A 94986-nucleotide genomic window follows, 5' to 3' on the forward strand; every position below is an offset into this window, starting at 1 on the left:
CCCGCATCGGCAACCCCCGCGACATCTGCGTCGCCGACGTCCACCTGCCCGCCAGTCCCCGGCGCGACTCTCGTGTCACGCGATGCGACCGCGCCCGATCAGGACACCGACGCGGTCGGAGCGGACACCTCGTGCACCGAAACCCCCGTGTCCCCCCGCCGCAGCACCTCCCGCTCGATCTCCTCCAGCGACCGTCCCTTCGTCTCCGGCAGCAGTCGCTTGACGAAGACGCCGGACAGGAACGTCGTGACGGCGAAGATGACGAAGTTGGCGCCCGCTCCCCAGGCGTGCAGGAGGGAGGGGAAGACCAGTGCCACGGCCATGTTGAAGAGCCAGTTGAAGACGACGCACACGCCGACCGCGCCCGCGCGGATGCGGGTGGGGAACAGCTCGGGCAGCATCACCCACTGCACCGGACCCCAGGAGGCGGCGAAGGCGGCCACGTAGAGGGCGACGCCGAAGAGGGTGAGCGGCGCGAGGAGCGAACCGTGGCCCAGCGGGGTGAGGTTCACCGCGGCCAGGACGGCCATGCCCGCGCACATGCCGACCGAGCCCCACAGCAGGAGGGGACGGCGGCCGCGCCGGTCGATGAGGCGCATCGCGGGGAGCGTCATCAGCATGTTGACCAGGCCGATGCCGACGTTCGCGAGGATCGCGCCCTTGTCGCCGAAGCCGATGCTCGTGAGGAGCGTCGGGGCGTAGTAGATGATCGTGTTGATGCCGCCGAAGTTCTGGAAGAACACCAGCAGCAGACCGACGACCAGCATGGGCCGCAGGCGCGGGGACAGCAGGTCCCGCAGCGACAGCCGCTGCGTCGCCGCCCGCTCCTCCGCCAGCGTCTTCTCGATGTCGAGCAGCTCGGTACGGGCCGTCTCGTCGTCGCCGCGCAGGAGGGTCAGGGCGGCACGGGCGTCGTCCCGGCGGCCGCGCCCCACCAGCCAGCGGGGACTCTCCGGCTGGGTGAGGATGCCGAGGGCGAGGACGGCCGCGGGCAGGACGCCGAGCCCGATCATCCAGCGCCACGCGTGGGCCGGGGCCAGCGCGTAGTCGGTGAGATAGGCCAGGAAGATGCCCACGGTCACCAGGAGCTGCATCAGCGAGGCGAGGCCACCGCGCACCTCCATCGGCGCCAGCTCCGTCAGGTAGAGCGGGACCACGACCGAGGCGATACCCACGCCGACACCGATGAGCACCCGCGCGCCGATCAGGAGCGACGCGTCGGAGGAGAGCGCGGCACCGACCGTGCCCGCGATGAAGACGAGCGCCGCGCCCAGGATCAGCCGGCGCCTGCCCCACGCGTCGGAGAGCTTTCCGGCAAGACCGGCGCCCGCCATCGCGCCCACCAGGAGCCCGGAGACGATCAGGCCCTCCAGTAGAGGCGTCAGCTTGATGTCCTGGCGGATGAAGAGCATCGCACCGGAGATCACGCCCGTGTCGTAGCCCCACAGGATGCCGCCGAGGGCGCCGAACACCCAGATCAGGGCGTTGCGCAGCCGTGGGCGGCGCTGCGGGGCGGTCGCGGGCGCCGCCTCGGGCTCCGTCACGCCGTTCACGAGGCCGCGCCGGTGGCCGTGGCGGACGCGCCCGCGGTGGCCGCCTCGGCCGAGGCGAGCCGTCCGGCCGCCTCGACCGCCGTGGCCGTCGCCGACTCCGTGGCCGCCGCGACCTCCGCGGCGCCGACGGCCCCCGAGACACGCGGGTCGTCCAGCTGGGGCGCGAGGTGGATCTTCTGCCCCGCGCCGGCCCGGAAGAGCCGTACCGCCTCGTCGAAGTTCTCCAGCGGCAGCACGTCGCTGACCAGCGGTTCGAGGTCCAGTCCGCCGGCGAGGATCTCCACGGCCGGCTGGAAGCCGTTGTGCACCGCCATGGAGCCGATGATGTCGATCTCGCGGTTGTAGACCATGAACGGCGAGAACGAGGCCTTCTTGGCGGGGTCCGCGACGCCGAACTGCAGGAACGTGCCGCCCTTGCGGACGCGGCCCAGGCCGTCCTCGATGGCGGCGATGACACCGGTCGCGTCGATCACGACCTCGAAGCCCTGCTCCCGGCCGAGCTCGTCGGCGTTCGCGGCGGTGGCGTCGGCGCCCATGCGCTGGGCGAGCTCCAGCCGGCGGGTGTTCGGGTCGACGAGGGACACGGAGGCCGCGCCCGCGTCGGCGACCAGGGCCGCCATCATCAGGCCCATGGTCCCGGCGCCGTAGACGAGGTAGTGCTCACCGGGGCGCCGGGGGAGCCGGCTGAGGCCGTGTACGGCGCAGGACAGCGGCTCGACCAGACCGGCGGCGGCCTCGGACAGGCCCTCGGGCAGGACGTGGCAGCGGCCCGCGGGGACCGCGACGTACTCGGCGAAACCGCCGTTACGGGTCACGCCGACCGCGGTGTAGTGCTCGCAGAGGTTGCCGCGGCCGATCCGGCAGTAATGGCAGGCGCCGCACGGGGTGTTGGGATCCACGGCGACCCGCCGGCCGACGAGCGGGAGGCGCACGTCCCGGCCGGTCTCCACGACGACGCCGGTCAGCTCGTGGCCGGGCACGAGCGGGTAGCTCACGGACGGCAGCTCGCCGCCCAGGATGTGCATGTCCGTGCCGCAGAGGCCGCAGGAGCTGACGCGGACGACCACCTCCGAGGGACCGGGACTCGGATCGGGTATGGCGGTCAGCTCGGCGCTTCCCGGCTGGGTGACCACGACAGCGCGCATGGCGCCTCCTCACAGCGGTGTGCGGACGGATGTCCGAAGACGCGGGGAAACATAATCGCCACGTAAGCGCTTGCGCAAACGCTTACGTGTGACTTTTCATAGGTCTTCGACGTCTGTCTTCTCGACGGACGAGGTCTCATGGACGGACGGCCCGCATCGGCCCCGGTGCGCCCGCCGCCGTCCGGCCCCACCGTGGGCGGGCGAACACACGGCACGGGGCGGTACGGGGCACACGAAGGAGTACGGGATGCGGACGATGGCGGACGTGGCGAGGCACGCGGGTGTCTCGGTGGCCACGGTCTCCCACGTGCTGAACGCCACACGTCCGGTACGGCCCGCGACCCGTGACGCGGTGCTCCGCGCCATCGAGGAGCTGGGCTACATCCACAACTCCCTCGCGCGCTCCCTCGTCACCTCGCGCACCCACTCCGTGGGCCTGGCCGTCTCCGCGATCAGCAACCCGTACTTCACCGAGATCCTCCAGGGCGTCGAGGCCGAGGCGCTCGCCACCGGCTACGGACTGCTCATCGCCGACCCGCACGACGACCCCGCGCACGAGCTGAGCGTCGTCCGCATGCTCCACGAACGCCGCGTCGACGGCGTGATCATCGCCCCCTCCGCCGAACCCTCGGCCCTGCTCGACTACCTCGGCCGCGCCGCCGTCCCCGCCGTCTTCCTGGACCGCCTCGTCGACGAGTCCGACCAGCCGGCGTACGACCAGGTCTGCGCCGAGGGCGCCGCGCCCGTGCGCGCGCTGGTGGAACACCTCGCCGCGCTCGGCCACCGGCGGATCGCGCTGGTGGCGGGCCTCGCCGGGCTGAGTACGACGACGGAGCGGGTCGAGGGATACCGGGACGGGCTGCGCGCGGCCGGGCTCCCCTACGACCCCGGTCTGCTCGCGCACGGCAACTCCGCCTCCGAGGGCGCCCGTCTCGCGGCCGGACGCCTGCTGTCCGGCCCCGCCCGTCCCACCGCTCTCATCGCGGCGAACAACGCGATGACCATCGGCGCGCTCCAGGCACTCCGTGAAGCGCGGCTGCGTATCCCCGAGGACGTCGCGCTCGTCAGCTTCGACGACTTCGAGTGGGCGGACCTGTTCTCGCCCAGCCTCACGGCCGTCCGGCAGCCGAGCCGTGAACTCGGCGCGCTGGCACTGCGGTTGCTCCTGGAGCGGCTGGACGCACCGGAGCGCGCGGCGAGGACGGTCCGGCTGCCGTGCGCGGTGGTCCACCGGACGTCCTGCGGCTGCCCGCCGGGGGCCGGCGCCTTCGGGGGGTCCGACACCCCTGCCGCGTCGTCGTAGTCCCTTTTCCCGTAATCCAGTTGAAGCACTCCTCGCCCCGCCGCTCGACGGCGCACCGAAAGGAACCAGCACAGTGATCGTCGTCGCCGGCGAGGCCCTCATCGACCTCGTGCCCGCCCCCGCCGCTCTCTCCGGCCCCCTGCCGCAGCTCCTCCCGCAGCGGGGCGGCGGCCCGTACAACGTCGCCGTCGCGCTCGGCCGCCTCGGCTCCCCGACGTCCTTCTGCTCGCGCGTGTCCACGGACGCCTTCGGCGCCGCCCTGCTGTCGGGGCTGCGGGACGCGGGTGTCGGCACGGAACTGGTCCAGCGGGGCCCCGAGCCGACGACGCTGGCGGTGGCCGACGTGGGCAGTGACGGGTCGGCGGGCTACGGCTTCTACACCGAGGGCACCGCCGACCGCCTCTTCACCCTCCCGGCCGCGCTGCCCGAGGGCGCCACCGCCCTGTCCGTAGGCACCTGCTCGCTCGTACTGGAGCCGGGTGCGAGCGCGTACGAGGCGCTGCTGCGCCGGGAGTTCGAGAACGGTGTCTTCACCGCGCTCGACCCCAACATCCGGCCCGGCCTGATCGCGGACGCCGACGCGTACCGCGAGCGGTTCCTCTCCTGGCTGCCCCACGTCGCGCTGCTCAAGCTCTCCATCGAGGACGCGCTCTGGCTCGCGGACCTCGGCCCCGACGGCGACCTGGACGCGCGGCTGGCCGAGTGGCTGGAGTACGGTCCGGCGGCGATCGTCCTGACCCGGGGCGGCGACGGACTGAGCGTGTGGAGCCGGGGCGCGGGTCGGGTGAGCGTGCCGGGGACGAAGGTCACGGTGGTCGACACGATCGGAGCGGGCGACACGGTCAACGCGGCGCTGCTCCACCGGCTGCGGGAGATCGGCGCGCTGAGCCACGCGGCCGTCGCGGGCCTCGGTGCCGAGGTCTGGCGCGACGTCCTCGGCTTCGCGGCCCGCGCCGCCGCGCTGACCTGTTCCCGGTCGGGGGCGGAACCGCCGTACGCGTGGGAGCTGTCGGCCTGAGGCGCCTTGTGGGTGCGGGGCCGTGAACGGCCCTGCGGCGCAGCGAAGTTGTCGATTACATCTCTGGCGACGTCACTGTTTATGATCTTGCTGTGACTGTGCAGAACGCCGGCAAGACGCCGTCCCGCAAACAGCGACTCCAGGAGAAGCAGCGCCGCCAGCTCGCCGTGGTCGACACCGTCGACAAGGCCGAGGTCAAGCTGCGCAAGGCGGAAGCCGAACTCGCCCTGGCCGTCGCCGAGGCCGTCCAGGTCTTCGGCGACGAACACGCCGCCTCCCAGGGGCTCGACATGCCCGCCGAGGCGATACGTCGCTTCATCGACATCGCGGCCGCGGAGACGGCCGCGGCGGCCGAGGACGCGGCCGGTGGCGCGCCTGCCGAGCCCGACGCGGCCGGCTGAATCCGACGCGCGGTCCGGCGCGCGGTCCGAGGCGTGCCGGAGGGGTCCAGTCCCCGGCGCGGCCCCGCGATCCTCACTCGGAGGGGGGTGCGCCCTTCGTGCGCAGGTGGTCCAGGGCCAGCCGGGCCGCAGTGCCGAGGACGTCCTCGCGGGTGGGTGCCCCGAGCGTCAGCGGCCTGGTGAGGACGGCGATCGCGTACCGCCGCCCGTCGGGACAGGTGACCACGCCGACGTCGTTGCCGACGCCACCCGGCACCGTGCCCGACTTGGACGCGACCAGCACCTCCGGTCCGAAGCCGGTGGCGATCTTCCGGGTGAGCCGCTGCCGCCCCATCACCCGGCGCAGGTCTGAGCACGCTGCGGCAGGACCGGCCTCGTCCCGCCAGACCGCGCGGACCAGGGAGGCCAGGGCGTCGGCGGTCGCACTGCTGATCCGCCCCGGCCGCATCCCCGGCGACACCAGCATCCGCTGCCACATCGCCTCGCCCTCCTCCGGCGACGTGGCGTCCCGGATCGCGTCGGCCATCGCGTCCCAACCGGTGAATCCGGCGTCGCGGGCCGCGGTGCCGAGCTCGTGCCGGATCGTGCCCGGCAGGTGAAAGCCGGTGAAGCCCAGCCCGGTGAGGCGCGCTCTGACCCGTTCGATGCCGATCCGGCGTATCAGCACGTCGGTCGCGGTGTTGCCGCTGATGGTCGGCATCAGCCGGGCGAGATCCCGCAGCGAGATCTCCACCGGGTCCTCGGTGATGCAGAGCCCCTGGCCGCCCGGCGACGCTTCGGCCGGTGGGGTCCGGCTTCCCCTCCGCCGCCTGGCAGAAGAACTCCAGGCCGATGGTGATTTTGAACGTGGAGGCCGCCACCGCGAGCTCTCCGCCCGCCACCGACAGGCGTCCCGGCCCGTCGATCTCCAGCGCGCTCAGGCTTCCCCGGCAGCCGCCGGCCGTGAACACCTCGCCAATCGTCTCTTCGATCATCCGCTCACGGTGGTACCCGGCGACCGCGCCGGGCAGAGACGTTCACCGTGAGCGTGTCCGCTGTCGGCTTCATGGGCCGCCGTGTCCGCAGGACGGTCCGGGAGGACCCCCAGCCTGCCCGCAGTCGCGGTCAGACACCGAGACCGCCCGTGACGTGCGTCTCCTGACGGGTGAACTCACCTGTCAGCAGCGGCAAGACCTTGCTGATGGCAGCCTTCGCCTCGGGCAGTTGCAACGACGCGTCGTGATGCTCTTTGCTCTCCCACACCTCGCTCACCCACACGGTGTCTTCGTCGGTGGCCGATTCGGTCACGACGTAGAGATGGCATCCCGCTTCGCACAGACCATCAGTGCCGGCGACCAGTACGGCGACCACTTCCGCGCGGTGACCGGGTTTCACCTTCATCGAACCGATGTAGCCGTAGCGCATGTCACTCCTCTGAAGTCACGAACGAGACGCAGCGGTGTTGCGGACACCCGACGTCAATCTACGACCGACTTCTGACCAGCCACCAGCCACCAGCCACGACACCGGATCAGACCGGGACCAGCCCCAACTCCGCACAAGCATCCCGCAGCACCTCCAGCCCGAACGCCTCCACCGGTCCCACCACCCCCGCCACCGCACCGGCGCCAGAGGCGAGCCGCTTCGCCGCCCAGGCCATCAGTTCCCCCGTGAGGCTGTACGCGCTCGGGCCTTCGAGGTGGATCTCCGCGAGCGGAGTGGCGCCGGTCGACGCGACGGCGACGACGTAGGAGCGGGTGCGGGCGCGTTCCGTGGCGTCCGGGCCGCCGGGGGGTCCGAAGGTGAGGGGGAGGGTGAGGAGGTCGGTCAGGGGGCGGCCGCCGGGGAGGCGGACGAGGGTGTCGGCGGCGGCCGAGAACAGGGAGAGCGGGCGGCTGAGGGCGGGGAACCAGCCGTTGAACACCGTCACGTCGGACAGCGCGGGGAAGTCGCCCGGCAGGAACAGGACTTCCGTGCCGGAGACGAGGAAGGCGGACTTGTGGTGGCCCCGCACCGTGAACGCGCGGACCCGGGAAGCGGTGCGCTCCTCCGTCAGCCGGTGCCCGCGCCAGGTCGCCGACGGCAGGGTCAGCCCGTCGCGCATGGTCGTACGGGTGCCCTGGCTGATCCCCCGCCGGAGCGGGCCGGTCGCGAAGTAGCCGATGTCCAGGGCGCGTACGGCGTCACCGGCCTGACGAGCGGCCAGCGTTCCGGCGAGGATGCCCGGGACGTAGTCGTAGCCGAACGCCGGGACCATCACCGCGCCGGTCTCGCGGGCTCGCGGGCCGAACCTGTCGCGTACGGCGCGGACGAAGCCGACCTCCCCGGTGGAGTCGACGTAGTGGGCGCCGGCCTCCGCGGCGGCCTCGGCGACGGGGAGGCCGAGGCGTTCGAAGGGGCCGACGGTCGTGACGAGTACGTCCCCTCGGCTCAGCTGTCGTCGCAGGGCCCCGGAATCCGTGGCGTCCACCACCACGTGGTCGAGACCGCCGTTCCGCGAGGCGAGAGCCGTCAGCGCGGCGGCGTTGCGGCCGGCCGGAGTCGGCCGGACACCGCGGCGCAGAAGGGCGTCCAGGACCAGGCCGCCGGTGTAACCGGTGGCGCCCAGAAGGAGGATGCGGCTGCTCATCGGGGTGTGCTCCTCGGTTCGTACGACGGGCCGGCTCAGCGGTCGTTCAGGTCCGACACCAGCCGCTTGGCCAGCCGCTCGGAGGACATCGGGTTCTGGCCCGTGTAGAGGTTGCGGTCCACCACCACGAACGGCAGCAGCGGCAGCCGGGCCTTGACATAGTCCGCGCCCTCCTCGCGCAGCCGGTCCTCCAGCAGCCAAGGGGCCTTGCGGCCGAAGCTGTTGAGCTTCTCCTCGGTGTTGGACAGACCCGTCATCCGGTAGCCGGCGAACGGCCACGAGCCGTCCGCGTTCCGCGCCGCCAGCGTGGCCGCCGGGGCGTGGCACAGCAGGGCCAGCGGCCTGCCGGAGCGCAGGACGCGGGTGAGCAGGGCGCCCGAGACCTCGTCGTGCGCCAGGTCCTCCATCGGGCCGTGCCCGCCGGGGTAGAAGACCAGGTCGTAGTCGGCGGGGTCGATCTCGTCCAGCGGGCGCGGGGTGTCCAGCTCGGCCCGGATCGAGTCCAGGTACCGGCCGACCTCGCGCAGCTTGCCGGGCAGGCCCGCGGTGCGGGACATGCTCAGCCGGTCCAGCGTCGGGGGCTTGCCGCCCGGAGTGGCGATCGTGATCTCCCAGCCGGCCTCGCTGAAGATCTTGTGGGGCATGGCCAGTTCCTCGCCCCAGTAGCCCGAGGGGTGCTCGGTGCCGTCGTTCAGTGTCCAGCGGTCGGCCGCGGACACGACGAAGAGGACCTTGGTCATGGCTGTTTCTCCCTGCGTGATGACGACGTGCGGTGACGCCGTGCGATGACGACGCGTGGTGACGACGTGCGGTGACGAGCTGCGGCGGGCGCGCCCGGAGCGACGGGTACCCCACGCGCTGGTACCCCGGCCGCCCCACGCATAACACCGTACGCCACTTCTGGCACAGACTGCCAAGTCTGACACTGATAGCCTCTCGGTATGAGGGAGACCACCACGCCCGGCCTGCGTCTGCGAACCCGCCGGCTCGTCACGGAGGCCCTGGCCGACACGGCGCTGGAGCTGTTCGACGCCTCCGGCTTCGACCAGGTGACCGTCGCCGACATCGCCCGCGCGGCCGGGATCTCCCAGCGCAGCTTCTTCCGCTACTTCGGCAACAAGGAGGACGTCGTCTTCGGCGACCGCGTCCCCAGTGCCGAGGAGGTCCGCGACGAGCTGTGCCGGCACCTCGACGGGCAGCCGGCCTGGGACGCCCTGCGGGCCACCTTCGTCACGGCGGCCGGTCAGATGGACGCCGAGGCGGGACGCTGGAAGCGGGCGACCCGCGTCATCTGCCACACCCCCGCCCTGCGCGCCCGCTACCTGGAGAAGCACCTCGCCTGGACCGGGCTCCTCGTGCCGGAGATCGCCGAACGGCTGGAGCCCGGCGGTCCGGACGCCCGGCTGAAGGCGCGGACGATGGTCGGCGCCGCCCTGGCCTGCTTCGACGTCGCCCTGGAGCGCTGGAGCGACGACGGCGAGGACCGGACCCTGGCCGCGCTCGTCGGTGAGGTGTTCGGGTTCGTGCGCATCCCGCGGGCGCCGTCCGGCACCTGAACCGGGAGGGGCCCTCGGCGGCCGGTTGCGGTCCACGGCGGGGGCGCCAAACATGGACACGGGGATCTCCGGCGCGGTCGCACGTGTGGGTGATCTCCGCCTCGGGGTAGCCGTCACCCGCAGCGGCCGGACCGGCCGCGCGAGAACAGACGAGAACAGACTCGTGCGCCCATCCCAAGGAGTGGCCATGACCGACATCCCGCCGCCCGTCACCCCCTACCTCGAACCCGCCGCGAAGGAACTGGCCGAGGCGACCGATCCGCACCCCCGGATCTACGAGGTGCCGCCGGAGCAGGGCCGGGCCATCCTCGCCGACCTGCAGAGCGACACGAGCGTGCCCCGCCCGGAGGTCGACGAGGAATGGGTGGACGTGGACGCCGGCGAGTGGGGGACGGTGCGGACCCGCATCATCCGGCCCAAGGGCGTCACCGGCCCGCTGCCCGTGCTGTTCTACATCCACGGCGCCGGCTGGGTCTTCGGCGACGACAAGACCCACGACCGGCTCTTCCGTGAACTCACCGTCGGCGCGGGCGCCTCGGGTGTCTTCCCGGTGTACGACCGCGCGCCCGAGGCGAAGTACCCCACCCAGGTGGAGCAGAACTACGCCGTGGGCCAGTGGGTCCTCAAGCATGGCGCCGAGCACGGCCTCGACACCTCGCGCATCGCCGTCACCGGCGAGTCGGTCGGCGGTGACATGTCGGCGGTGTTCGCGCTGATGAACAAGGACCGCGGCGGCATCGACCTCAAGGCCCAGTGCCTGCTGTACCCGGTGACCGACGCCAACTTCGACACGCCGTCCTACCACCAGTTCGCCGAGGGCTACTACCTCACCCGCGACGCCATGAAGTGGTTCTGGGACGCCTACACCACCGACCCCGCCCAGCGCGCCGAGATCTACGCCTCCCCGCTCCAGGCGACCCTGGAGGAGCTCCAGGGGCTGCCGCCGACCCTGGTCATCACCGACGAGGCGGACGTGCTGCGTGACGAGGGTGAGAAGTACGCCAACAAGCTCCGCGAGGCGGGCAACGACGTCACCTCCGTGCGGGTCGCGGGCATGGTCCACGACTTCCTGCTCCTGGACAGCCTGCGCGACACGAAGGCGGCCGACATCGCCCGCAAGATCGCCATCGACTTCCTGGGTTCGGCGCTGCACGACGACTGAGGCGGCGGCGCGCCCGCATGTGTTGACGGTGCTTACATTGGTGGCTACGCTGATGTAATCACCGTCAACATGCGATTCGGGAGCCCCTCCATGCCCTCGTCCCAGCCCCAGCACGACACCGTCGAGGTGGACCTCGGCGGCCGCACGGTCACCGTCCCCAAGGGCGGCCTCTACGACCGCTACCGGATGGACACCGACCTCGACGAGGTCGCCCGCGACCCCCGCGTCAGCGGCGTGGACTTCTTCCGGAAGCTGCCGAAGACCAAGGTCGACTCGCCCATCGGCGAGACCCTCACCCCGAACTTCTACTACCGGATCTCCACCGCCCGGCTCACGATGCTCGCGCCCACCCGCGCCATCCGCTCCCGGCTGCCCCGCGAGCTGGCCCCGCTGGAGGTCGCGCCCGGGCTCGGCCTCGTCTCCGCGATGTTCTTCCGGTACGACGTCTGCGACATCGACTTCTACACCGAGGCCGCCGTCGGCATCGCCGTGAAGCCCGCCCGGCACGGAAAGCTCGGCTTCTTCGACCTCGTCGCCGCCCTCAAGAACGAGCACCTCGATTCGTACGTGCTCTCCCTGCCGGTGAGCACGGAGATCGCCCAGGTGCGCGGCCACGACGGCTACGGCTTCCCCAAGTGGGTCACCGGCCTGGACGTCGACATCGACGCCCACCGCACGACCGCGCGCGTGGCCAACGACGCGGGCGGCGTCGACCTCGCGCTCTCGGCGCCCACCCCGGCCCAGAACAGCCACCCGAGCGGCAAGCGGGTCACCTCCCTGACCTCGTACACCTCGATCGGCGGGGCGTGGCACTCGACCCTCAGCCAGACCAACGTGCTCTCGGCGGGCACCGCGCTCGTCCCGCGTGACCTCCAACTCACCGTGGGGGAAGGGCGGATGGCCGACGATCTGCGTTCGCTGAAGCCGATCCGGACCGTCCAGTTCGACGTCGTGACCGAGGGGCAGCTCGCGCTGCACATGCCGGTCCCGACCTCGGTCCGCAGCCGGTGAGCGAGGAGCCCGACATGATCACCACCCGCGCCAACACCCCGGCCACCTTCGCCCAGTTGCCCGCGTCCCTGACCCCGGACCGGATCGAGCGCCTGGCGGCACGCGTCACCGCCGCCCCCGACGCCGTACGCGTGACCACCACCGCCCCCTACACCGGCCTGCCCCTGGCCGACCTCCCGGTCTCCACGCCCGCCGACGTCGAGGACGCCTTCGCGCGCGCCAGGATCGCCCAACGCGCCTGGGCCGCAACGCCGTTGAGCCGCCGCAAGCAGATCCTGCTGCGCTTCCACGACCTCGTCCTCGCCCGCCAGGAAGAGGCGCTCGACCTGATGCAGGCCGAGAACGGCAAGACCCGCCGGGACGCGTTCCTCGAAGTCGTGGACATCGCCATCGTGTCCCGCTATTACGCCCGCAACGGCGCCCGGTACCTGGCGCCCAAGCGCCGCCGCGGCGCGATCCCGCTGCTCACCCACACCACCGAACTGCGCCACCCCAAGGGCGTCGTGGCGGTCATCTCGCCCTGGAACTACCCGCTCAGCATGGCCGCCAGCGACGCGATCGCCGCGCTCATGGCCGGCAACGCCGTCGTCCAGAAGCCGGACACCCAGACCGCGCTCACCGCGCTGTGGTCGCTGGAGCTGATGCGGGAGGCCGGACTGCCCTCCGGCGTCTGGCAGATGGTGATCGGACGGGGCAGTTCCATCGGCGGCGCGCTGATGAGCAACGCCGACTACATGATGTTCACCGGCTCCACCGCCAGCGGCCGCAAGATCGCGCGGGACGCGGGGGAGCGGCTCATCGGCGCCTCCCTCGAACTCGGCGGCAAGAACGCCATGCTGGTCCTCGACGACGCCGACATCGAGAAGGCCGCCGACGGCGCGATCGCCGCCTGCTTCCCCTCGGCCGGCCAACTCTGCGTCTCCATCGAGCGCTTGTACGTGGCCGAGTCCGTCCACGACGCGTTCGTGGCCGCGTTCGTCGCCCGCGCCGAACGGCTCAAGGTCGGCGGCGCGTACGACTTCGGCTGCGACGTCGGCAGCCTCACCACGCCCGCCCAGCTGAAGACCGTCACCGAGCACGTCGACGACGCCGTGGCCAAGGGGGCGACGGTCCTCGCGGGCGGCAGGGCGCGCCCGGACCTGGGGCCGCTGTTCTACGAGCCCACCATCCTCGCCGGCGTCACCCCCGACATGACGCTGTACGACCACGAGACCTTCGGACCCGTCGTGTCGGTCTACCCCGTCCGCGACGACAGCGAGGCGATCGCGCGGGCCAACGCCACGCCGTACGGCCTCAACGCCAGCGTCTGGTCCCGCAGTGCCTCGCGGGGCCGGGCCGTCGCCGCCCGGCTGCACGCGGGCACCGTCAACGTCAACGAGGCGTTCGCCGCCGCGTGGGGCAGCGTCGACGCGCCGATGGGCGGCATGGGCGACTCCGGGCTCGGCCGGCGCCACGGTGCCGAGGGCATCCTCAAGTACACGGAGGCCCAGACCGTGGCACACCAGCGCGTCCAGGGGTTCACCCCGCCGTCCGGCATCGCGCCCGAGACATGGGCCGCGCTGCTGACCGGGGCGCTGAAGGTGCTGAAGGCGATCGGCTCCCGTTGAACCGACGACGAGGCGGCGCGGCTCTGTTGGAGCCGCGCCGCCTCTGTCGTGCGCCGGGGTTCGCGCTACGCCGCGCGCCGCACCGTCTCCAGCCAGGTGCGGTAACGGCGCAGTGCCCGCCGCTGCTTGCGCCGCTCCGCGAGGAGGGCCACCGCCGGATGGGTGCCGGGCGTCGGGCGGCTGCCCCGGGCGATGCGGCGCATCTGGTGCCGTACCTGGGCCATGCCCGCCGCCGAGGCGAGCGCCTTGTCCGACCAGGTCACCGGCCGCAGCTGCCGCTCCGCCTCGCGCCCCGTCCGCCAGCGCCTGGGCAGGTCGGGCGTGACGGCGAGGGCGGTGCCCATGCCGACGACGGCCACGCCGCCGGCGAGGACCCGCTCGGCGGTCTCGCGCCGGGTGATGCCACCGGTGAGCATCAGCGGCAGCGGGCTGCTTCTGACCAGGTCCTTCGCCAGGTCGAGGAAGTACGCCTCGCGGGCCTGGGTGCGCGCGTCGGCCGGACGGCCGGACATCGCCGGGGACTCGTAGCTGCCGCCGGACAGTTCGACCAGGTCGACACCGAGCGGGGCGAGCATCCCGATCACCTGGCGCGCGTCGTCGGCGTCGAAGCCCCCGCGCTGGAAGTCGGCGGAGTTGAGCTTGACCGCGACCGCGAAGGAGGGCGAGACGGCGGCCCGTACGGCGCGGACGATGTCCAGCAGCATCCGGGCCCGGTTCTCCAGCGAGCCGCCCCACTGGTCGGTGCGCTTGTTGACCAGGGGCGACAGGAACTGCGAGAGCAGATAGCCGTGCGCGGCGTGGATCTCGACCCCGTCGAAGCCGGCCCGCTCGGCGCGCTGGGCGGTCACCGCGTACCGGGTGACGGTCTCGCCGATCTGCTCGGCGGTCATGGCGACCGGGCGGCCGAAACGGCTGCTGTGCTTGCCGAGGTCGACACCGACGGCGGACGGACCCCAGACGACGCCGGGCATGTCGGAGCCGATCTGCCGCCCGGGGTGGTTGATCTGCATCCAGATCTTCCCGCCCCCCGACTTGCCGGCCTTCGCCCACTCGGTGAACGGCTCCAGCGGCGCGGCCTCGTCGAGGACCACCCCGGCCGGACCGGTCAGCGCCTCGGCGTGGACCATGACGTTGCCGGTGATGAGCAGCCCGGCACCGCCCCCGGCCCAGCGCCGGTACAGCCCCAACAGTTCGTGGCCGGGCAACTGGCCGTCGGCCGCCATGTTCTCCTCCATGGCCGCCTTGGCGATCCGGTTGCCCAGTACCTGCCCGGAGTTCAGGGACAGCGGCGAGAAAAGCTCGCTGATCATCCTGCATTCCCCTCTCGATCTCGATCGCTTACAATGTGTGCAGCGTTCACATTAAGCCAGGAATGTAAGCGCCGTAAACTTCAAGGAGTGTGACCTATGCCGCAAGCGAGCAGCTCGTACCACCACGGCGATCTGCGCGCGGCCTGCCTGCGTGCCGCGCTGGGGCTGCTGGAGGAGGACGGCAGCGCCGGACTTTCGCTGCGGGCGGTGGCGCGGCGGGCGGGGGTGTCCGCGACGGCCCCCTACCGTCACTACGCGGACCGCGACGCGCTGGTCTCCGCCGTCGCCGCCGAGGGATACCGCGAACTCGCCGGAAAACTGGCCGCCGCGCACCCCGCGCCCGCGACCGCCGACGAACTGGCCTCGGTCGCCGTCGCGTACGTCCGGTTCGCGCTCGACCGGCCCGCGATGTTCCGGGTGATGTTCGCGGAGCCGTGCGACCCGAACAGCGAGGAGCGGGTCGCGGCGACCGCCGCCGTCTCCGGGTACGTCCACGCCGTCGTGCGCGGCGCCTTCCCCGGCGCCGCCGATCCGGAGGCCCTCGCGACCACGGTGTGGGCGCTCGTCCACGGTCTGGCCTTCCTGTGCCTGGACGGCAAGCTCGACTCCTCGACCCCCGAGGTGGTGGACGCCCAGGTTTGCGCGGCCGTGCGGGCGCTGTTCGCGGCGTCGGCGGCGATGGCTCCGCAGGGGGAGGCGCGCGTCTAGGACTCGCCTCATGTTGACAGTGCACACACTCGCGGCCTAATGTGTGTGCTGTAAACATCGAGCTCCCGGATGTGCGCCGATGCGTGCGCGGGAGTCCGCGGTTCTATGGACGGAGCGTCATGAAGGCAGTGTCGATCAAGGAGCCCGGCGGCCCCGAGGTCCTGGAGTGGACCGACGTCGAGGACCCGGCGCCCGCCGCCGGCGAGGTCGTCGTCGACGTCGTCGCCAGCGCCCTCAACCGGGCGGACGTCATGCAGCGCTGGGGTCTCTACCCCGTCCCGCCGGGCACCTCGCCCTACCCGGGACTTGAGGTCTCGGGCCGTATCAGCGCCCTCGGCGAGGGCGTGACCGGCTGGCAGGTGGGCGACGAGGTCTGCGCGCTGCTCACCGGAGGCGGCTACGCGCAGAAGGTCGCCGTGCCGGAAGGCCAACTGCTGCCCATTCCCAAGGGAGTTGGGCTGGCCGACGCGGCGGGGCTGCCCGAGGCGGTGGCGACGGTGTGGTCCAACATCGTCATGACCGCCGGACTCAAGAAGGGCGAGACCCTCCTCGTCCACGGCGGAGCCGGCGGCGTCGGCACCATGGCGATCCAGATCGCCAAGGCGCTCGGCGCCCGGGTCGTCACCACGGTCGGCGGCCCCGAAAAGGCCGCCCGCGCCCGGGAGTTGGGCGCCGACGTCACGATCGACCACCGCACCGAGGACTTCACCGAGCACGGCCCCTACGACGTCATCCTCGACGTCGTCGGCGGCAGCTACCTCGAACGCAACGTGCGCTCCCTCGCCCCCGACGGACGCCTGGTCGTCATCGGCCTCCAGGACGGTCTGGAGGCCAACCTCAACCTTGCGGAACTGGTCTTCAAGCGCGCCTCCGTGCACGGCACGACTCTGCGGACCCGGTCCAGGCAGCAGAAGGCCGCGATCGTCGCCCAGGTACGCGACCAGGTCTGGCCGATGATCGAGAACGGGACCGTACAACTCGTCATCGACCAGCGCCTCCCCATGTCCCAGGCCGCCGAGGCACACCGGCTCATGGAGGCCGGCGGGCACGTCGGCAAGATCCTGCTGGTGAACGAGTAGAGCGGGAGAGCGGGCCGTGGTCGCCCACACCGACCTGCCCGCCCGCCGCGTGCCTCCGGCTGCTCCTTAGGCGGAACCGGCGGCCACGAAGAACGGAACGGCGGTCAGGAAGCGGCCGGCCTCGGCGCGCCGGCGCTGTTCGGCGAGCCACTCGTCGGCCCGGTCACGGTCGACGGCGCCCTTCGCACAGGCCGCCTCGGCGAGCCTGGTGAGCAGCGACAGCATCGAGGGATCGGTGAACACGCTGGTGTGCGCCTCCACGGTGACATCGCCGAAGCCGCCGTCCAGGAGCAGGGCGCGGTACTGGCGGCCGGCGCGTGGCGTGCCGAGGAGGTCGGCGCGGGCGTGCACGATCGTGCGGGTGAGCGCCGCGTCGTCGGAGTCGATCATGATGGCGTCCCAGTCCTGTCCCACCAGGACGATCCTGCCGCCCGGGCACAGGACGCGCCGCGCCTCCGCCACCGCCCGCCCCGGCTCCCGAAGAACGTGGAAGACCCTTTCCGCACGGTAGCCGCGCACGCTCCCGTCGGCGAACGGCAGCTCCTCCGCCCCCGCCTCCAGGAACTCGCCCGCCGGCCACCGTTCCCGGGCCGTGGCCAGCATCCGCGGATCGGGGTCCACGCCCACCGCGTGGACGCCGCGCCCGGCCAGCTCGGCGACGGCGCGCCCGGCACCGCAGCCGACCTCCACGACGGTCGAGGCAGGGGCGAGGGACAGCAGTTCGTAGGAGCGGGCCCGCAGCAGGCCGGCGCCCGGCAGCCGGTCCGCGGCGTCGAGGACGGCCAGCAGGGCCTGGGTGTCGTGGTGCTCTTCCGGTGTTTCCTGGTCCTTGAACATGGACGCCAGGCTGCAACTTAATGTCGGCATGAAGTCAAGCGGAGACAATGGCGCGAGTCTCATGAGCATCGGCGCCCTCGCGGCACGGTTCGGTCTCGCCACGCACGTCCTGCGGCACTGGGAGTCGCGGGGCCTGCTGCACCCCGTACGGGACGCGGGCGGCCGCCGCCGCTACGGCGCGGGCGACCTCACCCGCGTGGCGACGATCCTCGTCTTCAAGGAGGCCGGCCTGAGCCTGGACACCATCAGGAACCTGTCCGCCACCGCCGGGCGGGCCGCACGGCAGGGGATCCTGCGTGCCGAGGCCGAAGAACTCCGATCGAGAATCGCCGCGGCCCGGGCCTCGCTGGAGCTCGTCGAGGGCGGCCTGAACTGCGCGTACGAGGACATCACCGAGTGCCCGAACTACCGGCGGCGCCTCGCCGAGCAGGTCGGCTCCCGGGGAGCGGCCGTGCGGCCGGGGAGCTCGTGAAACGCGGCGGTGGAGGCCCGGGCTCCGGACCTCCACCGTGAGACGACCGGGACCCGCTTACCGCAGCGCCGCCGGCACGTCCGCCGAGTCGCCGATGCCGACCAGGTACTGGGCGTACTCCTTCACCGTGGCCTTGGTGACCAGCTTGCCCTGGAGGGTCTCCGAGGCGCTGACCTTCTTGCCGTCGAGGACCTGGCCGGTGAGGCTGATGACCTTCTGGCCGAGGGCGTACGGCGACTCGGCGTTGGTGGCGTACATCGTGCCGGCCTGGATCGCGGCGAGGGCGTCGGCGATGCCGTCGTTGCCGACGAGCTTGACCTTCCCGGCGAGGTGGCGGGACTTGAGGGCGGCCAGGGCGCCCATCGCCATCTCGTCGTTGGCGGCGTAGACACCGTCGATGTCGGGGTGCGCCTGGAGGATGTTGGTCATCACGTCCAGCGCCTTGGCCCGGTCGAAGTCGGCCGCCTGCTTGGCGACGGTCTTGATCTTCGGGTACTTGGCGATCTCCTCCTCGAAGCCCTTGCTGCGGTCCTGGGCGACGTTGGTGCCGAGAAGGCCCTGAATCTCGACGATCGTGCCCTTCTCGCCGAGGGACTTGGCGAGCGCGTCGGCGGCGTTGCGGCCCGCCTGGATCGCGTCGTAGCCGATGAAGGACGACAGCTTGCCGCCCTCGGGCTTGCGGTCGAACGCCATGACCGGGATGCCCGCGCCGTTGGCCTGCTTGACCGACGCCGTCGCGGAGGTGCTGCTCACCGGGTCGATGATCAGCGCGCCGACCTGCTTGGAGACGGCGGTGGTGGCCAGGTTGAGCGCGGTGGAGTCGGAGTTGTTGGCGTTCTGCACGCTGAGCTTCACCCCGGACTTGGCCGCCTGGGACTTGGCGCCGTTGCCCACGCTCACGAAGAACGGGTTGTTCAGGGTGCTCATGATCAGGGTGGCGGTCTTCTTCCCCGACCCCTTGGCGGAGGCGGTGTCGGAGGCCGAGCCCCGGCTGCAGCCGGTCAGGGCGAGCGCGGTGACGGCGGCGAGCGCGGCGGCCGCCCTTACGGTGCGGGTGACGGACATGGTGCGGCTCCTTCAGGGGACGTGCGAGAGGACGTACGGGGGAATGCTCAGCGGGTGTCGCGGGGGGTGTTCAGGGGGTGTGGTGCGCGGTGGGGACGGGGGCCGCGGGGAGCGCGGTGTCCGGTGCCGCGGGTTCGGAGGGCACGGGCGGCTTGCGCCAGGCGACCATCGCCCGCAGGCCGTCCACGTTGCGGTCCAGGAAGACGGCCAGCAGGATGACCACGCCCTTGACCACGCTCTGCAGGAACGGCGACACGTCCAGCAGGTTCATCCCGTTGTCGATGACACCGAGGACCAGCGCGCCGATCAGGGTGCCGAGCAGCTTGCCCCGGCCGCCGGCGAGGCTGGTGCCGCCGATGATGACGGCGGCGATCGACTCCAGCTCCAGACCCGTACCGGCGGTCGGCTCGGCGGTGGAGAGCCGGGCCGTGAGGATGAAGCCGCCGAGCGCCGCCAGCAGTCCGCTGATCACGAAGGCGAGCACCTTGACCCGCTGGGTACGGATGCCCGAGAGCCGGGCGGCCTCCAGGTTGTCACCGGTCGCGTAGACGAAGCGGCCGAAGCCGGTGCGGGCGAGCAGCACGCCGAAGACCGCGTACCCGGCCACCATCAGCCACACGGGGAGCGGGATGCCGGCGACGTAGTCCTGCCCGATGCCCTGGAAGGCGTAGTCGTCGACACCGACCGGGTTGCCGTCGCTCAGCTGGAGCGTCAGCCCGGACAGGATGGACATCATCGCCAGCGTGGCGATGAAGGACGGCATCCGGGTCCGGGTGACCAGCAGCCCGTTGACCAGACCCGCGGCCGCGCCGACCCCGAGGCCGGCCGCCAGCGCGGGCAGCAGCCCGTGGTCGCGCAGGACGAGGGCGGTCACCACGGAGGAGAAGCCGAGGACGGCGCCGACCGAGAGGTCGATCTCCGCCAGGACGATGACGTACGTCTGCCCGATCGCCAGCAGCGCGACCACCGAGGTGGCGAGGCCGACGTTCAGCAGATTGGTGCTGGTCAGGAAGACCGGCGAGGCGATGCTCAGGACCACGCCCACCAGCAACAGCATCCATACCGCCCGCAGTTGGCGGCCCACGGATTTCAGTACGGAGGTCATGCGGCACCCACCAATGCGTGTTCCAGGACGGACTGCTCGCTCAGGCGGTCGCCGGACATCTCGGCCACCACCCGCCCCTGGCGCATGACGACCGCGCGGTCCGACATGGCGACGAGCTCGGGGAGGTCGGAACTCACCAGGACGACGGCCACGCCGTCCGCCGTGAGCTGGTTGATGATGCGGTAGATCTCGGTCTTGGCCCCGACGTCCACCCCTCGGGTCGGCTCGTCCATGAGCAGCACCCGGGGACCGGTCAGGACCCACTTGGCGAACAGCGCCTTCTGCTGGTTGCCGCCGGACAGCGAGGTGACCGCGGCCTCCGGGGAGGCGGTCCGCACGCGCAGCCGGGACATGACCTCGCCGGTGGCCTCCCGCTCCCGGGCCCGGCGTACGAGATCGCCCGGCCCGGTGTGCCTGCGCAGCGTGGCCAGCGAGACATTGGCCTCCACGGACAGGTCAGGGCACAGACCCTCCGCCTGCCGGTCGGGGGTGACGTAGGCGATGCGGGCGGCGATGGCGTCCCGGACATGGCGCAGCCGCACCGGCCGGCCGTCGACCTCGACCGTGCCGGAGGTGAGCGGCTCCAGGCCGAACAGCGCGCGCAGCAGACTGCTCCGGCCGCAGCCGACCACACCGCCGATGCCCAGCACCTCCCCGGCACGGACCTCCAGATCGACCCCGTGGAAGACGCTCCCGGAGCCGCCCCGGACCCGCAGGACGGTCTCCTCCCCGGAGTTGCGCTCCTTGGGGTAGAAGTCGTCCACCGCGTTGCCGACCATCGCCGCGACGACCTGCGCCGGGCCGGTCTCGGCGATCGGCGAGTCCAGCGCGACCAGACCGTCCCGCAGGACCACGATCCGGTCGGCCAGCTCGAAGATCTCGTCCAGGCGGTGGCTGATGTAGACGATGGACACGCCCTCGTCCCTCAACCGCTTCACCTGCTCGAAGAGTTGCTCGGACTCGCGCTCGTCGAGCGCCGCCGTCGGCTCGTCCAGGATGAGCAGCCGCAGCTCGTGCGAGGTGGCCTTGGCGATCTCGACCATCTGCTGCTCGGCGACACCGAGCGTGCCCACGGGGGCGAGCACGTCGATGCCGTCCATGCCGAGCGCGGCGAGGGCCGACCGTGCCTCCTCGGCCATCCGCTTCCGGGAGACCAGCAGCCGCCCGAACCGCCGGTCGCGGTCGAGGACATGGATGTTCTCGGCGACGCTCAGATGCGGGAAGAGGTTCTGCCGGAACTCCTGGTAGATGACCTCGATGCCCCGGGCCATCGCCCCTTGCGGGTTCTTGAACGTCACCGGCTCGCCGTCGATGACGACCTGCCCCGAGTCCGGCTGGTGCGCGCCCGAGATGACCCGGGTGAGCGTGGACTTCCCGGCCCCGTTCTCCCCGGCCAGGGCGACGACCTCGCCCGGACCGACCTCGAAGGTGACACCGCGCAGCACACTGTTCTCGCCGAAGGACTTGGTGACGTCCTCAAGTCGTAGCCTCATGCCTGGCTCCTCAGTACACGACGCCCGCCGTGAGCAGCACGTTCGCGTACGGGGTGAACTCCCCGGAGCGAACGGCGGCCCGTGCGGAGGCGGTCGCCTGCTTGAAGGTGGTGTGGGGGACGAAGCGCAGGGCCACGCCCTGTGCGGCCAGCCGCTTCTCTATCTCGGCGAGCATCCCGGGGCTCGCCTCCTTGATCTCCTCCGACAGCAGCACGTCCTCCACCGCGACCTCGGCCAGGACCACGTCCAGCAGCTCCAGGAAGCGCGGCAGGTTCTCGGCTATGGCCAGGTCCACCCGCTCCACGCCGGGTGGGATCGGCAGGCCCGCGTCGGTGACGACGAGCTGATCGGTGTGGCCCAGCTCGGAGATGACCCGGGCCAGCTGCCCGTTGAGCGTTCCGTTGTTGCGCCTCACGAGGCGGCTCCTTCCAGGTCGGTCGCGGCGCCGGCGGAGGCCGGGCCGGTGGTGGGGTCGGCGTCGGCGGTGGCCGGGCCGTGGTCGGTGTCGGCGGTGGCGAGCAGGGCGTCGACCGCGGCCAGGCCGGGCAGCGAGGGGCTCGCTCCGGGACGGGTGGTGGCCAGGGCACCGGCCGCCATGCCGCGTCGTACGGCGGTGTCGGTGTCCAGCCCCGCCGCGAGGGCCGCGCCGAACGCGCCGGTGAAGGCGTCCCCGGCCGCCGTGGTGTCGACGGGGGTGACCGGGAAGGCCGGGAAGTGCCGGACCGCGTCTGCGGTGACCGAGACCGCGCCGGCCCCGCCGAGCGTGATCAGCGCGTGCCGTACGCCCCGGTCGAGGAACCAGCGGGCCGCCCGCTCGGCGGACTCGGGGCCGTCCACGTCGACGCCGGTCAGCGCGGCTGCCTCGCTCTCGTTCGGGGTGACGACGTCCACGTACTGCCAGATGTCGTCGGGCAGTTGCTGCGCGGGCGCCGGATCGAGCACCACGGTGAACCCGGCCTCGGCACCGGCCCGCGCGGCATGGCGGGTGACCTCGGCCCGTACCTCCAGCTGCAGCAGCAGGACGCGAGTGCGGTCCCGGGTCGCGGCGATGCTCTCGTCCACCATCTCGGGCGTGAGCGAGGCGTTGGCCAGCGGGGTGATGACGATGTCGTTCTCGCCGGAGGCGTCGACGCGGATGTGGGCGACCCCGGTGCGCCCGGGAACCGTACGCACCTCCGAGGTCTCGACGCCGTGGGCGCGCAGGCCGTCCAGCGCGAGGTCCCGGAAGAGGTCCTCGCCGACGCAGCCGGCCATCCAGGTCGGCGCGCCCGAACGGGCGGCGGCGACGGCCTGGTTGGCGCCCTTGCCGCCGAGGACGAGGGTGAAGTCGTCCCCCAGCACGGTTTCGCCGGGGCGCGGCAGCCGCTGCGTGAACGCGGTGACGTCCGCGGTGATGCTGCCGACGACGAGAACACCGGTCCGGGTCATCGCGGTCTTCCTCCTGTTTGGGGCATGGGTGTTTTTGGCATGGCCGGGGGAGGGGCATGGCGGAAGTGCCCTTGCCCTCAGGGGTGTTGTTGCTGTCTGTGTCTACGGCGGCGGTACGGCCCGGCGCCGGTGGCGGCTAACGCCGGGGCGGCGGTGCCGTGGAGCCGCGCTGGACGAGCTTGGTGTCGAGCGTGATCCGGCGGGAGGCGCCGCCCTGGCCCTCGTCCTGGCCCAGCCGCTGGAGCAGCAGACGCATCGCGAGGACGCCCTGCTCGACCATGGGGCGATCGACGACGGTGAGCGGCGGGTTGAGCAGCGGGCCGGTGTCGAGGTCGTCGAAACCGATCACGCTGACCTGGTCGGGGATGCCGACGCGCATGTCGTGCAGCGCCTTCAGCGCCCCCAGGGTCATGAGGTTGTTGGCCGTGAACAGGGCCGTGGGCGGCTCGGCCGCGGACAGCAGGCGCAGCGTGAGCTGGTAGCCGCTCTCCTCCCGGAAGTCACCGATCAGGTCGAACTCCGGCAGGAGTTCCACGCCGGCCTCGGTCAGCGCCGCCACGAACCCCTCGCGGCGGTGCCGTCCGGGCGTCGTCTCCTGCTGGCCGCTGATGGCGGCGATCCGGGTGTGGCCGAGCGAGAGCAGATGGGAGGCCGCCTGCCGGCCGCCCTCGTGGTTGTTCACCAGCACGGCGTCGAAGTGCTCGCCGCCCGCCAGATCACGGTCCACGAACACCAGCGGCACGCCCGCGTCCCGGACATGCAGCGGTGTCTCGTCCTGCTCGGTCGCGGGGGCCAGGATCACCCCGTCGACCTGATGGACCATGTCGGAGAGCACGTCGTCCTCGCGCTCGCCGCTCTCGTCGCTGTTGGCGAGGAGGATGCGGTAGCCGCGGTCGCGCGAGGCCGACTCCATGCCCTTCACGACGGCCGCGAAGTACGGGTTGTTGATGTCGGGGACGACGACACCGATCGTCCGTGTCCGCCCGGACTTCAGCGACTGGGCGACGGCACTGGGCCGGTACCCCAGCGCGTCGATGGCCTCCTGGATCACCTCGGCGCTGCGCACGCGCTGCCCGCGCAGATGCCGGGAGACCGTGGCGGCGGAGACCCCGGCGCGGGCAGCCACATCATGGATGGTGCTCACAGAGGATCTCCCGTTTCGTCGCTGAAACCGTTGTCAGAGAACGATTGCAGTCAGGCGGGGAGGCGTCAATGAGCGGTGCGCGGATTTTTCAACCGGCGGGGTTTGCCCGGGTTTTGGGGTGTTCGCGGGTGGGTGTGGGGTGCGTGCGGCGGCCGGTCAGCGCTCGACGAGCGGCAGGAAGAGGTCGTCGACGATCGCCCGGATGCGCTCGCTCGGTACAGGTGCGAGCCGCATGAACAGGTCGTGTCTGACCAGGTCATAGGGCATGGCGAGCACGGCGGGAGGGGTGCGCTTCAGGTCGATCTCCCCCCGGTGCTCCGCGCGCTCGTAGATCGTCCTGACGCGTTCCGCCGCCTGTTGGCCGAAAATCCGCTCGCGCACCTGGGCGGGGCTGAGTCCGCTGCCGGCCAGCAGTCCCGACAGGCCCGCGCTCACGGTGGTGGTGAAGAACGCGGCGCGGTCCTGCCCCATGCCGGTGAGCGCCGCCAGCAGGTCGCCGCGCAGGCTGCCGGTGTCGGGCAGTTCGACGGGGTGGCTGTCGCGGTGGTGCCGGAGCGCCGCGAGGACCAGCTCGTCCTTGTTCGCCCAGCGGCGGTACAGCACGGCGACCCCCGTCTTGGCGCGGGCGGCGACGGACTCCATGGTCAGCTTCGCGAAGCCGGTGTCGGTCAGCTCGTGCCACGCGGCGTCCAGCAGGGCCGCCTCCAGGTCGGCCCCTCGGCGGCGCTGTGCGGGCTTGGCGGCCGGTGTGCTCATGCCGCCATCGTAAGAGAGGCTTGCGTCTCTTATCAATGACCCCGTATAAGAGATGCCAACCACTCTTATTGCGAGGGCGAGACCATGACGAAGTCCGAGCGGCCACCGAACGCCCCCACCGTGCTCATCGTCGGCGCGGGCCCGACCGGCCTCACGCTGGCCTGCGAACTCGCCCGCCGTGGCGTGTCGTTCCGGCTCATCGAGGCCGCCCCGGGACCGCAGCCCGGCTCGCGCGGCAAGGGCGTCCAGCCGCGCACCCTCGAAGCCTTCGAGAACCTCGGCGTCATCGACCACGTCCTCGCGCACGGCCGCCTGGCGATGCCGATGTGGTCGATCGCCCCGGACGGCCGGGTGACCTACGGCGGCGCGGTGCCCGAGTCGCTGGCGGACCGCCCCGACATCCCCTACGCCGCGAGCCTGATCACGCCCGAGTGGCGCGTCGAGGAGACGCTCAGGCTGCGGCTGGCCGAACTCGGCGGCGCGGTCGGGTTCGGCATGTCACTGGTGGACTTCGAGCAGTCCGACGACGGTGTGTCCGCACAGGTCATGGACGTGAAGGGCGACGTCACGACCGTCACCGCGCGGTGGCTGGCCGGCTGCGACGGCGGCCACAGCGTCGTCCGCAAGCGGGCCGCAATCGCCTTCGAGGGCGAGACCCGCGAAGAGGTGCGGATGATCGTCGCCGACGTCCGCGCCGACGGCGTCGACCCCGACGCCTGGCGCGTCTGGCGGCACGCGGAAGGCATCGTCGCGCTCTGCCCGCTGCCGTCGACCGACGTGTTCCAGTACCAGGCCAGTGTCGCGCCGGGCCAGGACGCGCGGCTCACGCTCGCGAACATGCAGGCGACGCTGGACCGGCGCACCGGCCGTACCGGCATCCGCCTCCACGAACCGGAGTGGTCCTCGCTGTGGCGGGCCAACATCCGCCTCGCCGGCCGCTACCGCGCGGGCCGCGTGTTCCTCGCCGGAGACGCCGCCCACATCCACTCACCGGCGGGCGGCCAGGGGATGAACACGGGCATCCAGGACGCGGTGAACCTGGGCTGGAAGCTCGCCGCGGTCACGCAGGGTGCCGACCCGTCCCTCCTCGACACCTACGAGTCCGAGCGGCGGCCGGTCGCGGCGCATGTGCTGGGCTTCTCGACCGCGCGGCTCGAACAGATGATGAAAGCGAACGGCATCCCGATCCGCCGGGACGCGAGCACGATCCAACTGGACATCGGTTACCGGGACTTGGCGCTCGCGCGCGACGACCGTGACGACAACGCCGTTCTGCGCGCGGGTGATCGGGCGCCGGATGCTCCCGGGCTGACGACAACGGGCGGCGAGCGAAGGCTGTTCGTCCTGATGCGCGGCGGGCGTTTCACGCTGCTGTGCTTCGGGGGCGCGGGCGGGGTGGCGTTCCCGCGAGACGTCGTCAGGACGCTTCGGGTCGTGGACGAGGTGGCTGACAGTGACGACGTCGCCGACACCGCCGGGCACCTGCGCCGGGCTTACGGGGCGAGTGATCGTACGCTCGTCCTCATTCGTCCGGACGGCTATGTGGGGGTTGTTTCGGACGCGGGGGACGCTTCGGTGGTGGGGGGATACCTGAGTGCGGTGTGCGGAGTCGCCGTATGACTCGGTGGCGGGTAGCCGGTGCCCGGTCGCCGTCGGCCGCGCGCTGGTAAAATGACCGTACGCTTCGAAACACACAGGGCCCGTGCCGACCAAGGCGCGGGCCCTGTCCGTTCGGGGTCACCAGCGAAGGAAGGTCCCCATGAACGCGAAGACGCCGAACCCCGGGCGGCACTCCGGTGCCGACGACAACGACCGCGCCGAGGTGCCGGAGAGCGTGGACCCGGCACCCGCCGGGACGACGCCGGGCCTGCCGCCGGTCGAGGCGTTCGCCGAGCTGGACCTGCCCTCGGAGCTGGTCCGCACGATGACCGAGCTGGCGGTGCGCGAGCCGTTCCCGATCCAGGCGGCCACCCTGCCGAACGCCCTCGCGGGGCGCGACATCCTCGGCCGGGCGCGCACCGGCTCGGGCAAGACGCTCGCCTTCGGTCTGCCGACGCTGGTCCGTACGGCGGGCCGGCGCGCCGACGCCAAGCGGCCCCTCGCCCTGGTCCTCGTACCGACCAGGGAGCTCGCGCAGCAGGTGACCGACGCCCTGACGCCGTACGCGGAGGTGCTCGGCGTCCGGCTGGCGACCGTGGTCGGCGGCCTGTCCATCGGGCGGCAGGCGGCGTCGCTGAAGACCGGGGCCGAGGTCGTCGTCGCCACCCCGGGACGGCTGACCGACCTGGTGTCCCGCCGGGACTGCCGCCTGGACCGCGTGGAGATCACGGTGCTGGACGAGGCGGACCAGATGTGCGACATGGGGTTCCTGCCCCAGGTCTCGGAACTCCTCGGCCAGGTGCGCCCCGAGGGGCAGCGGATGCTGTTCTCCGCCACGCTCGACCGCGACGTGGACCGCCTGGTCAAGGACCACCTCCACGATCCGGTCTTCGCCTCGGTCGACCGGCCGTCGGGATCGGTGACGACGATGGAGCACCACGTGCTCCTCGTCCACCCCGCCGACAAGCTCGCCACCGCCACCGAGATCGCCGCCCGCGACGGCCGGGTCCTGATGTTCCTGGACACCAAGGTCGCCGTGGACCGGTTCACCCGCCACCTGCGCGACAGCGGCATCCAGGCCGCCGCCCTGCACAGCGGCAAGTCGCAGCCCCAACGCACGCACACGCTGGGCAAGTTCAAGGACGGCGCGATCACGGTGCTGGTCGCCACCAACGTCGCCGCCCGCGGCATCCACGTCGACGACCTGGACCTCGTCGTCAACGTGGATCCCCCCGCCGACTCCAAGGACTACCTCCACCGCGGCGGCCGTACGGCCCGCGCGGGCGAGTCCGGCAGCGTCGTCACCCTGGTCACGCCCGGCGAGCGGCGCGAGGTGAACGCGATGATGTCGGAGGCCGGCATCCGCCCCACGGTCACCCCGGTCCGCTCCGGCGAGGCCAAGCTGACCGCCCTCACCGGCGCCCGGCGCGCTCCGTCGTCCACCCCCGCGAAGAACACCAACGCCCCCTTCCGCGGCATGGGCACCCGCCCGGGCCGCCCCGCCAAGGAGACCCGCAAGACCGCGGAGGCCCGCAAGCTCGCCGAAGCCCGGAGGGCGGCCCGGGCGCGCAAGTCCCGCTGACGACTCCACCCGGCCGGGTGGGAATCTCTTGGAATTCGTGGCCCTGCGGCCGTCCGGAACAGTGCCGCAGGCACCTCCCGGAGGGGCGCAGGCGGCCTCGCCGCGTCAGCGCGCACCCTTCCCGCCCACCGCTCCCGACGGCCCGTCAGGAGCCCGTCCGCAGCCTCGCCGCATCGGCTCTGACCTGGTGTTTTCCTGGAAATCCCCTAGGTTGGGAGAGCTCTGTCGGACACCCTCGGAGGGGGCATCATGAGCGAGGAATCCCCGGCGTACGACGCCAGTGCGATCGTGGTTCTGGAGGGGCTGGAGGCCGTTCGGCAGCGGCCCGGCATGTTCATCGGATCGGTCGGTGAACGCGGCCTGCGCTACCTGGTGCTCGAAGCCGCCGAGCGGGCGCTGAACGAGGTCCTCGGCGGCACCGCCGGCCATGTCGGGATCACCCTCACCCCCGACGGCGGCATCCGCGTAGCCGACGACGGTACGGGCCTTGCGGTCGGGTACGCGGGGCACGGTGACGGCCCCTCGCTGGAGAGCCGGCTGACGCAGCTCTGGTGTGGGACGCCGTCCACCGACCGGCGCTCGCTGTTCGGCGGCTCCTTCGGCGTGGGACTGGCCGCCGTCAACGCCCTGTCGAGCCGCCTGACGGCAGAGGTACGGCGCGACGGCGCCTGCTGGGTCCTGGAGTACGAGCGCGGCGTGCCGGTCGGAGTGCCCACCCGTACCGGTCCGGCCGACGACAGCGGAACCGTGATCACCTTCCGGCCCGACGCCGAGATCTTCGAGACGCTGGAGCTCTCGTTCGACGCACTGGCCGAGCGCTTCAGGGAACTGGCCTTCCTGAACCGCGAGTTGGACATCACCGTGACGGACGACCGCGACCCCGCGGCGCCCCGGTCCCTTCACTTCCGCTTCCCGGGCGGCCCGGGGGACCGCGTCGCGCGGCACAGTGCCCCGCTCCACCCGGACGTGATCGGCTTCGAGCACGAGTACGCCGAGATGGCGGGAACCGTGGAGGTGGCCCTGCGCTGGTGCGACCGCCGCGACGAACGGATCGCGAGCTACGCCAACAGCCTGCCGACCACCGACGGCGGCACACACGAACTCGGCTTCCGGGACGGCCTGGCCGCCGCGCTCACCGCCTGTGCCCGGGAGCGGCGGCTGCTCGGCCCGTCCGACCCCGGCTTCACCCCCGCCCGGCTGGGCGCGGGCCTGACCGCGATCGTGTCGGTGAAGCTCGACCGGCCCGAGCTGGAGGGGCCGATTCGCGGCCGGCTGGGCAACGCGCCCGTCCGCGCCTGCGTCACCGAGGCCGTCCAGGAGCACCTGACCGCCTGGCTCCGCGCCAACCCGGCGCAGGCGACGACCATCCTCGGCCGGGTCGGCCGCCCCTGACGGCGGCACACCGAAGACGCCGAAGACACCGAAGACGCCGAAGCCCAGGCCGGGGTTTGATCCCGGGCCTGGGCTTCGGTCATGCCCGAGTGAGTGATTATGTGACCGGCATCACAGCGCATCAACTCTCATCATCAGGTCATCATATGACCAGATCGTAGGCGAAGGGGCCCGGCAGGGAAGGGCGCCCGGGCGGCCACAGCGAGACGAGGATGTTGCGCGTGAACGACCAGGAAAGGTCCGCCCCGCCCCGCGTGGGCGTGGTGGGACTCGGGGCCATGGGGCTCGGGATGGCACGGAGTCTGCGGAACGCGGGGTACGAGGTCGGGGTCCACGACCTGCGGCCCGAAGTGGCCGCCGGCTTCGCCCGCGAGGGCGGCACGGCCTTCCCGACCCCCGGTGAACTCGCCGCGACCGTCGATGTCCTGGTCGGCGTCGTCGTCAACTCGGCCCAGACCGAACAGGTGTTGTTCGGTGCGGGCGGTGCCGCCGGGCGACTGCGGCCGGGAGCCGTGTTCGTGATGTGCTCCACCATCGACCCCGCCGAGTCCGCCGAACTCGACAGCAGGCTGGCCGAGTTGGACGTGCTCTATCTGGACGCCCCCGTCTCCGGCGGCGCCGTCCGCGCGGCGGCCGGAGAGCTGACCATGATGACCTCCGGCTCCCCGGAGGCGTACGCCGTCGCCGATCCCGTCCTGGACGCGATGAGCGCGACCGTGCACCGGCTGGGCGCGAGCGCCGGGCTCGGTTCCAAGGTCAAGGTCGTCAACCAGCTGCTCGCCGGCGTCCACATCGCCGCGGCCGCCGAGGCGATGGCGCTGGGCATCAGGGCCGGTATCCCGGCCGGGACGCTGTACGAGGTCATCACCCACAGCGCGGGCAACTCGTGGATGTTCGAGAACCGCATGGCGCATGTGCTCGCCGGTGACTACACGCCCCTTTCCGCCGTCGACATCTTCGTCAAGGACCTCGGTATCGTGCTCGACTCCGCCCGCCCCGAGCGCTTCCCGCTGCCGCTCGCCGCCACCGCCCACCAGATGTTCCTCCAGGCGGCGGCCTCGGGCCTGGGCGGCGAGGACGACAGCGCGGTCATCAAGATCTTCCCCGGAGTCGACCTGCCGAAGCCGGAGGAGAGCTGACATGGGCATCCGGCTCGGTGCCATCGCCGACGACTTCACCGGCGCCACCGACCTGGCGAACAACCTCGTGCGCGCGGGCATGCGCGTGGTCCAGCTCATGGAGGTACCCGAAGACGGCGCCGAGGCTGTCGCGCCGGACGCGGACGCCGTCGTCATCGCGCTCAAGTCCCGTACCGTTCCCGCCGCGGAGGCGGTCGCTGCCTCCCTGCGCGCGCTGGCGTGGCTGCGGAACGCGGGCGCCGAGCAGATCTACTTCAAGTACTGCTCGACCTTCGACTCCACCCCCGCCGGGAACATCGGACCGGTCGCCGAGGCCCTGATGGACGCGCTGGGCACCGGCTTCACGGTGGCCACCCCGGCCTTCCCGGACAACGGGCGCACCGTCTTCAAGGGCCATCTCTTCGTGGACGACGTCCTGTTGAGCGAGAGCGGCATGCGGAACCATCCGCTGACGCCGATGACCGACTCCAACCTGGTCTCCGTGCTCGGCGCCCAGACCACACGTCCCGTCGGGCTCATCGACCACACGGTCCTCGCGGCCGGCGCGGACGCGGTGCGGACCCGTATCGCCGAACTCCGGTCCGCAGGGGTCGCGTTCGCCGTCGTGGACGCCGTCTCCAACGACGACCTGCTGCGCCTCGGCGAGGCCGTGCGCGAGCTCCCGCTGGTGACCGCCGGTTCGGGCCTGGCCATCGGACTCCCCGCGAACTGGGGCATCCAACCGTCCACGGCCGCAGCCGAGTTGCCGCCCGCCGGCGGGTACCGGGCCATCGTCTCCGGCTCGGTCTCCACGGCCACGAACGGCCAGGTCCGCGCGTTCCTGGACAGCGGACGCCCCGCCTTCAGCGTGGACCCGCTGCGCATCGCCGCCGGCGAGGACGTGGCCGGTGCGGCGCTCGCCTTCGCCGACGCCCATCTGGCCGACGGACCCGTCCTCGTCCACTCCACCGAGGCGCCCGACGCCGTACGCGGGGTGCAGAGCAGGCTCGGCGCCGCCGAGGCCGGTGAGCTGGTGGAACGCACCCTGGCCGAGGTGGCGCGGGGACTCGTGGCGCGCGGAGTGGGGCGGCTCGTCGTCGCCGGGGGCGAGACCTCGGGCGCCGTCGTCCAGGCGCTCGGTATCACCGGGCTCAGGATCGGCCCGCAGATCGACCCCGGTGTGCCGTGGTGCGCGGCGGTACTGCCCGACGGAGGGACACTCCATCTCACCCTGAAGTCGGGGAACTTCGGAAGCCCGGACTTCTTCACCGCCGCGTTCGCCCTGCTGGACGCGTCATGACGGAAGCCATGACCGACCCCGTCGAGGAGGCCCGGCGCGAGATCGTCCGCGTGGGCACGAGCCTGTTCGCGCGCGGCTACGTCCATGCCAGTGCGGGCAACATCAGCGCCCGGGTCGGTGACTCCCACCTGATCACCCCGACCGACGCGGCCCTGGGCTTCCTCGACCCGGCCCGACTCGCGCTGGTCGACGCACAGGGCGAGCAGCGCGCGGGCGACCGCGCCAGCAAGACCCTCACCTTGCACCGCCGCGTCTACGCCGCCGACCCCACTGCCCGCTTCATCGTCCACACCCACTCCACGCACCTGGTCGGACTGACCCTGGCCGGGGTGTGGAGCCAGGAGGATGTACTCCCGCCGATCACGCCGTACTACGTGATGAAGGTCGGGCACGTCCCGCTCGTCCCCTACCACCGGCCCGGCGACCCGCGCGTGGCCGACCTGGTGACCGCCCGCATCGCCGAACGCGCCGCGCGCGGCACGCCGATCAGGGCCGTGCTGCTCGACCGGCTCGGCCCGGTCGTCTGGGGGCCCGACGCGGCCTCCGCCCTCGCCGTCCTCGAAGAACTCGAAGAGACGGCACGCCTGTGGCTGCTCACCGGCCGCCGGCCCGCACCGCTCGCGGAACCCGAACTCGCCGAACTGCGCTCCGTGTTCGGCGCGCGCTGGTGAACCGGTCCGCCCCGGCACCCGTTCCCCCGTCCCCAGAATCCCCCTGAGCCGCTCTAAGGATTCGCCATGTCGCTCCCGACGGTCGCCACCGAAGCCGACCTCACCCGTGAGAACGCCGTCTTCCGCAAGGTGGTCCGGCGTATCGTCCCCTTCCTCGTCCTCTGCTACATCGTCTCCTACCTCGACCGCGTGAACGTCGGCTTCGCCAAGCTCCAGATGTCCGACGACCTGGGATTCAGCGAGGCGTCGTACGGCCTGGGCGCCGGGCTGTTCTTCATCGGGTACTTCCTCTTCGAGGTCCCCTCGAACCTGCTGCTCCAGCGCGTCGGCGCCCGCACCTGGATCGCCCGCATCATGATCAGCTGGGGCCTGGTCTCGGCGGCGTTCGTGTTCGTCGCCGACGAGACGACGTTCTACGTACTCCGGTTCCTGCTCGGCGCGGCCGAGGCCGGGTTCTACCCCGGCGTCATCCTGTACTGCACCTACTGGTTCCCGTCCCACCGCAGGGCCCGCGTCATCGCGATGTTCATGTCGGCGATCCCCGTGGCGGGCATCTTCGGCAACCCGCTCTCCGGCTGGATCCTGGACGCCTTCCACGGCACGGCCGGCTGGCAGGGGTGGCAGTGGATGTTCGCGCTGGAGGCACTCCCGGCGCTCGTCGTCGGTGTGGTCACGCTGTTCTACCTCGACAACGGGGTGCGGGACGCGAAGTGGCTCAGCGACGAGGAGAAGGCCGTCGTGGAGCGGGCACTCGTCGAGGACACGGCGCACCAAAGTGTCCACGGCAAGGTCTGGGACGGCTTCCGCGACCCCAAGGTGTGGCTGATGAGCCTCATCTACTTCTGCTTCGTGATGGGCCAGTACGCGCTGACGTTCTGGATGCCGACCTTCGTGGAATCCACCGGCATCAAGGGCAACCTGGCCATCGGCGTGCTCAGTTCGGTGCCGTTCCTGGCCGCGCTGGTCGCCATGAACCTGTTCGGACGCTCGGCCGACCGGCGCCGGGAACGCCGCTGGCATCTGGTGATCCCGAGCCTCATGGGTGCCGTCGGCTTCACCCTGGCCGCCTCCTGGTCGGGCTCGACCGCGCTGTCCCTGATCGCCCTGTCCTTTGCCGCGGCCGGCGTCCTGACCTGCGCCCCGCTGTTCTGGTCCCTTCCCACCGCCTTCCTCGGCGGCACGGCGGCCGCGGCCGGGCTCGCCCTCATCAACTCGGTGGGAAACCTGGCCGGTTTCGTCAGCCCGTACATGATCGGCGCGCTCAAGGACGGCACCGGCTCGGCGTCCATACCGATGTACGTGCTGGCGCTCAGCCTGGTCGTGGGCGCCGCGGCCGTACTCACCACCAAGAAGGACGTCGTCAACCGCTGACCGGCGCCCCACCGGCGTCATGGGAGTGACCATGCCGAGGTTCGCAGCGAACCTGTCCATGATGTACACCGAGCAGCCGTTCCCGGCCCGCTTCGCCGCGGCCTCGGCGGACGGCTTCGAGGCCGTCGAATACCTCTTCCCGTACGCGTACGACACCGCCGAATTGCACCGCCTGCTGGACGACCACGGGCTGCGGCAGGTGCTGTTCAACGCCCCGCCCGGCGACTGGGATGCGGGTGAGCGCGGTACTGCCGCACTGCCCGGACGGGAGGCGGAGACGCGGGCCGGGATCGACCGGGCGCTGGAGTACGCGGCCGCGCTGGACTGCCCGCGCGTGCATGTGATGGCCGGACTCCTGCCGGCCGGAGCCACACCCGCCGAGACGGCCCGGCACCGCGACACCTACCTCGCCCACCTCGCCCATGCCGCCGAGCGGGCCGCCCCGGCCGGAGTGGACATCCTCATCGAGCCCATCAACCACCGTGACATGCCGGGCTACTTCCTCAACCGCCAGGCCGAAGCACACGCCGTCGTCCAGGAGTTGGGCGCCGACAACGTCAAAGTCCAACTGGACCTCTACCACTGCCAGATCACCGAGGGCGACCTCACCACCGCCCTGCGCCGGGACCTGCCGACCGGCCGCGTCGGACATCTCCAGATCGCGGGCGTGCCCGACCGCCACGAGCCCGACGCGGGCGAACTGAACATCGGCCATCTCTTCGGTGTCATCGACGAGTTGGCCTTCGCGGGATGGATCGGCTGCGAGTACCGCCCCCGCGCCGGGACGAGCGAGGGGCTCGGCTGGCTGCACGACTACCGAGGAGCACACGCATGAGGATCGTCATCACCGGTGGCTTCGGCTTCCTTGGCCGCCAGGTGGCCGAACGGCTCCTGGAGACACGCACGTTCAGGGGCGTACCCGTGGAACGGCTTGTGCTGGCCGACCTGTTCGTGCCGGACGCCTCACCGCTCACCGCAGACCCGCTCGTGGAGGCCGTACGAGGTGATCTGACCGAGCGGCTGGGCGAGTTGTTCGCCGAACCCGTGGACGCGGTGATCCACCTCGCCTCCGCCGTGTCGGCCGAGTGCGAGGCCGACTTCGACCTCGGCATGGCCGCGAACGTGGACACCACCCGCGCCCTGCTCGAAGCCGCCCGCGCCCAGGCGGCCGCCGGAGGACCGGTCGTACGGCTGCTGTTTTCCAGCAGCGTCGCGGTGTACGGCCCGGACCCGGCGCTGCCGCTGCCCGGAGTGGTCAGCGAGGCGACCCTGCCGACCCCGCGCTCCAGCTACGGCGTGCAGAAGTTCGTCTGCGAGCAGCTCGTCGCCGAGTACACGCGCCGGGGCTTCGTGGACGGGCGCGTGGCCCGGCTGATGACCGTGTCGGTGCGGCCGGGCAGGCCGAACGCGGCCGCGTCCGGCTTCCTGTCCGGGATCGTCCGCGAACCCCTGGCCGGGCTGCCGGCCGTCTGCCCCGTCGATCCCGCCCTGCGGGTGGCCCTGGCCTCGCCCCGGCGCACGGTCGCGGGCATCCTGCGGATCGCGGAGCTGGAACGCGGCGAAGGGCCCGGCCTGCTCGACGGGCGGCTCCCGGTCAACCTGCCCGCGCTCACGGTCTCGGTCGCGGAGATGCTCCGGACGCTGCGCCGGGTGGCCGGGGACGCGGTCGCCGACCTGGTGACGGTCGCTCCCGAGCCCGCCGTGGAGGCCATCGTGGGCTCCTGGCCCGCCGACTTCGACAACGCGCGCGCCGCCACGCTCGGCCTCGCGGCCGACCCGGACTTCGAGTCGGTCGTCCGGGAATACCTCGCCGACCACGCCGACGCGGTGACCGCCGTCACCGCGCTCGGGGCGGGGCCGGCCGCAGAGCACCGGTCGATAGACTGAAAAGCATGTTTTCCAAGGTGAGCGGTCCGATACGGCTCGCGGACCAGGTCGCCGCGATCCTCGCGGAGGAGATCGAGTCCGGGCGGCTCGCCGAGGGCGACAAACTGCCGACCGAGGTCGCGCTGGTCCAGCAGCTGGGCGTCAGCCGGACGGTCATCCGCGAGGCGGTGTCCCGGCTGCGCAACGCGGGCCTGGTCGAGCCGCGCCAGGGCCTCGGCGTCTTCGTCCTGCCCCGGCGCGCCCGGCCGCTCGACCTGGAGGCGGAGTCGCCCGGCACCAAGTCCAGGGTGCTCCAGACGGTGGAGGTCCGCGCCGCGCTGGAAGGGGAGGCGGCCGCCCTCGCGGCGACCCGTGCCACGCCGGACGACTTCGCCCGGATGCGCGGGGCGCTCGACGCGCTGGACGCGGCGGTCGCCGCCGACGGCGACGGCGTGGACGAGGACCTCGCCTTCCACCGCTCCATCGCGGAGTCCACCGGCAACCCGGTCCTCCTCTCGACCGTGCGCTACCTGGGCGAGGTCGCCCGCGGCGGCATCCGCGTCACCCGCGCCAACGAGGCCCGCCGCAGCGACTTCATCGAGGCGGTGCGCCAGGAGCACCACGCCATCCTGGCCGCCGTCGAGGCCCGCGACCCCGAAGCCGCCCGGGCCGCCGCCCGTCTCCACCTCCGCCACGCCGCCGCCCGCCTCCAGGACGCGGACGACCGGTTCTGGACCGAGAACGACGGGCTGGACGTACGGCTGGGGCCGGGGTCCGGCACCTGACGCGGCGCGCGGCGCGCGCCCTCTCGCGTACGCGCCGTGATCCGGATGATGCGCCGTGATCCGGATCGTGCGGCGTGATCTGGATCATTCCGGGCAATCCGCGGAATGTATCCGGCCACCTGAAAGGTTGGTGTTTACATCTGTCAGTCGAGAACGCGAGGCACCCGTGAACCACGCCCCCACCGAGCAGGCCGCCGAAACCGTCGCCAGGCTGCGCAGCACGTTCCGCACCGGCCGGACCAAGTCCGTCGAGTGGCGCACCGAGCAGCTGCGCCGGCTGCGCGCGATGCTCACCGAGCACGGCACCGACCTCGCCGCCGCCCTCCACGCCGACCTGGGCAAGAGCGCCACCGAGGCCCGCCGCACGGAGATCGACTTCACCGTCCGCGAGATCGACCACACCCTGGAGCATCTGGAGGAGTGGCTGCGTCCCGAGCCGGCCCCGGTCCCCGCGCACCTCGGCGACGACGCCACGGCCTGGACGCAGTACGACCCGCTCGGCGTCGTCCTCGTCATCGCCCCCTGGAACTACCCGGCCCAGCTGCTGCTCGCCCCCATGGTCGGCGCGCTCGCCTCGGGCAACGCGGTCGTGGCCAAGCCGAGCGAGCTGGCGCCCGCGACCTCGGCCGCGCTGGCCGAGCTGATCCCCGCCTACCTCGACACCGACGCGGTCGCCGTGGTCGAGGGCGGCATCCCGGAGACCACGGCCCTGCTGGCCGAGCGCTTCGACCACATCTTCTACACCGGCAACGGCACGGTGGGCCGCGTCGTGATGCGCGCGGCGGCCGAGCACCTCACCCCGGTCACGCTCGAACTCGGCGGCAAGTCACCGGCGTTCGTCGACCGGGACACCGACCTCGACGTGGTCGCCGACCGGCTGGCCCGGGGCAAGTTCCTCAACGCGGGACAGACCTGCGTCGCCCCCGACTACGTCCTCACCGACCCGGAGACCGCCCCCGCCCTGGAGGCCGCCCTCGTCCGCGCGGTCGAGGGCATCTACGGCACCGACCCGGCGGCGTCGCCGGAGTACAGCCGCATCGTCAACGAGCGCCATTTCGACCGCCTTTCGGGACTGCTCGGCTCCGGCCGGGTGGCGGTCGGCGGGGAGAGCGACCGTACGGACAAATACATCGCGCCGACCGTCCTGGCCGACGTCGCCCCCGACGCGCCCGTGATGCGGGAGGAGATCTTCGGCCCCATCCTCCCGATCGTCACCGTGCCGGACCTGGACGCGGCGGTGGACTTCATCAACGACCGTGACAAGCCTCTGGCGTTGTACGTCTTCACCGATTCCGCTGCCACCCGCGACCGCATCGCCGCCGAGACCTCCTCCGGCGGCCTCGGTCACGGCCTGCCGCTGGCCCACCTCACCGTCTCCGACCTTCCCTTCGGCGGTGTGGGAGAGAGCGGCATGGGCAACTACCACGGCCGCTACTCGCTGGAGACCTTCAGCCATCGCAAGGCGGTGCTGTCCAAGCCGCTGGGCTGAGTGGCTGGGCTGAGTGGTCGAGTGGTCGAGTGGCCGAGCGGCTGAGCGGCAATTTCACAGGGCCGCCGATGCGCTGACACGGCCGGTGAATGACACTAGCTTCCCTCCTGAGCCCATGCCCAAGCATGGGCGAAAGGGGAGGAACTGATCATGGCATCCAAGAAACCGCTGCCCACACGACTGGGCAGGGCGGCGGCCGCGGTGACGGCGATGGCGTTCGTCGCGGTCCTGGGCTCGGCCACCACCGCGAGCGCCGGGGCGAGTTGCAGCATCGCGGGCTGCTCGTCCTCGGTGAACGACACCTCTCTGGGGGCGACGGCGCTGAAGAACTGGTGTCGCGGCGGCGACAGCACCGGCGCGTGGACGGCCACCCAGCCGACCTGCAAGAGCGACAACGTCGCGCAGACCACGTACTACCTCTCCTCGGGCGGGGGCCACACCCCCTACAGCGAGGACTGGGACACGCTGCGGATCGACGCCGGCTGGTGCTACAAGGTCAAGTTCGTCATCGACCTCGCCCCCGACTTCACCAAGACCTACGACCGCCGCGGCACGTCGGCCGCCTATGTGAAGGCGGCCGACAACGCGGACGCCCATGTCATCGGCCAGAGCTCCAGCTCCTGCCCGTGACCTCGCGAATCCGGGGGTACGACCGGCTCCCCGCGCGGTCGTACCCCCGCCGCGCTGATCAGGCGTCCAGCCGCACCGGGATCTCCTGCCACCCGAGGGCGATGAAGGACGGGACCTGACGCAGCTCGTCCCGGCGGAAGGCCGGCGTCAGACCGGGGAAGCGTTCGAACAGCGCGGGAAGCGCCGTCCGGGCCTCCAGGCGGGCCAGCGGCGCGCCGATGCAGCGGTGCACTCCGATACCGAACGCCAGGTGGTCGTCGGCCCCGCGCGCCGCGTCGAAGGCGTGCGCGTCGTCGCCGTAGTGCGCCGGGTCGAGCCCCGCGGCGGCGTACGTCGTGATGATGGCGTCCCCGGCCGCAATGGTGACCTCCCCGACCGTCAGGTCCTCGACCGCGTAACGCAACGGCAGTGAGGCGATGGAGGGTTGCACCCGGAGCGTCTCGTCGATCACCGCGTCCCAGGAGATCTCGCCGACGCGTACGGCGGCCAGTTGCGCGGGGTCGTCCAGCAGGGCGACGACCGCGTTGCCGATGAGGTTGACCGTCGTCTCGAACCCGGCGCCGATCACCAGCAGCAGCGTGTACAGCAGTTCCTCGTCGCTGAGCCGGTCACCGTCCTCGTTGCGCACCCGGATCAGCTCCGTGGTCATGTCGTCGCCCGGATGCCCGGTCTTGTACGCGATCAGACCGCCCAGGACGGTCCCGATCCGCTCCTGCACGAAAGCCGTGTGCTCGGGGCCCGGGTCGGAGGTGTCCATGATGGCCGCGATGAGACCGGCGACGTCCGGCCGCAACTCCGGTGGCACACCGAACAGTTCACAGATCATGCGCATCGGCAGCTCGTGCGCGAACAGCCGCTTGACGTCCACGGTCCGGCCGTCCGTACCCGCGTCCGCCACGGCGTCGAGCAGCTCGGCCGTGATCGCCTCCACGCGCGGGCGCATCGCCTCGGTGCGTTTGTGCGTGAAGCTCGGCGCCACCAGCTTGCGCAGCCGCGCGTGTTCGGTGCCGTAGGTGGTGAACATGTTGACGACACCCACCCAGCCCAGCACCCAGCCCCAGGAGGGGTGTTGGCCGATCTCGGGCCACAGCCGCCAGTGCCGCCGGGGGTCCTTGCTGACCCGGGGATCCAGGATCAGGTCCTTGAGGACGTCGTAGCCGGTCGGGGCCCAGGCCGGTATGCCGCCGGGCAGTTCGACGGGGACGACCGGGCCGAGGGAGCGCAACTTCGCGATCTCGGCGGGGATGTCGGCGCCGAAGGGGTCGATGACGGCGCGGGCGACGGGATCGCTGATGGTCACGGTGACTCTCCAGAGGGCGAGGACGTCGGCGCGGCGATTGTCGTTCTCGGGTGCGGAGCGAACAGGTTATGCACCAACTCTGCTGTGCCGTAGGCCCCTTACAGATCTTGCACAACCGGAAACGCCTTCGCCCCGTCCTCTTCGGACAGGGCGAAGGAGCCGTGCTTCATGGAACCTCGCGGGTGGGACTCAGGCAGCCGGGAGCGTCCACTTCTGTGCCGCCGTCCCGTTGCAGCCGTAGATCTGCAACCGGGTGCCCTCCGCCGTGGCGGAGTTGGGATCGTCCAGGCACAGACCGGAGTTGGTGTTCCTCAGCGAGCCGTCCGAACCGGCCGTCCACGCCTGTGCGCCGGTGCCGTTGCAGGCGTAGAGCTGGACGAGAGTGCCGTTGGTGGTCCCGCTGTTCGTCACGTCGAGGCACTTGCCGAGCGTGCGCAAGGTGCCGTCCGGGGCGACCGTCCAGTCCTGGGCGTACGTGCCGTTGCAGGACCAGAGCTGGATCGCCGTGTGGTCCGCCGTACCGGAGTTGGCGTCGTCCACGCAGAGCGAGGAACCGACACCCGCCTTCACCGGACCCACCCTGGGCTTGGCCGGCGCCGAGGTGTCACCGGGGTACGACGGGGGAGCGGCGGAAGTCCCGCTCGCCCAGCCGGTGTTGGCGGTGGTGCCCAGCGTGAAGCCGAGGGTGCCGCCCGAAGTGAGCGCGGACGCCGGGGCGTAGGCGTTGTTCCACGCGGAGCCGTTGAACGTCGCGGACTGCACGTAGGGCGCGTTGTCCGCCGCACCGATGCCGTTGACCGTGAGCGTCTTCCCCGAGGGCAGCGTGACCTGGGCCTGCGGGAACAGCGGTGAACCGAGGGCGAGATCGGACGTGCCCGGCGTCATGGGGAACATGCCGAGCGCCGACCAGACGTACCACGCGCTCATCGCACCGAGGTCGTCGTTGCCGTCGGCGAGGCCCGCGGGGGAGTTGGACCAGATCTGGTCCTGCACCGCGCGCACGGTCGCCTGGGTCTTGTACGGCATGCCGATGTAGTCGTATTCCCACGGCAGTTCGATGCTCGGCTCGTTGCCGACCCAGGCGTAGCCGTTCGCGCCGGTGTAACTGCGCAGCACGGTGTCGAGGTAGTCCCCCATCACCTTGTTGCCGCCCTTGGCGGTGGCGAGCCCGGCGACGTTGAACGGCACCATGCCCGTGTAGATCCAGGAGTCGGCCTCCACCATGTCGGTCCCGCTGGTGGGGTCGAATCCGCCGGTCCAGGTGCCGTTGGCGTTGCGCGGCTGGACGAAGCCGGAGGCCGGGTTGAGGACGTTGCGCCAGTCCTGCGCGCGGTGGGCGTACGTCTTCTGGCTCTGGGTGTCGCCGAGGGCGCCCGCGAAGGCGGAGAGGGCGAAGTCGGCGGTGTCGTACTCCAGGGTGGTGGCGACGGGGCCGTAGAAGTTGCAGCAGCCGTAGCTGCCGTCGTGGGGCTCGTAGCCCGGGTTGTCGAGGTAATTCAGGCCCGGGCGGTCGTTGTTCGTGGTGCTCGCCTGCTTCAGCAGCCCGTTGAGCGCCGCCGAGGTGTCGAAGTCCCGCGCGCCGAAGGCGTAGTAGTCGGCGATGATCGCGGCGGCCGGGTCACCGACCATGACGTAGGACTCCCCGTTGTTCTCCGACCACTTGGGGAAGATCCCGGTCTGCTGGTAGTCGTCGACCATCGACTGGGCGGTGTCGGAGGCCACTTGGGGACTGACCAGCGCCTCCAGCTGGGCCTGGGAGCGGTAGATGTCCCAGCCGGAGTAGTTGGCGTACGCGGCCCGGTGCCCGGAGTCCACCGTGTGCGTCCTGCCATCGAAGCCGAAGTACTGGCCGTTGGTGTCACTGATGACGTTCGGGTGCAGAAGCGAGTGGTAGAGCGCGGTGTAGAAGATCTTCTGCTGGTCCGAGGTCCCGCCGCCGATCAGCACCTTGCCGAGCGCCGCGTCCCAGGCGTCGTGCGCCGAGGTGCGCACGGCATCGAAGTCCCAATTCGGGTTCTCCGACGTGCGGTTGGCGGCCGCGTTGGCGACGGACACGTAGGAGACGCCCACCTTGGCCTGGACGACCTGGTTCGAGCTGGTGTCGAAGGTGACATGGGCGTTGGACGCGGCGGCCTTGGGGGCGGCATCGCCCTTGGCGGCCGCCTTGGGCCCGGTGCCGTGCAGACGTGGTTGGTTGGGGCGGTCCGCCGCGTTCTTCCCGGCCCGCTTCGCGCTCGGCGCCGGCTGCTTCGACTGCGGCGCGAGCGAGCTGCCGCTGGTGGCGAACGGCCGGTCGAAGACCATGTCGAAGTAGACGGTGTAGCTGTTCCCGGCCCCGCAGAACCTGCCGCTCGTGACCTGGCCGCTGACCTCGGTGCTGGAGACGACGTTGAACTGCGTCGAACTGCCGCCGTTCTGGCTGCCGTTCAGCTTGAAGAGCAGATTCGCCTGAGTGGTCGCCGGGAAGGTGAAGCGCGCCATGCCGCTGCGCGTGGTGGCGGCCAGCTCGGTGGTCACCTTGTTGTCGAGCGCGACCTTGTACGAGCCCGCCGTGGCCGACTCGTTGGCGTGCGAGAAGGAGTCCGTGGCCGAGTTGGCGACCGCGCCGACCGTCGGCAGCACCGGCACGTCACCCGCAGCGCCGCAGCCGGGCCCGGCGATGTGCGTGAGGCTGAACCCGGTGATCGAGGAGTCCTTGTACTCGTACCCGCCGCCCGGCGGCCGCGAGGTGGTGTCCGGGCTCCACTGCACCATGCCGAAGGGCACGTCCGCGCCGGGGAAGTCGTTGGCGTCGTTGGACGTGCCGATGAACGGGTTGACCAGGTCGGCCGGATGGGCCACGAGGTCGGCGGGGCGCGCGGAGGCGGCCACCGCGGCGGGCGCGGGCAGCGCGTACGCGCCGAACAACGCGGCCCCGGCCACGGCACCGAGCACCGCGTACCCCCGACGCGACCGGGACGACCGCCGCCCGGGCGGGGCGCTCCGGTGTCTGCTGAACAACGAGATCCCGATCATCGCGATGTGCCTCCTGGGGTGTGGGGGAGGGGTGGGCTCGACGCGGTTCCTGGATGAGGGTGACAACGTTGTCTCGGGGGTGAACGGGTCTTCCTGGCCAAGGGAGTCGGGCTCGTTCGGGGTGCACGGGCGACGACTTGTCGCGGCGGAGGGCAAGGCGGCTCGTGCGGCTCGTGCGATTCGTGCGGAGGGTGGCGCCGGGGGTGCCGGTGGGCGCCGAAACGCTGTCGCACCGTAGCGATGAGGCGTGGGCACGTCAATGCCGCGCGTGACGAGTGGGGCTACTTCGGGCCGTGCCGTCAACTCATCGGCGTCCGGGCCCTGTTACTCGTTGTCGTCGGCGCGCAGCGTCAGGTCGAGAAGGCCGGGGAAGCGGGCGTCGAACTCCTCGCGGCGCAGCCGGTTGAGCCGCTTGGGGCCCTGGTCGCGCTGCTCGACCAGGCCGGCCTCGCGCAGGACCGAGAAGTGATGGCTCTTGGCGGCCCGCCCGACCGGCACGTCGAAGTTGCTGCAACTGAGCGTCCAGTCGGGCTGCCCGGCCAGATCGCGGATCAGCTGGATGCGCACGGGGTCCGCGAGCGCGGACAGGGCGGTGAGCAGCGGGACGTCGTCGGGGTGTGTGTGCACGGGCGGCTGACGGTGACTCGCGCCCTGAGACCGGTCCGGCATTCCGGTGTCCTCCTCTGTCCACTGTTCGATGAACATCGTACAGTGCTAGTGTTCGCTTCCGGTTGAACACTCATGGGTGGGGGATCCCGCGTATGCGCGCAGTCGAATTCCACGAGTACGGCGGCCCCGAGGTGCTGCGGGCCGTAGAGACGGCGGAGCCCGAGCCGGGACCCGGCCAGGTGGCTGTCGAGGCCGTCTGGGTCGGGGTGAACTTCGCCGACGTGAAGGCGCGGGCCGAGGGGTACCGGGTGCCGTCACTGCCCTACCGCCCGGGGCTCGAAGTCTCCGGGCGTATCCGGGCGGTCGGCGAGGGCGTCGAGAATCTGCGGCCTGGGCAGGAGGTCGCCGCGCTGGTCGACGGAGGCGGCTACGCCGAGATCGTGATCGCCGACGCCACGAGGGTCTTCCCGCTGCCCGACGGACTGGACCCGCGGACCGCGGCCACCCTGCCGACCGTACTGCCGACCGCGCACGCCCTGATCCACGAGGTGGGGCGGCTGCGGGCGGGGGAGAGCGTCCTGGTGCACGGCGCGGCGGGCGGCGTCGGTACGGCGGTCGGACAGCTGGCCAGGGCGGCGGGCGCCGGCGCGGTGTACGGGGTGGCCTCCAGCGAGGCCAAGGCCGACTACGCGCTCAAGCACGGTTACGACGACGTGTTCCGCCCCGGCACCTTCGAGGCCGACGTCCGCCGCGCGACCGGCGGCAGGGGCGTCGACCTGATCCTGGACCCGGTGGGCGGCGACACGCTGCGCCGGGGCCTGGAGGCGCTGGCCGTCTTCGGTCGCCTGGTGTCGTTCGGCAACGCCGGCGGCGCCGAGCCGTGGCGCGCCGGGCAGGGCGAACTGTATCCGCGGGGTCTCTCCGTCGGGGGCTTCTCCGTGCTCGGCCTCGCCCAGACCGCCCCCGACGCCCTGCGCGCGCTGACCGAACGCGCCCTGCGCACCGTCCGCGACGGGACGGTCGTCCTGCCCGTCACGGCCGAGTTCCCCCTGTCGGACGCGGCCGGTGCGCACCGGCTCATCGGTGGACGCACGTCCACGGGCAAGCTGCTGCTGCGCGTCTCCGACTGACCGCGGACCCGTACCCGCCGGCCCGACAGCCGAGTCACTCTCATGTGGAGCGTGGATGTCGTCGATCAAACAGTTCCAAGTCACCTTCGACTGCGCGGAGCCCCAGCGCGTCGCACGCTTCTGGTGCGAGGTGTTGGGGTACGTCGCACCACCGCCACCTGCGGGATTCGCCACCTGGGACGCCTACGACCGCTCCCAGCCCCCGGAGGAGCGGAGCTCCTGGTTCGCCTGCAGCGACCCTTCCGGAGTCGGCCCGCGTCTGTACTTTCAGCGTGTTCCCGAAGGCAAGGTCGTCAAGAACCGGGTGCATCTCTGCGTGCGCGTCGGCACCGGTCTCGTGGGCGAGGAGCGCCTGGCCGCGCTCGAAGCGGAGTGCGCCCGGCTGATCCCGCACGGGGCGGTCCGCGTGCGGCTGCTGTACGACGGCAACGACTCGTGCATCGTGATGCAGGACGTCGAGGGCAACGAGTTCTGTATCGACTGAGCGTGTTGCGGCGCGCATCGGCGCTGGCCGGCGTGTGGCGGTTCAGGCGCGCCGGGAGGCGGCGAGGACCTCGTCCGCGCCCTGGCTGACGAGGTCCTCGGCCACGGCGCGGCCGACCTCCTCCGGGACACCTCCCACCCCCTCGGCGCCGAGAACGACGGAACCGTCCGGGGCGTACACCCGCGCCGCCAGGCGCACTTCGCCCGAGGCGCCGGCGGTGGCATGCCCGGCGATCGGCGCGTGACAGTGCCCGGCGAGCGCGCGCAGCAGCGTCCGCTCCGCGACGGCCGCACGGGTCGCACCGGCGTCCACGAGCGGGGCGAGGACCGCGCGGGCCGCCTCGTCGTCCGCCCAGATCTGCAGGGCCAGCTGGCCGGCGCCCAGGGCAGGCATCATCCGGTGCGCGTCGAGCACCTCCGTCGCCTCCGCCTCCCGCCCGATCCTCCGCAGCCCCGCTCCGGCGAGGATGACGGCATCGACGGCATCGCCCGCGTGGGCCAGAGCGAGACGGGTGTCCGCGTTGCCCCGTACCGGGACCAGCTTCAAGTGCGGGTGCGAGGCGGTGAGCTGAGCGATCCGGCGCGGCGCGGAGGTGCCCACGCGGGTGCCGGCCGGCAGGTCGTCCAGCCTCCGCCCGCCGGGATCGACCAGAACGTCCCGCACATCGTCCCGCCGCGGATACAGGCACACCATCCCCTCGGGCTCCGGGCTGTCCCCGGGCATGTCCTTCGTACAGTGCAGCGCGAGATCCGCCCGCCCGTCGAGCACGGCGCGTGTCACCGCACTGGTGAACACCGCCTTGCCACCCACCTCGGCCAACGGCCCGGCCCAGCGATCCCCCACGGTACTGACGGGAACGAACTCCGCCACCACCCCGGGCGCGCTCCGCTCGATCTCCCCCACCAACCACCGCACCTGCGCGGTGGCCATCGCCGAAGTCCTGCTCGCGATCCGGATGCGCTGTGTCATACCGGACGACTCTAGGACCGCGCGCGGGGTGCTCATGCCGACAGAGTGTCTGCGCCTCGGGGGACATGGGGGTGCCCCTCGGCCCGGCGTCTGGCGAGGCCGAACAGATCGTGGGCCCGAGAGCTGGGCCCAGCCACCTACGCGGCCCAGCACGCGGCGACCAACGCGCAGGGGCAAGCCGAGACTCAGCACCGCGTCGACCCCGGACCGACCCCGACCCGACCACGGACCGACCCCGACCCGACCCTGGCAACCCGCACGGCGGCCTCCTCACCGACCCCACCTCGGCTCACCACGACTCCGCCGCCCGGGTTGCTTCGCTGCGCCGTTCGGAGGTCTTTCCGGCCGCACCATCCCGGCGACATGTTCCCCTGCCCGCCACTAATGGCTCCGTCACGGGCACCGCCCGTGTGCCCGGTGCCGTGCGGCGGCACCGGTTGAGAAGGGACAGGGAAGAGACTCGGATGAAGCTACTGCGTCGCCTCGTGGTGGGCGCGCTCACGTCGCCGCTCCTGCTGATCGGTCTCGCACCGGGCCCCGTCGAGGCCGCCGGCGCCCGCGCCGGGGCCGCCGGCGTGGCCGGGCAGAGCTGCCCGACCGCCCACCGGTCGGCCGGTACGACCACCGCCCCGCCGACCGGGCTGGAGACGTACTACCGCGACGACTGGCGGCTCGGCCCCAGCCGCCTGCCCCGCACCGGGCCGGTCGCCCGGATGCTGCGCGGCTGGAAGCCGCAGGACGGCACCTCGCAGTACTGGTTCCTGGGCTGCTACTGGCAGACCGACCAGCAGAACAAGTCCGGCTGGTGGTACCCGGACAACAACGGCTTCGTCCTGCGCGACGGCCGCCCGGTGCAGGAGACCAAGAGGCTGAGGGTGGGCCAGATGGTCGACCTGTTCGGCAGCGGCCGGGGCAACTTCCTGGCCCCGCAGGGCACCCCGTACAACCGGCGCGCGATCCCGCCGACCAACCTCGACGAGTACAACGCGTCGGACCCGGCGTACAACTACCACCTCTACAAGGTGGTCAAGTCCTTCACCGTGCAGGCCGGCCCGATCCGTCCGTGGTTCGGACAGCCCGGACTCGGCACGCAGTACGTGACGAGCACGACGATCCCGAACCTCCTGACCGCCGGAAACCTGAAGGAGGTCACCCCGGCAACCTGACCCCACCCTGCCCCGACCGCCCCGCGCCATCCCGTGCGCGGGGCGTCCCGCTCCGGACCGCGTTCCGCCTCGTGACGCCGGAGCATCAGAAGGGCGCCGATCGGGCAACGCGCTTGATCAGGCGCCCTTCTACGTGCCTCCTAGAAGAAGCCGAGCTTCTTCGGCGAGTACGACACGAGCATGTTCTTCGTCTGCTGGTAGTGCTCCAGCATCATCTTGTGCGTCTCGCGGCCGATGCCGGACTGCTTGTAGCCGCCGAAGGCCGCGTGGGCCGGGTAGGCGTGGTAGCAGTTGGTCCAGACGCGGCCTGCCTGGATGGTGCGGCCGGCGCGGTAGGCGGTGTTGATGTCGCGGGTCCAGACACCGGCACCGAGGCCGTACAGGGTGTCGTTGGCCAGCTTCATGGCGTCGTCGAAGTCGTCGAACGACGTGACCGAGACGACCGGGCCGAAGATCTCCTCCTGGAAGATCCGCATACGGTTGTCGCCCTCGAAGATGGTCGGCTGGACGTAGTAACCCCCCTTCAGCTCGCCGTCGTACTCGATGCGTTCGCCGCCGGTGAGTACCCTCGCGCCCTCCTGACGGCCGATGTCCAGGTAGGAGAGGATCTTCTCCAGCTGGTCGTTGGACGCCTGGGCGCCGATCATCGTCTCGGTGTCGAGGGGGTGCCCGGGCTTGATGAGTTCGGTGCGGGCGACGGCGGCCTCGACGAACTCGGCGTAGTGCCCGCGCTGGACGAGCGCACGGGACGGGCAGGTGCACACCTCGCCCTGGTTGAGGGCGAACATCGTGAAGCCCTCAAGCGCCTTGTCACGGAAGTCGTCGTCGTGCAGCCACACGTCGTCGAAGAAGATGTTGGGCGACTTGCCGCCGAGTTCCAGGGTGACCGGCTTGATGTTCTCCGAGGCGTACTGCATGATCAGCCGCCCGGTCGTCGTCTCACCGGTGAACGCCACCTTCGCCACGCGGGGGCTGGACGCCAGCGGCTTGCCCGCCTCCACGCCGAAGCCGTTGACGATGTTCAGCACGCCCGGCGGCAGCAGGTCGGCGATCAGGCTCATCCAGAAGTGGATGGACGCCGGGGTCTGCTCGGCCGGCTTGAGGACGACCGCGTTGCCCGCGGCGAGGGCCGGGGCGAGCTTCCACGCCGCCATCAGGATCGGGAAGTTCCACGGGATGATCTGGGCGACCACGCCGAGCGGCTCGTGGAAGTGGTACGCCACGGTGTCGTCGTCGATCTCCCCGAGGGAGCCCTCCTGCGCGCGGATCGCCCCCGCGAAGTACCGGAAGTGGTCGATGGCGAGCGGGATGTCGGCGGCCAGCGTCTCACGGACCGGCTTGCCGTTCTCCCAGGTCTCGGCCACCGCCAAGGCCTCCAGATTGGTCTCCATGCGGTCGGCGATCTTCAGCAGGATGTCCGAACGCTCCGTCACCGACGTCCGGGCCCAGCCGGGCCACGCCGCGTGCGCCGCGTCGAGCGCCCGCTCGACGTCCTCGGCCGTGCCGCGCGCGATCTCGGTGAACGGCTGCCCGTTGACCGGCGACGGGTTGTCGAAGTACTGGCCGCGCGCCGGCGGAACGTACTCACCGCCGATGAAGTGGTCGTAGCGCGGCTGGTAGGAGACGATCGAGCCCTCGGAGCCCGGCGTCGCGTATCGGGTCATGCTGCTCTGCCTCCCGGTGAAGTGCCGCCCGCCGTTGGACAGCTCTCGTGACGAACCTAGACGGGCGGACGTTGCAAATATGTTGCGTTGCTGGTCAGCACGGGTGTGCGGGCTCGGGGTGGCCGTCGGACCGCAGCGGCGGGGGCGGCCAGTTCGGCCTCCAGCGCCGCGAGCCGCGCCCTCACCGGAGCCGTCGGCCGGACCGCCGCCAGCGCCCGCCACACCAGGAGATCGGCCTCGCCCCAGGGTGCGTGCGCCCAGTCGGCGAGCAGATCCGGATCGCTGTGCGTGATCAGCGCCGTCCTCAGGGCGGCGGCGAGTCGCCGCCGGAGCCGAACGACCGCGGGCGCCTGCGAACCCGGCAGCAGCGGACCCCGGTAGGCCCTGCACGCCGCCGTCAGCGCTCCCGCCTCCAGTCTGCGTTCCACCACGGCGACATCGGACTCCACCGGCGCCGTCAGCCGGTACGGGCGTGAGGCCAGGAGCCCCGGTGTCAGCAGCCGGCGCAGCCGGGCCAGTTCGGCGCGCAGCGTCACCGGCGTCACCGACTCGTCCGCGTACAGCGCGCACAGCAGCTCGTCACCGGTCAGGCCCTCGGGGTGACGGGCCAGCAGCACGAGGATCTCGCTGTGCCGTCGGCTGAGCCCGATCCGCTGCCCGCCGCCCAGGCGGAGCTGCGCCTCGTCACGGCCCAGCGCGCTCAGGAACGGAGCGTCCTCGGCCTTGCGGGGCGGCGCGAGGAGGGCCAGCTGTGATTCGGCCGCCCGTGCCACCGCCTGCACGAAGCCCAGGCTGTGCGGGTGTGCCAGCCGGTCCCCGCCGGTGATGTCGACGGCGCCGAGGACCCGCCCGGTTCGGGGATCGTGCACCGGTGCGGCCGCGCACGTCCATGGCTGCACGCGCCGTATGAAGTGCTCGGCCGAGAAGACCTGGACCGGCCGGTCCACGGCCACGGCGGTGCCGGGCGCGTTCGTCCCGACGGCCGTCTCCGACCAGCGGGCGCCCGGCACGAAGTTCATCCGGTCCGCCTGGCGCAGGGTCGCCGGATGCCCCTCGACCCACATGAGTCTGCCGTGCGCGTCGCACACCGCCAGCAGATGCTCGCCGTCGGCGGCGAACGTGCCCAGCAGCTCTCTGAACAACGGCATCACCCGGGCCAGTGGGTGCTCGGCGCGATAGACGCCCAGGTCGCCGTCGGTCAGCTCCACGCTCGCCGTCCCGTCGACCCGCACACCCGCGCGTGCGCTGCGGCGCCAGGACTCCGCGACCACCGGCCGCACCCGCTGCGGCACCGTGCCCGCCGTGGTGAACTTCTCGTGCGCCTGGCGCAGCGACCTGACCCGCTCGGCCGGGTCGGCCCCCGGCTCCAGGGCCACCCACTGATCGGTCAACTCGTCCTCCCCGGACGGTGGAACAGCTGGGAGCATCGTCACGCGCGGTGCCGACGCGGACAACCGGCATGACGTGGGACTAGGCGAAATTGACCAGTCTGATGTAGCGGATCCAGTCCCAGTACACGCCCGGGTCGGTGTGATCGGTGCCGGGCACCTCGTAGTGGCCGATGATGTGCTCCCTGTCTCTCGGGATGCCGTACTTGGCGCAGATCGCCGCCGTCAGCCGCGCGGACCGTTCGTAGAGCGCGTTCGTGAAGTAGAAGGGCTGATCGACCCAGCCCTCGTGCTCGATGCCGATGCTGCGGGTGTTGTAGTCCCAGTTGCCCGCGTGCCAGGCGATGTCGGACTCCCGGACGCACTGGGCGATGAGACCGTCCCCGGAGCGGACGACGTAGTGCGCGGACACCTGCTTCTCCGGGTTGCTGAAGACGTTCAGTGCGCCGGTGAAGGTCTCCTGGGTGACGTGGATGATCACACGGTCGATCGTGTAGGCGGAAGGGCGGCTGGAAACGGTGTAGTTGGCGCTGCTCGCGGGATGCCATTCCCCGTCGGGATAGTCCAGGGCGGGCTGCGCGCTCGCCTGGGGGCCGGGCAGCAGCGCGTAGGGGACGGCGGCCAGTGCCGTGCCCTTCAGGAGTCCGCGTCGGCTGAGGTGATGAAGGGCCCGCTTCTTTTCCATCGTCCGATGCCTTTCTGAAGGTGGGAGATCGGGCACAGCCGATCGGAGGACGGCTGTCGGAACCGGCGCCGGCCGCGTACCGAGGTCACGCCCGCCCGCCGTGAACGCCGCACACGCGAACGACTGTCACGTGTGTATCCCCGCCGCGTGCGAGCAGTTCAGTGCCACGCGCGGCGCCCGAGGGGATTGGGCCTCCCGGGTTGCCCGGCGGCACGCGTCCGGCTCACCGGAGTACCTGTGCCGCCAGACGCGTGTCGCCCTCGGCGCCACGCATGCGCGTTCTTCGTACGGAGGGGGACACGCCGGGCTGGTCCGGCGGTTGCGCCTCGTGTGAATCACGGTACGGCGAGGGCGAGTTGCGCAGAAGGCCGAGCGACGTTTCCGTGGACGAGGCAGGGGTTGTGGACAACTCCGCCGCCTGAACGAGTGAGTTTCGGCAGTCCCGCACCGGGCACCGAATGGCGAACTCGAGGTCAGACCCGTTCCGCCACGACCGCAGGATCGTCCAGCACCGCTCGCACCACGGCGTGGGCCGCGCCGAGCAGTGGACCCTCCGGACCGAGCGTGGACACGGTGACCGGGCAGGCCGGGCCGGCCGTGCGACCTCGCAACTCCGCCTCCAGCGAGGGCAGGAGCCAGGGTGAGAGGCCGGCGAGGGCCCCGCCGAGGACGACCGTGTCGGGATCGAGGAGGTTGACGGCTCCGGTCAGGGAGATGCCCAGCGCCGTACCGGCGTCGCTCAGGGCGGTGCGTACGGCATGGTCGCCCGATTCGGCGCGCTCCGCGAGCAGCCCGAGCAGTTCCCCGTGCGGCTCGATGCCGGCCGCGCGCCGGACCGCCTCCTCACCCGCGTACTGCTCCAGACAGCCCCGGCCGCCGCAGGGGCAGTCGGGCCCGTCGGGCCGGACCGGCACATGGCCCAGTTCGCCCGCGAATCCGCGCGTCCCGCGCAGCAGGTCGCCGTCCACGACGACCGCCGCGCCGATGCCGATCTCCGCCGACACGTGCAGGAAGTCCGGGGGCGTACCGGCACCGAGCCACAGTTCCGCGAGAGCGCCGAAATTGGCCTCGTTGTCCACGCGCGGGGACAGGTCCGCGGGCAGCAGGGCGCCGAGGTCGGTGTCCTGCCAGCCGAGGTTCGGCGCGCGGACGACCGTGCGCCCGTCGCGCGCGATCAGCCCGGGTACGGCCACCGCGAGCCCCGCGGCCCACAGGCCCTCCCGTTCCGCCTCGGCCACCACCTGGCCGATCAGCTCCGTGAGTTCTTCCGTCACCGGTTCGGGAGCACGCCCCCGGTTCGAGCCGTGGCGCACCGCCCGGGCGCGCACCCGGCCGCGCAGGTCGACGGCGCACACGGCGAGATGGTCCACGCCGACCTCGGCGCCGATGCCCGCGGGGCCGCGACCGCTCACCGCGAGCGCCGACCCGGGGCGGCCCACGCGACCCGGCCGCTCGGGGCCCAGTTCCTCCAGGAGCTCCCAGCGGATCAGGTCGTCGACCATGGTCGAGACGGCCGCCCGGGTCAGACCGATGTGCGAGGCGACCGCGGCCCGCGACAGCGGACCCTCCGCGCTGACGGCGTGCATGACGCGCCCCAGGTTGCGCCGGCGTATGCCGTGCTGGGTGTCCGGCAGCGCACGCCCCGTCCTCGGCGGGCGCGCGTCGGGCAGCGGTGCGGTCATGCCTCCGTCGTTTCCTCGGTGTCCTTCGTACCGCCGGTCCATGGTGTCCCGCCGGTTCATGGCGTCCATGGTGGGCCGTCGGTACGCGGGTTCGCGAACGAGCCGTTCCGCTCAGCCGCGTTCCGTACCCCGCTCCAGCAGCGGGGCCGCGTCGGAGAGTACCCCGGAGATCCGGGTGAGGGCGGCCTCGTCCCGCTCCACGGGGTCCAGCACCGGGCCGGCCGCCGTGTTCCAGCGGCGGGCCACCGCCGCGGGGTCCTCGCCGGTCAGCAGGCCCGCCGCCTGGGCGGCGGCGCCGAGCGCGACCAGCTCCCTGGCCTCGGGGATCTGGACCGGCCGGCCCGACAGCCTGCGCACCGTCTGCCGCCAGGCGGTGCCGCGCGCGCCGCCTCCGATCAGCAGCAGGGGAGTGGTGCGGTCGGCGTCCTGGTCCAGCACCAGGTCCAGGGCGCCGAGCAGGGAGTGCACCGCGCCGTCGTAGGCGGCCTGGAGCAGCTGACCGGCGGTCGTGTCGTGACGCAGCCCGTGCAGCAGCCCGGAGGCGTGCGGCAGATTCGGGGTGCGCTCGCCGTCCAGATACGGCAGCAGCGTGACCGAGGTGTCCGGCTCCACGGCCTCGCGGTCCAGGCCCAGCAGAGCGGCGATCCGGTCCACCGCGAGCGTGCAGTTGAGGGTGCAGGCCAGCGGCAGCCAGTCCCCATGGGCGTCGGCGAAACCGGCGACGGTACCGGTCGGGTCGGCGGGCCGGTGCCGGGAGACGGCGTACACCGTGCCCGAGGTGCCGAGGCTGAGCACCGGGGTGCCCGGACGCAGTCCCAGGCCGAGTGCGGCGGCCGCGTTGTCGCCCGTGCCCGGCGCGACCAGCGTTCCCTTGGAGAACGGCAGATCATGGCCGTCGCGAACGGTGCCGGCCACCTCGCCGGGCCGCACCACACGAGGCAGCAGCGCCGGGTCGAGGCCCACGTGGGCCAGGGTCTCCTCGTCGTACGTCTCCGTCCCGGACGCCCACCAGCCCGTGCCGGAGGCGTCGCCCCGGTCGGTGGTGCCCTGACCGGTGAGGCGTTCGGTGAGGTAGTCGTGGGGGAGCCGCACCGCCCTGGTGGCACGGACGGCCTCGGGCTCGTGCTCGGCCAGCCATGCCCACTTCGTCACCGTGAACGAGGGGCCCGGCACGCTTCCCGTGCGCTCCGCCCAGGCCTTCGGACCGCCCAGCTCGTCCACGAGGCGGCGGGCCTGCGGCGCCGAGCGGACGTCGTTCCACAGCAGCGCGGGGCGTACCGGCTCACCCCGTCCATCCAGGGTCACCAGGCCGTGCTGCTGGCCGCCGATCGACACGGCCGCCGCCTCGCGCGCCGCGTCGCCGCACTGGTGCAGCGCCTCGCACAGGGCCTCCCACCACTGACGGGGATCGCTCTCCCGGCCCTCGCCGGAGGACACCGTGTGGGGCGCCTGACCGCTCGCCACCACCTCTCCGGTGGCCGCGTCGACGACCAGCGCCTTCGTGGACTGCGTGGACGTGTCCACGCCCACGACGAGCGGACCCTCGGCTGCTGACATCGGGCTCTCCTCTTCCGCGGCTCTGCGGGGCGGACGGCGAAAGGGCCCGGCGCCGGCACGGCTCGCGCTTCCCGCCGAACGCCGCACGGCACCTGTCGAAGGCCCGCCTCGCTGTCCAAGACACCTTGTCTCTTCACAGAGATGTGTTCGCATACTAATTTGTAAACGGCCATGACGAAATAGCCGTGTGCAGCGAAGGAGCCGCGACATGAGTTACCAGCCCACCCCCGAGGACAGGTTCACCTTCGGTCTGTGGACCGTCGGCTGGCAGGGCAAGGACCCCTTCGGCGACGCCACCCGCCGTGCCCTCGACCCGGTCGAGACGGTCCAGCGCCTGGCCGAGCTGGGCGCGTACGGGGTCACCTTCCACGACGACGACCTGATCCCGTTCGGCGCTTCGGAGACCGAGCGCGAGTCACACGTGAAGCGCTTCCGGCAGGCTCTGGACGCCACCGGCATGGCCGTGCCGATGGCCACCACCAACCTCTTCACGCACCCGGTCTTCAAGGACGGCGGGTTCACCGCCAACGACCGCGACGTGCGCCGTTACGCCCTGCGCAAGACCATCCGCAACATCGACCTCGCCGTGGAGCTCGGCGCGCGGACCTACGTCGCCTGGGGCGGCCGCGAGGGTGCCGAGTCCGGTGGGGCCAAGGACGTCCGGAACGCGCTGGACCGGATGAAGGAGGCGTTCGACCTCCTCGGCGAGTACGTCACCTCGCAGGGGTACGACATCCGCTTCGCCATCGAGCCCAAGCCGAACGAGCCGCGCGGCGACATCCTGCTCCCGACCGTCGGCCACGCCCTCGCGTTCATCGAGCGTCTGGAGCGGCCCGAGCTGTACGGCGTCAACCCCGAGGTGGGGCACGAGCAGATGGCCGGGCTCAACTTCCCGCACGGCATCGCCCAGGCCCTGTGGGCGGGCAAGCTCTTCCACATCGACCTCAACGGCCAGTCGGGCATCAAGTACGACCAGGATCTGCGCTTCGGCGCGGGCGACCTCCGGTCCGCCTTCTGGCTCGTCGACCTGCTGGAGAGCGCCGGGTACGACGGTCCCCGCCACTTCGACTTCAAGCCGCCGCGGACCGAGGACCTCGACGGGGTGTGGGCGTCGGCGGCCGGCTGCATGCGCAACTACCTCATCCTGAAGGACCGCGCCGCCGCCTTCCGGGCCGATCCGGAGGTCCAGGAGGCCCTGCGCGCCTCGCGCCTCGACCAGCTCGCCCAGCCGACGGCGGCGGACGGCCTGGACGCGCTGCTCGCCGACCGCACCGCGTTCGAGGACTTCGACGTCGAGTCCGCCGGTGCGCGCGGCATGGCCTTCGAGCGGCTGGACCAGCTGGCGATGGATCACCTGCTCGGTGCGCGGGGCTGAAGTACCCGTGGCGGGCTGAAATACGGGTGCGTACCCGAATTCCGCCCTCGTAGTCCCTTAAGAGCCCCCGAGATCGCGTCTCAGGGGCTCCTCAGGGATGTCTCAGGGGCGGAGGCCGGAACCGCGGGGCCCGCAGGGCCGTTTTCAGTGCAGAGAGCGGCAATGGCTGCGACGAAGGAGGCGGCGCTCATGTCCAGGAACGCGAAGATCGCGGTGGGTGGTCTGGCCGTCGGGCTGATCTTGCTGATATGGCTGCCCTGGTGGGTGGCGCTTCTGGTCGTCGTGGGAGTCCCGGCCGCGGCCTATCTGGCGCTGGACCCCTCGCAGCGTCGGAGGCTCCGCCGGGTCACGCGAAAGGAGCTGGGCCGCTGACGCGAGCCGCGCCGATCCCCTCACCCGGCCGGCCGTGGGCGGACCGGGCACTGGAGGCCGCGCTCGCGCGGGTGGCGCGGTTCCTCCTGTGCCGTCGGGAGTGTCCGCCGCCGGATCAGTTGGGCCGGACGGCCATCTTGTCCAGCGCCTCCAGCAGGTCGGGAAGCTCCGGACCACGGCCCACCGGCAGCACCTCGCCGGGTTTGTCGTCGAGGAGGACGAAGGCGATGTCATCGGTGCGGGCCACGATCGACCAGCCGGGGCCGTCGGCGCGCAGCGTCCGGGCGTCTCCGGGGGCGAACGCCGAACGCACCCGGCCGAGGGGCGGAGGTGAGTCGAGGTACGCGCGTGCCTCCGCCAGCACGCGCCGGACTCCCGAATCCCCGTTTCTCGGCTTGCGTTCCTCGGCAGGGGGCGCGGCTTCCGTCTCTTCGCCCGAGCCGTTCGGCGCGGCGAAGGCCCCGTCCGGCAGCTGGCTCCGCCAGGTCGACCACTGGAGCGCGATCTCGTCGGCTCCGAGACGACGCTGCGCCGGTCCCCAGATCGTGGCGTCGGGCGGCACGAGCGGCGCCATGCCCCCGTCCTCGGGGGACGGATCGTGCGGCGCGGGCACATCGGGCGCCGCGACGGCGACGGCGAGAGGCCAGCCGGGCAGTGCCGCCACGATCGACCGCTCGTCCGGCGAGAGGTCGTACTCCATACCGCAGTCCCACGACGCGATGGCCACGGCGACCAGCGACACGTCGTCGATCACGGCCGTCCAGCGGGCCCCCTCGCCGTCCTGTCCCAGCACCAGCCCGTACCCGTCGGCGCACGGCGCGAGTCCCAGCGCCGCGCACGCTTCCGGGTAGTCGTCACCCAGCACGCTGGGGAACTGCGCGGGTGTCAGCAGCACCGCCGTGAGCACGAACAGCGCGTCGCTGGAGGCGACGGTTTCCTCATCCGTCCCGGCCATCTCAGCCTCCCCAGTGGTTCGTCCGTGGCGCGCACCCTAGTGGGCGGAAGAGAGGCTTGTCACGACTGCGCGCACCACGGGGAGCTGCGATTTTCCGCCCGGACGGGGGCGAATCATCCCCTGTCCGTCAGCTCCCTCTTTCACACCGCCGGCAGGCCGAGGAGGTCATGGGCGACCGCACGAGGGGACATGGACCGTTCCCGGGCGAGGGCGACGACGGCACGACACGCCAGCTCGCTGACCCCGAAGGACAGTGCCTCCGGCGACACCCACGCCGACGCCTCGTCCATCCCGTCCTGATCGTCCTCGGCGCGTGCCACCACGTAGGCGGCCGCCGCGTCGAACAAGTTGGGGGTGCGTCGCGATGGCCTCCCCGCGGACTTCACCTGTGCGGAGGTGCTGTGGAACTTGGTCGCGTACCTGCGAATCGCGTCGAACATGCGGACCGCCTCCCCTGACCGGGGTAGTCGCTGATCGAGCATCTGCCGCTGTTCACCGTAGAGTTGGAGATTCGATGGCAGAAGGGGACATGTCTGTGAAACGGTTCGCGCGGCTCCAGGAGATCCGCCGGATGGACCCGGTGGCCGACGCCCACGAGATCTACCGGCTCAGTGCGGCGTTCGAATTCCCCTGGGACTACACGCGGGCGCTGGAACTCGCCCTGTTCCGCACGTACGCCGTCCCGAGCATCGGACGCCTGCTGGCGGAGACGGCAGAGCTGACCGAACGCACGCAGAAGCGGTACGACGACACCTCGCTCCTCCTCGACACCGTCATGGAACACGGCTTCGCCGCCGACCAGGCCCGCACCGCGATCCGCCGTATCAACCAGATGCACCGCGCCTACGACATCAGCGACGACGACATGCGCTACGTCCTCTCCACCTTCGTCGTGATGCCCAGACGCTGGATCGACGCCTACGGCTGGCGACGCCTGTCCCGGCACGAGGTCGTCGCCACCACCGAGTACTACCGCACCTTCGGCCGGCACCTGGGCATCCCCGGCATCCCCGAGACCTATGAGGAGTTCGAGGACCTGCTCGACACCTACGAAGAGACCCACTTCGCCTGGGACGAGCGTTCGCGTCAGGTCTCCGACGCCACGCTCGGCCTGATGACGTCCTGGTACCCCCGCCCCCTCGCACCCCTGCTGCGTACGGCCACGCTCGCGCTGCTCGACGAACCGCTGCTGCGCGCCTTCCGGTACGAGCCACCCGGCGCGGCGGCAACCACGCTCGTACGCCGCGCCGTACGGACGCGCGGCCGGCTGGTCCGGCTGCTGCCGCCCCGCCGCGCTCCGCACTTCGCGCGCCAGAACTGGGAGGTCAGAAGTTACCCGGACGGCTACCGGACCCCCGACCTCGGCACCCGGCCCGTCCCGGGGCTGGGCGGCTGCCCGGTACGGCACGCGCCCACCTCGGCGGCCGACGTGCCGGAGTGAACGGAGGCCGCGAGGAGCCCGGTCGAGCCGGGCACCGCGTCATGCCCACGTGAATCCTTTGGGCCGCCTCAGGATTCACGCACCGCCAGGGCCAGGAAGTGGTCGTCCTCGTCGACGTACGACGTCATGCGCCAGCCCGAACCCGCCAGCAGAGGCCTCAGATTGGGCTCGGCCCGCAGGTCGGCCGGGGTGAGTTCCCGCCCCTGGCGTGCCGCCAGCGCTGCCCGGCCGATGGGGTGGAACAGCGCGAGCAGCCCGCCGGGCCGCACCACACGGGCCAGCTCCCGCAGGTTCTCGGCAGGCTCCGGCAAGTGCGCGATCAGCCCCGCGGCGAAGACGGCGTCCAAGGTCTCCGAGCGCAGGGGCAGCGCGACGACGTCGGCGAGCAGCAGTGCCGCGTCGCGGTCCCGGCCCGCGTCCACCGCGGCCCGCAGCATCGCCGGGGTCAGGTCGGCCCCGATCACCGTCCCGCCGGGCCCGACGGCGGACCGGAGGAACGGCAGCGCGCGTCCCGTACCGCAGCCCGCGTCCAGCACGCGGTCACCCTCGTTCAGTCCGAGACCGGTCACCGCCGCCTCGTAGGCCGGACCGTCGTCGGGGAACCTGCTGTCCCAGCTGGCCGCCCGGGCGCCGAAGAACTCCTGGACGTGTGTGTGGTCGTCACTCATGTTCCGCATGATCTCTCACCGGAACCGATGACGCCGCCGCGCGCATGATCGAGCACGATGCGACCCGTTCGTCACAACTCTGTGTCATGGTGCGACAGCGTTTGCGTCATGTTGTGACACCTTTCGAAACGCGCCCCCTGCGCACGCCCCTGCCCCGGCTAGCGTCCGTTGGCCATGGGACATATGGACCACGCCGCCTTCGGCTGGCTGACCCCCGCACTGTCGTACGCGATGGCCTGCACAGGTGCCGCGCTCGGCCTGCGCTGCACCGTGCGCGCGCTCGCCGCCACCGGACGCGCGCGCCGCAACTGGCTCGTCACGGCGGCCTCCGCGATCGGCACCGGCATCTGGACCATGCACTTCGTGGCCATGCTCGGCTTCCGAGTGAGCGGCACCGACATCCGTTACGACGTGCCCCTGACCATTCTCAGCCTCGTCGTCGCCATGGTCGTCGTCTGCGCCGGCGTCTTCGCCGTCGGCTACAGCAAGGACCGCAACCGGGCGCTCCTCATCGGCGGCCTCACCACCGGTCTCGGCGTCGCCGCCATGCACTACCTCGGCATGGCCGCGGTGAGGCTGCACGGGCACGTCACCTACGACCCCGCCCTGGTCGGCCTCTCGGTGGTGATCGCCGTCGTGGCCGCGACCGCGGCGCTGTGGGCCGGTCTCAACATCAAGTCGCCCCTCGCGGTGACCCTCGCCTCCCTGGTCATGGGCGCGGCCGTCAGCAGCATGCACTACAGCGGGATGTTCGCCGTGAGCGTGCGGGTCGACCCGTCGGGCGCGCCCCTGCCCGGAGCCACGGCGATGCAGTTCATCTTCCCGCTCGCCGTCGGCCTCGGCTCCTACCTGTTCATCACCTCGGCCTTCGTGGCCCTCTCACCCACGGCCGACGAGCGCGCGGCGTCCGCCACCGCCCAACGGCCCGTCGAGAGCGCCGCCCGCTAGCGGGACTCCGGCCCCGGCAGTCCCGAACCACGTCACGAGCGAGGAGGCCATGCGCCCACCCCGAAGCACCACCCAGGCCGCTGCGTCGACGCAGGCCCCGCCCCCGCGACGCGGCCGCCGCGCGCACGCCGGACCGCCGGCCGACGAGCCCCTGGACGCGCTCCTCGACTTCCCGCCGGACCACGTGTCCCCGCGCGCGGGCCGCTGGCACATGCGCCCGCGCACCGTGCGCGCCAAGGTGGTCTGCCTGCTCATGGTGCCCGTCGTCTCCCTGCTCGCCCTGTGGGCGTACGCCACCGTCACCACCGCGCAGGACGTCACCAGGCTGCGCCAGTCGCAGCGCGTGGACGACGAGCTGCGCAGCCCGGTGGCGGCGGCCGTCGCCGCCCTCCAGAACGAACGGACCGCCGCCGTCCGGTACGCGAACGATCCGAGCACCGCCCACGCCGACGACCTCCGCGGCCTGGTCTCCCGCACCGACCGGGCGGTCGCCGCCCTGCGCCTCGGCGACGACAGCACCGTCGCCGCCGGTCAGGAACTGCCCGCCGTCGTCGGCAGTCGCCTGACGGCCTTCGTCACGGACGCCGAGCGGCTGCGCACACTGCGAACGGCCGTGCTCGACCGCACGACCGGCTGGAACCAGACGTACGAGCGGTACACGAAGACCATCGGCAGCGCCTTCGCCGTGGACGGTGCCCTCACCGGCATCCAGCAGTCCGACACCGGCTCCGACGCGCGCGTGCTCCTGGAATTCTCCCGGGCCGCCGAGGCGCTGGCCCAGGAGAACGCCGTCGTCGCCGGCACCCGGCCGGCCACAGCGCTGCGCGGCGAACGGCTGCGGCTGTTCGACGCCGCCGTCACCACCCGCCGTGCCCTGACCGACACGGCCGTCGCGGACCTGCCCGCCGCGCAGCGCGCCGCCTGGAACCGCGTCGCCAGCGACAACGCCTATGTGTCGCTCACGGCCAGCGAGGACGACGTCCTCGCCGCGGGCGGCGACGCCAAGACGGTCGACGCGTCGTCCGGGTCGGCCTGGACCGTCGCGTACACGCGCGTGCGGGAGGGCATGTCCGCTGTCGCGGCGGACACCAGCCGGGAAGTCGCCGGCCGCACCGACCCGTTCGCCGGGGGAGTGTTCAGCCCCGCGGGCGCCGCCGTGCTCTTCGGGTTCGCGGCGGTCGTCGCATCGCTGGTGATCTCCGTCCGCATCGGACGCGGCCTGGTGGTCGAGCTGGTGAGCCTGCGCAACGACGCTCTGGAGATCGCCCGCCGCAAACTTCCCGCGGCCATGCGGAAACTGCGCGCCGGCGAGGAGATCGACATCCGGGCGGAGGCACCCGCCGGGCCCCCGGCCGAGGACGAGACCGGCCAGGTGGCGGAAGCCTTGACGACCGTGCACCGTGCGGCCCTGCGCGCCGCCATGGAGCGCGCCGAACTCGCCAGCGGCATCTCGGGCGTCTTCGTCAACCTCGCCCGGCGCAGCCAGGTCCTGGTACACCGCCAGCTCAGCCTGCTCGACAGCATGGAGCGGCGCTCCGACGACCCGGACGAGCTGAGCGACCTCTTCCGTCTGGACCACCTCACCACACGGATGCGGCGCCACGCGGAAAGTCTGATCATCCTCTCCGGAGCGGCACCCGGCCGCGCCTGGCGCATGCCGGTCTCCCTCACCAACGTGGTCCGCGCCGCGGTGTCCGAGGTCGAGGACTACGCGCGCGTGGAGGTGCGCCAGCTTCCCGCCGCCTCCGTCGTCGGCGCGGCCGTCGCCGACCTCACCCACCTGCTCGCCGAGCTGGTGGAGAACGCGGCCCAGTTCTCGCCGCCCCACACCCGTGTGCGCGTCTCCGGCGAACCCGTCGGCAACGGCTATGTCCTCGAAGTCGAGGACCGGGGGCTCGGCATGGGCCCCGACGTCCTCGCCGACGCCAACCGGCGCATCGAGCAGTCCGAGGCACTCGACCTCTTCGACACCGACCGCCTCGGACTCTTCGTGGTCAGCAGGCTCGCCTTCCGGCACGGCATCAAGGTGCACCTGCGCACCTCGCCGTACGGCGGCACCACCGCCGTCGTCCTGCTGCCCACCGCCCTGGTGCACAACGGCCCCGAGGAACCGGCCGCCGAGGAACCGCCGGCGCTCCAGGAGCCGCGCCCCGAGTACGCGCGCGTGCCCGACGTCCCGACGCCCCCGCCGGCGGTGGCCGCCCCGGCCGACCGTCCCGTCCTGGCCGTCACCGCCCCACCGGCGCCCACTCCGGCGCCCGAACCACCGCTTCCCGGAGTCAGCACCTTGAGGCCGCACCACCCACCGACCGAATCCGAGCCCACGGACGACCTCCCGCGCCGCGTGCGCCAGGCCAACCTCGTCCCCCAGCTCCGGCACCAGCGCCCCGAAGAGGCCGCGCCGGAACCCGAACCCGACGCGGACGACGCGCGCACCCCCGAACTCGTACGCCAGCGAATGGCGGCCTACCGCGACGGATGGACGCGCGGCGGCGGCAGACGGCCCGGCCGCGCCGCCCAGCAGCCCGGAACGGGCAGCGACAGCACCGAAGGAGACCCGGCATGATCCAGAACTCGAACAGAACGGGCGCACAGCGATCCGGTGAACTCGACTGGCTGCTGGACGACCTGGTGACGCGCGTGCACGAGGTGCGCCACGCGGTCGTCCTCTCCAACGACGGCCTGGCCGTCGGCGCCTCCAGCGGCCTCGGCCGGGACGACGCGGAACACCTGGCCGCGGTGGCCTCCGGCTTCAACAGCCTCGCCAAGGGCGCCGGACGGCACTTCGGCGCGGGCGGCGTGCGCCAGACCATGGTGGAGATGGACGACGCCTTCCTCTTCGTGGCGGCCGCGGGCGACGGCTCCTGCCTGGCGGTCCTCACGGCTGTCACCGCCGACATCGGCCTGGTCGCCTACGAGATGGCGCGTCTGGTCAAGCGGGTGGGCGAACACCTCTCCTCGGCTCCGCGCATCGTGGCGCGGCCGTCCGCCGCAGGATGAACCGGAAGGGTCGGCACGGATGACCGAGAACCCGCCAGGCGGCCCGGGGGAGCAGGGCAGCCAGTGGTACGACGGCGAAGCCGGGCCTCTGGTCCGCCCCTACGCCATGACCGGCGGGCGCACCCAGCCCGGCCCGACGGGGGTGGCCTTCGACCTGATCGCGCTCGTCACCCTCGACCCCGCCGCACCCGGCATGGACGACGGGACCGCGCTCGGCCCCGAGCACCGGACCCTGATCGAGCTGTGCCGTACGGAGACGCAGTCGGTCGCCGAACTCGCGGCGGACGCGGACCTCCCGGTCGGCGTGGTCCGGGTGCTCCTCGGCGACCTCCTGGAACTGGGCTGCGTCACGGTCAGCCGTCCCGTTCCCCCGGCCCATCTGCCGGACGAACGGATTCTGCGCGAGGTCATCGAGGGATTGCGGGCGCTGTAGATGAACGTTCACGACCAGCCTGAGGCACGTCCCTACGCCGTTCCATGCGCATCCGGCAACCATTCGGGCAGGAATCAGTCACTTCGAGTGCTTTTCAGTCCGAACGCCCGCAGTGCCACCGGAGTTGTCATGATGCTGACCCCACGCTCCGAGCACGTCGACCGCAGCCGGCCCTCCCGAGAGAAGTGATCATGGCCTCTGAGCACTCCGACGCCGCCGACGACAGCTCCGCCCTGGCGCTGAAGATACTTGTCGCGGGCGGATTCGGCGTCGGCAAGACGACCCTGGTCGGCTCCGTCAGTGAGATCCGGCCGCTGCGCACCGAGGAGATGCTCAGCGAGGCGGGGCGGCTGGTGGACGACACCGGCGGCGTGGACCAGAAGACCACCACGACCGTCGCCATGGACTTCGGCCGCATCACCATCCGCTCCGGCCTGGCCCTCTACCTCTTCGGAACGCCGGGGCAGGACCGGTTCTGGTTCCTGTGGGACGAGCTGTCGCAGGGCGCCCTCGGAGCCGTGGTCCTCGCCGACACCCGCCGCCTCGAGGACTGCTTTCCGGCGGTCGACTACTTCGAGCACCGGCGCATCCCGTTCGTGGTGGCCGTCAACTGCTTCCCCGGTGCCCGTTCCTACGGCGCCCACGAGGTCTCCCGCGCCCTCGACCTCGACTCGGGCACGCCCGTGGTCCTGTGCGACGCGCGGGACCGGGACTCCGGCAAGGAAGTGCTGATCCGCCTTGTCGAGTACGCCGGGCGGATGCACACCGCCAGGCTGCTCGACTCGGTGAGCTGAGTGCCTGCGGGCTGAGGTCCTCAGTCCGTCAGGTCCTTCATCGCGACCACATGGTCGATGGGGACCCTGACCAGCAGTTCACCCGGAACGCCGTTGCGGGCGCCGAACTCCTCGGCCCGCTCCTCGCCCATGTACCGCGCGGCGATCCGGGTGGCCCAGTGCCGGACCTGGTCCAGATCCTCCGTCAGGCGGGCGTCACCGTTGAGCACCACGAAGGAGAAGGGCGGCCGGTCGTCGTCCACGCACAGGGCGACACGGTTGTCACGGGCGAGATTTCGCCCCTTCACCGTCTCGTTCCCGGTGTTGAAAACCAGCTCGTCACCGTCGAGCAGGAACCAGATCGGGGCGATATGGGGGCTCCCATCCGCCCTGACCGTCGCCAGCTTGCCGGTTCGGGTGCCGTACGAGACGAACGCCCGCCATTCCTCGTCGGTCATCTTCTGTGCCATACGCCCATCCTGCTTGCCCGGACGCCGGAGGTGGGGAAGGCTGGCGGATAGATCCTCCGGCCAGGGGGAGAGGTCGCACGGGGAGACGGAACATGGGGCATAACCAAGGACTTGGCTGGCTTCTTGACGATCTGACCGAGCGCGTGGACCACGTTCGGCATGCACTGGTCCTGTCGAACGACGGGCTGGTCACCGGAGCCAGTACGGGACTTCGGCGGGAGGACGCGGAGCACCTCGCCGCCGTGGCCTCCGGGTTGCACAGCCTTGCCAAGGGATCGGGACGGCACTTCGGAGCCGGCCGGGTTCGTCAGACGATGATCGAATTCGACGACGCCGTGCTGTTCGTGACCGCCGCGGGCTCGGGCAGCTGCCTGTGCGTCCTCAGCGGGGCGGAGGCGGACATCGGGCAGATCGCCTACGAGATGACGGTGCTCGTCAACCGGGTCGGAGAACATCTCCAAGTGGATGCCCGCCGACCGGAGCACACCCCAGTGGCAGACCTCTGACCTGCGGGTTTGTTACGCCTGCTGGAGTTATCCACAGGCCTGCCACGCACAGCGCGGAAACGGCTACGGTGTGTGCACGGCGAACGCACAGGGCGTGAGCCACACACTCCACGGGGGAGTACGACCATGCCGGGAACCATCCTGACCACACCGAACCCCACCACCTGCGTACCGAGCCGCGCCGCACGGGAACTGGGGCTGAACCGGGCCGAGTTCGAGCTCGCCGTCCAGCTCGGCCGCATCCGGACCGTGCGTGACGAGGGCGGCAACGGCCGCCGCGTCGAGCGGGCGGAGATCGACCGCATCCGTGCCGAGGACGGCTTCCCGGACACCCTCCGGACGCGCGTACGGCTGGTGACCACGACCGGGGCCGCAGCGCTCATGGACATCTCTCCAGGCCGGTTCGCCCGGCTCGCCCGCCTGGGCCTGCTGGTGCCGGTGCGCTTCTACCTCAACCGCTACCGGGTCGTGGTCTGGCAGTATCTCGCCGAGGAAGCGGAGCAGTTCGCGGCACGCGACGTGAACACCCATCTCCTGAAGGGCCGGACGCCCGAGACCCTGCGAAGCCAGGTGGCGGCAGGTGTGGACCTGCGCCCCCGCAACTGGCGCGGCCGCCATCTCGGATTCCTGCTGAGGGACGCGGAAGGCGACCCCTGGGCGCGGGCCGGAGCGCTGGCGTCCCTGCTGCCGCCCGACGAGGTCGTGGCCGCCACCGAGAGCCCCGCCGAGCGGGCGCGCCTGGAGCGGCTCCGCCCGGTGCCACCGCGCCACGGCGCTCCGGGCACCCCGTCCGCGGACATCGCCGAGGAACTCATGACGGCGCAGGACCCGGACGAGATCATGTGGCTGCGCGCGGATCTGGAGCAGACGTTGGCGCAGGCCCGGGCCGGCTCGCAGAAGGAGCGACCGCGAGCCCGCTCCCCCCGCCCGAGCCCCGCTTCGATGCGACGCCGGCCCGGTCCGCCGGTTCGCCCGCAGACTCCGGAGGCCGCACGGGAACGCCGACGGCTCCTGGCATGGCTGCGCGGCCGCCGCGCCCGGAACGCCGTGATGGCGGCCGGCGCCGGGCGCTCCGACGGAACGCGCACCTGCCTCAGAGGGACCTGAACAGGCCTTCCTGGACGACCGACACCAGCAGATTCCCCTGCTGGTCGTAGATGCGGCCGCGTGCCAGGCCCCGGCCGCCGATCGCGATCGGGGACTCCTGGTCGTACAGGAACCACTCGTCGGCGCGGAACGGCCGGTGGAACCACATGGCGTGGTCCAGCGAGGCCATGTCGAAGTTCCGCTGTCCCCACAGGGGTTCGACCGGGATGCGGACCGCGTCCAGGAGGGTCATGTCACTCGCGTAGGTCAGCGCGCAGGTGTGCACCAGCGGATCGTCGCCGAGCGGTCCGACCGCACGCATCCACACCGCGCTGCGGGGGTCGGCGCCGTCGATCTCCTCCCGGTTCCAGCGCAGCCGGTCGACATAGCGGATGTCGAAGGGCTGGCGGCGGGCCATCCGCTCCAGGGCTTCCGGCAGTGCGCCCAGGTGCTTGCGGATCTCCTCGGCGACCGGTGGCAGCGATTCCGGGTCCGGCAGCTCACGGGCCGGCGGCAGCTGGTGCTCGAACGGTCCTTCCTCGGGCTTGTGAAAGGAGGCGGTCAGATTGAAGATCGTGCGGCCCTGCTGCACGGCCGTGACCCGCCGGGTGGTGAACGAGCGTCCGTCGCGGACGCGCTCCACCTGGTACACGATCGGCACGCCGGGGCGACCCGGCCGCAGGAAGTACGCGTGCAGCGAGTGCACGGGGCGGTCGCCTTCGGTGGTGCGCCCGGCGGCGACCAGTGCCTGGCCGGCGACCTGGCCGCCGAAGACCCGCTGGAGGGATTCCTGCGGGCTTCGGCCACGGAAGATGTTGACCTCGATCTGCTCAAGGTCGAGCAGGTCTACCAGGCTCTCGGCCGGGTTCGTCATCGGTGGGTTCTCCTGTTGCTTACAGCTGGCCGACATCGGTGACACGGACGACCGCACGGCCCTCCGCGTCGGAGGCGGCGAGGTCGACTTCCGCGCTGATGCCCCAGTCGTGGTCATCGTTCGGGTCGTCGAAGATCTGGCGGACGCGCCACAGCTTGTTCTGCGGCTCCTCCTCGATCACCAGCAGCTTGGGGCCGCGGGCGTCCGGTCCGGTGCCGAGGTCGTCGTACTCGTCCCAGTACTTGTCCATGGCCTCGCCCCAGGCGTCGGCGTCCCAGCCGGCCTCGGCGTCCATCTCGCCCAGCGCCTCGACCTGGTCCAGGGCGGCCAGCTCCACACGGCGGAAGAGGGCGTTGCGGACGAGGACACGGAAGGCCCGCGCGTTGGCGGTGACCGGCTTCACCTGGTCGGCCTTCTCCTGGGCCTCCTCGGCGGTCATCTCCGCCGGGTTGGCCAGCTGCTCCCACTCGTCCAGCAGGCTGGAGTCCACCTGGCGGACCATCTCGCCGAGCCACTCGATGAGGTCCTGGAGATCTTCGGACTTGAGGTCGTCCGGGATGGTGTGGTCGAGGGTCTTGTAGGCACTGGCGAGGTAACGCAGCACGATGCCCTCGGTGCGGGCGAGTTCGTAGAAGGACACCAGCTCCGTGAAGGACATCGCCCGTTCGTACATGTCGCGGACGACCGACTTCGGCGACAGCGGGTGGTCGCCGACCCACGGGTGGCTCTTGCGGTAGGTGTTGTAGGCGTGGAAGAGCAGCTCTTCCAGGGGCTTCGGGTACGTGATGTCCTGGAGGCGCTCCATGCGCTCCTCGTACTCGACACCGTCCGCCTTCATGGCCGCCACGGCCTCACCGCGCACCTTGTTCTGCTGGGCGACCAGGATCTGGCGCGGGTCGTCCAGCGTGGACTCGACCACGGACAGCATGTCGAGTGCGTAGGACGGCGACTCGGGGTCGAGCAGCTCGAACGAGGCGAGCGCGAACGTGGACAGCGGCTGGTTGAGCGCGAAGTCCTGCTGGAGATCGACCGTGAGACGCACGATGCGGCCGTCGGCGTCCGGCTTGTCGAGTTTCTCGACGATGCCGCCGTCCAGCAGCGAACGGTAGATCGCGATCGCCCGGCGGATGTGCCTGAGCTGCTGCTTGCGCGGCTCGTGGTTGTCCTCAAGGAGGTGGCGCATCGCCTCGAAGGCGTTGCCGGGCCGCGCGATCACCGACAGCAGCATCGTGTGCGTCACCCGGAACCGCGAGGTCAGAGGCTCGGGTTCGGAGGTGATCAGCTTGTCGAAGGTGTTCTCCGTCCAGCCGACGAACCCCTCGGGAGCCTTCTTGCGCACCACCTTGCGGCGCTTCTTCGGGTCGTCGCCCGCCTTCGCGAGAGCCTTCTCGTTCTCGATGACGTGCTCGGGAGCCTGCGCGACGACGAGACCGGCGGTGTCGAAGCCCGCCCGCCCGGCCCGGCCCGCGATCTGGTGGAACTCCCGCGCCCGCAGTGTGCGCACCCGGCTGCCGTCGTACTTGGTCAGCGCGGTGAACAGCACCGTGCGGATGGGCACGTTGACGCCCACGCCGAGGGTGTCCGTGCCGCAGATGACCTTCAGCAGACCGGCCTGCGCCAGCTTCTCCACCAGGCGCCGGTACTTGGGCAGCATGCCGGCGTGGTGCACGCCGATGCCGTGCCGTACGTAACGGGACAGGTTCTGGCCGAACTTGGTGGTGAAGCGGAAGTTGCCGATCAGCTCGGCGATCCGCTCCTTCTCCTCGCGCGTGCACATGTTGATGCTCATCAGCGCCTGCGCCCGCTCCACGGCCTGCGCCTGGGTGAAGTGCACGATGTACACCGGTGCCTGCTTGGTCTCCAGCAGGTCGGTGAGGGTCTCGGTGAGCGGGGTGAGCCGGTACTCGTAGGAGAGCGGCACCGGGCGCGTGGCCGAACGGACCACCGAGGTGGGCCGGCCGGTGCGGCGGGTGAGGTCCTTCTCGAAGAAGGAGACGTCACCGAGTGTGGCCGACATCAGGATGAACTGCGCCTGGGGCAGTTCGAGGAGCGGGATCTGCCAGGCCCAGCCGCGGTCGCCCTCCGAGTAGTAGTGGAACTCGTCCATCACGACCTGGCCGACATCGGCGTTCTTGCCGTCGCGCAGGGCGATGGACGCCAGGACCTCGGCGGTGCAGCAGATCACGGGCGCGTCGGCGTTCACCGAGGCGTCGCCGGTGAGCATGCCGACGTTCTCGGTGCCGAAGAGCTTGCAGAGCTCGAAGAACTTCTCCGAGACCAGGGCCTTGATCGGGGCGGTGTAGAAGGTGACCTCGTCACGGGCCAGCGCGGCGAAGTGAGCGCCCGCGGCGATCATGCTCTTGCCCGAGCCGGTGGGCGTCGAGACGATCACGTTCGCCCCGGACACCACCTCGATCAGCGCCTCCTCCTGGTGGGGGTAGAGCGTGAGACCGCGCTCGTCGGCCCACGACTCGAAGGCTTCGTACAGGGCGTCGGGGTCGGCGGTCGGCGGCAGCTGATCGATGAGGGTCACGCCCCCATCTTGCCTGGCCCGAGCGTCAACCGGGGAATCGGCTGTTGCCTCCATGATCATGGCAGCTACGCTGTGTCGCCGACGGAGCGTCAACGCTCCGGGTCAACTGCACAGTGGTACACGAGGAATGGGGCGGAAAGCGGCCATGATGGGACCAGCACACTCACTGTCGGGAGCCGCTGCCTGGCTCGGTGTGGGAGCCGCCACCGCGGCCTTCGGCCACCCGATGCCCTGGCCGGTTCTGCTGGTGGGCGCCCTGATCTGCGCGGGTGCCGCGCTCGCCCCGGACCTCGATCACAAGGCGGCCACGATCTCGCGGTCGTTCGGGCCGGTGTCGCGCAGGGTCTGCGAAGTCGTCGACAAACTGTCCTACGCCGTCTACAAGGCGACCAGGAAGCCGGGCGACCCGCGCCGCTCGGGCGGGCACCGCACGCTCACCCACACCTGGCTGTGGGCGGTCCTGATCGGAGCCGCCTGCTCGGCGGTGGCGATCACCTGCGGCCGCTGGGGGGTCCTGGTGATCCTCTTCGCGCACATGGTGCTGGCCATCGAGGGCCTGCTGTGGCGGGCGGCCCGCGGCTCCAGCAGCGATGTCCTGGTCTGGCTGCTCGCCGCGACCAGCGCCTGGATCCTGGCGGGAATGCTGGACAAGGACGGCAACGGCTCGCACTGGCTGTTCGACGCCCAGGGCCAGGAGTACCTGTGGCTGGGCCTGCCGATCATCCTGGGCGCACTGGTCCACGACATCGGGGACGCGCTGACCGTCTCCGGCTGCCCGATTCTGTGGCCCATCCCCATCGGACGCAAGCGCTGGTACCCGGTGGGCCCGCCGAAGGCCATGCGGTTCCGGGCGGGCAGCTGGGTCGAGATCAAGGTGCTGATGCCCGTCTTCATGGTGCTCGGCGGCGTGGGCTGTGCCGCGGCCCTCAACGTGATCTGACGCGCGGCTCCCGCTCAGGTCGCCTCGCCGGAGTCCGCCCCGCCGTACCGGCGCTCGAAGCGGGCGACGCGGCCCTCGGTGTCCACGGTGCGTGCCTTGCCCGTGTAGAAGGGGTGGCTCTCCGACGAGATCTCCACGTCGATCACGGGGTAGGTCTCGCCGTCGTCCCACTCGATGGTCTGCTCGCTGACCGCGGTCGACCGGGTCAGAAAGGCGTACCCGGCGGCCCGGTCGCGGAAGACCACGGGACGGTACTCGGGGTGCTTGTCCTGCTGCATGGCGGCTCCTCGCGCGGGGCGGTGGGGCAGAACGCGGGCGGATCAGCCGGGGAAGGAGTCCTCGTCGACGATGTGCACCGCTGCCTCCTCGGCGCTGGCGGCGGCGCCGTCGATGCCGACATCGGTGGCCACGAGCGCGCTCTCGTCGTCCTCGTGCGTTCCTTCGTCGGGGGCGACCAGCCGGCCCGAGCGAAGTCGGCCGACCTCGTTGTCCAGCAGTTCGCCGTCGCCGCCGTCGTAGTCGCCGAGGCCGTCACCGTCGGGAGCGGCGGCATCGGGCAGTTCCTCGGCGAGCCGCTGGTCGAGGGTCTCCCCGGCCCGGCGCTCCGCCGCCGTCACCCCGTCGTGCTCCACCGCCCACGGCCGCTCCGGTGGGGACCAGCCCCGGTCGAGCGGGTCGGCGACGCCGTCGGAGATCAGGGTGTCGTCGGCGTCCAGCGGCCCGGCGTCCTCCTGGATGTCGGAAGGGTCGGGCTGGTAGACGTCGTCCCCCCAGCCGTCGGCGCTGTTCACGGGAACCTCCAGGTCGTGAGCGCGGCCGGGCGCCATCGCGTGGCGCGGTGGCCCGGCTGCGCGGCTTTCGCACGGCGAGGACCGGACCGTCCCCCGGCGTCCCCCGGACCGGTCTCCTTGTCCAGCCTTCCATCCCGGTTCGGGACCGCGCAACGGCACACCGTCCGGCGCGGGGCCGGGCGGCATGCCGCCGAGGGTGTGGTCCGGCACCTGCGTCCGCCCGGTCACCAGGGCGGACGGAGCGGTGCGGCCGTGACATCAGCCGTGCCAGGACCGCCACAGTGCCGCGTACGCCCCGTCCGCCGCGACCAGTTCCTCGTGACTCCCCAGCTCGCTGATGCGGCCGTTCTCCACGACGGCGATCACGTCGGCGTCGTGCGCGGTGTGCAGCCGGTGCGCGATGGCGACCACGGTGCGGCCGTCGAGGACACGGGCCAGGGAGCGTTCCAGATGGCGTGCCGCGCGCGGGTCCAGGAGCGAGGTCGCCTCGTCCAGGACCAGCGTGTGCGGGTCGGCCAGCACCAGCCGGGCCAGCGCGATCTGCTGGGCCTGCGCCGGGGTCAGCGCCAGCCCGCCCGAGCCCACCTCGGTGTCGAGGCCGTCGTCCAGCGCACGCGCCCAGCCGTCCGCGTCGACGGCGCCGAGCGCCGCCCACAGCGCCGCGTCCTCCGCTCCGGCACGGGCCAGCAGGAGGTTGTCACGCAGGGAACCCACGAAGACATGGTGCTCCTGGTTGACGAGGGCGACGTGCGCGCGGACGCGCTCGGCGGTCATCCGCGACAGTTCGGCACCGCCCAGGGTGACGCGTCCGGCGCGGGGCGCGTAGATGCCGGCGAGCAGCCTGCCCAGCGTGGACTTGCCCGCGCCGGAGGGGCCGACCAGGGCCAGCCGGGTGCCCGGCGCGACCTCCAGGGACACCTGGCGCAGTACGTCGACGCCCTCGCGGTAGCCGAAGTGGACGCGCTCCGCGTGGACGTCCCGGCCGTCGGGGGCGAGTGTCGCCTCGCCCGCGTCCGGTTCGATGTCCCGCACCCCGACCAGGCGGGCCAGGGACACCTGGGCGACCTGCACCTCGTCGTACCAGCGAAGGATCAGGTTCACCGGGTCGACCAGCATCTGGGCGATCAGGGCGCCCGTCGTCAGCTGGCCCACACTGATCCAGCCGCGCAGGACGAAGAAGCCGCCGACCATGAGCGCCGAACCGAGCACGATGACGTGCACGGCGCTGATCACGGGGAAGAGCACCGAGCGCAGCCAGAGGGTGTACCGCTCCCACGCGGTCCATTCCTGGATCCGCCGGTCCGACAGGGCGACCCGGCGCGCGCCCAGGCGGTGCGCCTCGATGGTGTGACCCGCGTCCACGCTCTCCGCGAGGGCGGCGGCCACGGCGGCGTACCCGGCCGACTCCGAGCGGTAGCCCGAGGGGGCCCGCTTGAAGTACCAGCGGCATCCGGCGGCCAGCACGGGCACCGCGAGCAGTACGGCGGCCGCCAGCGGGGGAGCCGTCACGACGAGCCCGCCGAGCAGGAGCAACGCCCAGACGACACCGATGGCCAGCTGTGGCACGGCCTCCCGCATGGCGTTGGCCAGGCGGTCGATGTCGGTGGTGATGCGGGAGAGCAGGTCGCCCGTGCCCGCGCGCTCCAGCACGCCCGGCGGCAGCCCCACCGAACGGACGAGAAAGTCCTCGCGCAGGTCGGCCAGCATGCGCTCGCCGAGCATCGCGCCCCGCAGCCGCACCTCGCGGACGAACAGCGCCTGTACGGCCAGCGCGATCACGAACAGGCCGATCGTCAGCCCGAGATGCAGCTCGCGGGCGTCGTCCGAGAGCCGTTCGACAAGGCCGCCGAGCAGGTACGGGCCGACCATGGAGGCGATCACGGCAACCGTGTTGACGCCGATGAGGAGCAGGAAGGCCCGGCGATGCCGACGGAACAGTTCGGCGACGTAGGCGCGTACCGTCGCGGCCGCGCCGACCGGGAGGGTGGTCGCGGTGGTAGGGGCCGCCGGGTCGTACGCCGGTGGCGCGACGCCGATCATGCGCTCTCCTCGATCTCTTCGAGCCGGTCGAGTTCGCCCAGCAGGGCGTCTTTGTCGTCCCGTTCCAGCCGGCCGGTCAGGCCGGTGGTGCCGTCGCGGGTGCTGCCGTCCTGTTCGTCCTCGGTCTCGCGGGTCACCACGGACCGGTACCGCGGGTCGGTGGCGATCAGCTCGCGGTGCGGTCCGGTCGCGGCGACGGTTCCCTCGTGGAGGAAGACCACGCTGTCCGCGCGGTCCAGCAGGAGGGGCGAGGAGGTGAAGACCACGGTGGTGCGGCCGGAGCGGAGCCCGCGCAGTCCCTCGGCGATCCGCGCCTCGGTGTGCGAGTCCACGGCCGAGGTCGGCTCGTCCAGGACCAGGACCTCCGGGTCCGTGACGAGCGACCTGGCCAGGGCCAGCCGCTGGCGCTGGCCCCCCGACAGGGAGCGGCCGCGTTCCGTGACGCGGGTGTCCATGGGGTCCGAGGCGTCGAGCGAAGCCTGGGCCAGGGCGTCCAGCACGTCCTCGCACTGGGCGGCGGCGAGCGCGTCCTCGGCCCGGACGGCGCCGGACGCGGGCACGTCGAGCAGTTCGCGCAGGGACCCCGACAGCAGCACCGGGTCCTTGTCCTGGACGAGGACGGCGGTGCGGGCCCGGTCGAGCGGGAGGTCGTTCAGCGCCACCCCGCCGAGCAGCACGGACGGGCCCGGTTCGGCGGGATGGCCGCCCAGACGGGCCGCCAGCTCACCCGCCGCGTCCGGGTCGCCGCACACCACGGCGGTGAACCGGCCGGCGGAGGCGACGAGTCCGGTGAGGGGGTCGTACAGGTCGCCGCCCGGCACCTCGGCGGTGTCCGCGCCGCCGGTGACCGCGCTCTCGGCCCGCGCGCCCTTGGTGCCGCTGCCCTCGCTGCCCTCGGTGTCCGTCGGGCGCCGGAGAGACAGGACGCGTGCCGCACGTGTCGCGGAGGGGCGCGAGAAGGAGAAGGCCATCGCGATCTCCTCGAAATGGCGCATCGGATAGTTGAGGACCATGACCGCGCTGTAGACGGTGACCAGTTCACCGACCGTCACCCGGCCGTCGCGGGCCAGCTGGACGCCGTGCCAGACAACCACGATCAGCAGCAGGCCCGGCACCACCACCTGGATCGCGGAGATGAGCGACCACATGCGGGCGCTGCGCACGGCGGCGTGCCGCACCTCCTGCGAGGCGCTGCGGTAGCGGGTGAGGAACAGCTCCTCGCCGCCGATGCCACGCAGCACGCGCAGCCCGGCGACGGTGTCCGAGGCGAGTTCGGTGGCCCGGCCCGCCTTCTCGCGCTGGACGTCGGCCCGGCGCGTGGCCCGGGGGAGCAGCGGCAGCACCGCGAGCGCCACGAGTGGAAGGCCCACCGCGACGACCACACCGAGAGCGGGCTGATAGACGATGAGAGCGACACAGACGAGGACCACCGTCAGCGCGGCGGCGGTGAAACGGGAGACGGCCTCCACGAACCAGCCGATCTTCTCCACGTCACCGGTGGACACGGCCACCACCTCGCCCGCCGCCACGCGCCGGGTCAGCGCGGATCCCAGGTGTGCGGCCTTGCGCGCCAGGAGTTGCTGGAGCCGGGCGGCCGCCGTGATCCAGTTGGTGACGGCGGCCCGGTGCAGGAAGGTGTCGCCCACGGCGACACATGTGCCGCAGAGCAGCAGCAGACCGCCGGTCCGGAAGAGACCGGAGGCCGAGCCCTTCACGGCTGCCTCGACGGCCAGCCCGACGCAGAAGGGCAGTGCGCAGACGGCGGAGAAGTGCACCAGACCCCAGAGCAACGCCTTGAGCTGGCCGCCCAGTTGGTTGCGGAAGAGCCACCACAGCAGGTGCGGACCCGAGCGTGCGTCGGCCACGCCCGGATCGGAGTACGGAAGGTCTTGGATCTGCATGGCGTCCCAGAGGCTCGTGTCCGGAGGAGGGCGACAGACGGCGGCAAGCCGTGAAAGGGTCGCCTCGCACGGCGGTGAATTTCAACCGGTTTTCCCGGTCCGCCGTGAGATTCCGTGGAGCCGCGCCGTCCGCCGTTCCGATGCCGCGGGGACGCCCGCCGTTCAACAGGGCTTGGGGAGATCCCCGTCCATCAGGGTGTCCAGCAGCAGACCGAGCAGCTGCCGCTCCTTGTCGGTGAGCGGGGCGAGGATCTCCTCGGCCGCCGAGCGGCGCGCGCCGCGCAGTTCGCGCATCGTCGCGCGTCCTTCGTCCGTCAGCTCGATACGGGTCACCCGGCGGTTCGCCGGGTCCGGCATCCGGCGTACCTTGCCGCTCGCCTCCAGTCCGTCGACCAGAGTCGTCACGGCTCGCGGCACCACCTCCAGCCGCTCGGCCAGGTCGGCCATGCGCGGGGGCGAGTCGTAGTGGGTGAGGACGCGCAGCAGCCGGGACTGGGCCGGGGTGACGCCCAGGTCGCGCTGCTCCAGGTGACGCTTCTGGATGCGGTGCACCCGGCGGGTGAGCCGCAGCAACTGCTCCGCGAGAGCGCTTTCGGGGTCGGGGGTGCTCATGCCGGGAACAATATCAGGACCCCATTCATTGTGAGTATAGGTAACAATGAGCTATGCTCTTCAAGTCATCGTCGGCCGGCCCGCGTGGCCGGCCCCTTCCCACCTCCGTAGGAGCCCATGAAGCCCGAACGTGAAATCACCTGGAACCCACCTGCCGACTCAGGGCAGCAGCCCCGGCAGGTGCGCCGCATCCTGAAGCTCTTCCGGCCCTATCGCGGCCGACTGGCGATCGTCGCCCTGCTGGTCGGAGCGGCCTCGCTGGTCTCCGTGGCCGCGCCGTTCCTCCTGAGGGAGATCCTCGACGTCGCCATCCCGCAGCGCCGCACCGGTCTGCTGAGCCTCCTCGCGCTCGGCATGATCCTCAGCGCGGTCCTCTCCAGCGTCTTCGGCGTCCTGCAGACGCTGATCTCGACCACCGTCGGCCAGCGCGTCATGCACGACCTGCGCACCGCCGTCTACGGCCGTCTCCAGCAGATGTCGCTCGCCTTCTTCACCCGCACCCGCACCGGCGAGGTGCAGTCCCGCATCGCCAACGACATCGGCGGAATGCAGGCCACGGTCACCTCCACCGCGACCTCGCTGGTGTCCAACGCCACCAGCGTCATCGCCACCGTCGTCGCCATGGTCGCGCTCGACTGGCGGCTCACGGTCGTCTCTCTGGTCCTGCTGCCGGTCTTCGTCTGGATCAGCCGCCGCGTCGGCGCGGAGCGTAAACGCATCACCACCCGGCGCCAGAAGCAGATGGCCGCGATGGCCGCCACCGTCACCGAGTCGCTGTCCGTCAGCGGCATCCTGCTCGGCCGCACCATGGGCCGCTCGGAATCCCTCACGGCGGGCTTCGCGGCGGAGTCCGAAGGGCTGGTCGATCTGGAGGTCAGATCGAGCATGGCCGGCCGCTGGCGCATGGCTGTGATCACGATCGTGATGGCCGCGATGCCCGCCGTCATCTACTGGGCCGCCGGTCTGGCGCTCCGGTTCGGCGGCCCCGAGGTCTCGCTCGGCACGCTCGTCGCCTTTGTCTCCCTTCAGCAGGGCCTGTTCCGCCCGGCCGTGAGCCTGCTGGCGACCGGCGTCCAGATCCAGACCTCGCTGGCCCTCTTCCAGCGCATCTTCGAGTACCTGGACCTGCCGATCGACATCACCGAACGCGCCCGGCCCGTCCACCTCGACGAGATCAAGGGCGAGGTCCGCTTCGAGAACGTCGAGTTCCGCTACGACGACAAGGGCGGCGCCGTCCTCGACGGCATCGACCTCACCGTGCCCGCCGGAAGCGGCCTCGCCGTGGTCGGACCCACCGGCGCCGGCAAGTCCACACTCGGCTATCTGGTGCCCCGGCTGTACGACGTCACCGGCGGCCGCGTCACCGTGGACGGTGTGGACGTCCGCGACCTCGACTTCGACACCCTCGCCCGCGCGGTCGGCGTCGTCTCCCAGGAGACGTACCTCTTCCACGCCTCGGTCGCCGACAACCTCCGCTTCGCCAAACCGGACGCCACCGACGAAGAACTGCACGAGGCCGCCCGGGCCGCCCAGATCCACGACCACATCGCGGCGCTGCCCGACGGGTACGACACGGTCGTCGGAGAGCGCGGACACCGCTTCTCCGGTGGCGAGAAGCAGCGGTTGGCGATCGCCCGCACCATCCTGCGCAATCCGCCGGTCCTCATCCTCGACGAGGCGACCAGCGCCCTGGACACCCGCACCGAGGCCGCCGTCCAGGACGCCATCGACACCCTGGCGGCCGACCGCACGACCATCACCATCGCCCACCGGCTGTCCACGGTCCGCGACGCCGACCAGATCGTCGTCCTCGACTCCGGGCGCATAGCCGAGCGCGGCACGCACGAGGAACTGCTCGACCAGGACGGACGCTATGCAGCCCTCGTGCGCCGGGATGCCCAGCTGACTCCTGTCGCCTGACCTGCGACCGGGGCACACGAGCCGATGATATGCCAGGAATGAGGTGATATGCGTACTACCGTGCCCGCATGAACATCAACACTCCGTCACGGAGCACGATGCGACTGACGCGCCGGGGCAGACTCGTCCTCGCCGGGGTCGGCACCGTTCTGGCCGGCACCGCCGTGGCGGTGTCGCTGATCGGCCTCCTCCGCGGGGAGTCGCAGACGGGGACCCTGGTCATCCCCGAGGGCTGGCGCGCGAGCCAGATCTACGACGCCGTCGACAAGGCCCTCGAACTGAAACCGGGCACCACCCGCAAGGCCGCTCCCAAGGCCGGACTGAAGCTGTCGAACGACGCCGAGGGCAACCCCGAGGGATACCTGTTCCCGGCCACCTACCCCCTCAGAACGGACACCACGGCGGAGTCGTTGCTGCGGATGATGGTCGACACCGCCAACGACAAGTTCAACGCCACGCCCGTCGCCGCCGGGGCCCAGCGCAACTCGCTGAACGTCTACCAGGCCGTCACCATCGCGAGCATCGTCCAGGCCGAGGCCGGGAGCAAGGCCGACATGGGCAAGGTGGCCCGGGTCGTGTTCAACCGGCTGGAGCGCGGGATGCCGCTCCAGATGGACGCCACCCTCAACTACGCGCTGAACCGCCACATCCTGCGCACCAGCACCGACGACACCCGCATCGACAGCCCGTACAACTCCTACCAGCGCATGGGGCTCCCGCCCACCCCGATCGGCAACCCCGGCGAGGACGCGATGCGGGCCGTACTCAGTCCGCCGGCGGGCGACTGGCTGTACTTCGTCACGGTCAAGCCCGGGGACACCCGCTTCAGCTCCGACTACATCGAGCACATGCGCAACGTGACCGAGTTCAACGAGCAGCGGACCTCCACGGCGCACCCCGGCACACCGAGCGGCAGCCCGCACCGGACACCGGCGGCCGGGGCGCCGCGCTGAGGCCGAGCGGACGGTACGGCGGGCGGCGGGCCCGGCAGGGCAGTGCGTCCCCCGGACCCGCCCGCCGCAGGTGTCCGTCCGGAGTCAGCGTCCGCCCGCCACCAGCAGCGGCGCACCGCCGCCGGAGTCCTCGGCAGCCGTGCGGTCCAGCAGGCCGCGCGCGGCGAGTTCGGGGATCACGCCCTCGCCGAACCAGTACGCCTCCTCCAGGTGCGGATAGCCAGAGAGGACGAAGTGCTCGATGCCGAGCGCGTGGTACTCCTCGATGAGGTCGGCCACCTCCGCGTGACTGCCGACCAGCGCGGTTCCCGCGCCGCCGCGCACCAGGCCGACACCGGCCCACAGGTTCGGGTGGATCTCCAGCTGGTCGCGGGAGCCGCCGTGCAGCTCCAGCATCCGGCGCTGCCCCACCGACTCGCTGCGCCCGAGCGCGGCCTGCGCGGCGGCGATGGTGTCGGCGTCGAGATCGTCGAGGAGCCGGTCCGCCGTGGCCCACGCCTCGGCGGAGGAATCCCGTGAGATGGTGTGCAGCCGGACACCGAAGCGGACCGTGCGTCCCTCGCGTTCGGCCAGCGAGCGGATCCAGTCGATTTTCTCCTTCACCTGGGCCGGAGGCTCGCCCCAGGTGAGATACACATCGGCGTGCCGGGCTGCCACGGGCCCCGCGGCCTGCGAGGAACCGCCGAAGAACACCTCCGGCACCGGGTCGGGCGGCAGCGCGGTGAGGCCGCCGTCCACCTGGTAGTGGGTGCCGTGGAAGTCGTACGGCTCGCCCCGCCAGACTCCGCGGACGATCGACAGGAACTCGTCCGTGCGCTCGTAGCGGCGGTCGTGGTCGAGGTGGTCGCCGAAGCGGCGCTGTTCGGAGGAGTCGCCGCCGGTCACCACGTTGAGCAGCAGCCGGCCCCGGGTCACCCGCTGATAGGTGGCGGCCATCTGCGCGGCCAGGGTCGGGGAGAGCAGCCCGGGACGGAACGCCACCAGGAACTTCAGCCGTTCGGTGTGCTGGGAGAGGGCGGCGGTGATCAGCCACGCGTCCTCGCACCAGGTGCCGGTCGGCGTCAGCACCGCCTCGAAACCCAGCCGTTCGGCGGCTTTGGCGATCTGCGCCAGATACTCGATGTCGGGCGTGCGCAGTCCGGGTGTCTTGCGGCCGGCCTGGCCGTTCGGGCCGTAGGCGTGGCGGTCCACCAGGGTCCGGCCGTCGCCGCCCGTGGGGAGGAACCAGTGCAGTCGTACGGTCATCTCGGGTACCTCCTGTGTCAGTTCCGGGCCGGGGCGGTGGTCGACGGCGGAAGGTCGCCGTTGAAGCGCGTGTCCACGAAGTCGCCGAAGTCGACCTTCTTCGGGATGAGCCCCAGCGCGGTGAAGGTGTCGGCGATCTGCTGCTCGGAGGCGACGAGGGGCTTGTCGACGGCGACCGAGACACGGGTGGAGTTGGTGCGCCGTACGGAGGCGAGCGCCACCTCGTAGGGCAGTCCGGTGTCCTTCGCCCACACCTTGGCCCACTCCTCCTGGTGGTCGTGGACCCAGACCTGTGCGCGCCGCAGCCGGGCCAGGTAGTCCTTGACGGCGGCGGCCTTCTTCGGGTCGCGCAGCGCGCCGGGCGCGGCCACCTGGAAGGCCAGCCCGTTGGTGACGCCCTCGCCGGTGGTGAGCACCCGCCCTTGCCTGGCCTGGAGCACCTGGGAGGTGTACGGATCCCAGACCGCCCAGGCGTCGACCTTGCCGGAGTTGAACGCGGCGAGCGCGTCGGCCGGCTGGAGGTACTTGACCTTGACGTCCTTGAGGGTCAGCCCGGCCGCCTTGAGAGAGGCGACCAGCTGGTAGTGCGCGGACGAGCCCTGCGCGACGGCCACGGACCGGCCCTTGAGCTGCTTCGGAGCGGTGAGTTTCGACCCCTTCGGCACGAGAATGGCGTCGCCGAGCGAGGTGCCGTGCTGAGCGGCCACCACCGCGATCTTCGAACCGGCACCGGCCGCGAAGACGGGCGGGGTGTTGCCGACGCCGCCGATGTCGACGGCCCTGGCGTTGACGGCTTCGAGCAGGGGCGGCCCTGAGGTGAACGTCGACCACTTGATCCGGTACTTCAGGTTCTTCAGCTCTCCGGCGGCCCGCAGGACGGCTTCGGAGCCGCCCTTCTGGTCACCGACGGCGAGGGTGACGGACCCGGAACCGTCGGTGTCGGTACCCGTCCCGGCGGTCGCGTCGCCACCGCAGGAGGTGACCAGGAGGGCGAGGGGGAGGAGCAGTGCGGCGGGGAGCAGGCGTCGTCGCATGGCGGTTCCGTTCGTGTACGGAGGCGTGTAAGGGGCGCGTACGGGGGGTGGGGGGGAGTGCGCGGGCTCTGCGCACCCGGCACAAGTCGGGACAGCGGGAGTCAGGCGGCTTCGGCGGCCGTGTCGACGCCGAGCCGTTCCAGCAGGCCGGCGCGGATCTCCGCGAACCGGGGGTCGGTGATGTCGCGCGGCCGGTCGAGCGCGACCCGCTGCTCGTGGGCGATGCGGCCGCCGTCCATCACCAGTACGCGGTCGGCGAGCAGGACGGCCTCCTCGACGTCGTGGGTGACGAGCAGTACCGCACAGCCCCGGCGCCGCCACACCTCGCCGACCAGCCGCTGGGCCTTGATCCGGGTGAGCGCGTCGAGCGCGCCGAACGGCTCGTCGAGGAGCAGGAGATCGGGCTCGCGCACCAGGGCGCGGGCCAGGGAGGCCCGCTGTGCCTCACCGCCGGAGAGCGTCTTCGGCCAGGCGTCGGCGCGGTGTCCGAGGCCCACCTCCTCCAGCACACGGTCCGCGAGGGCACGCTCGGGCCTGCCGGGCAGACCCAGGACGACGTTGCGCCACACCTTCTTCCACGGCATGAGCCGGGGCGCCTGGAAGGCGACCGCCCGGCGGCGCGGCACGAGGACGGTCCCCTCGATGTCCCGGTCAAGACCGGCCAGGACGCGCAGCAGCGTCGACTTGCCGCAGCCGCTGCGGCCGAGCAGCGCGACGAACTCGCCGGGCGCGATGTCCAGCGTGAGGTCGTCGATGACGGCGCGGCCGTCGAAGGAGCGGGTCAGCCCCTCGACGCGTACGACCTGGGAGAACCCGGTCTTCGCGGGGCTCACCGGCCCGTGAACGTCGGTCGCCATTGCAGCAGCAGCCTTTCGAGGGAGCGGACGATGAAGTCGGTGAGCAGGCCGAGGAAGGCGTAGACGATGAGGCAGACCACGATCACGTCGGTGCGCAGGAAGTCGCGGGCCTGGACCATCAGGAAGCCGATGCCGGAGTCGGCGTTGACCTGTTCGGCGAAGACCAGGGCGAGCCAGGAGACACCGAGCGCGTAGCGCAGTCCGGTGAGGGCGCCGGGGAGCGCGCCCGGTAGGACGACATGGCGTACCAGCCCCCAGCGGGACAGCCCCAACGACTCGCCCGCCTCGATGAGTTGGGAGTCGACTCCGCGTATCCCGGCGTAGACGTTGAGGTAGAGCGGGAAGGTCACGCCGAGCGTGATGATGGCGATTTTCGGGGTCTCGCCGATGCCGAACCAGATGATGAACAGCGGGATGAGACCGACGAACGGCACCGTCCGCAGCATCTGCACCGGGGCGTCCACCAGGTCCTCGCCGATCCGGAACAGCCCCGAGACCAGGGCGAGTCCGACGCCGGTCACGGTGCCGAACGCCAGCCCCGCCGCGACACGGCCGAGCGAGGTGGCCACGGCCGAGGGCAGCGAACCGTCCCCGACGAGGCCGGCGCCGACCCGCGCGATGCGTCCCGGCGAGGCGAGTACGTCGGGTGTCAGCACCCCGGTGGCGCTGAGGAGTTGCCACAGGAGAAGCAGCAGCAGGGGGCCGGCGGTGCGGCGCAGCCAGCGCGGGACGCGGGCGCGGCGAGAGGAGGCGGGGACGAGGCGCTGGAGGGAGTCGGACGCGAGAGGAGCGGATATGCCGGATGTATCCGGATCGTGGGCGCTGGGTGGGGCATGGCTGATGCTCATGGCTGCTCCACGGAGGTGAGGTGGGGCGCGGGACGCGGCTTCGTGCCGGTCCGGATCAGGGGTCACCGGACGGGACGGCGCGGCCGGGCACGTGGTCACGAGGGGTACGCGAGCACGGCGTACGGATGCCGCGGAGACCGCCCCGGACGGGGGACGGCGGTGGGAAGAACGGGAAGGGCGTCAGCGGCCGCGACGACACGCGGCGGAGGCCACCCGCAGCAGGTCGATGTGACCGCGCGTGGTGAGCAGGGCTGAACGCAACATGCGGGTGAAAGTAGCCAGCCGGCCGGCCGCGGGTCAACGGTGTCTCGCCTGATGGACCGTGTGTATCGGAGAACGAGCACGCCTCGTCCCGGGCGGAACCGGTCGCGTCGAAGGGCGTGAAGTCCCGGGTCCGGGTGAGGATGGGAGCATGTCAGATGCCTTCACCACGCGCGTGCTCAACATCACCACCGGTTCCCACGAGCGGGTCGTCGATCTCACCGGCGAGTGCGAGGACTTCCTGCGCGAGGCGGCGCACGGGCGCGACGGACTCCTCAACGTCTTCGTCCCCCACGCGACCTGCGGAATCGCCGTCCTCGAAACCGGCGCCGGCAGCGACGACGACCTCCTCGCCACCCTGCACACCCTGCTCCCCGCCGACGACCGCTGGCAACACCGCCACGGCAGCCCCGGCCACGGCCGCGACCACGTCCTCCCCGCACTCGTCCCACCCCACGCGACCCTGCCGGTGATCGACGGGCGACTGGCGCTGGGGACTTGGCAGTCGGTGTGTCTGGTGGACACCAACATCTCTAATGTCAACCGTCAGGTTCGACTGAGCTTTATGGGCTGACCAAGATCATCCTGGGTGTGGCCGCCAAATCTCCGTACCTTGCGTGCTCGAAACGGAGAAGTCTTGCGCGGTACGGACCTGAACATGATCGAACGCCCCTACGACGGATGCGGGAAGTGCCTGCTCGGCGTGCGCCGGCTGTCGCGGATGAAGCTCGCTACGTCGTCCCCGGAGCGACAGAGGGAGGACGTACTTACCGTCGCGGCGTCTGTCGGCGGCCACATCATCGACTGGGCCGACGACTGGGAGGTGTCGGGTGCCACTGACCCGATGACGCGGCCGAAGCTGGGCCCCTGGCTTCGCGACCAGAAGGGCCCATACGACGGAATGGTGGCTGCGGCCGTCGACCGCCTGGGCCGTAACGTCGTGGACTGCCTCAACACCGGCTACAAGATGCGGGACGAGGGCAAACTGCTCGTCACCTACGGCCATGACGGTCCGTGGAACCTGGATGACCCGGTCGACGAGAACCGCTTCACCATGGAGGCATGGGGCGCGCAGATGGAGTTGCGCGCCATCCAACGTCGAAACCGTAACGCGACCGAGAAGACGCGGGCTGCAGGACGGCCGAAGGGGAAGCCGTCCTACGGATTTCAGTACGTGCGGACCGTGATGGGAGGCAGGATTGATCATGTTGTCCTGCATCCGCACGCCTCGACTGTCATCCGTACGGTCGCCCGCCGTGTCCTGGCTGATCCTGAGAATGTCACTCCCAGCAGCGAGGCGGCGCGCCTGAGTCGCGCCGGAGAGCTCTCACCTGCCGACCATTTGGCCGTGATGTACGGGAAGCCGCCGGGTGGCAACCCCTGGCAGCCGACGAGCCTGAAGAACATCCTTCTGTCTGAGGCGGCTCTGGGTTACTTGATGCACCAGCACAAGCCGGTGATCGATCGAGAAGGAAACCCCGTGCGGCTCTGCGAGGGGCTGTGGGACCGTCCGACTCACGACGCCCTGAAGAAAGCCTTGATCCCCAGGAAGACGCCCTGGATCGGCCGTCGAACCAACCGGGATTACTTGCTCACGGAGCTGGCGCTGTGCGGGCAGTGCCACAACCGGCTGTACACGCAGACCTCCCACGACCAGCCGCCTCGCTACGTGTGCACCGCCAGGAACAAGGGATGGCTGAACGCGCAGGACTGTCGGCCTGCGCCGCTGATACGTGTACAACTACTGGACGCGTACGTCGAGGAATGGTTCCTGCAGAAGTTCGGCGACGGAATGATCTTTGAGACGGTCTACGACGCAGGGAACGGCGTGGCGGAACGCATGGCTGAACTTCGGGCCAGTCGGGAGCGCCTGCGGGCTGACCGTGAGGCAGGCATCTATGACGCGCCAGATGACGCCGAGTGGTTCCGCGAGAAGTACGCAGCCATGGGACAAGCCCTGGCAGAGCTTGAACTGGAGCCGGAACGCTTGCCGGGTATGGTCCGGCGGCCAACGGGAGAGACCGTTCAGGATCGCTGGGACAAGGCGTTGAACGTCCAGGCCCGTAAGGAGATCCTCATGGACTTCGGTGTGAGGGTCGTTCTCTATCCGAATTCAGCACCGGTGCGTTGGGTGGCAGGCGTTGTGCATGGACCCGAACGGGATCCTGCGGGCATCGCGTGAAGTCAGCGGGCTGTTGCGCCGGCATCTGTTTGATGGCCGTGTGCAGGAGCTCGCTCCTACACGAGTACACCGGTGAAGCCAAATGCCAGAACCTGTGGATCCTGACATCTTCGAACCTCGGAGGGTGGGAGCGCTGGCATGACCCAAGTACACGGATGTGAAGAACTCGTCGGCCAGATCACGGCGGAAGAGTGGAGGACCGGGCGACTGGGAGCACTTCGTGCCTGGCTTTTGACCACCAAGAGCAGGGCAGTCGCGGAGCGCGTCGCCGAGCTGTATCAGGGAGAGACGGCGCGTGCGGCTTCCGGGGGAGACCTCCAAGCTCGGAAGCTCCGCGCAGAGAGTATCGCGGTGATCGTTGCCAATAAGACTCGGGTGAGGCGTCGGTTGACTCTCCAAAACGAACGAGGTCTCGTCCATGCGTGCAACGGCTCGAGGTTCCTTCCTCCGATGCCAGACGAGGGGGAGGTTTGTGGGTGCCCCGATGACCCCTTTGAACGCAAGGCGGCAGCGAGGTCTGGGGCGGGACCCAGGCCTGATGGTCGGCTCGTCTTCTGTCTAGCGGCAGCTCCGGAGCTTGGTGAGTTCTCGTTCAAGTCATCGACATGGCAGTTTTACGAATCGCTGGAGTCGGCGTCTCGCGAGGTGGAGCGAACTGACGGACCGGTACAGATGGAGTTGGTCCTTCGGGAGCAGCGCTTGGCGACCAGGTCGGGTCTGGATGTCTCCTTTACGTATCCGGAGGTGCATTCCGCGCAATGCCTCCCGGCGGCAAAGGTGACTGACCTATGGCTGACCGCCTGATAGACAAGGTGATTCGAAAGAAACGGCCTAACCGTGGGGCACCGTGCGCCGACGGCCTCGCGCTGGTGTGACGGTAACCGACGTCGTCGATGCCTCCGATCAGCTCCTGGAATGGTGGGAGGCCACCCGGAACAGCCGGGGCTGGACGTCGGTGGCGATGGTTGCCGCCTTGTCCATGTGGACCCTGGCCTCGGGGTTGGCCAGCATGTCGCGGTAGTGCTTCTCACTCTCCCACTGGGCGTAGTTGATGACGCGCTCGCCGTCCTCGGAGACGTGGAAGTTGGCGCAGATGAAGCCGGGCTGATGCTTCATGGTCTCCTCGGTGGCGTCCGCGAGGAGCGCGGCGAGCTCCGCCTGGCGCTCCCGGGGGACGGTGAAGACGTTGATGAGGGTGGTCACCGGACGCGTGGAGTCGATACGTGCCGTAACAGTCATGGGGTCATGCCTCCCCTTACGCGCCAGGTGTGCCGCCGGTGCTCGCCCGCATTCCCACTTTTGGACCCGAGGTCATCGGCGTGAGGCCGAGGTGTCCGCCACGGCGGCCCGTACGGCACCGAGCGTCTCCGTCAACCGGCCGGCGGGCAGGCCGCCGCCCTGGGCCAGGTCGGACGAGCCGCCGCCCTTGCCGTTCAGCAGCCGCTTCACCAGTGTGGCCGCGTTGTGTCCGGCGGTCCTGGCGGCCCGGTTGACCGCCGTCACCACGACCGCCCGGCCATCGGATTCCGCGCCGATCGCCACCACGCCGGGCCGCTCGGCGGGCAGGGTCTCGCGTACGGCGTTCGCCAGTGTCCTGGCCCCGTCCGGTCCGTCGTCGGTCGTGGCGGTCACGACCAGAACGCCGTTCGCGTCCTCGGCCCCGGCGGCCAGAGTCGCCGCACGGGCTCGCGTGGCCTGCTCCCTCAGCCGTTGGTTCTCGCGGTCGGCCGCCTTGAGCCGGTCCACCAACCCCGCGACGCGCTCGGGCAGTTCGGCGCGAGGCGCCTGGAGTTGCTCGGCCACGCGAGCGGCGAGGTCGCGTTCGCGGGCCAGATGACCGAAGCCCTCGATGCCGACGGCGGCCTCCAGACGCCGCATCCCCGACCCCACCGAGGACTCCGACGTCAGCGCGATCACACCGATTTGCGACGCGTGCTCCACATGGGTGCCGCCGCACAGCTCGCGCGACCAGGCGCCGCCGATCTCGACGACACGTACCTTGTCGCCGTACGTCTCGTCGAACAGGGCCAGCGCGCCGAGTTCCTTGGCCTCCGGCAGCGTCATCCACCGTACGCCGACGGGCAGATCGCGGCGCAGGGCCTGGTTCGCCGTCTCCTCGATCTCGCCGCGGGCGGCGGGGGAGAGGCCGCCGCGCCACGGGAAGTCGAGGCGGAGATGGCCGGGGCGGTTGTACGAGCCGGACTGCAGGGCGGTGGAGCCGAGGATCTGACGCACGGCCGCGTGCAGGACATGGGTGCCGGAGTGGGCCTGGCGGGCCCCGAGCCGCCACTCGGGGTCCACGGCCGCGTGCACGGCGTCGCCCACCGCCAACTCGCCTGCTGATACCCGCACTTGATGCACGACCAGCCCCGGCAGCGGACGTTGCACGTCCAGCACGTCGGCGTCCACCGACGCCCCCGACAGGCGCCCTGCGTCCGCTGCCTGCCCGCCCGACTCGGCGTAGAACGGGGTACGGTCCAGCACGACGCCGACGATCTCGCCCTCGCGTGCCACCGGAACCGGCCCGGACGGCGCCAGCAGGGCGACGACGCGGGAGTCGGTGGTCAGGGTGTCCCAGGCGCGCCAGTCGGTCGGGCCGTTCTCGTCCAGTACGGCGCGCAGGGCGGTGGTGTCCGTCGTGCCGCCGGACTTGCGGGCGCGGGCGTCTGCGCGGGCCCGCTCCCGCTGTTCGCGCATGAGTGCGGTGAAGCCCTCGCGGTCGACCTCGACGCCCTGTTCGGCGGCCATCTCCAGGGTGAGGTCGATGGGGAAGCCGTAGGTGTCGTGCAGCAGGAACGCCTGCGCTCCGGGCAGTCGGCGGACGCCCGCCCGCTTGGCCTCGGCCACCGCCGTGTCCAGCACCGCCGTACCCTGCCGCAGGGTCGCCCGGAACGCCTCCTCCTCGCCCGCCGCCTGGTCCGCGATCCGCTCGTACGCCTCGGCCACCTCCGGGTAGCTGGGCGCCATGCAGTCGCGGGCGACGGCGAGCAGCGCCACCAACACGGGCTGCTCATAACCGAGTTGACGCATGGAGCGGACGGCCCGGCGCAGGATGCGACGCAGGACGTAGCCCCGGCCCTCGTTTCCGGGGGTGGTGCCGTCGGCGAGCAGCATCAGCGCGGTGCGGACGTGATCGGCGACCACGCGCAGCCGCACGTCGGCCGCCGCGTCCGCGCCGTAGCGGACCCCGGCGAGCTGCGCCGCGCGGTCCAGGATCGGGCGCGTCTCGTCGATCTCGTACAGGTTGTCGACGCCCTGGAGCAGGGTGGCCATGCGCTCCAGGCCCATGCCGGTGTCGATGTTGCGGCGGGGGAGTTCGCCGAGGATCGGATACCCCGTCTTCCCGGCGCCCTCGCCGCGCTCGTACTGCATGAAGACGAGGTTCCAGAACTCCATGTACCGGTCCTCGTCGACCGCCGGGCCGCCTTGCGGGCCGAAGGCGGGGCCGCGGTCGTAGTACAGCTCCGAGCAGGGTCCGCACGGTCCCGGTACGCCCATGGACCAGAAGTTGTCCTCGTCGCCGCGCGCTACGATCCGCTCGTCGGGCAGTCCGGCGACGCGGCGCCACAGGGCGCGGGACTCGTCGTCGGTGTGGTGCACGGTGACCCAGATCCGCTCCGGGTCCAGACCGTAGCCGCCCTCGGCGACCGGGGTGGTGGACAGCTCCCAGGCGAAGGTGATGGCCTCCTCCTTGAAATAGTCGCCGAAGGAGAAGTTGCCGTTCATCTGGAAGAAGGAGCCGTGCCGGGTGGTGCGCCCGACCTCCTCGATGTCCAGCGTGCGCACGCACTTCTGCACGCTCGTCGCCCGTGGCCAGGGGGCTTGCACCTCACCGGTCAGATACGGCTTGAAGGGGACCATGCCCGCGTTGACGAACAGCAGCGTCGGGTCGGGGGTCGGCAGCGGGGCGCTGGGTACGACGGTGTGGCCGCGCTCGGCGAAGAAGTCGAGGAAGCGGCGGCGGATCTCGGCGGTGCGCAAGGAGGGCTCCGGATGACTACAGGGGTTGGACGGCCAGATGCCGGGCGGGGTGTCGGGGTCCGAGGAAGACCACGGCTCCCTGGCCGTCGGGGGAGGGGTGGGTGGCCTGCTGCCAGCCCTGGTGGCGGTAGAAGGACAGGGCACGGAGTGAACGCTGTGAGGTGAGCAGCCAGGTTCGGCCCTCGGGAGCGTCCTGTGTGACGGCGCAGAGAAGGCCGGCGCCGAGTCCGGTGCCCTGCGCCGCCGGGCGCAGGGCCAGCTCGTCGATCTCACGCGCGCCGCACAGCCAGGAACTGGCCCGTTCGGCACCCAGAGCGGCGGCGGCCTGCGGGTAACAGCGGTCGGTGGGGAAGGGGGACGGGGTGGTCCAGGCGGTCGCGAAGCCGATCACCCGGCGTCCTTCGAGGGCGAGCGCGGCGGTGAAGCCCGGACGCTCCACGTTCGTGACGAGCCGGGCCACGAACGCGTCCGCCTGAGCCTCGTCCTCGCCCCAGGGCGCGGCGCCGAACGCGTCGGCGTAGACGGAACGCAGCTCCGCGCTCCGAGCCGGCAACTCGGACCCGCCACACACCTGGATGCTCATCGACGCGCCCCTGTCAGGGCCGCACCCGGATGCAGTGCCGCGTACTCCAGCGGAGCCGACGGGTCGATCGACACGTCCAGCGGCGCCGGCCGCGCCCCTGCCCGTACGAGGAGGTCGCCGACGGCGGCGATCATCGCGCCGTTGTCCGTGCACAGCCGCAGCGGCGGCACGCGCAGCTCGATCCCGGCCGCCCGGCAGCGCTCCTCCGCGAGCGCGCGCACGCGCGAGTTGGCGGCGACCCCGCCCACCACGACCAGCGTGCCGACGCCGTGCTCGGCACACGCCGCGACCGCCTTGCGGGTCAGGACGTCGGCGACGGCCTCCTGGAGCGAGGCCGCCCCGTCGGCCACCGGAAGCTCACGGCCCGCGTGGCTCTCCGCCCAGCGCGCGGCCGCCGTCTTGAGCCCGGAGAAGGAGAAGTCGTACGAGCCGGGCAGCGGGCGCGGGAAGGCCACGGCACGGGGATCGCCGGTGCGGGCCACCCGGTCGATGGCCGGACCACCGGGGTACGGCAGCCCGAAGACACGGGCGACCTTGTCGAAGCACTCGCCCGCCGCGTCGTCCAGGGTGTCCCCCAGGTGCAGGATCGGGTCGCGCGCCAGGTCGCGTACGAGGAGGAGCGAGGTGTGGCCGCCCGAGACGATCAGCACCATGCAGGGGTTCGGCAACGGACCGTGCTCCAGGGTGTCGGCGGCGACGTGCCCGGCGAGATGGTGCACCCCGTGGAGGGGAACCCCGAGCGCGTACGCGATGCCCTTCGCCCCGGCCAGGCCCACCTGAAGGGCACCGGACAGCCCTGGACCCGTGGTGACCGCGACCGCGCCGATGTCGCCCAGCTCCAGCCCGGCCTCGTCCAGCGCCTGCCGGACGACCGCCCGCAGTGAGTGGAGGTGGGCGCGGGAGGCGATCTCCGGCACGACGCCTCCGTAGCGGGCGTGCTCGTCCATGCTCGATGCCACCGCGTGACCCAGCAGCCGCCCCTCCTGGACGAGGCCGGCGCCGGTCTCGTCGCACGACGACTCGATTCCGAGCACGATCGGAGAACCCACGTCCGGTCCTTTCTGCACAACATGAGCTATTGCAAGTAGTGTGCAATAAGTTCAGGCCGGGTGTGAACCCGAACGCCGGTGAGCGCCGGCTCACGCAGGAGAAGGCGGCCCGCCCGTCAGTCGCCGCACCTCGCGCAGATCCCGTAGACCAGGAGCGAGCCCGACGAGTCGGGCAGCAGCCCACTGCGCTCCGCAGCCTCCGTCAGGTGCGGGATGACCAAACCGTCGACGTGGCCGCACCGCCGGCACACGCTGTGGTGGTGCGGGTCCCCGCTGAAGCCGTAGCGCGTCGGTCCGGGGCCGTGCACCGCGTGCGCCAGGCCGGCGGCGGTCAACAGCTCCAGGTTCCGGTAGGCCGTCGTGGGATGGATCGGCGTTCCGGAGCGGGTCAGCTCCGCGCAGACCTCCAAGGGCGTGACGTGGCGGCCCGAATCGAGGAGCAGGGCCAGGACTCGCATACGGCCGGAGGTACAGCGCAGTTCGCTGCGATGCAGCAGACGGCGGGGTTCCGGATCGGCCGCTGCGTCGTCGTGCCGTGACTGCGAGACCTTGCTCACCGTGCTGCCTTTCCGGGGGCGGTCGTGGGTGATGGCGACAGGGCCTCAGGTCCTAGGACTAACGCCGTATCAGACGGGCACTTTGTCGCTGGTAACGTGCAACTGCACATCATTCGCAATTATGTCGGAGGACGTTGGCCATGGCGGTGTACACGCTCCCGGAGCTCCCGTACGACTATTCCGCGCTCGCTCCGGTGATCAGCCCCGAGATCATCGAGCTGCACCACGACAAGCACCACGCGGCTTACGTCAAGGGCGCGAACGACACCCTGGAGCAGCTCGCGGAGGCGCGGGACAAGGAGACCTGGGGCTCGATCAACGGCCTGGAGAAGAACCTGGCCTTCCATCTGTCGGGCCACATCCTGCACTCGATCTACTGGCACAACATGACGGGCGAGGGCGGCGGCGAGCCGCTCGCGCAGGACGGCGTCGGCGACCTCGCGGACGCGATAACCGAGTCCTTCGGCTCGTTCCAGAACTTCAAGACCCAGCTCACGAAGGCGTCCGCGACGACGCAGGGCTCGGGCTGGGGCGTGCTGGCCTACGAGCCGCTCAGCGGCCGCCTCATAGTCGAGCAGATCTACGACCACCAGGGCAATGTCGGCCAGGGCTCCACTCCGATCCTGGTCTTCGACGCCTGGGAGCACGCCTTCTACCTTCAGTACAAGAACCAGAAGGTGGACTTCATCGAGGCCATGTGGCAGGTCGTCAACTGGCAGGACGTCGCCAAGCGCTACGCCGCCGCCAAGGAGCGCGGCGACAGCCTGCTCCTCGCTCCGTGACCGGGTAGCGCACCCTGATCGTCCCGCCTCGTGATCGTCTTCTCACCCTTCACGCGGGCGGGCGCACGGCGGGCGGCAGTGCCTTCACGACACGTGGGGTGCTGCCGCCCGTATTCGGCGTCCTGTCCGGTTACTGCTGTTAGCGTGCATTTGCATACCACTGGCAATAACGTCGGAGGACGTTCGCAATGGCGCTGTACACGCTTCCGGAACTGCCGTACGACTACTCGGCTCTCGCTCCGGTGATCAGCCCCGAGATCATCGAGTTGCATCACGACAAGCACCACGCGGCCTATGTGAAGGGTGCGAACACGGCGGTGGATCAGCTCGCCGAGGCGCGCGAGATGGACTCGTGGGGTTGCACCAACGGTCTGGAGAAAAACCTCGCCTTCAACCTCTCCGGGCACGTCCTGCACAGCATCTACTGGCAGAACATGACCGCCCCGCACGACGGCGGCGGCGAGCCGCTCGCGCAGGACGGCCTGGGTGAGCTCGCGGACGCCATCGCCGAGTCCTTCGGCTCCTTCGCCGGGTTCAAGACCCAGCTGTCCAAGGCCGCCGGCACCACCCAGGGGTCCGGCTGGGGCGTACTGGCCTACGAGCCGCTCAGCGGCCGCCTGATCGTCGAGCAGATCTATGACCACCAGGGCAACGTCGGCCAGGGCTCGACCCCGATCCTGGTCTTCGACGCCTGGGAGCACGCCTTCTACCTCCAGTACAAGAACCAGAAGGTCGACTTCATCGAGGCCATGTGGCAGGTCGTCAACTGGCAGGACGTCCTGACGCGCTACCACGCGGCCAAAGAGCGCGGCGACGCCATGCTGCTGCCGCAGCACTGACGGCGCGGCGCGCACAAGTGTCCTGCTCGTGATCGTCTTCTCACCCGACACCGGCAGGCGGATCGGAATGGGCCGCGCGGAGGATCCCGATCCTCCGCGCGGCCCATTCCGCCGGAAGACCGGATGTTCGTGCCGCGGGGAGCCTTGCCCAGACGGCGGGGCTCAATGCCTTCGCCAGCGCCCGCCATGGTCCGCGGCCCCTGCCGTGGCCAGCGCCGGCGGTTCCGCCCGAGGGCCCTTTCTGTCCGCCGACACCACCAGTGCGGCGAGGAGCGTGGTGACCGGCACCGACGCCACCAGACCGATCGACCCGACCAGGGTACGTACGATCTCCTCGGCGACAAGTTCGCTGTTGGCGACCGTACCGACACCGCTCCGCGCGATCGAGAAGAGCAGCAGTAGTGGCAGCGCGGCGCCCGCGTAAGCGAGGACGAGGGTGTTGACCACGGAGGCGATGTGGTCGCGGCCGATGCGGATGGCCGCCCGGTACAGCCCTCGCCAGCCCATGGTGGGGTTGGCCTCGTGCAGTTCCCAGACGGCCGAGGTCTGGGTCACCGTCACGTCGTCCAGGACGCCGAGCGAGCCGATGATGACGCCGGCCAGCAGGAGTCCGCTCATGCCGATCGACGGATACAGGCCGTGAATCAGGCTGGTGTTGTCGTCCGTGTTGCCGGTGAGTGCGGCCCAGTCGATGAACTCCGAGCCGAGGGCGCCGATCAGGGAGAGGGAGATCAGTGTGCCCAGGACCGCCACCGATGTGCGGGCGGACAGGCCGTGGCACATGTACAGGGCGATCAGCATGATGGCGCTCGATCCGACCACGGCCACGAGCAGCGGGTTCGCCCCCTGCAGGATCGCGGGCAGGACGAAGAAGTTCAGCACCAGGAAGCTGATGGCCAGCGCTACGAGCGCCATCACCCCGCGCAGTCGGCCCACCAGCACCACGGCGAGCGCGAAAACGCCGGCCAACAGGCCCACGGGGAATCGGCGGTTGATGTCGGTGACCGAGTACTGCAGCCCTTCGGGTGCCGAGGGCTCGTAGGCGACCACGACCTCCTCGCCCTGACGGAGCTGCCGCGACTGGTCGGGCTGCACGACCTCGGTGAAGGTACGGCCTTTGTGTGTGCCGGTGTCGACCCGGATCGTGGCGACGTGGCAGGTGCCGTTCGCCTCCTGCACCGCGGAGTAGCCCTCGGCGGTGGAGGTGTCGCCCGTCGGGGTCTCGCCGGAGGCGTTCACCGACTTGCAGCTCACCTTGACGAGTTTGGCGACCGTGGCCTGCTGTGTCTGGAGGTCGAAGCCGACTCCGGTGTGACGGTGGGAGGGGGAACCGCTGTCCGGCCACAGTACGACGAGACCCACCGCGACGGCTGCGGCGAAGGGGACCAGGATCGCCGCGATGACGCGGCGAAGGTGCCGGGAGACAGGGGCGGCGGCCCTGTGGGTGTGACTGTGGTCGTGACCCGGCCCGGCTGTTGCGGGGCCGTGCTTTGGATCGCACCCGGAGCCCCTCATCGCGCGCCCCCGGCGGCGTGGCGAGGCCGCGCCTGTGACGGAAGGACGCGGCGCCCGGGGTGACCGTCGCTCTCGATCACGGGCTGGTGGCCCCTTACGTGCCGGTCGGCGGCGGTGCGCCGTTCGGTGGCTGCGATGTCCCCTTCCCTGCGGTTGTCCATGCCTCTTCCGGCGTTGGTCATGAGCCCACATCGGTTCACTGCCAAGGGCATGGCCAAATCCCATCCTGCGGAGAGGTAAAGAAATGCCTGCGGCCCTCCCGGGCCGCGTCGTAGTGGAACTACGCTCCTGCCGCCTCCGACGGCGGGAGCGGCCCCGGTCGCCGTTCCCGCACCGCACGCCGTCAGGGTGACGCAGAACCACAAGGCGCTGACCGACCCCGACCGGCAGACCTTCCACACCACCGGCAAGGCCGGCCAGAAGGTCCCCACCACCCATCTGTGCGCCAC

At 71.3% G+C, this 94986-nt stretch carries 87 protein-coding genes and 2 pseudogenes; 43 read left to right on the forward strand and 46 right to left on the reverse strand.

Annotation, left to right across the window (positions count from 1 at the left end):
* Window positions 1-98 precede the first annotated feature (98 nt).
* Together AB0898_RS28015 and AB0898_RS28020 are read right to left on the reverse strand one after the other, a co-directional pair.
* Complete coding sequence (locus AB0898_RS28015) at window positions 99-1544, reverse strand: sugar porter family MFS transporter (protein ID WP_366805793.1); 1446 nt, start codon at window positions 1542-1544, stop codon at window positions 99-101.
* 164 nt (window positions 1545-1708) lie between these two features.
* Window positions 1709-2698: pseudogene (locus AB0898_RS28020) on the reverse strand (zinc-dependent alcohol dehydrogenase family protein); the annotation flags it as partial.
* Between the two features lie 247 nt (window positions 2699-2945).
* Here AB0898_RS28020 and AB0898_RS28025 point away from each other — a divergent pair.
* The 3 genes from AB0898_RS28025 (at window position 2946) to AB0898_RS28035 (ending at window position 5420) form a co-directional block, all read left to right on the forward strand.
* A complete protein-coding gene (locus AB0898_RS28025; protein ID WP_366805794.1) occupies window positions 2946-4001 on the forward strand; it encodes a LacI family DNA-binding transcriptional regulator in 1056 nt (351 codons plus the stop codon).
* A gap of 73 nt (window positions 4002-4074) precedes the next feature.
* Complete coding sequence (locus tag AB0898_RS28030) at window positions 4075-5019, forward strand: carbohydrate kinase (protein ID WP_366805795.1); 945 nt, start codon at window positions 4075-4077, stop codon at window positions 5017-5019.
* 92 nt (window positions 5020-5111) lie between these two features.
* Window positions 5112-5420 (forward strand): hypothetical protein, encoded by a 309-nt coding sequence (locus AB0898_RS28035; protein WP_366805796.1) that lies wholly within the window; start codon window positions 5112-5114, stop codon window positions 5418-5420.
* Between the two features lie 73 nt (window positions 5421-5493).
* On the opposite strand, the pseudogene AB0898_RS28040 reads toward AB0898_RS28035, so the two are convergent.
* The 4 genes and pseudogenes from AB0898_RS28040 to AB0898_RS28055 all read right to left on the reverse strand — a co-directional run.
* Window positions 5494-6186, reverse strand: a pseudogene (locus AB0898_RS28040) (serine hydrolase); the annotation flags it as partial.
* 338 nt (window positions 6187-6524) lie between these two features.
* Window positions 6525-6824 carry a putative quinol monooxygenase gene (locus tag AB0898_RS28045; protein WP_366805797.1) on the reverse strand — a complete coding sequence of 100 codons (300 nt, stop codon included), beginning with the start codon at window positions 6822-6824 and terminating at the stop codon, window positions 6525-6527.
* 106 nt (window positions 6825-6930) lie between these two features.
* A complete protein-coding gene (locus AB0898_RS28050; RefSeq protein WP_366805798.1) occupies window positions 6931-8028 on the reverse strand; it encodes a saccharopine dehydrogenase NADP-binding domain-containing protein in 1098 nt (365 codons plus the stop codon).
* Window positions 8029-8063: 35 nt separating this feature from the next.
* Complete coding sequence (locus AB0898_RS28055; RefSeq protein WP_366805799.1) at window positions 8064-8768, reverse strand: type 1 glutamine amidotransferase domain-containing protein; 705 nt, start codon at window positions 8766-8768, stop codon at window positions 8064-8066.
* Between the two features lie 201 nt (window positions 8769-8969).
* Here AB0898_RS28055 and AB0898_RS28060 point away from each other — a divergent pair, with 201 nt between their 5' ends.
* The 4 genes from AB0898_RS28060 (at window position 8970) to AB0898_RS28075 (ending at window position 13364) form a co-directional block, all read left to right on the forward strand.
* Window positions 8970-9584, forward strand: coding sequence for a TetR family transcriptional regulator (locus AB0898_RS28060; RefSeq protein WP_366805800.1), 615 nt, complete (start codon window positions 8970-8972; stop codon window positions 9582-9584).
* A 187-nt stretch (window positions 9585-9771) separates the two neighbouring features.
* Window positions 9772-10746 (forward strand): alpha/beta hydrolase, encoded by a 975-nt coding sequence (locus AB0898_RS28065; RefSeq protein ID WP_366805801.1) that lies wholly within the window; start codon window positions 9772-9774, stop codon window positions 10744-10746.
* Between the two features lie 90 nt (window positions 10747-10836).
* The gene (locus AB0898_RS28070) at window positions 10837-11757 is read left to right on the forward strand and encodes an acetoacetate decarboxylase family protein (RefSeq protein ID WP_366805802.1); all 921 of its coding nucleotides are present in this window, start codon (window positions 10837-10839) and stop codon (window positions 11755-11757) included.
* A 14-nt stretch (window positions 11758-11771) separates the two neighbouring features.
* The gene (locus tag AB0898_RS28075; protein WP_366805803.1) at window positions 11772-13364 is read left to right on the forward strand and encodes a succinic semialdehyde dehydrogenase; all 1593 of its coding nucleotides are present in this window, start codon (window positions 11772-11774) and stop codon (window positions 13362-13364) included.
* Window positions 13365-13429: 65 nt separating this feature from the next.
* Here AB0898_RS28075 and AB0898_RS28080 read toward each other — a convergent pair whose 3' ends face one another.
* Complete coding sequence (locus AB0898_RS28080) at window positions 13430-14674, reverse strand: NADH:flavin oxidoreductase/NADH oxidase family protein (protein WP_366805804.1); 1245 nt, start codon at window positions 14672-14674, stop codon at window positions 13430-13432.
* 96 nt (window positions 14675-14770) lie between these two features.
* Here AB0898_RS28080 and AB0898_RS28085 point away from each other — a divergent pair, with 96 nt between their 5' ends.
* Entirely contained in the window at window positions 14771-15382 is a 612-nt protein-coding gene (locus tag AB0898_RS28085; RefSeq protein ID WP_366805805.1) for a TetR/AcrR family transcriptional regulator, read from the forward strand.
* Between the two features lie 119 nt (window positions 15383-15501).
* Entirely contained in the window at window positions 15502-16461 is a 960-nt protein-coding gene (locus AB0898_RS28090) for an NAD(P)H-quinone oxidoreductase (protein ID WP_366805806.1), read from the forward strand.
* A gap of 66 nt (window positions 16462-16527) precedes the next feature.
* Here AB0898_RS28090 and AB0898_RS28095 read toward each other — a convergent pair whose 3' ends face one another.
* Complete coding sequence (locus tag AB0898_RS28095) at window positions 16528-17298, reverse strand: methyltransferase domain-containing protein (protein ID WP_366805807.1); 771 nt, start codon at window positions 17296-17298, stop codon at window positions 16528-16530.
* A gap of 61 nt (window positions 17299-17359) precedes the next feature.
* On the opposite strand from AB0898_RS28095, the gene AB0898_RS28100 reads away from it, so the two are divergent.
* Entirely contained in the window at window positions 17360-17770 is a 411-nt protein-coding gene (locus AB0898_RS28100; protein WP_366805808.1) for a MerR family transcriptional regulator, read from the forward strand.
* A gap of 57 nt (window positions 17771-17827) precedes the next feature.
* Here the strand turns inward: AB0898_RS28100 and AB0898_RS28105 are convergent, their stop codons facing one another.
* From AB0898_RS28105 to AB0898_RS28135, 7 genes are all read right to left on the reverse strand, one after another.
* Complete coding sequence (locus AB0898_RS28105) at window positions 17828-18835, reverse strand: substrate-binding domain-containing protein (RefSeq protein ID WP_366805809.1); 1008 nt, start codon at window positions 18833-18835, stop codon at window positions 17828-17830.
* Window positions 18836-18905: 70 nt separating this feature from the next.
* Complete coding sequence (locus tag AB0898_RS28110; RefSeq protein WP_366805810.1) at window positions 18906-19940, reverse strand: ABC transporter permease; 1035 nt, start codon at window positions 19938-19940, stop codon at window positions 18906-18908.
* Window positions 19937-21433, reverse strand: a complete 1497-nt coding sequence (locus AB0898_RS28115; protein WP_366805811.1) for a sugar ABC transporter ATP-binding protein — start codon at window positions 21431-21433, stop codon at window positions 19937-19939. Before AB0898_RS28115 ends, AB0898_RS28110 begins: the two co-directional genes overlap by 4 nt.
* 10 nt (window positions 21434-21443) lie before the next feature.
* Window positions 21444-21848 (reverse strand): D-ribose pyranase, encoded by a 405-nt coding sequence (rbsD, locus tag AB0898_RS28120; protein ID WP_366805812.1) that lies wholly within the window; start codon window positions 21846-21848, stop codon window positions 21444-21446.
* A complete protein-coding gene (rbsK, locus tag AB0898_RS28125) occupies window positions 21845-22861 on the reverse strand; it encodes a ribokinase (protein ID WP_366805813.1) in 1017 nt (338 codons plus the stop codon). Before rbsK ends, rbsD begins: the two co-directional genes overlap by 4 nt.
* 136 nt (window positions 22862-22997) lie before the next feature.
* Window positions 22998-24005 (reverse strand): LacI family DNA-binding transcriptional regulator, encoded by a 1008-nt coding sequence (locus tag AB0898_RS28130; RefSeq protein WP_366805814.1) that lies wholly within the window; start codon window positions 24003-24005, stop codon window positions 22998-23000.
* A 156-nt stretch (window positions 24006-24161) separates the two neighbouring features.
* Window positions 24162-24761: a TetR/AcrR family transcriptional regulator gene (locus tag AB0898_RS28135; protein ID WP_366805815.1), complete on the reverse strand. Its 600-nt coding sequence runs from the start codon at window positions 24759-24761 to the stop codon at window positions 24162-24164.
* An 84-nt stretch (window positions 24762-24845) separates the two neighbouring features.
* Here AB0898_RS28135 and AB0898_RS28140 point away from each other — a divergent pair, with 84 nt between their 5' ends.
* The 12 genes from AB0898_RS28140 (at window position 24846) to AB0898_RS28195 (ending at window position 38564) form a co-directional block, all read left to right on the forward strand.
* A complete protein-coding gene (locus AB0898_RS28140) occupies window positions 24846-26381 on the forward strand; it encodes an FAD-dependent oxidoreductase (RefSeq protein WP_366805816.1) in 1536 nt (511 codons plus the stop codon).
* A 139-nt stretch (window positions 26382-26520) separates the two neighbouring features.
* Window positions 26521-27942: a DEAD/DEAH box helicase gene (locus AB0898_RS28145; RefSeq protein WP_366805817.1), complete on the forward strand. Its 1422-nt coding sequence runs from the start codon at window positions 26521-26523 to the stop codon at window positions 27940-27942.
* A gap of 249 nt (window positions 27943-28191) precedes the next feature.
* Window positions 28192-29334: a DNA gyrase subunit B gene (locus AB0898_RS28150; RefSeq protein ID WP_366805818.1), complete on the forward strand. Its 1143-nt coding sequence runs from the start codon at window positions 28192-28194 to the stop codon at window positions 29332-29334.
* Between the two features lie 221 nt (window positions 29335-29555).
* The gene (ltnD, locus tag AB0898_RS28155; RefSeq protein WP_407078424.1) at window positions 29556-30473 is read left to right on the forward strand and encodes an L-threonate dehydrogenase; all 918 of its coding nucleotides are present in this window, start codon (window positions 29556-29558) and stop codon (window positions 30471-30473) included.
* A 1-nt stretch (window position 30474) separates the two neighbouring features.
* Complete coding sequence (gene otnK / locus AB0898_RS28160; RefSeq protein ID WP_366805820.1) at window positions 30475-31752, forward strand: 3-oxo-tetronate kinase; 1278 nt, start codon at window positions 30475-30477, stop codon at window positions 31750-31752.
* Window positions 31749-32423 carry an aldolase gene (locus tag AB0898_RS28165; protein WP_366805821.1) on the forward strand — a complete coding sequence of 225 codons (675 nt, stop codon included), beginning with the start codon at window positions 31749-31751 and terminating at the stop codon, window positions 32421-32423. The genes otnK and AB0898_RS28165 overlap by 4 nt, the downstream gene beginning before the upstream one ends.
* A gap of 66 nt (window positions 32424-32489) precedes the next feature.
* Complete coding sequence (locus AB0898_RS28170; protein ID WP_366805822.1) at window positions 32490-33794, forward strand: MFS transporter; 1305 nt, start codon at window positions 32490-32492, stop codon at window positions 33792-33794.
* Window positions 33795-33825: 31 nt separating this feature from the next.
* Window positions 33826-34629, forward strand: coding sequence for a 2-oxo-tetronate isomerase (gene otnI, locus AB0898_RS28175; RefSeq protein ID WP_366805823.1), 804 nt, complete (start codon window positions 33826-33828; stop codon window positions 34627-34629).
* Window positions 34626-35681 carry a D-erythronate dehydrogenase gene (gene denD / locus AB0898_RS28180; RefSeq protein WP_366805824.1) on the forward strand — a complete coding sequence of 352 codons (1056 nt, stop codon included), beginning with the start codon at window positions 34626-34628 and terminating at the stop codon, window positions 35679-35681. Before otnI ends, denD begins: the two co-directional genes overlap by 4 nt.
* Window positions 35682-35686: 5 nt before the next feature.
* Entirely contained in the window at window positions 35687-36445 is a 759-nt protein-coding gene (locus AB0898_RS28185; RefSeq protein WP_366805825.1) for an FCD domain-containing protein, read from the forward strand.
* 130 nt (window positions 36446-36575) lie between these two features.
* Window positions 36576-37934 (forward strand): aldehyde dehydrogenase family protein, encoded by a 1359-nt coding sequence (locus tag AB0898_RS28190; RefSeq protein WP_366805826.1) that lies wholly within the window; start codon window positions 36576-36578, stop codon window positions 37932-37934.
* 150 nt (window positions 37935-38084) lie between these two features.
* The gene (locus AB0898_RS28195) at window positions 38085-38564 is read left to right on the forward strand and encodes a hypothetical protein (RefSeq protein WP_366805827.1); all 480 of its coding nucleotides are present in this window, start codon (window positions 38085-38087) and stop codon (window positions 38562-38564) included.
* Window positions 38565-38622: 58 nt separating this feature from the next.
* On the opposite strand, the gene AB0898_RS28200 is transcribed toward AB0898_RS28195, so the two are convergent.
* From AB0898_RS28200 to AB0898_RS28210, 3 genes are all read right to left on the reverse strand, one after another.
* Entirely contained in the window at window positions 38623-39864 is a 1242-nt protein-coding gene (locus AB0898_RS28200; RefSeq protein WP_366805828.1) for a cytochrome P450, read from the reverse strand.
* 189 nt (window positions 39865-40053) lie between these two features.
* Window positions 40054-42798: a lectin gene (locus AB0898_RS28205; protein WP_366805829.1), complete on the reverse strand. Its 2745-nt coding sequence runs from the start codon at window positions 42796-42798 to the stop codon at window positions 40054-40056.
* A 405-nt stretch (window positions 42799-43203) separates the two neighbouring features.
* Window positions 43204-43548 carry a helix-turn-helix transcriptional regulator gene (locus AB0898_RS28210; RefSeq protein WP_366805830.1) on the reverse strand — a complete coding sequence of 115 codons (345 nt, stop codon included), beginning with the start codon at window positions 43546-43548 and terminating at the stop codon, window positions 43204-43206.
* A 92-nt stretch (window positions 43549-43640) separates the two neighbouring features.
* Here AB0898_RS28210 and AB0898_RS28215 point away from each other — a divergent pair, with 92 nt between their 5' ends.
* Together AB0898_RS28215 and AB0898_RS28220 are read left to right on the forward strand one after the other, a co-directional pair.
* Window positions 43641-44618, forward strand: coding sequence for a zinc-binding dehydrogenase (locus AB0898_RS28215; RefSeq protein WP_366805831.1), 978 nt, complete (start codon window positions 43641-43643; stop codon window positions 44616-44618).
* A 55-nt stretch (window positions 44619-44673) separates the two neighbouring features.
* Entirely contained in the window at window positions 44674-45102 is a 429-nt protein-coding gene (locus tag AB0898_RS28220) for a VOC family protein (protein ID WP_366805832.1), read from the forward strand.
* Between the two features lie 42 nt (window positions 45103-45144).
* On the opposite strand, the gene hemC is transcribed toward AB0898_RS28220, so the two are convergent.
* Window positions 45145-46071 carry a hydroxymethylbilane synthase gene (hemC, locus tag AB0898_RS28225; RefSeq protein ID WP_366805833.1) on the reverse strand — a complete coding sequence of 309 codons (927 nt, stop codon included), beginning with the start codon at window positions 46069-46071 and terminating at the stop codon, window positions 45145-45147.
* A gap of 464 nt (window positions 46072-46535) precedes the next feature.
* Here hemC and AB0898_RS28230 point away from each other — a divergent pair, with 464 nt between their 5' ends.
* The gene (locus tag AB0898_RS28230) at window positions 46536-47237 is read left to right on the forward strand and encodes a TNT domain-containing protein (protein ID WP_366805834.1); all 702 of its coding nucleotides are present in this window, start codon (window positions 46536-46538) and stop codon (window positions 47235-47237) included.
* 140 nt (window positions 47238-47377) lie between these two features.
* On the opposite strand, the gene adh is transcribed toward AB0898_RS28230, so the two are convergent.
* From adh to xylB, 5 genes are all read right to left on the reverse strand, one after another.
* Window positions 47378-48901 carry an aldehyde dehydrogenase gene (gene adh, locus AB0898_RS28235; RefSeq protein WP_366805835.1) on the reverse strand — a complete coding sequence of 508 codons (1524 nt, stop codon included), beginning with the start codon at window positions 48899-48901 and terminating at the stop codon, window positions 47378-47380.
* A gap of 56 nt (window positions 48902-48957) precedes the next feature.
* Window positions 48958-50292, reverse strand: a complete 1335-nt coding sequence (locus AB0898_RS28240) for a GAF domain-containing protein (RefSeq protein ID WP_366805836.1) — start codon at window positions 50290-50292, stop codon at window positions 48958-48960.
* 79 nt (window positions 50293-50371) lie between these two features.
* On the reverse strand, window positions 50372-50974 hold the full coding sequence (locus AB0898_RS28245; RefSeq protein WP_366805838.1) for an N-acetylmuramoyl-L-alanine amidase: 603 nt from the start codon (window positions 50972-50974) through the stop codon (window positions 50372-50374).
* Between the two features lie 473 nt (window positions 50975-51447).
* On the reverse strand, window positions 51448-52656 hold the full coding sequence (locus tag AB0898_RS28250; protein WP_366805839.1) for an ROK family transcriptional regulator: 1209 nt from the start codon (window positions 52654-52656) through the stop codon (window positions 51448-51450).
* 111 nt (window positions 52657-52767) lie between these two features.
* On the reverse strand, window positions 52768-54213 hold the full coding sequence (gene xylB / locus AB0898_RS28255) for a xylulokinase (protein ID WP_366805840.1): 1446 nt from the start codon (window positions 54211-54213) through the stop codon (window positions 52768-52770).
* Between the two features lie 208 nt (window positions 54214-54421).
* On the opposite strand from xylB, the gene xylA reads away from it, so the two are divergent.
* Together xylA and AB0898_RS28265 are read left to right on the forward strand one after the other, a co-directional pair.
* Entirely contained in the window at window positions 54422-55588 is a 1167-nt protein-coding gene (xylA, locus tag AB0898_RS28260; RefSeq protein ID WP_366805841.1) for a xylose isomerase, read from the forward strand.
* Window positions 55589-55777: 189 nt separating this feature from the next.
* Window positions 55778-55960 (forward strand): hypothetical protein, encoded by a 183-nt coding sequence (locus AB0898_RS28265; protein WP_366805842.1) that lies wholly within the window; start codon window positions 55778-55780, stop codon window positions 55958-55960.
* Between the two features lie 115 nt (window positions 55961-56075).
* Here AB0898_RS28265 and AB0898_RS28270 read toward each other — a convergent pair whose 3' ends face one another.
* On the reverse strand, window positions 56076-56915 hold the full coding sequence (locus AB0898_RS28270; RefSeq protein ID WP_366805843.1) for a hypothetical protein: 840 nt from the start codon (window positions 56913-56915) through the stop codon (window positions 56076-56078).
* A gap of 140 nt (window positions 56916-57055) precedes the next feature.
* Entirely contained in the window at window positions 57056-57355 is a 300-nt protein-coding gene (locus AB0898_RS28275) for a hypothetical protein (protein WP_366805844.1), read from the reverse strand.
* Between the two features lie 95 nt (window positions 57356-57450).
* Here AB0898_RS28275 and AB0898_RS28280 point away from each other — a divergent pair, with 95 nt between their 5' ends.
* Window positions 57451-58356, forward strand: a complete 906-nt coding sequence (locus AB0898_RS28280) for an oxygenase MpaB family protein (RefSeq protein ID WP_366805880.1) — start codon at window positions 57451-57453, stop codon at window positions 58354-58356.
* Between the two features lie 68 nt (window positions 58357-58424).
* Here the strand turns inward: AB0898_RS28280 and AB0898_RS28285 are convergent, their stop codons facing one another.
* Window positions 58425-59024 carry a class I SAM-dependent methyltransferase gene (locus AB0898_RS28285; protein WP_366805846.1) on the reverse strand — a complete coding sequence of 200 codons (600 nt, stop codon included), beginning with the start codon at window positions 59022-59024 and terminating at the stop codon, window positions 58425-58427.
* A 174-nt stretch (window positions 59025-59198) separates the two neighbouring features.
* Between AB0898_RS28285 and AB0898_RS28290 the strand changes: the two genes are divergently transcribed.
* The 5 genes from AB0898_RS28290 to AB0898_RS28310 all read left to right on the forward strand — a co-directional run bounded on the left by AB0898_RS28290 (window position 59199) and on the right by AB0898_RS28310 (window position 64199).
* A complete protein-coding gene (locus tag AB0898_RS28290) occupies window positions 59199-59972 on the forward strand; it encodes an MHYT domain-containing protein (RefSeq protein ID WP_366805847.1) in 774 nt (257 codons plus the stop codon).
* Between the two features lie 49 nt (window positions 59973-60021).
* Window positions 60022-62538, forward strand: coding sequence for a nitrate- and nitrite sensing domain-containing protein (locus tag AB0898_RS28295; RefSeq protein ID WP_366805848.1), 2517 nt, complete (start codon window positions 60022-60024; stop codon window positions 62536-62538).
* Window positions 62535-62972: a roadblock/LC7 domain-containing protein gene (locus tag AB0898_RS28300; protein ID WP_366805849.1), complete on the forward strand. Its 438-nt coding sequence runs from the start codon at window positions 62535-62537 to the stop codon at window positions 62970-62972. The genes AB0898_RS28295 and AB0898_RS28300 overlap by 4 nt, the downstream gene beginning before the upstream one ends.
* Before the next feature lie 19 nt (window positions 62973-62991).
* The gene (locus tag AB0898_RS28305; RefSeq protein ID WP_366805850.1) at window positions 62992-63405 is read left to right on the forward strand and encodes a DUF742 domain-containing protein; all 414 of its coding nucleotides are present in this window, start codon (window positions 62992-62994) and stop codon (window positions 63403-63405) included.
* A 191-nt stretch (window positions 63406-63596) separates the two neighbouring features.
* The gene (locus AB0898_RS28310; protein ID WP_366805851.1) at window positions 63597-64199 is read left to right on the forward strand and encodes an ATP/GTP-binding protein; all 603 of its coding nucleotides are present in this window, start codon (window positions 63597-63599) and stop codon (window positions 64197-64199) included.
* A gap of 20 nt (window positions 64200-64219) precedes the next feature.
* Here the strand turns inward: AB0898_RS28310 and AB0898_RS28315 are convergent, their stop codons facing one another.
* Window positions 64220-64648, reverse strand: a complete 429-nt coding sequence (locus tag AB0898_RS28315; protein ID WP_366805852.1) for a PPOX class F420-dependent oxidoreductase — start codon at window positions 64646-64648, stop codon at window positions 64220-64222.
* A 92-nt stretch (window positions 64649-64740) separates the two neighbouring features.
* Here AB0898_RS28315 and AB0898_RS28320 point away from each other — a divergent pair, with 92 nt between their 5' ends.
* On the forward strand, window positions 64741-65154 hold the full coding sequence (locus tag AB0898_RS28320; protein ID WP_199582027.1) for a roadblock/LC7 domain-containing protein: 414 nt from the start codon (window positions 64741-64743) through the stop codon (window positions 65152-65154).
* A gap of 126 nt (window positions 65155-65280) precedes the next feature.
* Window positions 65281-66261: a DUF6397 family protein gene (locus AB0898_RS28325; protein ID WP_366805853.1), complete on the forward strand. Its 981-nt coding sequence runs from the start codon at window positions 65281-65283 to the stop codon at window positions 66259-66261.
* On the opposite strand, the gene AB0898_RS28330 is transcribed toward AB0898_RS28325, so the two are convergent.
* Both AB0898_RS28330 and AB0898_RS28335 read right to left on the reverse strand, forming a co-directional pair.
* Entirely contained in the window at window positions 66248-67114 is an 867-nt protein-coding gene (locus AB0898_RS28330) for an acyl-CoA thioesterase II (RefSeq protein WP_366805854.1), read from the reverse strand. The two genes, AB0898_RS28325 and AB0898_RS28330, sit on opposite strands and share 14 nt — an antisense overlap.
* 19 nt (window positions 67115-67133) lie before the next feature.
* The gene (locus AB0898_RS28335) at window positions 67134-69647 is read right to left on the reverse strand and encodes a DUF3516 domain-containing protein (protein WP_366805855.1); all 2514 of its coding nucleotides are present in this window, start codon (window positions 69645-69647) and stop codon (window positions 67134-67136) included.
* Window positions 69648-69792: 145 nt separating this feature from the next.
* Here AB0898_RS28335 and AB0898_RS28340 point away from each other — a divergent pair, with 145 nt between their 5' ends.
* A complete protein-coding gene (locus AB0898_RS28340; RefSeq protein WP_366805856.1) occupies window positions 69793-70587 on the forward strand; it encodes a metal-dependent hydrolase in 795 nt (264 codons plus the stop codon).
* A gap of 14 nt (window positions 70588-70601) precedes the next feature.
* Here the strand turns inward: AB0898_RS28340 and AB0898_RS28345 are convergent, their stop codons facing one another.
* The 5 genes from AB0898_RS28345 to AB0898_RS28365 form a co-directional block, all read right to left on the reverse strand.
* Window positions 70602-70865, reverse strand: a complete 264-nt coding sequence (locus AB0898_RS28345) for a type B 50S ribosomal protein L31 (RefSeq protein WP_361784477.1) — start codon at window positions 70863-70865, stop codon at window positions 70602-70604.
* Between the two features lie 42 nt (window positions 70866-70907).
* Window positions 70908-71378, reverse strand: a complete 471-nt coding sequence (locus AB0898_RS28350; protein WP_366805857.1) for a DUF5709 domain-containing protein — start codon at window positions 71376-71378, stop codon at window positions 70908-70910.
* A gap of 258 nt (window positions 71379-71636) precedes the next feature.
* A complete protein-coding gene (locus tag AB0898_RS28355; RefSeq protein ID WP_366805858.1) occupies window positions 71637-73418 on the reverse strand; it encodes an ABC transporter ATP-binding protein in 1782 nt (593 codons plus the stop codon).
* Window positions 73415-75319 (reverse strand): ABC transporter ATP-binding protein, encoded by a 1905-nt coding sequence (locus AB0898_RS28360; RefSeq protein ID WP_366805860.1) that lies wholly within the window; start codon window positions 75317-75319, stop codon window positions 73415-73417. Before AB0898_RS28360 ends, AB0898_RS28355 begins: the two co-directional genes overlap by 4 nt.
* A 162-nt stretch (window positions 75320-75481) precedes the next feature.
* Window positions 75482-75931: a MarR family transcriptional regulator gene (locus AB0898_RS28365; RefSeq protein ID WP_366805861.1), complete on the reverse strand. Its 450-nt coding sequence runs from the start codon at window positions 75929-75931 to the stop codon at window positions 75482-75484.
* A gap of 117 nt (window positions 75932-76048) precedes the next feature.
* Here AB0898_RS28365 and AB0898_RS28370 point away from each other — a divergent pair, with 117 nt between their 5' ends.
* Window positions 76049-77851: an ABC transporter ATP-binding protein gene (locus AB0898_RS28370; protein ID WP_366805862.1), complete on the forward strand. Its 1803-nt coding sequence runs from the start codon at window positions 76049-76051 to the stop codon at window positions 77849-77851.
* 68 nt (window positions 77852-77919) lie between these two features.
* Window positions 77920-78804, forward strand: coding sequence for an endolytic transglycosylase MltG (mltG, locus tag AB0898_RS28375; protein ID WP_366805864.1), 885 nt, complete (start codon window positions 77920-77922; stop codon window positions 78802-78804).
* A gap of 84 nt (window positions 78805-78888) precedes the next feature.
* On the opposite strand, the gene AB0898_RS28380 is transcribed toward mltG, so the two are convergent.
* The 5 genes from AB0898_RS28380 to AB0898_RS28400 form a co-directional block, all read right to left on the reverse strand.
* Window positions 78889-80049, reverse strand: coding sequence for an LLM class flavin-dependent oxidoreductase (locus tag AB0898_RS28380; RefSeq protein WP_366805865.1), 1161 nt, complete (start codon window positions 80047-80049; stop codon window positions 78889-78891).
* A 17-nt stretch (window positions 80050-80066) separates the two neighbouring features.
* Window positions 80067-81083 carry an ABC transporter substrate-binding protein gene (locus tag AB0898_RS28385; protein ID WP_366805866.1) on the reverse strand — a complete coding sequence of 339 codons (1017 nt, stop codon included), beginning with the start codon at window positions 81081-81083 and terminating at the stop codon, window positions 80067-80069.
* Window positions 81084-81184: 101 nt separating this feature from the next.
* A complete protein-coding gene (locus tag AB0898_RS28390; protein WP_366805867.1) occupies window positions 81185-81940 on the reverse strand; it encodes an ABC transporter ATP-binding protein in 756 nt (251 codons plus the stop codon).
* On the reverse strand, window positions 81913-82788 hold the full coding sequence (locus tag AB0898_RS28395; RefSeq protein WP_366805868.1) for an ABC transporter permease: 876 nt from the start codon (window positions 82786-82788) through the stop codon (window positions 81913-81915). The genes AB0898_RS28390 and AB0898_RS28395 overlap by 28 nt, the downstream gene beginning before the upstream one ends.
* A 180-nt stretch (window positions 82789-82968) precedes the next feature.
* Window positions 82969-83052 (reverse strand): putative leader peptide, encoded by an 84-nt coding sequence (locus tag AB0898_RS28400; protein WP_313884353.1) that lies wholly within the window; start codon window positions 83050-83052, stop codon window positions 82969-82971.
* Between the two features lie 148 nt (window positions 83053-83200).
* On the opposite strand from AB0898_RS28400, the gene AB0898_RS28405 reads away from it, so the two are divergent.
* From AB0898_RS28405 to AB0898_RS28415, 3 genes are all read left to right on the forward strand, one after another.
* Complete coding sequence (locus AB0898_RS28405; protein WP_366805869.1) at window positions 83201-83623, forward strand: secondary thiamine-phosphate synthase enzyme YjbQ; 423 nt, start codon at window positions 83201-83203, stop codon at window positions 83621-83623.
* An 84-nt stretch (window positions 83624-83707) separates the two neighbouring features.
* The gene (locus AB0898_RS28410; protein WP_366805870.1) at window positions 83708-85231 is read left to right on the forward strand and encodes a recombinase family protein; all 1524 of its coding nucleotides are present in this window, start codon (window positions 83708-83710) and stop codon (window positions 85229-85231) included.
* 138 nt (window positions 85232-85369) lie between these two features.
* Window positions 85370-86035, forward strand: coding sequence for a hypothetical protein (locus tag AB0898_RS28415; RefSeq protein WP_366805871.1), 666 nt, complete (start codon window positions 85370-85372; stop codon window positions 86033-86035).
* Window positions 86036-86134: 99 nt separating this feature from the next.
* Here the strand turns inward: AB0898_RS28415 and AB0898_RS28420 are convergent, their stop codons facing one another.
* From AB0898_RS28420 to AB0898_RS28440, 5 genes are all read right to left on the reverse strand, one after another.
* On the reverse strand, window positions 86135-86470 hold the full coding sequence (locus AB0898_RS28420; protein WP_366805872.1) for an antibiotic biosynthesis monooxygenase: 336 nt from the start codon (window positions 86468-86470) through the stop codon (window positions 86135-86137).
* Between the two features lie 72 nt (window positions 86471-86542).
* Window positions 86543-89212 (reverse strand): alanine--tRNA ligase, encoded by a 2670-nt coding sequence (gene alaS, locus AB0898_RS28425; protein WP_366805873.1) that lies wholly within the window; start codon window positions 89210-89212, stop codon window positions 86543-86545.
* A gap of 16 nt (window positions 89213-89228) precedes the next feature.
* Window positions 89229-89795: a GNAT family N-acetyltransferase gene (locus AB0898_RS28430; RefSeq protein WP_366805874.1), complete on the reverse strand. Its 567-nt coding sequence runs from the start codon at window positions 89793-89795 to the stop codon at window positions 89229-89231.
* Complete coding sequence (gene tsaD, locus AB0898_RS28435; protein ID WP_366805875.1) at window positions 89792-90844, reverse strand: tRNA (adenosine(37)-N6)-threonylcarbamoyltransferase complex transferase subunit TsaD; 1053 nt, start codon at window positions 90842-90844, stop codon at window positions 89792-89794. Before tsaD ends, AB0898_RS28430 begins: the two co-directional genes overlap by 4 nt.
* A gap of 116 nt (window positions 90845-90960) precedes the next feature.
* A complete protein-coding gene (locus tag AB0898_RS28440; RefSeq protein ID WP_366805876.1) occupies window positions 90961-91401 on the reverse strand; it encodes a transcriptional repressor in 441 nt (146 codons plus the stop codon).
* A 140-nt stretch (window positions 91402-91541) separates the two neighbouring features.
* Between AB0898_RS28440 and AB0898_RS28445 the strand changes: the two genes are divergently transcribed.
* Complete coding sequence (locus AB0898_RS28445) at window positions 91542-92183, forward strand: superoxide dismutase (protein WP_366805877.1); 642 nt, start codon at window positions 91542-91544, stop codon at window positions 92181-92183.
* Between the two features lie 188 nt (window positions 92184-92371).
* Complete coding sequence (locus AB0898_RS28450) at window positions 92372-93022, forward strand: superoxide dismutase (RefSeq protein ID WP_366805878.1); 651 nt, start codon at window positions 92372-92374, stop codon at window positions 93020-93022.
* Window positions 93023-93184: 162 nt separating this feature from the next.
* Here the strand turns inward: AB0898_RS28450 and AB0898_RS28455 are convergent, their stop codons facing one another.
* Window positions 93185-94537, reverse strand: coding sequence for a YibE/F family protein (locus AB0898_RS28455; protein ID WP_366805879.1), 1353 nt, complete (start codon window positions 94535-94537; stop codon window positions 93185-93187).
* Window positions 94538-94986 lie beyond the last annotated feature (449 nt).

The organism is Streptomyces sp. NPDC005435, from assembly GCF_040703155.1.
Classification (GTDB): domain Bacteria; phylum Actinomycetota; class Actinomycetes; order Streptomycetales; family Streptomycetaceae; genus Streptomyces.

Coding starts and splice junctions, on each gene's coding strand:
- AB0898_RS28025 (WP_366805794.1), top strand. CDS start 2,946: ATGCGGACGATGGCGGACGTGGCGAGGCACGCGGGTGTCTCGGTGGCC.
- AB0898_RS28045 (WP_366805797.1), bottom strand. CDS start 6,824: ATGCGCTACGGCTACATCGGTTCGATGAAGGTGAAACCCGGTCACCGC.
- AB0898_RS28050 (WP_366805798.1), bottom strand. CDS start 8,028: ATGAGCAGCCGCATCCTCCTTCTGGGCGCCACCGGTTACACCGGCGGC.
- AB0898_RS28055 (WP_366805799.1), bottom strand. CDS start 8,768: ATGACCAAGGTCCTCTTCGTCGTGTCCGCGGCCGACCGCTGGACACTG.
- AB0898_RS28060 (WP_366805800.1), top strand. CDS start 8,970: ATGAGGGAGACCACCACGCCCGGCCTGCGTCTGCGAACCCGCCGGCTC.
- AB0898_RS28065 (WP_366805801.1), top strand. CDS start 9,772: ATGACCGACATCCCGCCGCCCGTCACCCCCTACCTCGAACCCGCCGCG.
- AB0898_RS28070 (WP_366805802.1), top strand. CDS start 10,837: ATGCCCTCGTCCCAGCCCCAGCACGACACCGTCGAGGTGGACCTCGGC.
- AB0898_RS28075 (WP_366805803.1), top strand. CDS start 11,772: ATGATCACCACCCGCGCCAACACCCCGGCCACCTTCGCCCAGTTGCCC.
- AB0898_RS28080 (WP_366805804.1), bottom strand. CDS start 14,674: ATGATCAGCGAGCTTTTCTCGCCGCTGTCCCTGAACTCCGGGCAGGTA.
- AB0898_RS28085 (WP_366805805.1), top strand. CDS start 14,771: ATGCCGCAAGCGAGCAGCTCGTACCACCACGGCGATCTGCGCGCGGCC.
- AB0898_RS28090 (WP_366805806.1), top strand. CDS start 15,502: ATGAAGGCAGTGTCGATCAAGGAGCCCGGCGGCCCCGAGGTCCTGGAG.
- AB0898_RS28095 (WP_366805807.1), bottom strand. CDS start 17,298: ATGTTCAAGGACCAGGAAACACCGGAAGAGCACCACGACACCCAGGCC.
- AB0898_RS28100 (WP_366805808.1), top strand. CDS start 17,360: ATGAGCATCGGCGCCCTCGCGGCACGGTTCGGTCTCGCCACGCACGTC.
- AB0898_RS28105 (WP_366805809.1), bottom strand. CDS start 18,835: ATGTCCGTCACCCGCACCGTAAGGGCGGCCGCCGCGCTCGCCGCCGTC.
- AB0898_RS28110 (WP_366805810.1), bottom strand. CDS start 19,940: ATGACCTCCGTACTGAAATCCGTGGGCCGCCAACTGCGGGCGGTATGG.
- AB0898_RS28115 (WP_366805811.1), bottom strand. CDS start 21,433: ATGAGGCTACGACTTGAGGACGTCACCAAGTCCTTCGGCGAGAACAGT.
- rbsK (WP_366805813.1), bottom strand. CDS start 22,861: ATGACCCGGACCGGTGTTCTCGTCGTCGGCAGCATCACCGCGGACGTC.
- AB0898_RS28135 (WP_366805815.1), bottom strand. CDS start 24,761: ATGAGCACACCGGCCGCCAAGCCCGCACAGCGCCGCCGAGGGGCCGAC.
- AB0898_RS28140 (WP_366805816.1), top strand. CDS start 24,846: ATGACGAAGTCCGAGCGGCCACCGAACGCCCCCACCGTGCTCATCGTC.
- AB0898_RS28145 (WP_366805817.1), top strand. CDS start 26,521: ATGAACGCGAAGACGCCGAACCCCGGGCGGCACTCCGGTGCCGACGAC.
- AB0898_RS28150 (WP_366805818.1), top strand. CDS start 28,192: ATGAGCGAGGAATCCCCGGCGTACGACGCCAGTGCGATCGTGGTTCTG.
- otnK (WP_366805820.1), top strand. CDS start 30,475: ATGGGCATCCGGCTCGGTGCCATCGCCGACGACTTCACCGGCGCCACC.
- AB0898_RS28165 (WP_366805821.1), top strand. CDS start 31,749: ATGACGGAAGCCATGACCGACCCCGTCGAGGAGGCCCGGCGCGAGATC.
- AB0898_RS28170 (WP_366805822.1), top strand. CDS start 32,490: ATGTCGCTCCCGACGGTCGCCACCGAAGCCGACCTCACCCGTGAGAAC.
- otnI (WP_366805823.1), top strand. CDS start 33,826: ATGCCGAGGTTCGCAGCGAACCTGTCCATGATGTACACCGAGCAGCCG.
- denD (WP_366805824.1), top strand. CDS start 34,626: ATGAGGATCGTCATCACCGGTGGCTTCGGCTTCCTTGGCCGCCAGGTG.
- AB0898_RS28185 (WP_366805825.1), top strand. CDS start 35,687: ATGTTTTCCAAGGTGAGCGGTCCGATACGGCTCGCGGACCAGGTCGCC.
- AB0898_RS28195 (WP_366805827.1), top strand. CDS start 38,085: ATGGCATCCAAGAAACCGCTGCCCACACGACTGGGCAGGGCGGCGGCC.
- AB0898_RS28210 (WP_366805830.1), bottom strand. CDS start 43,548: ATGCCGGACCGGTCTCAGGGCGCGAGTCACCGTCAGCCGCCCGTGCAC.
- AB0898_RS28215 (WP_366805831.1), top strand. CDS start 43,641: ATGCGCGCAGTCGAATTCCACGAGTACGGCGGCCCCGAGGTGCTGCGG.
- AB0898_RS28220 (WP_366805832.1), top strand. CDS start 44,674: ATGTCGTCGATCAAACAGTTCCAAGTCACCTTCGACTGCGCGGAGCCC.
- hemC (WP_366805833.1), bottom strand. CDS start 46,071: ATGACACAGCGCATCCGGATCGCGAGCAGGACTTCGGCGATGGCCACC.
- AB0898_RS28230 (WP_366805834.1), top strand. CDS start 46,536: ATGAAGCTACTGCGTCGCCTCGTGGTGGGCGCGCTCACGTCGCCGCTC.
- adh (WP_366805835.1), bottom strand. CDS start 48,901: ATGACCCGATACGCGACGCCGGGCTCCGAGGGCTCGATCGTCTCCTAC.
- AB0898_RS28245 (WP_366805838.1), bottom strand. CDS start 50,974: ATGGAAAAGAAGCGGGCCCTTCATCACCTCAGCCGACGCGGACTCCTG.
- AB0898_RS28250 (WP_366805839.1), bottom strand. CDS start 52,656: ATGACCGCACCGCTGCCCGACGCGCGCCCGCCGAGGACGGGGCGTGCG.
- xylB (WP_366805840.1), bottom strand. CDS start 54,213: ATGTCAGCAGCCGAGGGTCCGCTCGTCGTGGGCGTGGACACGTCCACG.
- xylA (WP_366805841.1), top strand. CDS start 54,422: ATGAGTTACCAGCCCACCCCCGAGGACAGGTTCACCTTCGGTCTGTGG.
- AB0898_RS28265 (WP_366805842.1), top strand. CDS start 55,778: ATGTCCAGGAACGCGAAGATCGCGGTGGGTGGTCTGGCCGTCGGGCTG.
- AB0898_RS28270 (WP_366805843.1), bottom strand. CDS start 56,915: ATGGCCGGGACGGATGAGGAAACCGTCGCCTCCAGCGACGCGCTGTTC.
- AB0898_RS28275 (WP_366805844.1), bottom strand. CDS start 57,355: ATGTTCGACGCGATTCGCAGGTACGCGACCAAGTTCCACAGCACCTCC.
- AB0898_RS28285 (WP_366805846.1), bottom strand. CDS start 59,024: ATGAGTGACGACCACACACACGTCCAGGAGTTCTTCGGCGCCCGGGCG.
- AB0898_RS28290 (WP_366805847.1), top strand. CDS start 59,199: ATGGGACATATGGACCACGCCGCCTTCGGCTGGCTGACCCCCGCACTG.
- AB0898_RS28295 (WP_366805848.1), top strand. CDS start 60,022: ATGCGCCCACCCCGAAGCACCACCCAGGCCGCTGCGTCGACGCAGGCC.
- AB0898_RS28300 (WP_366805849.1), top strand. CDS start 62,535: ATGATCCAGAACTCGAACAGAACGGGCGCACAGCGATCCGGTGAACTC.
- AB0898_RS28305 (WP_366805850.1), top strand. CDS start 62,992: ATGACCGAGAACCCGCCAGGCGGCCCGGGGGAGCAGGGCAGCCAGTGG.
- AB0898_RS28310 (WP_366805851.1), top strand. CDS start 63,597: ATGGCCTCTGAGCACTCCGACGCCGCCGACGACAGCTCCGCCCTGGCG.
- AB0898_RS28315 (WP_366805852.1), bottom strand. CDS start 64,648: ATGGCACAGAAGATGACCGACGAGGAATGGCGGGCGTTCGTCTCGTAC.
- AB0898_RS28320 (WP_199582027.1), top strand. CDS start 64,741: ATGGGGCATAACCAAGGACTTGGCTGGCTTCTTGACGATCTGACCGAG.
- AB0898_RS28325 (WP_366805853.1), top strand. CDS start 65,281: ATGCCGGGAACCATCCTGACCACACCGAACCCCACCACCTGCGTACCG.
- AB0898_RS28330 (WP_366805854.1), bottom strand. CDS start 67,114: ATGACGAACCCGGCCGAGAGCCTGGTAGACCTGCTCGACCTTGAGCAG.
- AB0898_RS28340 (WP_366805856.1), top strand. CDS start 69,793: ATGATGGGACCAGCACACTCACTGTCGGGAGCCGCTGCCTGGCTCGGT.
- AB0898_RS28345 (WP_361784477.1), bottom strand. CDS start 70,865: ATGCAGCAGGACAAGCACCCCGAGTACCGTCCCGTGGTCTTCCGCGAC.
- AB0898_RS28355 (WP_366805858.1), bottom strand. CDS start 73,418: ATGATCGGCGTCGCGCCACCGGCGTACGACCCGGCGGCCCCTACCACC.
- AB0898_RS28360 (WP_366805860.1), bottom strand. CDS start 75,319: ATGCAGATCCAAGACCTTCCGTACTCCGATCCGGGCGTGGCCGACGCA.
- AB0898_RS28365 (WP_366805861.1), bottom strand. CDS start 75,931: ATGAGCACCCCCGACCCCGAAAGCGCTCTCGCGGAGCAGTTGCTGCGG.
- AB0898_RS28370 (WP_366805862.1), top strand. CDS start 76,049: ATGAAGCCCGAACGTGAAATCACCTGGAACCCACCTGCCGACTCAGGG.
- mltG (WP_366805864.1), top strand. CDS start 77,920: ATGAACATCAACACTCCGTCACGGAGCACGATGCGACTGACGCGCCGG.
- AB0898_RS28380 (WP_366805865.1), bottom strand. CDS start 80,049: ATGACCGTACGACTGCACTGGTTCCTCCCCACGGGCGGCGACGGCCGG.
- AB0898_RS28385 (WP_366805866.1), bottom strand. CDS start 81,083: ATGCGACGACGCCTGCTCCCCGCCGCACTGCTCCTCCCCCTCGCCCTC.
- AB0898_RS28390 (WP_366805867.1), bottom strand. CDS start 81,940: ATGGCGACCGACGTTCACGGGCCGGTGAGCCCCGCGAAGACCGGGTTC.
- AB0898_RS28395 (WP_366805868.1), bottom strand. CDS start 82,788: ATGAGCATCAGCCATGCCCCACCCAGCGCCCACGATCCGGATACATCC.
- AB0898_RS28400 (WP_313884353.1), bottom strand. CDS start 83,052: ATGTTGCGTTCAGCCCTGCTCACCACGCGCGGTCACATCGACCTGCTG.
- AB0898_RS28405 (WP_366805869.1), top strand. CDS start 83,201: ATGTCAGATGCCTTCACCACGCGCGTGCTCAACATCACCACCGGTTCC.
- AB0898_RS28410 (WP_366805870.1), top strand. CDS start 83,708: ATGATCGAACGCCCCTACGACGGATGCGGGAAGTGCCTGCTCGGCGTG.
- AB0898_RS28415 (WP_366805871.1), top strand. CDS start 85,370: ATGACCCAAGTACACGGATGTGAAGAACTCGTCGGCCAGATCACGGCG.
- AB0898_RS28420 (WP_366805872.1), bottom strand. CDS start 86,470: ATGACTGTTACGGCACGTATCGACTCCACGCGTCCGGTGACCACCCTC.
- AB0898_RS28430 (WP_366805874.1), bottom strand. CDS start 89,795: ATGAGCATCCAGGTGTGTGGCGGGTCCGAGTTGCCGGCTCGGAGCGCG.
- AB0898_RS28445 (WP_366805877.1), top strand. CDS start 91,542: ATGGCGGTGTACACGCTCCCGGAGCTCCCGTACGACTATTCCGCGCTC.
- AB0898_RS28450 (WP_366805878.1), top strand. CDS start 92,372: ATGGCGCTGTACACGCTTCCGGAACTGCCGTACGACTACTCGGCTCTC.
- AB0898_RS28455 (WP_366805879.1), bottom strand. CDS start 94,537: ATGAGGGGCTCCGGGTGCGATCCAAAGCACGGCCCCGCAACAGCCGGG.